This is a genomic window from Candidatus Scalindua japonica, from assembly GCF_002443295.1.
Classification (GTDB): Bacteria; Planctomycetota; Brocadiia; order Brocadiales; family Scalinduaceae; genus Scalindua; species Scalindua japonica.
The window spans coordinates 57,672-173,014 of record NZ_BAOS01000022.1 but is presented as its reverse complement, the minus strand read 5'-3'; the positions used below and the strand labels follow the sequence as shown (position 1 = coordinate 173,014).

General features: G+C 39.3%; 119 protein-coding genes, 4 tRNA genes, 1 other RNA gene and 7 pseudogenes (2 of these 131 cut by a window edge). 89 read left to right on the top strand and 42 right to left on the bottom strand.

The window, feature by feature from the left end; genetic code table 11:
• The 14 genes from SCALIN_RS12670 to SCALIN_RS12605 form a co-directional block, all read left to right on the top strand.
• A protein-coding gene (locus SCALIN_RS12670; RefSeq protein WP_096894842.1) for a rhodanese-like domain-containing protein crosses the window boundary here: on the top strand, positions 1–28 show its 3' portion. It extends 803 nt beyond the left edge of the window; the window shows 28 of its 831 coding nt (coding positions 804–831); its start codon lies beyond the left edge, outside the window; the stop codon is at positions 26–28.
• 86 nt (positions 29–114) lie between these two features.
• Complete coding sequence (locus SCALIN_RS12665; protein WP_162532301.1) at positions 115–1,227, top strand: NAD(P)/FAD-dependent oxidoreductase; 1,113 nt, start codon at positions 115–117, stop codon at positions 1,225–1,227.
• A gap of 480 nt (positions 1,228–1,707) precedes the next feature.
• Positions 1,708–1,781: transfer RNA gene (locus tag SCALIN_RS12660), tRNA-Arg, on the top strand.
• A gap of 34 nt (positions 1,782–1,815) precedes the next feature.
• On the top strand, positions 1,816–2,286 hold the full coding sequence (gene tadA, locus SCALIN_RS12655; RefSeq protein WP_096894840.1) for a tRNA adenosine(34) deaminase TadA: 471 nt from the start codon (positions 1,816–1,818) through the stop codon (positions 2,284–2,286).
• Positions 2,287–2,349: 63 nt separating this feature from the next.
• A tRNA-Ser gene (locus tag SCALIN_RS12650) sits at positions 2,350–2,436 on the top strand.
• A gap of 81 nt (positions 2,437–2,517) precedes the next feature.
• A tRNA-Ser gene (locus SCALIN_RS12645) sits at positions 2,518–2,607 on the top strand.
• Positions 2,608–2,629: 22 nt separating this feature from the next.
• Positions 2,630–2,895: signal recognition particle sRNA large type (gene ffs, locus SCALIN_RS12640), an RNA gene on the top strand.
• Positions 2,896–2,920: 25 nt separating this feature from the next.
• The gene (gene dnaX, locus SCALIN_RS12635) at positions 2,921–4,642 is read left to right on the top strand and encodes a DNA polymerase III subunit gamma/tau (protein WP_096894839.1); all 1,722 of its coding nucleotides are present in this window, start codon (positions 2,921–2,923) and stop codon (positions 4,640–4,642) included.
• Entirely contained in the window at positions 4,639–4,980 is a 342-nt protein-coding gene (locus tag SCALIN_RS12630; RefSeq protein WP_096894838.1) for a YbaB/EbfC family nucleoid-associated protein, read from the top strand. The genes dnaX and SCALIN_RS12630 overlap by 4 nt, the downstream gene beginning before the upstream one ends.
• Positions 4,981–5,000: 20 nt before the next feature.
• Entirely contained in the window at positions 5,001–5,609 is a 609-nt protein-coding gene (gene recR, locus SCALIN_RS12625) for a recombination mediator RecR (RefSeq protein ID WP_096894837.1), read from the top strand.
• Between the two features lie 21 nt (positions 5,610–5,630).
• The gene (gene rpoN, locus SCALIN_RS12620; protein WP_096894836.1) at positions 5,631–7,091 is read left to right on the top strand and encodes an RNA polymerase factor sigma-54; all 1,461 of its coding nucleotides are present in this window, start codon (positions 5,631–5,633) and stop codon (positions 7,089–7,091) included.
• 388 nt (positions 7,092–7,479) lie between these two features.
• Positions 7,480–7,893, top strand: a complete 414-nt coding sequence (locus tag SCALIN_RS12615) for an amidohydrolase family protein (protein ID WP_096894835.1) — start codon at positions 7,480–7,482, stop codon at positions 7,891–7,893.
• Between the two features lie 44 nt (positions 7,894–7,937).
• Positions 7,938–9,065: an N-acyl-D-amino-acid deacylase family protein gene (locus SCALIN_RS12610; protein ID WP_133111881.1), complete on the top strand. Its 1,128-nt coding sequence runs from the start codon at positions 7,938–7,940 to the stop codon at positions 9,063–9,065.
• A 142-nt stretch (positions 9,066–9,207) separates the two neighbouring features.
• Complete coding sequence (locus tag SCALIN_RS12605) at positions 9,208–10,692, top strand: DegQ family serine endoprotease (RefSeq protein ID WP_230406612.1); 1,485 nt, start codon at positions 9,208–9,210, stop codon at positions 10,690–10,692.
• Between the two features lie 148 nt (positions 10,693–10,840).
• Here the strand turns inward: SCALIN_RS12605 and nifS are convergent, their stop codons facing one another.
• Both nifS and SCALIN_RS12595 read right to left on the bottom strand, forming a co-directional pair.
• Positions 10,841–12,004, bottom strand: coding sequence for a cysteine desulfurase NifS (nifS, locus tag SCALIN_RS12600; RefSeq protein WP_096894833.1), 1,164 nt, complete (start codon positions 12,002–12,004; stop codon positions 10,841–10,843).
• A gap of 15 nt (positions 12,005–12,019) precedes the next feature.
• Positions 12,020–12,856, bottom strand: a complete 837-nt coding sequence (locus SCALIN_RS12595) for a carbon-nitrogen hydrolase family protein (RefSeq protein ID WP_096894832.1) — start codon at positions 12,854–12,856, stop codon at positions 12,020–12,022.
• A 179-nt stretch (positions 12,857–13,035) separates the two neighbouring features.
• On the opposite strand from SCALIN_RS12595, the gene proC reads away from it, so the two are divergent.
• Positions 13,036–13,866, top strand: coding sequence for a pyrroline-5-carboxylate reductase (proC, locus tag SCALIN_RS12590; RefSeq protein ID WP_096894831.1), 831 nt, complete (start codon positions 13,036–13,038; stop codon positions 13,864–13,866).
• Between the two features lie 57 nt (positions 13,867–13,923).
• Positions 13,924–14,742, top strand: a complete 819-nt coding sequence (locus tag SCALIN_RS12585; RefSeq protein ID WP_096894830.1) for a DUF4384 domain-containing protein — start codon at positions 13,924–13,926, stop codon at positions 14,740–14,742.
• Positions 14,743–15,129: 387 nt separating this feature from the next.
• Here SCALIN_RS12585 and SCALIN_RS12580 read toward each other — a convergent pair whose 3' ends face one another.
• The 7 genes from SCALIN_RS12580 to SCALIN_RS24050 all read right to left on the bottom strand — a co-directional run bounded on the left by SCALIN_RS12580 (position 15,130) and on the right by SCALIN_RS24050 (position 18,689).
• Entirely contained in the window at positions 15,130–15,675 is a 546-nt protein-coding gene (locus tag SCALIN_RS12580; RefSeq protein ID WP_096894829.1) for a hypothetical protein, read from the bottom strand.
• Positions 15,676–16,254: 579 nt separating this feature from the next.
• Positions 16,255–16,497, bottom strand: coding sequence for a hypothetical protein (locus SCALIN_RS12575; RefSeq protein WP_096894828.1), 243 nt, complete (start codon positions 16,495–16,497; stop codon positions 16,255–16,257).
• A gap of 99 nt (positions 16,498–16,596) precedes the next feature.
• The gene (locus SCALIN_RS12570) at positions 16,597–16,929 is read right to left on the bottom strand and encodes a hypothetical protein (protein WP_096894827.1); all 333 of its coding nucleotides are present in this window, start codon (positions 16,927–16,929) and stop codon (positions 16,597–16,599) included.
• Between the two features lie 419 nt (positions 16,930–17,348).
• Entirely contained in the window at positions 17,349–17,561 is a 213-nt protein-coding gene (locus SCALIN_RS12560) for a hypothetical protein (RefSeq protein WP_203415471.1), read from the bottom strand.
• Positions 17,527–17,823: a BrnT family toxin gene (locus SCALIN_RS12555; protein ID WP_096894826.1), complete on the bottom strand. Its 297-nt coding sequence runs from the start codon at positions 17,821–17,823 to the stop codon at positions 17,527–17,529. The genes SCALIN_RS12560 and SCALIN_RS12555 overlap by 35 nt, the downstream gene beginning before the upstream one ends.
• Before the next feature lie 292 nt (positions 17,824–18,115).
• The gene (locus SCALIN_RS12550; RefSeq protein WP_096894825.1) at positions 18,116–18,445 is read right to left on the bottom strand and encodes a type II toxin-antitoxin system HicB family antitoxin; all 330 of its coding nucleotides are present in this window, start codon (positions 18,443–18,445) and stop codon (positions 18,116–18,118) included.
• Positions 18,429–18,689: a toxin HicA gene (locus SCALIN_RS24050; RefSeq protein WP_096894824.1), complete on the bottom strand. Its 261-nt coding sequence runs from the start codon at positions 18,687–18,689 to the stop codon at positions 18,429–18,431. The genes SCALIN_RS12550 and SCALIN_RS24050 overlap by 17 nt, the downstream gene beginning before the upstream one ends.
• 34 nt (positions 18,690–18,723) lie before the next feature.
• Here SCALIN_RS24050 and SCALIN_RS12540 point away from each other — a divergent pair.
• Positions 18,724–19,599 (top strand): annotated as a pseudogene (locus SCALIN_RS12540) (IS91 family transposase); the annotation flags it as partial.
• A 110-nt stretch (positions 19,600–19,709) separates the two neighbouring features.
• Here the strand turns inward: SCALIN_RS12540 and SCALIN_RS22245 are convergent.
• The 3 genes from SCALIN_RS22245 to SCALIN_RS12530 are packed head-to-tail and all read right to left on the bottom strand — an operon-like array spanning position 19,710 to position 20,408.
• On the bottom strand, positions 19,710–19,871 hold the full coding sequence (locus tag SCALIN_RS22245; protein WP_162532300.1) for a hypothetical protein: 162 nt from the start codon (positions 19,869–19,871) through the stop codon (positions 19,710–19,712).
• A 28-nt stretch (positions 19,872–19,899) separates the two neighbouring features.
• Entirely contained in the window at positions 19,900–20,118 is a 219-nt protein-coding gene (locus SCALIN_RS12535) for a BrnA antitoxin family protein (protein WP_096894823.1), read from the bottom strand.
• Positions 20,115–20,408: a BrnT family toxin gene (locus SCALIN_RS12530; protein WP_096894822.1), complete on the bottom strand. Its 294-nt coding sequence runs from the start codon at positions 20,406–20,408 to the stop codon at positions 20,115–20,117. The genes SCALIN_RS12535 and SCALIN_RS12530 overlap by 4 nt, the downstream gene beginning before the upstream one ends.
• A 308-nt stretch (positions 20,409–20,716) precedes the next feature.
• Here SCALIN_RS12530 and SCALIN_RS24045 point away from each other — a divergent pair.
• The 3 genes and pseudogenes from SCALIN_RS24045 to SCALIN_RS12515 all read left to right on the top strand — a co-directional run bounded on the left by SCALIN_RS24045 (position 20,717) and on the right by SCALIN_RS12515 (position 22,707).
• Positions 20,717–21,425, top strand: a pseudogene (locus tag SCALIN_RS24045) (tyrosine-type recombinase/integrase).
• Positions 21,383–21,592, top strand: a complete 210-nt coding sequence (locus tag SCALIN_RS24040) for a tyrosine-type recombinase/integrase (protein WP_203415479.1) — start codon at positions 21,383–21,385, stop codon at positions 21,590–21,592. The pseudogene SCALIN_RS24045 and the gene SCALIN_RS24040 overlap by 43 nt, the downstream one beginning before the upstream one ends.
• The gene (locus SCALIN_RS12515) at positions 21,589–22,707 is read left to right on the top strand and encodes an IS91 family transposase (RefSeq protein ID WP_096894821.1); all 1,119 of its coding nucleotides are present in this window, start codon (positions 21,589–21,591) and stop codon (positions 22,705–22,707) included. Before SCALIN_RS24040 ends, SCALIN_RS12515 begins: the two co-directional genes overlap by 4 nt.
• 110 nt (positions 22,708–22,817) lie before the next feature.
• On the opposite strand, the gene SCALIN_RS22240 is transcribed toward SCALIN_RS12515, so the two are convergent.
• The 3 genes from SCALIN_RS22240 to SCALIN_RS12505 are packed head-to-tail and all read right to left on the bottom strand — an operon-like array spanning position 22,818 to position 23,571.
• Positions 22,818–22,979, bottom strand: coding sequence for a hypothetical protein (locus SCALIN_RS22240; RefSeq protein WP_162532299.1), 162 nt, complete (start codon positions 22,977–22,979; stop codon positions 22,818–22,820).
• Between the two features lie 18 nt (positions 22,980–22,997).
• On the bottom strand, positions 22,998–23,273 hold the full coding sequence (locus tag SCALIN_RS12510; RefSeq protein ID WP_096894820.1) for a BrnA antitoxin family protein: 276 nt from the start codon (positions 23,271–23,273) through the stop codon (positions 22,998–23,000).
• Positions 23,254–23,571 carry a BrnT family toxin gene (locus SCALIN_RS12505; protein WP_096894819.1) on the bottom strand — a complete coding sequence of 106 codons (318 nt, stop codon included), beginning with the start codon at positions 23,569–23,571 and terminating at the stop codon, positions 23,254–23,256. Before SCALIN_RS12505 ends, SCALIN_RS12510 begins: the two co-directional genes overlap by 20 nt.
• A 684-nt stretch (positions 23,572–24,255) precedes the next feature.
• On the opposite strand from SCALIN_RS12505, the gene SCALIN_RS23100 reads away from it, so the two are divergent.
• Positions 24,256–24,786: a hypothetical protein gene (locus SCALIN_RS23100; RefSeq protein WP_230406611.1), complete on the top strand. Its 531-nt coding sequence runs from the start codon at positions 24,256–24,258 to the stop codon at positions 24,784–24,786.
• A gap of 95 nt (positions 24,787–24,881) precedes the next feature.
• On the opposite strand, the pseudogene SCALIN_RS24035 reads toward SCALIN_RS23100, so the two are convergent.
• From SCALIN_RS24035 to SCALIN_RS12485, 3 genes and pseudogenes are all read right to left on the bottom strand, one after another.
• Positions 24,882–25,043: pseudogene (locus SCALIN_RS24035) on the bottom strand (DoxX family membrane protein); the annotation flags it as partial.
• A gap of 208 nt (positions 25,044–25,251) precedes the next feature.
• The gene (locus tag SCALIN_RS12490; protein ID WP_034402162.1) at positions 25,252–25,566 is read right to left on the bottom strand and encodes a HigA family addiction module antitoxin; all 315 of its coding nucleotides are present in this window, start codon (positions 25,564–25,566) and stop codon (positions 25,252–25,254) included.
• 11 nt (positions 25,567–25,577) lie between these two features.
• A complete protein-coding gene (locus SCALIN_RS12485) occupies positions 25,578–25,859 on the bottom strand; it encodes a type II toxin-antitoxin system RelE/ParE family toxin (RefSeq protein ID WP_096894816.1) in 282 nt (93 codons plus the stop codon).
• Between the two features lie 476 nt (positions 25,860–26,335).
• On the opposite strand from SCALIN_RS12485, the gene SCALIN_RS23395 reads away from it, so the two are divergent.
• The 3 genes and pseudogenes from SCALIN_RS23395 to SCALIN_RS12475 all read left to right on the top strand — a co-directional run.
• Complete coding sequence (locus tag SCALIN_RS23395; protein WP_261341027.1) at positions 26,336–26,470, top strand: hypothetical protein; 135 nt, start codon at positions 26,336–26,338, stop codon at positions 26,468–26,470.
• Between the two features lie 194 nt (positions 26,471–26,664).
• Entirely contained in the window at positions 26,665–27,921 is a 1,257-nt protein-coding gene (gene ltrA / locus SCALIN_RS12480) for a group II intron reverse transcriptase/maturase (protein ID WP_096894815.1), read from the top strand.
• Between the two features lie 117 nt (positions 27,922–28,038).
• Positions 28,039–28,905 (top strand): annotated as a pseudogene (locus SCALIN_RS12475) (IS91 family transposase); the annotation flags it as partial.
• A gap of 110 nt (positions 28,906–29,015) precedes the next feature.
• Here SCALIN_RS12475 and SCALIN_RS22235 read toward each other — a convergent pair.
• From SCALIN_RS22235 to SCALIN_RS12455, 5 genes are all read right to left on the bottom strand, one after another.
• The gene (locus tag SCALIN_RS22235) at positions 29,016–29,177 is read right to left on the bottom strand and encodes a hypothetical protein (protein WP_162532299.1); all 162 of its coding nucleotides are present in this window, start codon (positions 29,175–29,177) and stop codon (positions 29,016–29,018) included.
• 18 nt (positions 29,178–29,195) lie between these two features.
• Positions 29,196–29,474, bottom strand: a complete 279-nt coding sequence (locus SCALIN_RS24030) for a ParE family toxin-like protein (RefSeq protein ID WP_096894814.1) — start codon at positions 29,472–29,474, stop codon at positions 29,196–29,198.
• Complete coding sequence (locus SCALIN_RS12465; RefSeq protein WP_096894813.1) at positions 29,471–29,689, bottom strand: hypothetical protein; 219 nt, start codon at positions 29,687–29,689, stop codon at positions 29,471–29,473. Before SCALIN_RS12465 ends, SCALIN_RS24030 begins: the two co-directional genes overlap by 4 nt.
• A gap of 249 nt (positions 29,690–29,938) precedes the next feature.
• Positions 29,939–30,184 (bottom strand): hypothetical protein, encoded by a 246-nt coding sequence (locus SCALIN_RS12460; RefSeq protein ID WP_133111879.1) that lies wholly within the window; start codon positions 30,182–30,184, stop codon positions 29,939–29,941.
• A 386-nt stretch (positions 30,185–30,570) separates the two neighbouring features.
• Positions 30,571–31,248 (bottom strand): hypothetical protein, encoded by a 678-nt coding sequence (locus tag SCALIN_RS12455; protein ID WP_096894811.1) that lies wholly within the window; start codon positions 31,246–31,248, stop codon positions 30,571–30,573.
• A gap of 765 nt (positions 31,249–32,013) precedes the next feature.
• Between SCALIN_RS12455 and SCALIN_RS12445 the strand changes: the two are divergent.
• A pseudogene (locus SCALIN_RS12445) lies at positions 32,014–32,921 on the top strand (tyrosine-type recombinase/integrase).
• Positions 32,918–34,036, top strand: a complete 1,119-nt coding sequence (locus SCALIN_RS12435) for an IS91 family transposase (RefSeq protein ID WP_096894808.1) — start codon at positions 32,918–32,920, stop codon at positions 34,034–34,036. Before SCALIN_RS12445 ends, SCALIN_RS12435 begins: the two are co-directional and overlap by 4 nt.
• A 110-nt stretch (positions 34,037–34,146) precedes the next feature.
• On the opposite strand, the gene SCALIN_RS22230 is transcribed toward SCALIN_RS12435, so the two are convergent.
• From SCALIN_RS22230 to SCALIN_RS12425, 3 genes are all read right to left on the bottom strand, one after another.
• Complete coding sequence (locus SCALIN_RS22230) at positions 34,147–34,308, bottom strand: hypothetical protein (RefSeq protein ID WP_162532299.1); 162 nt, start codon at positions 34,306–34,308, stop codon at positions 34,147–34,149.
• Between the two features lie 137 nt (positions 34,309–34,445).
• On the bottom strand, positions 34,446–34,961 hold the full coding sequence (locus SCALIN_RS12430; RefSeq protein ID WP_096894807.1) for a GNAT family N-acetyltransferase: 516 nt from the start codon (positions 34,959–34,961) through the stop codon (positions 34,446–34,448).
• Positions 34,962–35,111: 150 nt separating this feature from the next.
• Positions 35,112–35,540: a hypothetical protein gene (locus tag SCALIN_RS12425; RefSeq protein WP_096894806.1), complete on the bottom strand. Its 429-nt coding sequence runs from the start codon at positions 35,538–35,540 to the stop codon at positions 35,112–35,114.
• 188 nt (positions 35,541–35,728) lie between these two features.
• Here SCALIN_RS12425 and SCALIN_RS12420 point away from each other — a divergent pair, with 188 nt between their 5' ends.
• The 13 genes from SCALIN_RS12420 to glmU all read left to right on the top strand — a co-directional run bounded on the left by SCALIN_RS12420 (position 35,729) and on the right by glmU (position 47,945).
• Entirely contained in the window at positions 35,729–36,631 is a 903-nt protein-coding gene (locus tag SCALIN_RS12420) for an integron integrase (protein ID WP_203415465.1), read from the top strand.
• A 205-nt stretch (positions 36,632–36,836) separates the two neighbouring features.
• Positions 36,837–37,772 carry a tRNA (adenosine(37)-N6)-dimethylallyltransferase MiaA gene (gene miaA, locus SCALIN_RS12415; RefSeq protein ID WP_133111876.1) on the top strand — a complete coding sequence of 312 codons (936 nt, stop codon included), beginning with the start codon at positions 36,837–36,839 and terminating at the stop codon, positions 37,770–37,772.
• Positions 37,773–37,803: 31 nt separating this feature from the next.
• Entirely contained in the window at positions 37,804–38,736 is a 933-nt protein-coding gene (gene pilM / locus SCALIN_RS12410; protein WP_096894804.1) for a type IV pilus biogenesis protein PilM, read from the top strand.
• 110 nt (positions 38,737–38,846) lie between these two features.
• Positions 38,847–39,473 carry a hypothetical protein gene (locus SCALIN_RS12405; RefSeq protein ID WP_096894803.1) on the top strand — a complete coding sequence of 209 codons (627 nt, stop codon included), beginning with the start codon at positions 38,847–38,849 and terminating at the stop codon, positions 39,471–39,473.
• A 48-nt stretch (positions 39,474–39,521) separates the two neighbouring features.
• Entirely contained in the window at positions 39,522–40,391 is an 870-nt protein-coding gene (locus SCALIN_RS12400; RefSeq protein ID WP_133111872.1) for a hypothetical protein, read from the top strand.
• Positions 40,388–41,176 (top strand): hypothetical protein, encoded by a 789-nt coding sequence (locus SCALIN_RS12395; RefSeq protein ID WP_096894801.1) that lies wholly within the window; start codon positions 40,388–40,390, stop codon positions 41,174–41,176. The genes SCALIN_RS12400 and SCALIN_RS12395 overlap by 4 nt, the downstream gene beginning before the upstream one ends.
• The gene (locus tag SCALIN_RS12390; RefSeq protein ID WP_096894800.1) at positions 41,157–43,517 is read left to right on the top strand and encodes a type II secretion system protein GspD; all 2,361 of its coding nucleotides are present in this window, start codon (positions 41,157–41,159) and stop codon (positions 43,515–43,517) included. The genes SCALIN_RS12395 and SCALIN_RS12390 overlap by 20 nt, the downstream gene beginning before the upstream one ends.
• Before the next feature lie 130 nt (positions 43,518–43,647).
• Positions 43,648–44,004, top strand: coding sequence for a hypothetical protein (locus tag SCALIN_RS12385; RefSeq protein WP_096894799.1), 357 nt, complete (start codon positions 43,648–43,650; stop codon positions 44,002–44,004).
• 179 nt (positions 44,005–44,183) lie between these two features.
• A tRNA-Met gene (locus SCALIN_RS12380) sits at positions 44,184–44,260 on the top strand.
• A gap of 58 nt (positions 44,261–44,318) precedes the next feature.
• Positions 44,319–44,792: a 3-hydroxyacyl-ACP dehydratase FabZ family protein gene (locus SCALIN_RS12375; protein WP_096894798.1), complete on the top strand. Its 474-nt coding sequence runs from the start codon at positions 44,319–44,321 to the stop codon at positions 44,790–44,792.
• Positions 44,793–44,850: 58 nt separating this feature from the next.
• Positions 44,851–45,120, top strand: a complete 270-nt coding sequence (locus SCALIN_RS12370) for an HU family DNA-binding protein (RefSeq protein ID WP_096894797.1) — start codon at positions 44,851–44,853, stop codon at positions 45,118–45,120.
• A gap of 288 nt (positions 45,121–45,408) precedes the next feature.
• The gene (gene glmM / locus SCALIN_RS12365; protein WP_096894796.1) at positions 45,409–46,761 is read left to right on the top strand and encodes a phosphoglucosamine mutase; all 1,353 of its coding nucleotides are present in this window, start codon (positions 45,409–45,411) and stop codon (positions 46,759–46,761) included.
• A complete protein-coding gene (glmU, locus tag SCALIN_RS12360; RefSeq protein ID WP_096894795.1) occupies positions 46,758–47,945 on the top strand; it encodes a bifunctional sugar-1-phosphate nucleotidylyltransferase/acetyltransferase in 1,188 nt (395 codons plus the stop codon). The genes glmM and glmU overlap by 4 nt, the downstream gene beginning before the upstream one ends.
• A 162-nt stretch (positions 47,946–48,107) precedes the next feature.
• Here glmU and SCALIN_RS12355 read toward each other — a convergent pair whose 3' ends face one another.
• The 5 genes from SCALIN_RS12355 to SCALIN_RS12335 all read right to left on the bottom strand — a co-directional run bounded on the left by SCALIN_RS12355 (position 48,108) and on the right by SCALIN_RS12335 (position 53,403).
• A complete protein-coding gene (locus SCALIN_RS12355) occupies positions 48,108–48,797 on the bottom strand; it encodes an HAD family hydrolase (RefSeq protein ID WP_096894794.1) in 690 nt (229 codons plus the stop codon).
• Entirely contained in the window at positions 48,788–50,467 is a 1,680-nt protein-coding gene (yvcK, locus tag SCALIN_RS12350) for a YvcK family protein (protein ID WP_096894793.1), read from the bottom strand. The genes SCALIN_RS12355 and yvcK overlap by 10 nt, the downstream gene beginning before the upstream one ends.
• Positions 50,468–50,473: 6 nt before the next feature.
• Positions 50,474–50,962 carry a DUF192 domain-containing protein gene (locus SCALIN_RS12345; RefSeq protein ID WP_096894792.1) on the bottom strand — a complete coding sequence of 163 codons (489 nt, stop codon included), beginning with the start codon at positions 50,960–50,962 and terminating at the stop codon, positions 50,474–50,476.
• A gap of 7 nt (positions 50,963–50,969) precedes the next feature.
• Positions 50,970–51,899 carry a hypothetical protein gene (locus tag SCALIN_RS12340; RefSeq protein WP_096894791.1) on the bottom strand — a complete coding sequence of 310 codons (930 nt, stop codon included), beginning with the start codon at positions 51,897–51,899 and terminating at the stop codon, positions 50,970–50,972.
• 496 nt (positions 51,900–52,395) lie between these two features.
• Positions 52,396–53,403, bottom strand: coding sequence for a 7-cyano-7-deazaguanine synthase (locus SCALIN_RS12335; RefSeq protein ID WP_096894790.1), 1,008 nt, complete (start codon positions 53,401–53,403; stop codon positions 52,396–52,398).
• Positions 53,404–53,690: 287 nt separating this feature from the next.
• Between SCALIN_RS12335 and amrB the strand changes: the two genes are divergently transcribed.
• From amrB to SCALIN_RS12320, 3 genes are read left to right on the top strand one after another with little or no spacing between them, the layout of a single operon-like run.
• Entirely contained in the window at positions 53,691–54,494 is an 804-nt protein-coding gene (gene amrB, locus SCALIN_RS12330) for an AmmeMemoRadiSam system protein B (protein WP_096894789.1), read from the top strand.
• Between the two features lie 9 nt (positions 54,495–54,503).
• On the top strand, positions 54,504–55,199 hold the full coding sequence (locus SCALIN_RS12325; protein ID WP_096894788.1) for a glycosyltransferase family 2 protein: 696 nt from the start codon (positions 54,504–54,506) through the stop codon (positions 55,197–55,199).
• 9 nt (positions 55,200–55,208) lie between these two features.
• Positions 55,209–55,862, top strand: coding sequence for a TIGR04283 family arsenosugar biosynthesis glycosyltransferase (locus SCALIN_RS12320; protein ID WP_096894787.1), 654 nt, complete (start codon positions 55,209–55,211; stop codon positions 55,860–55,862).
• Between the two features lie 29 nt (positions 55,863–55,891).
• On the opposite strand, the gene SCALIN_RS12315 is transcribed toward SCALIN_RS12320, so the two are convergent.
• Positions 55,892–56,761, bottom strand: a complete 870-nt coding sequence (locus SCALIN_RS12315) for a carboxypeptidase-like regulatory domain-containing protein (RefSeq protein WP_162532298.1) — start codon at positions 56,759–56,761, stop codon at positions 55,892–55,894.
• Positions 56,762–57,399: 638 nt separating this feature from the next.
• Here SCALIN_RS12315 and SCALIN_RS12310 point away from each other — a divergent pair.
• The 38 genes from SCALIN_RS12310 to SCALIN_RS12130 all read left to right on the top strand — a co-directional run bounded on the left by SCALIN_RS12310 (position 57,400) and on the right by SCALIN_RS12130 (position 99,582).
• A complete protein-coding gene (locus tag SCALIN_RS12310; RefSeq protein ID WP_096894785.1) occupies positions 57,400–59,352 on the top strand; it encodes a sigma-54-dependent Fis family transcriptional regulator in 1,953 nt (650 codons plus the stop codon).
• Positions 59,353–59,832: 480 nt separating this feature from the next.
• Positions 59,833–62,601, top strand: a complete 2,769-nt coding sequence (locus SCALIN_RS12305; protein ID WP_096894784.1) for a sensor histidine kinase — start codon at positions 59,833–59,835, stop codon at positions 62,599–62,601.
• Between the two features lie 32 nt (positions 62,602–62,633).
• Positions 62,634–63,071: a CBS domain-containing protein gene (locus SCALIN_RS12300; RefSeq protein WP_096894783.1), complete on the top strand. Its 438-nt coding sequence runs from the start codon at positions 62,634–62,636 to the stop codon at positions 63,069–63,071.
• A 129-nt stretch (positions 63,072–63,200) separates the two neighbouring features.
• Positions 63,201–64,850 carry a hydroxylamine reductase gene (gene hcp, locus SCALIN_RS12295; protein WP_096894782.1) on the top strand — a complete coding sequence of 550 codons (1,650 nt, stop codon included), beginning with the start codon at positions 63,201–63,203 and terminating at the stop codon, positions 64,848–64,850.
• Positions 64,851–64,950: 100 nt separating this feature from the next.
• Complete coding sequence (locus SCALIN_RS12290) at positions 64,951–66,333, top strand: hypothetical protein (RefSeq protein WP_096894781.1); 1,383 nt, start codon at positions 64,951–64,953, stop codon at positions 66,331–66,333.
• A gap of 65 nt (positions 66,334–66,398) precedes the next feature.
• Positions 66,399–66,896, top strand: coding sequence for a DUF2231 domain-containing protein (locus SCALIN_RS12285; RefSeq protein ID WP_096894780.1), 498 nt, complete (start codon positions 66,399–66,401; stop codon positions 66,894–66,896).
• Between the two features lie 47 nt (positions 66,897–66,943).
• Positions 66,944–67,201 (top strand): ferritin family protein, encoded by a 258-nt coding sequence (locus SCALIN_RS12280; protein WP_096894779.1) that lies wholly within the window; start codon positions 66,944–66,946, stop codon positions 67,199–67,201.
• A 25-nt stretch (positions 67,202–67,226) separates the two neighbouring features.
• A complete protein-coding gene (locus SCALIN_RS12275; RefSeq protein ID WP_096894778.1) occupies positions 67,227–67,814 on the top strand; it encodes a response regulator in 588 nt (195 codons plus the stop codon).
• 93 nt (positions 67,815–67,907) lie between these two features.
• A complete protein-coding gene (gene amt / locus SCALIN_RS12270; protein WP_096894777.1) occupies positions 67,908–69,905 on the top strand; it encodes an ammonium transporter in 1,998 nt (665 codons plus the stop codon).
• Positions 69,906–70,040: 135 nt separating this feature from the next.
• Positions 70,041–70,544, top strand: a complete 504-nt coding sequence (locus SCALIN_RS12265) for a response regulator (RefSeq protein ID WP_096894776.1) — start codon at positions 70,041–70,043, stop codon at positions 70,542–70,544.
• Positions 70,545–70,713: 169 nt separating this feature from the next.
• The gene (locus tag SCALIN_RS12260) at positions 70,714–71,331 is read left to right on the top strand and encodes a Tll0287-like domain-containing protein (protein WP_096894775.1); all 618 of its coding nucleotides are present in this window, start codon (positions 70,714–70,716) and stop codon (positions 71,329–71,331) included.
• A gap of 259 nt (positions 71,332–71,590) precedes the next feature.
• On the top strand, positions 71,591–73,210 hold the full coding sequence (locus tag SCALIN_RS12255) for a sensor histidine kinase (protein ID WP_133111870.1): 1,620 nt from the start codon (positions 71,591–71,593) through the stop codon (positions 73,208–73,210).
• A gap of 129 nt (positions 73,211–73,339) precedes the next feature.
• Positions 73,340–73,567, top strand: a complete 228-nt coding sequence (locus SCALIN_RS12250; protein ID WP_096894773.1) for a DUF2180 family protein — start codon at positions 73,340–73,342, stop codon at positions 73,565–73,567.
• A 125-nt stretch (positions 73,568–73,692) separates the two neighbouring features.
• Positions 73,693–75,018 (top strand): hypothetical protein, encoded by a 1,326-nt coding sequence (locus SCALIN_RS12245; RefSeq protein ID WP_133111868.1) that lies wholly within the window; start codon positions 73,693–73,695, stop codon positions 75,016–75,018.
• A gap of 119 nt (positions 75,019–75,137) precedes the next feature.
• Positions 75,138–77,603, top strand: a complete 2,466-nt coding sequence (locus SCALIN_RS12240) for a PAS domain-containing sensor histidine kinase (protein ID WP_096894771.1) — start codon at positions 75,138–75,140, stop codon at positions 77,601–77,603.
• Complete coding sequence (locus tag SCALIN_RS12235; RefSeq protein ID WP_096894770.1) at positions 77,600–78,997, top strand: sigma-54-dependent transcriptional regulator; 1,398 nt, start codon at positions 77,600–77,602, stop codon at positions 78,995–78,997. The genes SCALIN_RS12240 and SCALIN_RS12235 overlap by 4 nt, the downstream gene beginning before the upstream one ends.
• A 387-nt stretch (positions 78,998–79,384) precedes the next feature.
• The gene (locus SCALIN_RS12230; RefSeq protein WP_096894769.1) at positions 79,385–79,696 is read left to right on the top strand and encodes a hypothetical protein; all 312 of its coding nucleotides are present in this window, start codon (positions 79,385–79,387) and stop codon (positions 79,694–79,696) included.
• Positions 79,697–80,390: 694 nt separating this feature from the next.
• On the top strand, positions 80,391–81,869 hold the full coding sequence (locus tag SCALIN_RS12220; RefSeq protein ID WP_162532297.1) for a PAS domain S-box protein: 1,479 nt from the start codon (positions 80,391–80,393) through the stop codon (positions 81,867–81,869).
• Positions 81,866–83,242, top strand: coding sequence for a sigma-54-dependent transcriptional regulator (locus SCALIN_RS12215; RefSeq protein ID WP_096894766.1), 1,377 nt, complete (start codon positions 81,866–81,868; stop codon positions 83,240–83,242). The genes SCALIN_RS12220 and SCALIN_RS12215 overlap by 4 nt, the downstream gene beginning before the upstream one ends.
• Before the next feature lie 299 nt (positions 83,243–83,541).
• The gene (locus SCALIN_RS12210; RefSeq protein ID WP_096894765.1) at positions 83,542–83,853 is read left to right on the top strand and encodes a hypothetical protein; all 312 of its coding nucleotides are present in this window, start codon (positions 83,542–83,544) and stop codon (positions 83,851–83,853) included.
• Positions 83,854–83,964: 111 nt separating this feature from the next.
• Positions 83,965–84,450 carry a hypothetical protein gene (locus tag SCALIN_RS12205; RefSeq protein WP_096894764.1) on the top strand — a complete coding sequence of 162 codons (486 nt, stop codon included), beginning with the start codon at positions 83,965–83,967 and terminating at the stop codon, positions 84,448–84,450.
• 770 nt (positions 84,451–85,220) lie between these two features.
• A complete protein-coding gene (locus tag SCALIN_RS12200; protein WP_096894763.1) occupies positions 85,221–85,871 on the top strand; it encodes a hypothetical protein in 651 nt (216 codons plus the stop codon).
• A gap of 12 nt (positions 85,872–85,883) precedes the next feature.
• Positions 85,884–86,897 carry a beta-barrel domain-containing protein gene (locus tag SCALIN_RS12195; protein WP_096894762.1) on the top strand — a complete coding sequence of 338 codons (1,014 nt, stop codon included), beginning with the start codon at positions 85,884–85,886 and terminating at the stop codon, positions 86,895–86,897.
• Positions 86,897–87,841 (top strand): ABC transporter ATP-binding protein, encoded by a 945-nt coding sequence (locus SCALIN_RS12190; RefSeq protein WP_096894761.1) that lies wholly within the window; start codon positions 86,897–86,899, stop codon positions 87,839–87,841. Before SCALIN_RS12195 ends, SCALIN_RS12190 begins: the two co-directional genes overlap by 1 nt.
• Positions 87,783–88,784 carry an ABC transporter ATP-binding protein gene (locus SCALIN_RS12185; protein ID WP_096894760.1) on the top strand — a complete coding sequence of 334 codons (1,002 nt, stop codon included), beginning with the start codon at positions 87,783–87,785 and terminating at the stop codon, positions 88,782–88,784. Before SCALIN_RS12190 ends, SCALIN_RS12185 begins: the two co-directional genes overlap by 59 nt.
• A 161-nt stretch (positions 88,785–88,945) precedes the next feature.
• Positions 88,946–90,079: an ABC transporter permease gene (locus tag SCALIN_RS12180; protein ID WP_096894759.1), complete on the top strand. Its 1,134-nt coding sequence runs from the start codon at positions 88,946–88,948 to the stop codon at positions 90,077–90,079.
• 3 nt (positions 90,080–90,082) lie between these two features.
• The gene (locus tag SCALIN_RS12175; RefSeq protein ID WP_096894758.1) at positions 90,083–91,213 is read left to right on the top strand and encodes an ABC transporter permease; all 1,131 of its coding nucleotides are present in this window, start codon (positions 90,083–90,085) and stop codon (positions 91,211–91,213) included.
• A 236-nt stretch (positions 91,214–91,449) separates the two neighbouring features.
• Positions 91,450–91,593 carry a hypothetical protein gene (locus SCALIN_RS22225; RefSeq protein WP_162532296.1) on the top strand — a complete coding sequence of 48 codons (144 nt, stop codon included), beginning with the start codon at positions 91,450–91,452 and terminating at the stop codon, positions 91,591–91,593.
• An 84-nt stretch (positions 91,594–91,677) separates the two neighbouring features.
• Positions 91,678–92,271: a DUF4405 domain-containing protein gene (locus tag SCALIN_RS12170; protein WP_096894757.1), complete on the top strand. Its 594-nt coding sequence runs from the start codon at positions 91,678–91,680 to the stop codon at positions 92,269–92,271.
• A gap of 127 nt (positions 92,272–92,398) precedes the next feature.
• On the top strand, positions 92,399–93,118 hold the full coding sequence (locus tag SCALIN_RS12165; protein WP_096894756.1) for a carboxypeptidase regulatory-like domain-containing protein: 720 nt from the start codon (positions 92,399–92,401) through the stop codon (positions 93,116–93,118).
• Positions 93,119–93,246: 128 nt separating this feature from the next.
• Positions 93,247–93,522 carry a hypothetical protein gene (locus SCALIN_RS21715; protein ID WP_133111866.1) on the top strand — a complete coding sequence of 92 codons (276 nt, stop codon included), beginning with the start codon at positions 93,247–93,249 and terminating at the stop codon, positions 93,520–93,522.
• Between the two features lie 4 nt (positions 93,523–93,526).
• Positions 93,527–94,675 carry an ABC transporter permease gene (locus SCALIN_RS12160; protein ID WP_096894755.1) on the top strand — a complete coding sequence of 383 codons (1,149 nt, stop codon included), beginning with the start codon at positions 93,527–93,529 and terminating at the stop codon, positions 94,673–94,675.
• Positions 94,675–95,337: an ABC transporter ATP-binding protein gene (locus SCALIN_RS12155; RefSeq protein WP_096894754.1), complete on the top strand. Its 663-nt coding sequence runs from the start codon at positions 94,675–94,677 to the stop codon at positions 95,335–95,337. Before SCALIN_RS12160 ends, SCALIN_RS12155 begins: the two co-directional genes overlap by 1 nt.
• Positions 95,334–96,362 carry a hypothetical protein gene (locus SCALIN_RS12150; protein WP_096894753.1) on the top strand — a complete coding sequence of 343 codons (1,029 nt, stop codon included), beginning with the start codon at positions 95,334–95,336 and terminating at the stop codon, positions 96,360–96,362. Before SCALIN_RS12155 ends, SCALIN_RS12150 begins: the two co-directional genes overlap by 4 nt.
• Positions 96,359–96,775, top strand: a complete 417-nt coding sequence (locus tag SCALIN_RS12145; protein WP_133111864.1) for a hypothetical protein — start codon at positions 96,359–96,361, stop codon at positions 96,773–96,775. Before SCALIN_RS12150 ends, SCALIN_RS12145 begins: the two co-directional genes overlap by 4 nt.
• Before the next feature lie 293 nt (positions 96,776–97,068).
• The gene (locus SCALIN_RS12140; protein ID WP_096894883.1) at positions 97,069–98,058 is read left to right on the top strand and encodes an ornithine cyclodeaminase family protein; all 990 of its coding nucleotides are present in this window, start codon (positions 97,069–97,071) and stop codon (positions 98,056–98,058) included.
• 6 nt (positions 98,059–98,064) lie between these two features.
• The gene (locus tag SCALIN_RS12135; RefSeq protein WP_096894751.1) at positions 98,065–99,171 is read left to right on the top strand and encodes a Glu/Leu/Phe/Val family dehydrogenase; all 1,107 of its coding nucleotides are present in this window, start codon (positions 98,065–98,067) and stop codon (positions 99,169–99,171) included.
• Between the two features lie 219 nt (positions 99,172–99,390).
• Positions 99,391–99,582: a hypothetical protein gene (locus SCALIN_RS12130; protein WP_096894750.1), complete on the top strand. Its 192-nt coding sequence runs from the start codon at positions 99,391–99,393 to the stop codon at positions 99,580–99,582.
• Between the two features lie 19 nt (positions 99,583–99,601).
• Here SCALIN_RS12130 and SCALIN_RS12125 read toward each other — a convergent pair whose 3' ends face one another.
• From SCALIN_RS12125 to SCALIN_RS24015, 7 genes and pseudogenes are all read right to left on the bottom strand, one after another.
• On the bottom strand, positions 99,602–100,516 hold the full coding sequence (locus SCALIN_RS12125; protein ID WP_133111862.1) for a hypothetical protein: 915 nt from the start codon (positions 100,514–100,516) through the stop codon (positions 99,602–99,604).
• A gap of 232 nt (positions 100,517–100,748) precedes the next feature.
• Positions 100,749–101,108 carry a permease gene (locus tag SCALIN_RS12120; protein ID WP_096894748.1) on the bottom strand — a complete coding sequence of 120 codons (360 nt, stop codon included), beginning with the start codon at positions 101,106–101,108 and terminating at the stop codon, positions 100,749–100,751.
• A gap of 37 nt (positions 101,109–101,145) precedes the next feature.
• Positions 101,146–102,297, bottom strand: coding sequence for an ACR3 family arsenite efflux transporter (arsB, locus tag SCALIN_RS12115; protein ID WP_230406615.1), 1,152 nt, complete (start codon positions 102,295–102,297; stop codon positions 101,146–101,148).
• A 30-nt stretch (positions 102,298–102,327) separates the two neighbouring features.
• Positions 102,328–102,792: pseudogene (locus tag SCALIN_RS24025) on the bottom strand (SLATT domain-containing protein); the annotation flags it as partial.
• 5 nt (positions 102,793–102,797) lie between these two features.
• Positions 102,798–103,085: an ArsR/SmtB family transcription factor gene (locus tag SCALIN_RS24020; RefSeq protein ID WP_420885433.1), complete on the bottom strand. Its 288-nt coding sequence runs from the start codon at positions 103,083–103,085 to the stop codon at positions 102,798–102,800.
• 420 nt (positions 103,086–103,505) lie between these two features.
• Positions 103,506–103,739 (bottom strand): hypothetical protein, encoded by a 234-nt coding sequence (locus tag SCALIN_RS12105; protein ID WP_133111859.1) that lies wholly within the window; start codon positions 103,737–103,739, stop codon positions 103,506–103,508.
• 8 nt (positions 103,740–103,747) lie between these two features.
• On the bottom strand, positions 103,748–103,957 hold the full coding sequence (locus SCALIN_RS24015; RefSeq protein WP_096894745.1) for a YgaP-like transmembrane domain: 210 nt from the start codon (positions 103,955–103,957) through the stop codon (positions 103,748–103,750).
• Between the two features lie 150 nt (positions 103,958–104,107).
• Here SCALIN_RS24015 and SCALIN_RS12095 point away from each other — a divergent pair, with 150 nt between their 5' ends.
• The 3 genes from SCALIN_RS12095 (at position 104,108) to SCALIN_RS12085 (ending at position 108,126) form a co-directional block, all read left to right on the top strand.
• Positions 104,108–105,775 (top strand): FAD-dependent oxidoreductase, encoded by a 1,668-nt coding sequence (locus tag SCALIN_RS12095; protein WP_096894744.1) that lies wholly within the window; start codon positions 104,108–104,110, stop codon positions 105,773–105,775.
• 46 nt (positions 105,776–105,821) lie between these two features.
• Positions 105,822–107,234, top strand: coding sequence for an MBL fold metallo-hydrolase RNA specificity domain-containing protein (locus SCALIN_RS12090; RefSeq protein ID WP_096894743.1), 1,413 nt, complete (start codon positions 105,822–105,824; stop codon positions 107,232–107,234).
• Positions 107,235–107,460: 226 nt separating this feature from the next.
• Entirely contained in the window at positions 107,461–108,126 is a 666-nt protein-coding gene (locus tag SCALIN_RS12085; RefSeq protein WP_096894742.1) for a response regulator transcription factor, read from the top strand.
• Between the two features lie 132 nt (positions 108,127–108,258).
• Here the strand turns inward: SCALIN_RS12085 and SCALIN_RS12080 are convergent, their stop codons facing one another.
• Positions 108,259–108,774: a QcrA and Rieske domain-containing protein gene (locus SCALIN_RS12080; protein WP_162532295.1), complete on the bottom strand. Its 516-nt coding sequence runs from the start codon at positions 108,772–108,774 to the stop codon at positions 108,259–108,261.
• 403 nt (positions 108,775–109,177) lie between these two features.
• Between SCALIN_RS12080 and SCALIN_RS12075 the strand changes: the two genes are divergently transcribed.
• Genes SCALIN_RS12075 through SCALIN_RS22220 form a run of 4 tightly spaced genes read left to right on the top strand, consistent with a single transcriptional unit; the run spans position 109,178 to position 111,415 of the window.
• A complete protein-coding gene (locus SCALIN_RS12075) occupies positions 109,178–110,332 on the top strand; it encodes a carboxypeptidase regulatory-like domain-containing protein (protein ID WP_096894740.1) in 1,155 nt (384 codons plus the stop codon).
• A gap of 53 nt (positions 110,333–110,385) precedes the next feature.
• Positions 110,386–111,003 (top strand): rhodanese-like domain-containing protein, encoded by a 618-nt coding sequence (locus tag SCALIN_RS12070; RefSeq protein ID WP_162532294.1) that lies wholly within the window; start codon positions 110,386–110,388, stop codon positions 111,001–111,003.
• Positions 110,994–111,242, top strand: a complete 249-nt coding sequence (locus tag SCALIN_RS12065) for a hypothetical protein (protein WP_096894738.1) — start codon at positions 110,994–110,996, stop codon at positions 111,240–111,242. Before SCALIN_RS12070 ends, SCALIN_RS12065 begins: the two co-directional genes overlap by 10 nt.
• 11 nt (positions 111,243–111,253) lie before the next feature.
• On the top strand, positions 111,254–111,415 hold the full coding sequence (locus SCALIN_RS22220) for a hypothetical protein (RefSeq protein WP_162532133.1): 162 nt from the start codon (positions 111,254–111,256) through the stop codon (positions 111,413–111,415).
• A gap of 110 nt (positions 111,416–111,525) precedes the next feature.
• Here SCALIN_RS22220 and SCALIN_RS12060 read toward each other — a convergent pair whose 3' ends face one another.
• Together SCALIN_RS12060 and SCALIN_RS12050 are read right to left on the bottom strand one after the other, a co-directional pair.
• A complete protein-coding gene (locus tag SCALIN_RS12060; protein WP_096892569.1) occupies positions 111,526–112,644 on the bottom strand; it encodes an IS91 family transposase in 1,119 nt (372 codons plus the stop codon).
• A pseudogene (locus SCALIN_RS12050) lies at positions 112,641–113,548 on the bottom strand (tyrosine-type recombinase/integrase). Before SCALIN_RS12050 ends, SCALIN_RS12060 begins: the two are co-directional and overlap by 4 nt.
• 174 nt (positions 113,549–113,722) lie before the next feature.
• Between SCALIN_RS12050 and SCALIN_RS12045 the strand changes: the two are divergent.
• A complete protein-coding gene (locus SCALIN_RS12045) occupies positions 113,723–113,959 on the top strand; it encodes a hypothetical protein (RefSeq protein ID WP_133111857.1) in 237 nt (78 codons plus the stop codon).
• 948 nt (positions 113,960–114,907) lie between these two features.
• A protein-coding gene (locus tag SCALIN_RS12035; protein ID WP_096894735.1) for a sigma-70 family RNA polymerase sigma factor crosses the window boundary here: on the top strand, positions 114,908–115,343 show its beginning. The gene runs 1,226 nt beyond the window's last position; only the first 436 of its 1,662 coding nucleotides appear in the window; it begins with the start codon at positions 114,908–114,910; its stop codon lies beyond the right edge, outside the window.

The following is a 115,343-nucleotide window of genomic DNA, read 5'->3' as shown; positions in this document are numbered from 1 at the left end:
ACTGGGTAAATTGATCGAAAGTATATGATCCGGGTATTATATTCTTATTGATAATGTGCCGCACCGGTATGCATCAAATCTGTTTACCCTTTTTCATTAATTATGGAGGTAACGTTGGGAAAACATCTCGTAATTGCCGGCGGTGGGCACGCGCATATGCTGACACTTGCCAATCTTCACAAATTTATTGAAAAAGGTCATAAAGTAACCCTTATCGGCCCATCACCCTACCACTATTATTCCGGTATGGGCCCGGGGATGTTGGGAAAAACATACAACCCGGAAGAGGTCCGCTTTGCGACAAAACAAGTAGTAGAGAAACAGGGTGGTGTGTTTATGCAGGATAGAGTAAATCGCGTTAATCCTGAAAACCGAACGGTATACCTTGATTCCGGCCAGACTATTACCTACGATGTGCTTTCATGTAATGTCGGCAGTTATGTACCAATGACGATTGTATCAGGAACAGACACAGATATCTTCCCGGTAAAGCCGATTGAATTACTGATGCATGTACAGGAGCGAATGCTTGAACTTACCTTACAAAAAAATATTTCTATCGGAATAATAGGAGGCGGTCCTTCTTCTGCTGAAACTGCCGGAAACATCTGGAGATTGGGAAAATACTATGGCAAAAATATCCCGGTAATAACGATCTTTTCAGGTGAAAAATTTATGGAGCATTTTCCGGAAAATGTTCGCAACAGAATTTTCCGATCCTTGACAAAACGCGGTATAGAAATCCTGGAAAATGATTTCGTAAGGGAGGTAAAAACCGGACAGATTGTCATGGAATCAGGGCAAAAACATTTTGTGGACTTAATCCTTCTGGCTCATGGAATAAAGACGTATCCCGTCTTTCAGAAATCAGGATTACCAACCGGCCCTGAAGGAGAGCTCCTTGTCAACAAATACCTTCAATGTACCGCACATGCTGAAATATTCGGAGGTGGAGATTGTATTTATTTTACAGACAAGCCACTTGATAAAGTTGGGGTTTACGCAGTACGGGAAAATCCGGTCCTTTACCACAATCTCATGGCATCTTTAGATGAGACAGAACTTCATACTTTTGATCCCGGCGGAGAGTACCTGCTCATTTTTAATATGGGAGACGGTACCGGAGTTTTGCGAAAAAAAAAGATGGTAATAGGAGGAAGGCTCGCCTTTATAATTAAGAATTATATTGATCGCAGATTTATGAAGAAGTTCCAATCACAGGAATAACAAAACACAAAATCCAGCCATACCTCTGGACTGTTGTCGAAGGCCTTGGATAATCTGAAAGCCATTGCAGGTGATATGCGGTTTTTACGGTTTACAAAGAGAAGGTTGCTGAAAGTGAGACGGTTCGCACCGGGAATGTCGGCCGCTTTAGCAATACTAAGTCATTGGGATTTTTACAAAAACTGACCAATAAAAAACATGTGTTTGCATGCGTCTGGTGGACGTGCTGAGCACAGGTTTTTTAGTTGCTAAATTTAAATTATTAACTACTATAGGTAAATTGAAGCTAAAGGTATCATTCTTGCTTATAATAAAAACTTATAACAAAAAATACTATATAACCTTGTTTGACTGAAAACTATTATATTTGTTGCACTTTTATGAAAAAATTCAATAAAATTGATAATTTTGAGTGTTTTCAATTGACTTTCATGTGTGGCGCAATACATAAGCCCCTTATACTAGTATATTATAAACTGAGCGCCCATAGCTCAATTGGATAGAGTATCGGTCTACGAAACCGGGGGTTGCACGTTCGAATCGTGCTGGGCGCGTATAAATTCTCTTTGAGCTCTAGTGGTAACGTTTATGTTAACTGAATACCGTTCGCATGAGTTTTATATGCGGCAGGCAATCACTGAAGCAAATAAGGCATTGGAAAAAGATGAGGTCCCTGTAGGAGTTGTAATCGTTCATGGCAATAGCATAATTGCAAAAGCGCATAATCAACGCGAGATGTTATTAGACCCCACAGCCCATGCTGAAATGATTGCAATCACACAGGCATCTGCATCTCTTCAAAACTGGAGGCTAAGCGATACTACCGTGTATGTGACTCTGGAACCATGCGCAATGTGTGCGGGGGCGTTAGTCCAGGCCCGGGTTAAAAACCTGGTATACGGAGCGAAAGATAAAAAACAGGGCGCTTGTGAGTCAACCGTAAATCTGGTTAATGATCCTCGTTTTAATCACCGCGTGAACGTTATCTCGGGGGTTTTAGAGGATGAGTGCAGTCTGCTTTTGAAACGGTTCTTTCTGGAAAAACGCAGAGGTGATTGATTCCTGCACCATAGCAGAGGGCTGGTTTTCCGCGGCAGACAGGTTATTCGACCATAGTAAAATGGAGGGATGGCTGAGCGGCTGAAAGCGCTGGTTTCGAAAACCAGTTGGGGAGAAATCTTCACGCGAGTTCGAATCTCGCTCCCTCCGTTCCGGTATGGAGTGTTATTCCCTGAAACAGTATTTACCCGGATTGAGGCAGGATTGTTCCCCTTCACTCAATCTCTGATTGGAGAGGTGTCCGAGTGGCCGAAGGAGCACGCTTGGAAAGCGTGTAGGTGGGTGACTGCCTCGCGGGTTCGAATCCCGCCCTCTCCGCCATAATAATTAGTTGAATTACTGGCCGTGCTAGACGGGGAGCTAGCGGTTCCTTGTTACCTGCAATCCGCTTATGCAGGGTCGATCGCTTTTTGGAGGTTTTTCGGACTTTTGGTACTTTTTAAGCAAGTGGTGTTGAAGGCTGGGTCTCATGCAATGAGGCTATGTGAACCTGGTCAGATGCGGAAGCAAGCAGCCATAAGCATTTGTACTTATGTGCCGTGGGGTTGCCTGGTTGGAGCTAACTGCCTGGAGAGTCCAACGGAAAGAAAATCGAATAAAAGTGCACGGCCATTTTATCTAATTTTGAAAAGATATGTCATATATAGTTCTATCGAGAAGATATCGACCAAAATCGTTCCATGAAGTTGTCGGCCAAAAACATGTAGTTACTACATTGGTAAACGCCATTCGTACAGACCGTGTCGCGCATGCTTACCTGTTTGCCGGCCCAAGAGGGGTTGGTAAAACATCTATGGCAAGAATACTTTCCAAAGCCCTGAATTGTCAAAAAGGAACTACCTATAACCCTTGCAATGAATGCTCTACATGTAACAGCATTACAAACGGGAATGATATTGATGTTCTGGAAATAGATGGCGCATCCAACCGTGGCATAGATGAAATAAGAAATATCAGGCAAAATGTGGGGTATGCCCCCGCTGCGTCAAGGTATAAAATTTATATTATTGATGAAGTGCACATGTTGACGAAGGAAGCGTTTAATGCAATCTTGAAAACGCTGGAGGAGCCGCCTGAACATGTAAAATTTATCTTTGCCACCACTTCACCAGGCCGTGTGCCTGATACCGTTCAGTCGCGCTGCCAGAGGTTCGATTTCAAGAATATCTCTATACCTGATATCAGTGACAGGCTTGCACAGATTTGTAAAACAGAGAATATTGCCGCAGAGGAAGAGGTGCTCCAGTCCATTGCAAAATATGCCAGGGGAGGTTTGAGGGACTCCGAATCAATCCTGGACCAACTTGCCTCCTTTTGTCATGAAAAAATAACATTAAGAGATGTTTACGATATTTTTGGTGTTGTCAGTGAAGAGAAACTTTCAAGTTTGGTTAACAGCTTTATTGAAAAAAATCCTGAATTATCTATCGAGGTATTTCATAAAATCCTGGAAAGCGGTAAAGATATAGAAGGATTTATTGACCAACTGCTTCTTTATATTCGTGATTTACTCCTTATTTCTGTTTGCAAAGAGGAACCTAATGCTATAGAAACGGTATCAGGTGATCTTAATCTGTTACAAACGCAATCCTCATCACTTTCACCTGAAACATTAATGTATATGTTTCAGGTGATTTCCGAAGCTAAAACAAAAACCAGAGATTTACTTCAACAGAAGGTTTATCTGGAAGTTTTATTTGTAAAGCTTGCGACGATGGAAGAGTTAAGTCCGCTAAGCTCTGTTTTAGACAAAATAGAAGGAATGAAAAAGATGTTTGAGGGTAACGTAGAGGAGACAGACAAGGTAATGGTCATAAACAAAGCTGATGTTACAGTACCGGTTACACCTGAGATACAAGTAAAATCGGAGATATCGATACCAGTAAAGACGCAAATACAAGAAACGCCATCTCATAATAATGTAGTGTTAGATAAACAGGTAAGTCCTGATATCAGTTTTACTGAGACCTGGAATAAGGCAATGATTGAACTACAGAAAAAAAAGAAAACAACCTGGGCCCTGTTACAGAATGCAAGAGCATTACACATAGTTGATAGCGAAGCGATTGTAGAAGTCCCTAAGAATTATCTTATTCACAAAGAAAGGCTTGAAAAACCTGAAGAAAAGCGGATAATTGATGACTGCCTGGAAAAGGTAATCGGTAAGAAGATTCATGTAAAGTTCATAGTTTCAAAAAATGGCTTTAAGGCCGTTGATAATAAGAAGAGAGGACATGGAGTGGTGCAGGAAGGAAAAAGCAACAAATTAGATGATGTAAAAAATGAGCCTATGGTGAGAAAAGCAGTCGAGTTTTTTGACGGGTCAATTGTTAATATAAAGGAGGAAAAGGGATGAAGGGTATGGGTAACATGGGCAACATGATGAAGCAAATGCAAAAACAGGCTGCGAATATGCAGAAACAGATGGAATCTATTCAGGCCGACCTTAAAGAGCGTGTTATAGAAACCAGTTCCGGCGGTGGGATGGTAACCGTGCATGTTAATGGAAAACAAGAGCTTCTATCTATAAAGATTGATAAGGAAGTTGTCGATCCGGATGATGTCCAGATGTTGGAAGATCTTATACTAGCGGCAGTATCACAGGGCATGAAAAAGTCTCAGGAAATGTATCAAGAGGAGATGGGAAAGATGACGGGTGGTCTGAATATACCGGGAATGCCAAATATGTTTTAAAAAAGACGATATATATAAATATGAAAACGTATCCTCAATCTATGTTGAATCTCATGAGAGAGCTGGGCAGGATGCCAGGTATAGGTCAGAAAAGCGCTGAAAGAATAGCGCACTACATTCTCAGGCTACCTCATGATGAGGTGATGCAATTAGCTGTTGCGAAACGGAATGTTAAGCAAAATGTAAGTTACTGTTCGATTTGTTGTAATATTGGAGAGAGCGACCCTTGTCACATCTGCGCTGACCACGGGCGTGACAAAACAAAGATATGTGTAGTGGAACAACCAAAAGACCTTATTGCGATTGAAAAAGCGGGCTTCTATGAAGGAACTTATCACGTTTTGTTTGGGCATATCGATCCTCTGGAAAATGTTGCTCCGGAAGATATTAATATTGATAAATTAGTAAATAGAGCCAGGGAGAATAATATTCAAAAAGTGATCATTGCCACAAATCCGAATATGGAAGGTGATGTCACTGCCATGTACATTCATGAGCGTTTAGAGCCTTTAGGAATAAAAGTAACACAACTGGCGAGAGGCATGCCCTCGGGAAGTTATCTGGAGTATGCGAACTCCGCGGTTATTGCCGATGCGATTCATGGTAGAAAATTAATACAAAAGGATTAAGATTTTTCAAGGTTACAATTTATGAGAATAGATACAGTATTATCGCCGCAACTTCGACAACAGATGAAACTGGCACCCCAGGTGATCCAGTCCATTGAGATACTTCAGCTTCCTATGCTGGCTTTAGTAGAACATGTTCAGCAAGAGTTGATGGAGAATCCCGTTTTAGAAGAAGTTGCTGACGAAGAAAAAGATGAACAGAAAACAGATGAGCAAAAAACGCTTGATGAAGAGCTTACAGAAGGTAAAAATCAGGAAGAAGCGCAGGAGGATGAAGAGTTTAAAAGGCTTGGAGAAATGGCAGATGATTGGGGAGACTACTTTTCTCAAACAAATATAAAAAGAAGTGATGCTGTCGATGAACGAGACCGTAAACAGGAAGCGCTGGAAAATACAGCCGCAGGATCAATGTCGCTCCAGGATTATCTTCTTGGCCAGTTGTCGATTATGGAGTTAGATGATACGTTTATGGCAATCTGTGAAAACATAATTTATAGCATCAATGATATTGGATATCTGGCTTATCCTCTGGAAGAAATTGTTGAGCCAATAGAAATGCCCGTAAGTATTGAACAGGCAAATAAAGCGCTGGAAATCATACAAGGCATGGAGCCTCTTGGCGTTGGTGCAAGGAACTTGAAAGAGTGTCTTCTGCTACAACTGGATGAACGGGACCCTGATTACATTATTGCTAAAGAATTAATTTCAAATCACCTTGAAGACGTTGAAACAAAGAAATATAAGCTTATAGCAAAAAAGCTGGGTTATAATCTTGAGCTGATCAAAAAGGTAATAGAGTTTATTAAGACACTGAATCCCAAACCCGGTTCTCTTTTTGGCAATGAACGGATTCCTTATGTAACGCCGGAAGTCAAAGTGGATTGTGTGGACGGAAAATATGAGGTCACACTCGTAGGAGACCATAATCTACCGCGCATTTATATAAGCTCGTTTTATAAAGACGTACTTGTTGGTAAAGGTTATGATATAAACACAAGGCGTTATATTCGCAAAAAAATCGAATCTGCCAGATGGCTTATAGATGCTATTGAACAGAGAAAAGGAACACTGTACAAAGTGGCAGCCAAGATAGTAGAAATGCAGACACAGTTTTTTGAAGAGGGGACCCTCGCTCTTCGAACTTTAAAGATGCAGGATGTTGCTGATGCGGTGGGAATCCATGTATCAACAGTAAGCCGAGCCATAGCTCATAAATATGTTCAAACTCCTAAAGGAATTTTTGAGTTGAAATATTTTTTTACTGGTGGGTTTATGAATGCTGATGGTAACATGGAATCGTGGGAAGCGACAAGGCAAAAACTGTTAAAAATTGTTGAAGAAGAAGACAAATCAAGCCCATTAAGCGATGAGGAGATTGCTGCCAAATTAAGAGAAATGGGTGGCGATATCGCACGCAGAACGGTAACTAAATATAGAAGAAGTATGAAAATTCCTTCATCAAGAAAAAGAAAAGAGTGTTGAAACACACTTGTAACGTTTTGCTAAAAAACAGAAGGTTGTTGAAATCATAAAAAAAACTATTGTATTTCTCGTATTTGTTGTGTGTGCTTCAGGATGTTTTTCAACCAACCAAAGTCACAATGTCGCCCATGAGCGTGCATTAAAGAGGGATTTGAGGTTATTGCATAAAGATGTTGACTCTTTCCTTGGCAGAACAGAATCTTCAATGCTCAGTGAATAACAGATACTCCAGGTACAGCAAAAGCCTTCGTGTATAATATTATCGCCTTTCACACTAAAGTGAGAAGCGAATCGGCGAAACACTCCACACATTATTAATCATAGTTTCGAGTTTTAGTAATATGATTACTTACATTTCATTACCGCGTTATTTCACAGGATACTATTGATGTCACACAATTTTGATCTAATAATAAAGAACGGTACTCTTGTAGATGGGACAGGAAATGCCAGGAGAATTGCAGATATCGGGGTTCGTGGTGATAAAATAGTTTATATAGGCAAAATTATTGACTATCATGATTCCGAATTTATTGATGCTACCGGTTGTATTGTCGCACCGGGGTTTATTGACATCCATTCACACAGTGACTTTTTCTGGTTAGTCAGCCCGGAAAGTGAAAGTAAAATCTATGATGGTGTTACCACAGAGATTTGTGGAAACTGCGGTATATCTGCATTTCCGTTAAAAGGCCAACTGCTTGAAAACAAAAAAAAGGATTCAGCAAATTCGATCTGGATATTAATTGGCAAACTGCTGAGGAATTTTTTAAAAGAGCAAACGACACGAAGAGTTCTATAAATAGAGGATTTCTCGTTGGTCACGGTAATATCCGCGCCTGCATATTGGGATATGAAGATCGTGAACCGGATAGTAGTGAACTTGCTAAAATGAAACAGGAGCTAAGGGATGCATTGGAATCAGGTGCTTTTGGTATGTCAAGCGGATTGGTTTATCCTCCGGGATGTTACGCAAAAACCGACGAATTAATTATACTATGCAAAATAGTCAGAGAACATAATGGCATATATGCTACCCATATGAGGGATGAAGGCAATGAACTGGAAACTGCATTAAACGAAACGATAAATATATCTAAAGAGAGCGGAGTAAAGACCCAGATTTCTCACATTAAGACATGGGGACAGAAAAACTGGTGGAAGATTGATAAAATTGAAAATCTGCTAAAAAACGCCAGAGCTGAAGACATAAAAATCACCTGTGATCGATACCCATATACGGCGGCGGCAACAGATTTAGATATCATTTTGCCTGATTGGGTATATGAGGGAGGCGCCTCCAAAGAGAAAACAAGGCTGGAAGATCCTCTGTGTAGAGAACGTATTATCAAAGAAATGGAACAAGAGGGGGTAAGTGAGGAGTTTTGGGGAACCATAATGATTTCATCAGTGTTTAATAAAGAACAAAGGCATTATGAAGGAAAAACTATTGCTGAAATCTCAAACGTATTGAAAATACCTTCTATAGAATTTGTTCTCGACCTTTTATATCAAGAAGATTGTAGGGTTGGTGTTATATTCTTTAATATGTCAGAAGAAAATCTTGCCAGGATATTAAAATGGGATTTTGTTATGGCAGGTTCCGACAGCTCTCTTCGATCTTTAAAAGGGATATTAAATTATGGGAAGCCACATCCAAGGGGTTACGGTACTTTTTCCAGAATAATAAGAAAATATGTTAATGAAACATCTATTCTTTCTATAGAAGAGGCGATATATAAAATGACCGGACTCCCCTCTCAAACACTGGGGCTTAAATATAGAGGGCTTTTAAAGGAGGGATTCTTTGCGGATATAACAATTTTTGACCAGAGGACAATCTCAGAACAGGCAACGTTTGCTATCCCGCATAATTACTCAACGGGTATCAAGCATGTCTTGGTAAACGGTAAATTAACTGTTAAAAACGGACAGCACAAGAACATTATGAATGGTGCAGTTCTCAAGAGTTAGATTTTGATCCGAAATACCTTGAATTATCAAAATGAGTATCGATTATCATATTGCTATTGATACTCATTTATACTACTATTTTGGAAGTGTTAAATCACTAATATTATTTAATCTGGGTTTTAATACCTAAAAGGAGGTTTTCGTGTATAGGAAAAGATGGAACATAAGAAAGTATTTTTTGTCCCTTATAGTCCCACTGTTTGTTTTATCATTTATCTCTGGATATGCAGGTAGCGCCAGGGCGGTAACAGGTCCGGGAGAATTAGAACAGTCTTTAATGCATGTTGCGGAAGATGTCAAACTGTCCGTTGTTTCTATCACAACGGTAAAAGTTTTTAAACATTCCTCTATGGGGGGATATCATGGTGATCAATATGGACGAGGACGTGGCCATGGTAATGGGCGTGATAGAAGGGGAGGTCCTTTCGATGATTTTTTTGACAAATTTGTACCAAAAGCCCCTCCTAAGGGAGAGTTTAAATCACAGAGCCTCGGTTCCGGTGTAATAGTAAAAATTGATGGTGATAAAGGATACATCCTTACCAACAACCATGTAGTTGCTGATACTGACGAATTAAAGGTCAAGCTTAGCGACAAGAGAGAGTTTGACGCGGAAATTGTAGGCACAGACGAACAGACAGATTTAGCGGTAATAAAAATTGAAGGAAAGAACCTGTTAGCGGCAAAGTTAGGAGACTCTGAAAACCTGAGGCAAGGGCAGTGGGCAATTGCAATTGGCAATCCCTTTGGCCTTACTCATACGGTATCCGTTGGTGTTGTGAGTGCAATAGGCAGATCAGGTGTTGGTATCGCAAATTATGAGAATTTTATTCAAACTGACGCAGCTATTAATCCCGGAAACAGTGGGGGCCCATTACTGAATATTGATGGAGAGATTATAGGGATTAATACCGCAATTTTCACTCGTTCAGGCGGTTACCAGGGAATAGGATTTGCCATTCCTGTAAACATGGCAAAAGCCGTACTCAGAGACCTGATTGATAAAGGAAAAGTCACTCGAGGCTGGTTAGGCGTCGCCATTCAGAATATGGACGCATCGCTTGCAGAACAATTCGGTGTAGAGGCAACAGAAGGAGTATTGATAAGCGACGTGCAGGACGATTCCCCTGCCAAGAAAGCAGGCTTTGAAAGAGGCGATATTGTAATCGGATATGATAATAAAGAAATAAGTGATGTTAATCATTTGCGTAACATAGTCGCTCAAACTCAGGTTGGTACAAAGGTTAAAATTAAAGTCTTGAGAAAAGAAAAGGAAAAGATTTTGACTGTGAAAATCGGTGAACAGCCTTCAGATCTGTTTGCGTCAGGTAAAACATCTATTGGTAATGACTTGGGTATATCAGTACAAGCCTTGACCGAAGAGTTGGCTAAAAGCTTCGAATTTGAGGGTGAAACCGGTGTTGTCGTTACTGCTGTAGAGCCAGGTAGCCCTGCTTCTCTAGCTGATGTTAAAGAGGGCGACTTAATAAAGGAAGTTAATCGACAAAAAATTAATAATTTAGATGAATTTAAAGATGCATTGAAACGTACTGCTAAAGGGAAAGACATTCTATTTTTATTAAGAAGAGGAATGCATACACGTTTTGTGATAATTAAGAGTAAGTAGGGGAGCAGGATTTCCTGACTGCAGAATAGATTATTATCACAAAGAAAAATTTAAGCCTCGTTACCATAGCACGGTAACGAGGCTAATTTTTTATAGTCAAACTATCATTGATAGTATAGATGATTTCACGAATTGCATGCTACTCCCTTTATTGAGAGTCTTCAAAAAGAGGCGAGAGGCTTTGTAGCCTTTTGATTATCGGTACCAGTTTTTCCAGTATATAATCAACATCTTCTTCCGTGTTGTATTTACTCAGGCTAAACCTGATTGTCCCCCTGCTGGTAACAGGGGGTACTCCCATTGCCTGCAGGACGTGAGATGGTTCTGCCGAACCGGTTGTACATGCGGAGCCTGAAGAAGTCGCGATGCCTGCCATATCAAGTAGAAGCAGAGTCGCCTCCCCTTCTACATATTCGAAGCTTACGCTACTCGTATTGGGTAGACGATCACTGTTTTCTCCATTTATTACCACATGAGTAAGCTGATCTTTGATGCCTTTTTCCAGTTTGTCTCTTAGACACCTTACTTCAGTCTGCTCTGCTTTTACATATCCTTCAGCTAATTCACAGGCCTTGCCCAGCCCGATAATATAGGGAACATTTTCTGTCCCGCTCCTTCTATTATCTTCCTGATGTCCGCCTATAATTAAAGGATCTATTCTCACCCCTTTTCGTATGAACAGAACACCAACACCTTTCGGTGCATGAAGCTTATGTCCCGACATTGACAGGAGGTCTATATAGCTGTGTTTAAGGTTTATGGGGATCTTACCAATTGCCTGGACCGCGTCACAGTGAAAAAGCGCCCCTTTTTCTTTGACTATTTTACCGATTTCTTCTATCGGAAATATTACGCCTGTCTCATTATTTGCATGCATGATAGAAACAATTGCCGTGTTGTCCTTTATGGAATCCCTTAACTCATCCAGATCAAGCATTCCGCCCTTATCAACATCAAGCTCGGTTACTTCGTAACCGTTCTTACCAAAATATTTACACACATTCAACACTGCCGGATGTTCAACCTTGGTTGTGATAACGTGCTTTTTGTCAGGATGCGCTTCCAGCGAACAATGTATGGCATAATTATTACTCTCCGTGCCGCAACTTGTAAATACGATTTCAGATGTATCTGCACCCAGGATGGTCGCTACTCTTTCTCTGGCCTGGTCCATTTTGCCTGCAACCTGTCTTCCGAAAGTATGTATACTTGATGGGTTGCCATAATATTCCTTAAAGTAAGGCAGCATCTCTTCCAAAACTTCATCATCAACTCGTGTTGTCGCATTATTATCAGCGTAAACTAACTTCATACGTAAATCTCCATTCTAATATAAATCAGTACGTCTGTGTTCAAATAAAGGTATTTCTGTTCTTACCTCTTCCAATAAATCTAAATCGATTTCCGCAATAATCACATTTTCTTTATCCCTGGCTTTTGCAAGGACCCTTCCCCACGGATCAACAATCATGCTGTTCCCATAGCATGTTATATTATTGGGGCTGGTTCCTATCTGATTTGCTGCTACAACAAAAGACTGATTTTCAATGGCACGAGCCTTAACCAGGGGGTCCCAGTGATATTCTCCGGTAGTTGAGGTAAATGCAGAAGGGATAAAAATAATCTGTGCTCCGTTTAACGCCAGAGACCTGTAAAGCTCGCAGAAACGTAAGTCGTAACAAATACTCATACCGACTTTCACGTTTCCCATATTGGCAGTAACTATTTTTTTACCTGCTACCACATTCTCCGATTCTTTATATCTTATCTTCTCTTGTATATCAACATCAAAAAGGTGGACCTTAGAATACTTTGCCACTATGTTACCATTTCGTCCTACTATTACAGATGTGTTATGGACCTTGTTCTTTCCAACCTTTTCAAATATGCTTCCGCATACTATAAAAATTCCATGCTTTTCCGCTCTATCAGATAAAGCATTAATTGTATCGCCCGGTATATTTTCCGCGTTTTCTACCATAACCTTTGTATGGCCGCAGCAGTTAAACATCTCAGGTAAGACCACAACATCAGCGCCATTCTTAACTGCATTATCGATAAACTTTCCTGCTAACTTCAAGTTTCCCGCTTTGTTTTCGTTTGAACAGAACTGGATTGCGGCAACAATGAATTTACGTCCTAATTCGTTTTCTGATTTAGCCATTTAATAATTAAAATAATTAATTGACACTCATCTTGTGCCAAAGTAGAATTTCAGACTTACTCAATAGATAAATGGAAATTAATCCATACATCTTACCATAATGAAAAGCTTTCATATAATCTTTTCTTCTGGTCTGTGCGTGTTTAGTAGAGAATAACGGGTTTTTTTGTGAGAAAAAAATGCTTAAAGAAAAAATAGGATTTATCGGTGGCGGCAAGATGGCAGAAGCTCTGGTAAAAGGGCTGCTCAGAACAAAACTGAGCCCTGTAGATAACATTATCGTCAGTGATGTTGACAACAAACGCTGTAAAACCCTTGAAAAAGAAATAGGGATAAATACTTCACTGGAGAATAAAAAAGTAATAGCCAATTCAGATGTCATAATACTTGCTGTCAAACCAAACGTAGTGGGTGTAATCCTTGAAGAATTAAAAAATGATATTACGGAAAAACATCTGGTTGTATCTATCGCAGCAGGGATTCCGTTGGACTTCATGGAATCCTCTTTAAACAAGGGATGTAGAGTAACCAGGGTTATGCCAAACACCCCGTGCCTTGTAGGTGAGGCAGCCGCAGGATACGCCCTGGGAAAAAATGCCACGCCGAATGATGGTGAATTGGTCGGACAGATACTTAATGCAGTAGGTAAGTCTTTTTTACTTGAGGAGAAATACCTCGATGCCGTTACGGGCCTGAGCGGCAGCGGCCCGGCATTCATCTATATGGTTATTGAAGCATTGACAGATGGAGGGGTTAAGATGGGTTTGCCAAGAGACGTATCTACGGCACTTGCAGCACAAACTGTCTTTGGCGCGGCAAAGATGGTACTGGAGTCAGGTATGCACGTAGGCGAACTCAAAGATTCTGTTACCTCTCCAGGAGGAACTACGATAGAAGGGCTTCACGCATTGGAAAAAGGCGGTCTCAGGAGTACCCTGATAAATGCCGTAGAAGTTGCTACAAAGAAATCAAAAAGACTGGGTAGGGCATTTTCAAAACAGAGAAAATAATAAAGGGATTAATTGCATAAATAAGTAAGCAAAACTCTTTCATAACAAAAACAAATAATGCGAAAATATCAATTTCAGAGGAAGTTAAGGACTCTTATCTTCCTCTTTTTATCAATAAGCATAATAATAGGAATAGAGAGTTCTCTGGATGCATCAAATCGGGAAGTAAGAAGCGTAAGAGACTCTACTTTTAAGTCCTTTATAAAACAGGTCAATCAAAATTATGGCAGGCAATACGCCTCGCATGTAGAAGATCTGTTTCACACACTTCTCAAACCGGAAAAAACTGATCCTTCTGAAAAAGGACCGCGTTTCCTGGAGTTTGATGTTCTGAAAATGAGAGAAACAGCAGGTATATTTCAAACAGCAATCATTAAGAATAGCAATATGATTAGTAACAGGGACAGATGTAAAATATCCTTTACGCCCAGAGAGAGATGCTACGTATACATTTTCAAAATAGAAACGACAGGTAAGATATTCCCAATATTCCCGAGAAAAGAGTTCAGCTTGCAGACAAACTCTTTAACGCCTAACTTGACCTACTTTGTTCCTCCTATGAAAAAATGGCTCTCTTTTAATAAAGACTACGGAAAAGAAGCAATTATTTTGTCCGCATTCATCAAAGAAAACTATGATATTGAAAAACTGATGAAATACTTCAACACTTTCAGTTTTAAAAATACACCTGTTAAAAAGGAAAAACTTAAACCTGTAAAGGAAATCCCTATAATCAGTAAAGGTATAAGCCGATCGAATAAAAGTAAAGAGAGAAAACTCCGGCTTCCTTTTGATCAACTTGCGACATTTACGGCAACTGAGTATATATGGATAGACAGTAAATTTGTAAAAATGGTATGGTATAAACGAAAATGAATCACCTCGTAAATCTATAGATGTTTCTATTCTGGATTGACATTTTACAAGAACAGACTTGTGTTTATTAATTACTTGATTATTCTGAAATAATTACAATATTGTCTCTCCTTCTATCTATACGCAAGGAATATTTCTGCAATTTTGCTTCTCTTACGTAGAAATTGAAAATATTATTATAATTATATGAGTTGAAAAAAGAGAATTAATGCCATCTAAAAATTGATTATTTCTATTTTTCCAACAGGAGGAATCAGGCTTTTGATTGGAATTGTAGTTCATTGTACTATAGAACAGAAATTGAAGTTGTCAATAAACCGGGCGTTTGTAGAAATTATTGAAGAGGTTTTTTATGATTGATATTCATGCACATATAGTGTTGGTTGCTCATATACCGCTTTGATAATTAAACTCCACCGTATGGATGTATTGATAAGAGCCTGGAATTATGTTCGAAAGAACAAGGGAAGTGCTGGAATTGATAAGGTAACAATACAGGAAGTTGAAAAGCAGGGCGTATTGAAACTCCTTTTTGCGATTCAGATCGAATTGGCAGAAGAGAGCGATAGCGCTGAGGTGCGCCGTATGGCGTATAAAATAGTAGGAAAAAAGAAACACCTCTTCTTCTGTTCGGGCTAATTTCATACTCAATATTGTTTTCCCCTCCGATAATGCGACCTTCTCCTCTTGCACTCCAGACCAGAGGGCTTCATCATATGTTCTCTTGCGTGAGACTGCTATATATTTAAAGCCGTTCTTTTTAATCAATGCAATATTATCTTCCGTAGCAATCCCTGCATCCATAACAATCGTCCTCTGACTCGAAAACAAGCTTTCTTCTTCTTTTAACCCCAACAAAATACCCTCAAGCGTATCCGGCTCTTGACACATTGCCTTTCCACACTTTGCTCTGCTTAGGAAATCCCTCTTCATCTATTGTAAGCGATAGTGTAACCATTGGACAATCATTGCGCTTCTCTTTTGATTTGCCATACCCAGCTACTTTACTATCCCTCTTGCTCCCTTCAAAATAGGTATTTGTTAAGTCTTTGATTGGTTAACAATTCTTCAATACAATTGGCAAGCTCTTTCCATTTGTCTTCAGGTAGGTGAAGCTGTCCAGGATTTAAAACTATTCGCTGTTTCGGGCCTGCTGTGGTGCGTACTGATTATATAAGCTGATGTTGTATATATCTCTTTTTGCCCTTGGCATTTTTTTTGTCTTTTTGCGGATAAACATAATGATACTGATGATACCGCAATGGGATGCCTATGGCAAGCAGAAGGACATATATTCAAGCACTACGTAAAATGCCTGGCACACAAACAAACAAGGAGTTTACGACAAATTTCTCCTGTTTTTGCTTGATTTTGCCTTTTTTTGAGAATAATTTGTCGAACTTCGGTTAAGCGGGAGAGGTCTATTTGGTGCAAGATTCAGGTACTAATAAACATAGATTTTCATGGTAAAAAACTAACCCTAAATTCAAGTAGTAGACGAACCAGTAGTAATTAATTTTTATTATCCATGCATGGCATGACAATGTTTTCAAGTTTTTCCATTTCATTCAATAGTGTCGGCAAATTCCTTTTCTTTTTCATTCGAACAATTATTTTTTTAGATATGATTTCTATCTCTCCGCTATTGCATAGAAACTTTTCAAATAAAGTCGTTGAGGTGTTATGAGTATATCCCGGTAGGTTCATTGCTAATAATCTCTTTTTATATTCTTTAAGGTTTTTTTTGTATCGCATTTTCTCGTTCTTCTGTGTCCAATAGTGAAAAATTCCATGCACTACATGCTGAATTCAGAAGAATTTGCCTTTCTTCATGTTATTCCATTGATGCGATTGTTAGCGTCCTTTCTTGTATCTTGCTATTCTGATCTGAGAACTTTCGCCATAATGAAAGTAGATCTTTCCTTCCATCTTGTCTTTGGTTAGTGTTTGACGAAACCAACCCCATCCAGATACTTCATCATCTTCGTCGTCTTCAACAAAGCTATACCCGAGAATTTCTATACCGCCAATTTCATCTTTCACGACATCCATTTCAATGTGAATGTAGCCAAATGTCATTGTGCCGGACTCTTTAGTGAATTCAACACTGGCTTCTTCTAATTCATCAAGATACTCAGTGTCCCAAACAGATGTTTCAGTAATTCGCCATTTTCCCACATAAGACATGATTACTCCCTTATATTGATTGACTCAACACCGACTTGCTTGCCGATAACGCTGAGATCAGATGCGCCTTATGGCGTATAAAATAATGAGGAAAATAGAATAAGCAAAGAATCAAAAAATATAAAAATCGCAAGAGATAAAGGCGTCAACTCCAGAGACCCGTTATTTCTTTAATAATCACTATTTTTATTAGCTTTGTCAACAATCAATACTCCACTTTTGCTTATTCACAAGATGTGACACCACTACCATTCAAGTTGGTATGACCAATCAGTGGCTCAAGGAACAAGGGCTAGTTTCTATCAAAGAACTATGGGTTTCTTTTCACTACCCAAATAAAACGAGGTAGTCTTCATGAACCGCCCTCTGCGGGCCCGCATGCAGTGGTGGTGTGGGGAGGGGGAGCTAACTACTCCCCTTTACCCGATTCGGCTTTTTTGACTTTTAATAATTTCAGTCAATGAACGTAATGCCTGATTTACAGAATCATGATCAGGGAAGAATTTTGCAACATCTGGATCAATAACAACAACATTTGTTCCTTCTTCAAATTTTTCTGCATATTTCCCCTGAACCCCATTGCTGAAATCATATTCTTCAAGCATTTTTGGATCTTTTTGCATTTTCTTCATATTGCTTCCTTTCTTTTTTTGTTGCCTTTCTTGCGTTTATTATTCTGATTTTAATTTCTCTTACAGTATGAACTATTATCAAAAGCCGATTTTTACATGAGTTTCCAATTGTAATAAATCTATCCTCTTCATCAGAATGCAGAGGATCATAAATTGTTAATGATATGGTATCTTTGAAACTGGTGCTTGCCTCATCAAAAGATATACCATGTATTTTTATGTTCTTTTTGGCTTTTTTTGGATCCCATTCAAATATAAGCATATTTCATCATTTTTTTTACTTGCGCAAATATATTTTACAATGACAAGTAGAACATTCTATTCATTATGATTAAGCATTTAATCATTACTATTTCTATTAGCTTTGTCGATGTTTGTCAACAATAAATACTTTAATACAGATTTACAATGCTAATCACAAATCTAAGGAGTGAGCATCATTTTTCGCAGTTATTAATAAAGGAAGTTAGTTCTATCTGAACTTATATATGACTCAATATCAAAGATATGACCCTGTTTCCCCGTATAGTGTAAAAGGTATTCGTTATGTGTTTTTATTTGCTTAATTTTGCACTGGCAAGTCGGTTTAGACTTACACCCGCTTCCGCCGCCTGTATAGTAAGCTTTCTATGTGTTTCAGGCGGAACACGTACCATAAACTTCCCGCTAAAATTTCTATTAGCAACCGGCTCAGGTATATCTTCTCCATTTTTTTTCATATCAGCTATTACATCGGCAACAACTTTTCGAATACCTCTGAGAGCTCCTTCAGGTGTTTTAGTTAGCCAGCTTAAACTAGGGAACTCTACACACAATCCTACATATTCTTTATCGCCTTCAGACCAAGTAACACGATAAGTATAATGATCATTTTTCAGTGCCATGATCTACCTCCAATCTTTCTATGGCCATAAGCACTTGTTTAACTTGATATGCTTTAGCCTTTCCTTTATTATTCTGGATATTCACCCTGGGATCTCCTTGCCAAGGTGTTTTATATATTCTGTGACTGCTTCCCCTTTGTCGTGCATCGCCAAAATAATAGTTACATACCAAACATAATTCTGAAAATCTAACATTCTTAGGGCTTTGCTTCATTTGTGTAAGAATGTTATAAACTTTACTCATATGTTTATTATAGTATCATTAATAATACTATTTTCAACTGAAAAAAGAAGTGCCTGCTGACTATTTTATGCTCACCTTTACTATACCCAAAGAGCTTCGATCATTAGCATGGCAGCATCAACGCTTGCTTTACTCGATAATGATACAGTGTTGTTGGGAAACCGTAAAAACCTTTGTCCAAAATGACAGCGTATTACAAGGAAACGCTGGAGCCATCACTGTTTTGCACACCCACTCTCGCTCTCTCGATTACCACCCGCATATCCATCTGGTAATGCCAGCCGGGGCCATCAATCAGAAGAAAAAGCTTTGGAGCTTCAAAAAAAGCGAAGGAAAGACGCGGTACCTTTTCAATCACAAAGCGCTGGCTAAAGTGTTTCGAGCAAAAATGCTCGATGCCGTGAACAAAGCGGCTCTTACGCTTCCAGTTAATTATCCCAAAACATGGGTCGTCGATTGCAAATTTGTCGGCAACGGTGAAAAGGCACTGGTCTATCTTGGTCGTTATCTCTACAAAGGGGTCATTCAAGAGAAAGATATTATTACGTGCAAAGATGGTCAGGTGACCTTTCGTTACCAGGATAGTAAGAGCAAAAAAATGCTCACAAGAACACTTCCCGGCCCGCAGTTTCTCAGGTTGATTCTCCAGCATGTTCTACCCAAAGGTTTCAGGCGAACACGGAACTTTGGTTTCCTCCACCCTAATAGCAAACGCTTGATTGCATTGCTTCAGTACCTTACCGGTATCAACCCGAATAAGTCGTCAGCCTGGTTCAGAGAGCGTCCAAAGCTTACGTGCAAATGCTGTGGAGGAATAATGAAGATCATAAAAACGATGATACCTCCATCACACAAATCCAGGTCTTTCCCCTACAAGTTAACAAAAGAGGAGGCTGTTCTGGTTATGTAATTGAATCCGCTATGCATCTAAGATTTGCAAAAACGGCATTATCGGGTCGAGATGGCCCCTGTTCGCTCAAATTTTAGGTAAAATGGCCGAAAAACCATGTTCTGTAGCTCCTAAAGTATGACGACAGCAATTAAAAAATCCACTTCTTTGGCTTCATAGCTTCTGCGGTAAAAAAGAGAAGCAATCTTCATAAGATATTTTCTTATACAATGTTTAGCACCCAAACAACGGGCTTGTCCAACAAACGGTTCAGATTGTGGTTCGTCCCTCACACAATCTAACCTTATTCGTTCGGCCTTTTTAGGAAGCCCACTTCATTTGCAGTTTACGATGATGAACAGCACAATCGCGAAGGTAGAGATTGATCAAACTCTGATAAGGAATGTTTGTTTCCTCCGCCATGGATTTAAAATAGGCAACGGTGTCACTGTCCAGCCTCATAGTTACAGGTTGTTTCAGATACTTAGTGTAAGGGTTTTTACGCCCTTTCATTTTGGAAAAATCATAATGATCTCTCATTTTTTACTCCTCCAATATTCAATTTCTTCATCTTTATCAGCTTTTCTAGCTGAAAAAATTCGAATGACTGTTTCGCTTTTTCGGAAACAGTGGCAAACGACAAGTACTCTCAGCTTGTGACTAATTCCAAGCAAAATGAAGCGGTCTTCATCCTCCGAACGGTCAGGATCAAAAAATTGGATAGCATTTTCATCAAAAAAGACCTTTCGTGGTTCATCAAAGGAAATACCATGCTTTTTAATATTAGCCTTTTCTTTCTTATTATCCCATTCAAACCGCATGTCATTCATACTTACAATGTACGTATAACACCAGGATAAGTCAAGATAAATTTGAAGTAGAACGCTCCGCATAAGCAACCACCACCTGTGCGTAATGCTTGCGATAGAGCCTTTAAGCGGAAGCCTCAATAAATATTAAACCGCATAGTTATTGGTGGTTGGCTTAATGCGATTGTTGGACCATTGCGCTATGTCGGAGAACAAAATTTCAAATTGATTAAATAATGTTCCCTCACAACCGATATGGGAGGGTGAATCTGTTTGCAAAAAGGAGGATCTCTGTCTATAATAACTCTATCTCAATCCGATTTCTTGTCTTGACTGATGGGTTTCTAATCCGCCTACGCTTGAAAGGACTCCGGCCAAAAACAATCGAGGCTTATTCACGTGCCATCCGACGGATCGGTGATTATTTTGACAATCAGATACACGATCTATCTGAACAGCAACTACTTGACTATTTTTCCAATCTCCTCAATACCCATTCATGGAGCGCAGTCAAATTAGACCTCTACGGACTAAAGTTTTTCTACACTCATGTGCTTCATAAGCGTTGGGAGCAAGTAAATCTTATTAAACCACCCAAAACGCAACGTTTGCCCGATATTGTCACCATTAATGAAGCCCACCAACTTTTCCAGGTGACGAGAAAACTCAGTTACCGGGCCTTCTACTTTGTTCTTTACAGTCTTGGTCTCCGCCTGGGTGAAGGACTACGTCTTGAGGTTAGCGATGTCGATTCTCAGCGAATGCGGGTGCATATCCGCGATAGCAAAGGCAAATAAAGACCGTTTCGTACCCCTGCCAAAGGTAACCCTGAATCTCTTACGCCGTTTTTGGCTTGTTCATCGCAATCCTGTCTTTCTATTTCCAGGCCGTCATGGTGGCTTGAAATCAGCCCACCTGGCAAAAACACCTCTGAATAGAAATGGCGTTCAGGCCACTATGCGTAAGGTAGCCCGGGAGTGTGGAATTAAAAAAAAATTACACCACACAGTCTGCGACACAGATACGCAACCCATCTGATTGAGGCGGGTGTTGATCTGCTTGAAGTTCAAAAAATCCTCGGCCACCACAGTATTTTAACCACTGCCAAATATACCCACCTGACCTCTCATACAAATCGTAATGCCTTGCAATTAATTAATGATTTGATGAATGGTTTTTCCATAGAATGGGGGAATGTTATATGATATCTCTCTCCTCTATAATTGAGACCTTCATTGCTGACTTTATCACTCTTTATCATGGTTCGATCCTGCCAAGTCAATTCAAAGCCCTGGCAGCCATGAAGGATTGTCGCACTACGCAAAGCCGCGTCATGCTGGTCCAATGTAATGACTGTGAAAAACAGGTTTTTGTACCGCACTCCTGCGGTAACCGCAATTGTCCTCATTGTCAGAGTCATGAGTGTCAGCAGTGGTTGGAGCGTCAACTGAAAAAAGAAGTGCCTGCTGACTATTTTATGCTCACCTTTACTATACCCAAAGAGCTTCGATCATTAGCATGGCAGCATCAACGCTTGCTTTACTCGATAATGATACAGTGTTGTTGGGAAACCGTAAAAACCTTTGTCCAAAATGACAGCGTATTACAAGGAAACGCTGGAGCCATCACTGTTTTGCACACCCACTCTCGCTCTCTCGATTACCACCCGCATATCCATCTGGTAATGCCAGCCGGGGCCATCAATCAGAAGAAAAAGCTTTGGAGCTTCAAAAAAAGCGAAGGAAAGACGCGGTACCTTTTCAATCACAAAGCGCTGGCTAAAGTGTTTCGAGCAAAAACGCTCGATGCCGTGAACAAAGCGGCTCTTACGCTTCCAGTTAATTATCCCAAAACATGGGTCGTCGATTGCAAATTTGTCGGCAACGGTGAAAAGGCACTGGTCTATCTTGGTCGTTATCTCTACAAAGGGGTCATTCAAGAGAAAGATATTATTGCGTGTAAAGATGGTCAGGTGACCTTTCGTTACCAGGATAGTAAGAGCAAAAAAATGCTCACAAGAACACTTCCCGGCTCGCAGTTTCTCAGGTTGATTCTCCAGCATGTTCTACCCAAAGGTTTCAGGCGAACACGGAATTTTGGTTTCCTCCACCCTAATAGCAAACGCTTGATTGCATTGCTTCAGTACCTTACCGGTATCAACCCGAATAAGTTGTCAGCCTGGTTCAGAGAGCGTCCAAAGCTTACGTGCAAATGCTGTGGAGGAATAATGAAGATCATAAAAACGATGATACCGCCATCACACAAATCCAGGTCTTTCCCCTACAAGTTAATAAAAGAGGAGGCTGCCCTGGTTATGTAATCGAATCCGCTATGCATCTAAGATTTGCAAAAACGGCATTATCGGGTCGAGATGGCCCCCGTTTGCCCAAATTTGAGGTAAAATGGCCGAAAAACCATGTTCTGTAGCTCCTAAAGTATGACGACAGCAATTGAAAAATCCACTTCTTTGGCTTCAAAGCTTCTGCGGTAAAAAAGAGAAGTAATCTTCATAAGATATTTTCTTATACAATGTTTAGCACCCAAACAACGGGCTTGTCCAACAAACGGTTCAGATTGTGGTTCGTCCCTCACACAATCTAACCTTATTCGTTATGCCTTTGTTAAATGTAGCTCCTCATCGATTCTCTCTGACAAAAAGATTTTCAATAAAGATTGATATGGTACGTCTCTTTTGTTTGCCAAAAGTTTGAGCTCTTCCAGCATTGACTCTGGAAGACGAAGAGAAATTGTCTTGACTGATGGCTTTAAGTTCGGCAATATAACTTTTTTTGCCTTTTTCCAGTCCAGAACCTCTGTAGAATCCTGTTTTGCCCAATACTCTCTTTCTTTATCTTCGCTTTTGAATTTAGGTATTCTCTTTCTCATGTGACTTATATTCCTTCCTTTCTTTGCGGCTCATATCCCTTGCCGATATCACTCGTATTTTTGTCGCTCGAACAGTAAAAACCACAAACAATTTCCTGCCTACATCAGTATGACCAAGAACATAATATCTATTGCTTTTCTCCGAATGTTTTTCTGAATCAGCAAGGACCAATGGCAAATTGAAAAATATTTGCTCACTTTCAGATGGTAACACCTGGTGTTTAAGCCATATTTTTTCTGAGTTGTGTTTGTCCCAGTCAAAGCCTGTGCACCCAAATAATAATTTATTATCACCCATTACGCCTGAAGTATATTGCTATAATATACATTTGTAAAGATTTTTTTAGTCTTTCTATCTATTTCTGTCAATAGATTAGGTTTCGACCCCAGTTTCCTTACTACTTAATTAACAGGTTAGGAAATGCACAATTATCACGAGTTGGGATAGTTGACGACCACAGTTGAGTCAGACTCAAGAGCTACCTCAACGTTGTGTGCACTTGCTGATCCTTGGTTGGAGATTTGAACTACGACTGGTGTGAGGATATTAAGATCTGAATGCGGGCCTCCAATTACCAATTCTGGCGCGATCTTTTCGTGCTCCTCGATGCCATAGAGGCGTACGTAGAGGTCACTTCTATCAAATGTTCCTTGCTTTCTGGCTATGATCCAAACGAACATTGACCCTGCAGGATACTGGTACAAACAAGCCTGGGCACACCGGAACGCTGTTGTCCGATGTGAGCGAAGAAGACAGCAAGGGATATGGCGAACATAGTGCAATTTGAGGTAACTCAGCTTGTGACCGGAAAGAAGTCAGCAGAAGGCATAGTAGGCATTTTTTTTAATTTTTAATTGCTGAAGGCCTGAACATGAAGTAAGGAGGAGCACCGTTGGGGGTGAGAAATGTGATGAACCCGATTGGGGGAGCAAATTATTCTTGGGTCTCAACTGGAAAGCCATTCTTAAAGGAGAAAACATAGTGGAAAAGGTGTTGTCATCAGACAATGTGCGTAACGCATGGAAACAGGTTAAGGTAAACAAAGGAGCTGCCGGTGTAGACGGTATGTCTACAAAGGAGTTTCCTGAATTTGCCAGAAACCACTGGAACGACATCAGAAACCATTTGATAGAAGGGAGCTACAAACCTTCACCGGTTAAACGGGTAGAGATACCTAAGCCGGATGGAGAAAAGCGGCCCCTTGGTATCCCGACAGTTACTGATAGGGTAATTCAGCAGTCAATAGCCCAGGCACTAACACCTGTTTTCGATCCCGGGTTTTCGGAATCGAACTATGGGTTTCTTTTCACTACCCAAATAAAACGAGGTAGTCTTCATGAACCGCCCTGTGCGGGCCCGCATGCAGTGGTGGTGTGGGGAGGGGGAGTTAACTACTCCCCTTTACCCGATTCGGCACCTTTTCTCTTTTTAGATATTTTCTCATCTAATGAAAAGTTACCTGGACCAATGAACAGAAGACTGAAAAACAAAATTGCAGATTCAAGGGCATGAGAGTATTTTACAAATGAATCGCCACTATTTACGTGCATTAGTGTGGCAACAACCATTGTGCTTAGCAAAAAGAAGCATGCAGGGCGGGTAAGTAGTCCCAGCACAAGTAATAGACCACCTCCAACTTCGGAGATTGCAGCCATAAACCCCATACCGGTAGGAGCAAGATTTATACCTAGGGCTGATAATGCTCCACCAAGCTTTGTCCATACTTCCGGTCCCCCTGTCAGTTTAGGAAAGCCATGACAAATAAACATTATGCCAATGCCTATTCTCAAAATGAGAAGTCCTTTATCACGATGTTTGTCAAGTTTATGAAATATCATATTCAACTCCTTATTGGTGCCTAACGCCTGAGGTGAGTAACCCCGTATGGCAAATAAAATAAAGAAAAATAATAAGACAATCAAAGAATCAAAAAATAATCAAACCGCACATGATTAATGGGTTGGCTCCACTGATTCGTTATGTGAGTTCATGAACTGCTTTGTAAATACTTACTTCTTTTTTAAGTCGCTTTGAAAGTTTATCTTCTTCAATGTCGAGGTCGTAATCCATTTGCAATCCTAGCCAAAACTGTGGGGACATTTTGAAATAATGTGCTAAGCGAAGCGCTGTGTCAGCTGTAATTCTGCGTTTTCCATGTACTATTTCATTGATTCTGCGCGGAGGAACACCAATATCATTGGCCAGTTGATTTTGACTTAACCCCATTGGTTTCAGAAATTCTTCCAAAAGTATTTCTCCGGGATGGATTGGTTTCATCTTTTCTGTACTCATTATACAATCTCCTAATGATAATCTGTTATTTCAACATTGTTTGCTTCACCACCAGACCACTTAAAACAAATTCTCCATTGATCATTTATTCGAATGCTATGTTGTCCTTTTCTATTACCGTACAATGCTTCAAGGTGATTTGATGGTGGGACCTTCAAGTCATTTAATTTTATTGCTCTATTCAGCATTCTTAGTTTTCGCAATGCAGTTCGTTGAATGTCGTGAGGAAGCTTACGTGAAAAAGAGCGATTAAAGATTTTTTCCGTTTCTTTGCATTTGAACGACTTAATCATGTAAGAAGTATAAACAACTATAACGTGTAACGTCAAGCGTTAAATATTGTTGTTAGTTGGAGCACATAACGACTGAGGCGAGCAACCCCGTTTGGGAAATAGAATAATAGATAAAAAACAAAATAAACAAAGAGTCTAAAAATAATCGAATCTTAAATGACGGAGGGGTTGGCTCCACTGATTTGTGTACGCCCAGCATGTATGTGAGCTCATAAGGTGAAAGTCCCTTATGGGAGAATCACGATATGGCGGCATTATACGCCAACCATTAGCCGAAGGCAAGGGCTAAGCCGTGAGGTTTGGTCTGAAGGAAGCCGGAGTGCAATTCTGCGAGCCGACGAACAGAAAGGTCATATAAGGCTTAACCTCCGGGCGAGTTAGCACAACATAACGAAGCCCGGTGATTCAGGAGGTAGGGTAAATGATCCGGTTGTGCAGAGAAAGTTCACATACTTATCTGGGGAGATCTTTTCGGCATGCGATGTTGCAGACCATATACCAGACTTACCAGTCAGGATACTGGTACAAACAAGCCTGGGCACACCGGAACACTGTTGTCCGATGTGAGCGAAGAAGACAGCAAGGGATATGGCGAACATAGTGCAATTTGAGGTAACTCAGCTTGTGACCGGAAAGAAGTCAGCAGAAGGCATAGTAGGCATTTTTTTTAATTTTTAATTGCTGAAGACCTGAACATGAAGTAAGGAGGAGCACCGTTGGGGGTGAGAAATGTGATGAACCCGATTGGGGGAGCAAATTATTCTTGGGTCTCAACTGGAAAGCCATCCTTAAAGGATAAAACATAGTGGAAAAGGTGTTGTCATCAGACAATGTGCGTAACGCATGGAAACAGGTTAAGGCAAACAAAGGAGCTGCCGGTGTAGACGGTATGTCTACAAAGGAGTTTCCTGAATTTGCCAGAAACCACTGGAACGACATCAGAAACCATTTGATAGAAGGGAGCTACAAACCTTCACCGGTTAAACGAGTAGAGATACCTAAGCCGGATGGAGGAAAGCGGCCCCTTGGTATCCCGACAGTTACTGATAGGGTAATTCAGCAGTCAATAGCCCAGGCACTAACACCTGTTTTCGATCCCGGGTTTTCGGAATCGAGCTATGGGTTTCGACCAAATCGATCTGCTCATGATGCGGTAAGAAAGGTAATGGAATATATTAGACAGGGTTACAAGTACGCCGTGGATATTGACCTGTCGAAATACTTCGACATGGTTAACCACGACCTCTTGATGCAGAGGCTAAGCCTTCGTATCAAAGATAAAGCCTTGTTGAGATTGATCAACCGTTACCTGAAAGCCGGAGTCAAAGTTGATGGCAAGGTTGAAACGACCTCTAAAGGGGTTCCGCAGGGAGGACCGCTATCACCTCTTTTATCCAATATCGTACTTGATGAGTTGGATAAGGAGCTTGAAAAGCGTGGGCACAAGCATGTGCGGTACGCAGATGACTTCATCATTTTAGTAAGAAGTCACAGAGCAGGTGTGCGGGTGATGCGAAGCATCAAACATTTTCTCCTGAAGAACCTTAAACTTATAGTCAATGAGAAGAAAAGCAAGGTAGTTAAGTCTGACCAATGTTCATTCCTTGGATTTATTTTTAAAGGAAAGAGTATACGTTGGAGTGATGATTCCTTAGCGGAGTTCAAGAGGCAGATACGTAAGCTAACTGGACGAAGTTGGGGAGTTTCCATGAACTACCGTCTTAGAAAGCTTGGAGAATATATACGAGGTTGGATGGGTTATTACGGATTGTCTGAGTATTACCGGCCAATACCTGAACTTGACCATTGGCTGAGACGCCGCATTCGAATGTGTTACTGGAAACAGTGGCGGCGATGCCACAAGCGTGTAAAGGAGTTGCTAAAGCTTGGATGTTCCAAGCGTCAAGCTATTTTTACGGCTCTTAGCCGTAAAAGCTACTGGCACTTATCAAAAACGTTTACAACTCAAGTTGGTATGACCAATCAGTGGCTCAAGGAACAAGGGCTAGTTTCTATCAAAGAACTATGGGTTTCTTTTCACTACCCAAATAAAACGAGGTAGTCTTCATGAACCGCCCTGTGCGGGCCCGCATGCAGTGGTGGTGTGGGGAGGAGGAGTTAACTACTCCCCTTTACCCGATTAGGTTTTTTCTATTTATCAAAGATAAAGAATTGACCCCGTTCTGTTCCTGACTACTCTTTTATGCTCACCTTTACTATACCCAAAGAGCTTCGATCATTAGCATGGCAGCATCAACGCTTGCTTTACTCCATAATGATACAGTGTTGTTGGGAAACCGTAAAAACCTTTGTCCAAAATGACAGCGTATTACAAGGAAGCGCTGGAGCCATCACTGTTTTGCACACCCACTCTCGCTCTCTCGATTACCACCCGCATATCCATCTGGTAATGCCAGCCGGGGCCATCAATCAGAAGAAAAAACTTTGGAGCTTCAAAAAAAGCGAAGGAAAGACGCGGTGTCTTTTCAATCACAAAGCGCTGGCTAAAGTGTTTCGAGCAAAAATGCTCGATGCCGTGAACAAAGCGGCTCTTACGCTTCCAGTTAATTATCCCAAAACATGGGTCGTCGATTGCAAATTTGTCGGCAACGGTGAAAAGGCACTGGTCTATCTTGGTCGTTATCTCTACAAAGGGATCATTCAAGAGAAAGATATTATTGCGTGTAAAGATGGTCAGGTGACCTTTCGTTACCAGGATAGTAAGAGCAAAAAAATGCTCACAAGAACGCTTCCCGGCCCGCAGTTTCTCAGGTTGATTCTCCAGCATGTTCTACCCAAAGGTTTCAGGCGAACACGGAACTTTGGTTTCCTCCACCCTAATAGCAATCGCTTGATTGCATTGCTTCAGTACCTTACCGGTATCAACCCGAATAAGTCGTCAGCCTGGTTCAGAGAGCGTCCAAAGCTTACGTGCAAATGCTGTGGAGGAATAATGAAGATCATAAAAACGATGATACCTCCATCACACAAATCCAGGTCTTTCCCCTACAAGTTAACAAAAGAGGAGGCTGTTCTGGTTATGTAATCGAATCCGCTATGCATCTAAGATTTGCAAAAACGGCATTATCGGGTCGAGATGGCCCCCGTTCGCCCAAATTTGAGGTAAAATGGCTGAAAAACCATGTTCTGTAGCTCCTAAAGTATGACGACAGCAATTGAAAAATCCACTTCTTTGGCTTCAAAGCTTCTGCGGTAAAAAAGAGAAGTAATCTTCATAAGATATTTTCTTATACAATGTTTAGCACCCAAACAACGGGCTTGTCCAACAAACGGTTCAGATTGTGGTTCGTCCCTCACACAATCTAACCTTATTCGTTAGGATTGCTTTAATTTATTCAATAGTTTCTCATAATCTGTATGGGTTCCAACCCAGAACCATACTATTTCGCGACCCTGTTGTATCCCCACTGCACGGTAATTTATGGAAATACGTGCCGAATAAATCGGTTTAGTCGAATGTACCCGCTTGAAGTATAACCCTGGATGATAAGGATTTTTTTTGAAATGGGTGTAAGTCTCTTTTGCTTTTTTTTGAATTTCATTTGGCAGTTCCGTCAATAGCTTACGAAATCGCTTTGTTGTGTGTGAAATCATAGTTTATCAATATCCAGCGGCTTGGTCTTTCCTTGTGCATGCTCAGCGAGAGCTTCTTCCGCCAGCTTTTCTAATAAATCTTCCGATTCAGCAAACAATCTTTCCCATTTTTTTTCAGATTCTAACTCATCAATTAACCATTTTGCTATCACATTTTGCTCCATTTCCGGTAACTTTGAAGCCTTTTTAAATGCTTTTTCAAGAAGTTGTGTCATAATTCACCTCCATTAATTTTATCTAGTACCTAAAGGTAAAGATTTGTAAGGCTTTTAACCATTACTATTCATTTGATAAGTTGAAAGTATATGTAAACAATAATAAATTTGACCTGTTCGTCAATATTATCACTTTTGATTCTATAATCGTCAATTGAAATCTTGGTTGTTTGATGTGTAATTTTGCCTTGTTTGTCAATAGATTAGGTTTTTAGCCCCAGCAATTGTTCCCAAAGTTCGTACAAATAATTACACTCTTGTATAGCCTTTACCACTACAAACACCACAAACAGGAGGCTTTAAATAATCTGGGGCTCTTCTTGTTGAAAAAATACCATCTTTAACTCCATATCTTTTTACCCCCTTTCCACATTTCGTACATTCAAACAAAACATAATTATCTTTCCATTGATAATCAGCATGTTTACAAATACCAGTACCTTTACAATGCACACATTCAATTACTTGCTCATCATTAACTGAAACAATATCCATGACATATTTCCTAACGTCCAGTATGAGCTGGCCGGCTGAGAGGCCAACAAACCGGAAGAGTATTGACCGGTCAGCTCGATACATTCGTTAGGCTTTTAATCATTACAGTTTTTTTAGAAGTTGACATGTTTTTTTGAATTTCAAATGATGCGCTGAACCCGACCCCCCAGCCCGAAAGCTGATGTTACAGGTAATAATTCCAGGTATCAGGGAAACCCCGATACCGCTGAACGTAATTCCACAACAAAGCCTATAAATTCGAGCAAGGGGTTTTCCCATAGCTCTCGAAACACGATATAACAGATGACAAATTTGGAAACTTTTTGATTTCATTATGCTTCCTCCTTTCTCGGTCTGAGGTACCGGGTTCGACTCGGGGGCCGAGTTCAACACAACATCTTTCTTGTATTTTTTTTAAAATCTACAAAGGCCTCATATTGAAATGAGCAGATGAAAACATTATCTATTATCTTTAAAGAATCAAAAGATTGTATATTTTTGACCACCGTATTGAATTCTTCTTTCTCAAGAAGCCCATCTTGATTTAAATAAATAACTAAAGAATTTATTTTGTCATATTTTTTAAGTTTTTTATTTATTACATCTTCAATCATCTTTGTATGTGCATTAATGCAGTCTTCGGGGCCTTTTTCTACAGGAATAGATTCTGTTACTCCATTTTTCTTCGATGCACCTTCAGCACAAAATGTAGGTTCTCCTTTATTCTCACGCTCTCGAACGATATACTCCTTCTTATGTTCCGCGACTGTTATTTCGATTATTTCATCTGTATTTAGTATTGCATCGCCTTTTTGACTTCCATTTTGCCATTTTATAGTTTCAGCTCTCATTCCATTACGATACAGAAATTGTAAATATTTCTGAAGTGGCAAGATTTCCTCTATAAATTTCTTTATTTCTTTATGTTTACCTCTTTCTCGTACCAGATAGCCATAGCCCTTATGGCATCTAATTTTCTTAAATTCAGCATCAACTTTTTCAATAAAATCTGACGCAGTGAAATTGATATTATCAAATTCTTGCAATGAAATTGTCAGTTCCATAATAGTTGTTCTTTCATTTGTATAGCGTCGAGCTAACCTACCGCCCATTTTTTGGAGGTTAGGTAGTAGCTATTATTTTAAAATTTCTTTGCTCATCAGAGATTTCGCATATAAGATTATAGCAATAGAAATACACCAACCAATTACAGCCCCAATTAGCCCACTTCCAATAGCAGAGATCCAATCTTTAAAAATAGTCTGATATACAATCATTAACATTGAAAGAATAAAGGCAGACAAGAATGCATAATATGCAAATTTCCTTAATAAAAATAGCATGATTGCACCTATCAGATTTAATACCCCTGTAATTATTGTGAGTGATAAATCAAAAATATTCAGAGAGTTGAAATAGGCTTGTTGTGCTTCGTTTAGCTAAATTAAACCACCATATATTAATGCAAAGGATAGGATTGTGTATCCTGCTGAAAGAATATAAAATATTGTTATTATCCATACCAATTTGGGTCTTTTATGTTTTTGGGGAGACATATCAATTGAGGTTGCTTGATTTTTCATTATTTATTCATTTGCCTAACGACTGAGGTGAGCAACCCCGTTTGGGAAATAGAATAATAGATAAAAAACAAAATAAACAAAGAGTCTAAAAATAATCGAATCTTAAATGACGGAGGGGTTGGCTCCACTGATTTGTTGGACGAAGCCGCTATCGCGGAGAACAGAAATCGGAAATTTATTATATAATGTAACCTCATACCCTCAATGGGAGGGTGAATCTATTAACAAATAGGAGGTTACAGGTCTATGAAAACATTATCTCAATCCGATTTCAACAAAAATTACCAAACGCATCTAAAGCACCTACGCTTGAAAGGACTCCGGCCAAAAACAATCGAGGCTTATTCACGTGCCATCCGACGGATCGGTGATTATTTTGACAATCAGATACACGATCTATCTGAACAGCAACTACTTGACTATTTTTCCAATCTCCTCAATACCCATTCATGGAGCGCAGTCAAATTAGACCTCTACGGACTAAAGTTTTTCTACACTCATGTGCTTCATAAGCGTTGGGAGCAAGTAAATCTTATTAAACCACCCAAAACGCAACGTTTGCCCGATATTGTCACCATTAATGAAGCCCACCAACTTTTCCAGGTGACGAGAAAACTCAGTTACCGGGCCTTCTACTTTGTTCTTTACAGTCTTGGTCTCCGCCTGGGTGAAGGACTACGTCTTGAGGTTAGCGATGTCGATTCTCAGCGAATGCGGGTGCATATCCGCGATAGCAAAGGCAATAAAGACCGTTTCGTACCCCTGCCAAAGGTAACCCTGAATCTCTTACGCCGTTTTTGGCTTGTTCATCGCAATCCTGTCTTTCTATTTCCAGGCCGTCATGGTGGCTTGAAATCAGCCCACCTGGCAAAAACACCTCTGAATAGAAATGGCGTTCAGGCCACTCTGCGTAAGGTAGCCCGGGAGTGTGGAATTAAAAAAAAATTACACCACACAGTCTGCGACACAGCTACGCAACCCATCTGATTGAGGCGGGTGTTGATCTGCTTGAAGTACAAAAAATCCTCGGCCACCACAGTATTTTAACCACTGCCAAATATACCCACGTGACCTCTCATACAAATCGTAATGCCTTGCAATTAATTAATGATTTGATGAATGTTTTTTCCATAGAATGGGGGAATGTTATATGATATCTCTCTCCTCTATAATTGAGACCTTCATTGCTGACTTTATCACTCTTTATCATGGTTCGATCCTGCCAAGTCAATTCAAAGCCCTGGCAGCCATGAAGGATTGTCGCACTACGCAAAGCCGCGTCATGCTGGTCCAATGTAATGACTGTGAAAAACAGGTTTTTGTACCGCACTCCTGCGGTAACCGCAATTGTCCTCATTGTCAGAGTCATGAGTGTCAGCAGTGGTTGGAGCGTCAACTGAAAAAAGAAGTGCCTGCTGACTATTTTATGCTCACCTTTACTATACCCAAAGAGCTTCGATCATTAGCATGGCAGCATCAACGCTTGCTTTACTCGATAATGATACAGTGTTGTTGGGAAACCGTAAAAACCTTTGTCCAAAATGACAGCGTATTACAAGGAAACGCTGGAGCCATCACTGTTTTGCACACCCACTCTCGCTCTCTCGATTACCACCCGCATATCCATCTGGTAATGCCAGCCGGGGCCATCAATCAGAAGAAAAAACTTTGGAGCTTCAAAAAAAGCGAAGGAAAGACGCGGTGTCTTTTCAATCACAAAGCGCTGGCTAAAGTGTTTCGAGCAAAAATGCTCGATGCCGTGAACAAAGCGGCTCTTACGCTTCCAGTTAATTATCCCAAAACATGGGTCGTCGATTGCAAATTTGTCGGCAACGGTGAAAAGGCACTGGTCTATCTTGGTCGTTATCTCTACAAAGGGATCATTCAAGAGAAAGATATTATTGCGTGTAAAGATGGTCAGGTGACCTTTCGTTACCAGGATAGTAAGAGCAAAAAAATGCTCACAAGAACGCTTCCCGGCTCGCAGTTTCTCAGGTTGATTCTCCAGCATGTTCTACCCAAAGGTTTCAGACGAACACGGAACTTTGGTTTCCTCCACCCTAATAGCAATCGCTTGATTGCATTGCTTCAGTACCTTACCGGTATCAACCCGAATAAGTCGTCAGCCTGGTTCAGAGAGCGTCCAAAGCTTACGTGCAAATGCTGTGGAGGAATAATGAAGATCATAAAAACGATGATACCTCCATCACACAAATCCAGGTCTTTCCCCTACAAGTTAACAAAAGAGGAGGCTGTTCTGGTTATGTAATCGAATCCGCTATGCATCTAAGATTTGCAAAAACGGCATTATCGGGTCGAGATGGCCCCCGTTCGCCCAAATTTGAGGTAAAATGGCTGAAAAACCATGTTCTGTAGCTCCTAAAGTATGACGACAGCAATTGAAAAATCCACTTCTTTGGCTTCAAAGCTTCTGCGGTAAAAAAGAGAAGTAATCTTCATAAGATATTTTCTTATACAATGTTTAGCACCCAAACAACGGGCTTGTCCAACAAACGGTTCAGATTGTGGTTCGTCCCTCACACAATCTAACCTTATTCGTTAGGTCTTTAATAGTCACTATTTCTATAAGCGTTGTCGATGTTTGTCAACAATAAATACAGGCTTGTCGCACTAATCGCAAATCAAGGTTTGTCCCTCAAGGCCGAACGAGCGTCTTGTTATGCATTACCGATTATTATTTTTCTCTCCATGACATAATCATCCATAATAAAACCGCCTCCAATATCTTTTTTTACTTCATTAATAGTGACAAAACCACGATGCTCATACCATGAAATTGCGCCATTATTGAAACGATTCACTGTCAACCATAAGGTGTTAAGATCCTCTAACTTGCATTTTCGTTCAACAAAATCAAGAATTGACTTGCCCACGCTTTTACCACGTGCCGATTGCTTTACGTAGATCTTACTCAACATCAATCTCTTAGCGTCGATGTCAGGAACTAATCCTGCGTATCCAACCATCTCATTGTCGACCGTTACCAAATAATATTCCCAACCACTATTAATCTGAGACAAAATGGCTTCAGCACTTTGAAATTTTTCGAGCATATATACCACTTGTGATGCGCCAATTATTGGTGTGAAGTGTTGCGTCCAAATTTCCTGCGCCAAACGTTCAACGACAACGATTTCATCAGATGTAGAAACATGGATGATTTCAAGGGTCATATTCTTCTATTGAATGCATAACGTCTGAATCAGTTGACAATAATGGTAAACCTATTGACGTTTGAAAAACTGAAAACTTTATTACTTTATAAGCATTGGTCAAACCACAAGTGCATTTTTGGTCAACTGAATTTAATTGTTCGGCTCAATTCACTCATTTTCCAGCATATCAGAAGTTTTTCTTAAGCCCATTATTATCTCTTCTTTAGATTGTCCAGTAAGTTTTGAAATTTCAAAAATAGTGTCCGGATCGAACAAATCAATATCATATACAATTGCTGTAGATTTACATTCCTCACACACTGCGCTGTCTACAAACAATCGTCCATCATTTGTTTTGAAGAAGATGAAATCTATGGAATATTGTTGTTTGAATTCTAATCGAATATTATTCTGAGTCTTGTCGTCAGAGTGTTTTCTTTTTGCCACTCCGTAGACCTCAAATATTCTTCTTAAAAACCTTTTTTTCTCTCCACATAGATTGCAGCTTGAAGGTTTCAACTTAGAAAATTTCTTATTAGTAAGCAGTTGGCTCACTTCATGTGATGTTAGTTCTTTTATTTTAGTAGATTTACTCATGCTACATGTCCTTTTGTATTTATCTCTGCCGAACAGTGCAATAAGTGGAAAATTTCCATGATATTACTTGCTATAGATGGAAAATATTTACACTTATTATGATATTAAACATATAAAAGCGGAAAGCCTTGTCCGCTTATTAAAACCAGCTTGACGTTTTCCACTTATTGCGATATATTGGGGCAATCATGGAAGATAAGCCCAAGTTTCGCCCCAATACCTCTTTAAAGTTGATGGACCAGGTACGGGAGGTTTTGCGCTACCATCATTATGCCTACCGCACTGAAACCTCATATTGCCAGTGGATATTGCGTTACGTACGTTTTTTCGGCAACAAGACACATCCAAAGGACCTCAGTTCTCAGCATGTTGAGAGGTTTTTATCTAACCTGACGACACAAGGAAAGGTTTCAGCTTCGACCCAGCGTCAGGCACTAAACGCCATTATCTTCCTTTACCGTGAAGTTCTTGATCTGCCTCTTGACGGTAAAATCTCACCTATTCGCTCTAAAAAGCAACAACGGCCACCAACAGTCCTTACTCAAGAAGAGGTCAAAAACCTGCTTCAAATGATGCGCGGAACGCATGCATTAATGTCAAAATTACTGTACGGTTCAGGCCTGCGTCTTATGGAATGTATAAGACTGCGCATCCAGGACGTTGATTTTGGCCAAAATAAAATTTTTGTTCGCGGGGGTAAAGGCGGCAAAGACAGGACTACCTTACTACCCGGGAACGTCCGCGAAGAGCTTCAAACACACATAAGGTATGTAATCAATCTTCATCACCGTGACAGTGAAGATGGTTTCGGAAAAGTTTATCTACCAGAAGTTTTAGCCCGTAAATATCCGAACGCAGAAGGTGAGACCCGCTGGCAATATGTCTTTCCCGCAAAAAAAAGATCCGTTGATCCAAGATCTGGCCGTAAAATGCGACATCATGTTATGGAATCGTGCCTTCAAAAAGCAGTTAAAAGCGCCGTTAATCGAGCAGGTATTTTGAAGCGCGTGGGTTGTCATACTTTGCGCCACAGTTTTGCTACCCATATGTTGGAAAACGGCGTCAATATCAGGGTTTTACAAACATTGTAGGGCCATGCCGACGTCAAAACAACTGAGATTTGTACCCATGTCATGTAAAGCAAAATTGATAGTCTTCAGAGTCCACTGGACAGACTGCATGATATAGGTAAATAACCATATAATTTGCGTAAGTTACTCATTGGGAGGTAAGATGTCAAGAATTTTTTCAATGAATCGTCTCCTGTATTTCCTGTTTTCCTGAGAGTTATGATTTTTGTCTGTTAGTGAAATGACTATTACAATACTTACCGGGCCAACGGCCTGTGATAAAACTGAGATCGGGTTTATTGCCGCACAGATGATTAAAGGTGAGATCATCTCCGCGGATTCAATGCTTTTTTACCGTGGAATGGATATTGGGACTGCAAAGCCATCACCCGATATGAAGAAGATTGTTCCGCACCATTTTATCGATATTATTGATCCATGGGAGAGCTATAGTGTCGGTAAGTATGTTGATGATGTGGAAGCATTGGTAAACAATGCTGGCAGTAAAGAACTGAAGTTTCTGATTGTCGGTGGAAGCCCTCTTTATATAAAAGGTCTTGTTGACGGTATTTTCAAAGGTCCTGAAGCAGACTGGAGTATTCGTAGAGAGTTGGAAGAGCTTGCGGAAAAGAAGGGTAATAAGCACGTTCACGATATTCTGCAAAAGATAGATCCTGTTAAAGCGGCTGAATTTCATCCGAACAATCTCCGACGTATCATACGTGCTATTGAGGTATATAGAATAACAGGCGAGTCTCTTTCTGTACTACAGAAAAAAAATAAACAGGAAAGAAAGGGTTATCAGTTTAAGATCATCTGTATCGGACGAGACAGGGAAGATATGTACCGGAGGATTAATGAACGGGTTGAGATAATGTTTGATAAAGGGCTTATTGACGAAGTGCAATCTTTGTTGAATAATCCCAGAGGTTTAAGCAAGCAGGCAAAGCAGGCGCTTGGTTATAAGGAGGTTATTGAATATCTTGATGGCGGACTTTCCCTGGATGATGTGAAAGATATGGTAAAGTTGAATACCCGCAGGTTTGCCAAAAGACAGATGACATGGTTCAGAGGTTTTTCCGATGTTCAATGGCTGGAGGCAGAGGAACATGAAGGTCCGGAGTCAATCGCAAAGGAGATTATTGCCCTGTATAGACACTAATTGCACGAATTAATACTACATTTAATGTATCATGAATTTTAAAGATATTTACAAAAAGGGATTCAGTGCCATTGGGCTGTCCGGGAATAAAAGCGCCTGGGGGCTGGAGATTTGCGATAGCAGTATAAAAGCCGTAAAGGCAAGCTTCCGTGATGGGCAACTGTTTGTGGAAGCAATTGACAGGATTGGCTTTTTATCACAGGACCATGAAAGATCGCTTAAAAAACCGGAACTTATTGAGCATGCGATAGGCGTTTTTAAAGAGCGTAATTTAATCAGTAAGTCAGACAAAGTAATTGTTTCTCTTTCCGGGAAAATGATACTTTCAAGGTTTTTTACCCTGCCACCAATTAAACAGAACCGTATTGGAGACGCATTAAAATTTGAATTACGTAAGCAGGTCCCTTTTGAACCCGAAGAAATTGTGTGGGACTATCAACAATTTGTTGACGATGGAACGGAAAATAGAGGTGTTAAAATAGGGTTATTTGCCACAAAAAAAGAAAATATATTTGGTCTTTTACCTGGCCTGGCCCCAATAAGAGTAAACCTGGATGCTATTCAAATTACCCCTATTGCAATCTACAATCTTGTTAGTTTAGGTTCGGATTCAAGCGAAGATGCTATTGTTATCAATGTTGAGCAGGGGAATACTGATTTTATCGTGGTAGGAAAGTCAAAATACTGGAATAGAAGCATTCCTATTTCAGAAGTAAATATGACCCTTATACGGGAGATACAGAGATCAATCGGGTATTATATCTCTGTCTCAAAAGGTACTAAGCCGAAAACGTTATACTTAATGGGTGATGTATTTGAAGATGATGAAAAGATTAAATTTGTTGATGAAAACCTGGAAAGTGAAGTTCGGTTTCTTGACTTGTTAGATAATATCAGAATAGTAAAAGATTTTGATCATCCCGTGATAACAAAAAAAATATTTATGGCTTTGAAACCGCATTAGGACTTGCCCTGCAGGGTTTAAACCTGGGTAAAATCAAGATAAACCTGCTTCCGTATGAATTTGTTAAAGAGAAGCGGGCTTCAAAGTGGAAAATTTATGCCAGTGTTATTGTGATTGTGATTTTTTTAAGTTTTTTTACACAGAGTGTTAAGGATTACTTATTATGGAAACCTCTTTCGAATAGTTTAGATATCGTTACCAGAACACTGGACGAAACGAAGAGGCTGGAAAGGGCTTTTAAGATAATAGAGACAAAGGTTAAAACAGAAGAAGAGAATTTATATTTATGGGCGGCAATGGGTAATCTGGGACACTTCTGGATAGAAGTTATTAATAAGATTATCAATACAGTTCCGGAGAATCTATATTTGTTAAGCATAGAATCTCTATGGGGAAAACCTGAGGTTGGAAAAAATAAAAGGATAAGCAGTAAAGATTTTTTTGGGAAAAAAGAAGCAACTACATCCAAAAATATTGATACTTCAAAGGAGGTGTTGATTATAAAAATAAAGGGTGAAAGTTATGCTCCTGAGGTCTCATATATAGCAGAAAAAGTAGTAAAACCTTTAGAGGAGTTAATATTGTCTGATCAAGAAGCCCCTGTGTTCAGTGATGTAAGGTTGGTGCAAGGCTCTGTACATCATGTCATAGTTTCTGACAATAAAAATATGGTTGATAATATAAAGAGTGCTCCGATACGCTTTGAATTACAATGTATAGTAAATTCGTTAAATTAGTTTCTGCAGATGAATTGATAATGATTGATCAAGAGAATGGATAACAGAATGAATATTCCAGGTATTAAAACAGATAAGGCATGGCTCTCTGTTGGGCTTGGAATGGTCTTTGTGATAGTTTTTTACTTAGTTGTTGTAAGTCCGTTCCGGACAAGAAATGCTGAGAAGAGAGAGGGCCTTGAAAGATTGCTGACGAGATTAGAAAGATATGAAAACAAAGGTTATAAAATTCGCAATGAAAATTGGATAAAGGCAGAAAAGGCAAAACTGAAGGAGATCAAAAAGGCCCAGCATGAATATGAGCTGTTTTATCAGGAACGGGACAGTTACCTCGAAAAAATTTTCGAATCGGTAAATGGTGAAGAGATTAAGGACGAAGCATTATGGACAAACAGGTATATTCATGGAATAAATGTTCTTCTGGATAAGATAAAGATGCGGGAAATTTCCTTCGCTGAAAATGCATTACCATTTAGACGATGGAATCTGCAAATTCCTACCTGGGATCAAATTGCTCCGGAACAGAAAAGATTCTGGATTATAGAAGAGCTGGTCAATATTATTTTGAATGAAGAATTAAAAGTTGATTATCTTGGGGGTATCAATTTCGATACAGGTAACACGAAATCTGCTAATGCCAACACAGAACGGTATGATGTTATTCCATTTACTTTAAAGGTAAGTATGAATGTGACAAGCCTGCTTCTTTTAATTAACGAATTTTTGAAATCAAAGTTGTCCTTTGAGATAAAGAGCATTGGTATTCACGGAGAACTGAATAGAGTTCGAATACTGGAAGGCGCAGAGGAGCCACTCAGACCGGGCTTGCCTGAAGAGAGAAAAGGGCCCCGGCCTTCTTCAGTCGTGGATGTTGTAATCCATGCTTTTGTCCCGGACTTTAAGACAGGTAATAAATGATGCGAACGGTACCAAAAGAAAAATTATACGGCTATGCGTTTAAGACTATTTTGTCTTTGATTTTGCTTTTTTGTTTATATAATGTCGCTTGTATCCTTTTCCTTTCTCCATATAGCAGTAGGAAGCAGCAATCAAGGGTTTCCAGCGGTGTTAATGGTGTTCAGTCTATTATCAAACTTGCGGGTCCAAAGAAATCAGAAAATATAATATACAAGTCAAACCTGGCAATCAAAAACAATGATTCTTCCTGGGCAAAACAAATTAAGCGCCCAACTCTCTTCACCGGGCCGACAACAATCATGATGGTAAAAGAGGAAGAGCAAGTCGCCGTCGTTCAATATGAAGACGCTGATGCAACAGAGAATACAGAAATTTTTTTAAAAGGTGTGATTGATGGACTTGCTTTCATATCTGTAAAAAAAGAGATAGAGGGGCGGTGGCATGAACATGGATTTGCAACAAAAGCAGGGGAGGAGATTGGCAAAATAAAAGTTGTAGGAGGAAAAATGCTTGATTTCTCGACCAATTGTCTACTACAAGAAATTGTCTATAATGCACACAGGCCAACAACATTAACGCGAAAGGTACTCATATTGGATGAAGAAGGAGAGTTTGCTGGCACCAGGATGGTACCGGGAGAGACTTATATGAAGTCTACTTCCATGATAAAATATAAAGATGAGAATGGTAATGTAAATGAATTGTGGTTGAACGAGTCTGATACGATAATCAGAGTAGAGGAAGAGGGATTATCCATAAATATGGATGAAAAGCGAGACCTATAGTTTCTCAAGAGGGTATCGCCACAGAAGCGTTGACAAAGCGGGAAAACCGTTTGAAAAGAGTGTAGCTATATTAAAGACCAATAATAGAAGGGGCAGAAACTGCACAGTACTGAGTTTAAGTAATATTATGAAAATTATTAATAAAAAAACCACTACAATTACAATGGTTTGTTTGCTTCTCATAATAAACGCCTGCCAGTCGACATCAAACCGGGTGAACAGTGCAAAAAGAGATAAAGATGTGAGATTAAGCGAAAATGCATTATCCAACACACCTCAATCTCCTTCTTATCAGGAAGATGAAAGCAGCAAAACAGTAAATAGAGCAAATTCATATTCTTCCGATGTATTAAAAAAGAGAGGTATCAGGCGAAGTGGTGAAAAGATGGTACTGAAAAAGCAGGTAGAAGTTTCGTCTGTTACAATTTCACCTGAAATACGGAAACAACTGATTCGAGATGCAAGGCGAGCGACAAAAGAGAAAAGATATGGTGATGTCATTGGTATAGCGGATGCTATATTAAAAACCATGCCTGCTGACGAAACAGCTCTTGTCTTAAAAGAAAATGCTCAGGTGTTGAGGGAAGAGACGAAGCACGAAACAATATTAAAAAAAATAGCAGAAGTAGATGCGCGGGAGAGAAACAAATACTTTGAAAACCTGAAAGAAAAGTCAATACCATATAATGATATAATGCAGTTTACTACAGAGGCGGAATGGAAGGATATTGAGGAGAGGACAAAAAGAGAAATCCCGACAAAAAGACTTGAAGAGAGTCGCGAGCATACAAAGAGGCTGATGCTTTCACCTTCTCCAGTACCGCAATCAATTTCTCAGGAAATGCAAATGAAACTGGAGGAGAGATTTTCAATTGAGTTTATAGATACTACTCTTCGCGATATAATCTCATTTCTTCAGGAAAAGTCCGGGCTGAACTTCTTTTTGCACAAAGATGCGAGGGATGAAAATATAAATGTTAAGCTTAATGATGTGCCTCTTTCTGTAATCCTGGAGTATATCCTGCCAAAAGGCTCGGGGTACCTGGTAAAGGATAATGTCGTCCATATTACTAAAGAGCCGTTGGAATTGAGGGTTTATGATGTCCGTGATCTGCTCATAAACATGGAGGACCGTCTAAACTTAACGGGTCAACTGTCTGCACAGGAGTCATATGAAGAGGCGAAACCTGCCGGTGCAAACAAGGGCGCCTATGACAGGGTCAAGGAAATCATTAAATTGATTACCAGTACGATAGAACCTCAGTCTTGGAAGTCAGGAACTGGCACTGGCAGCGGCGGCAGAGGTTTAATAGCAGCAAGAGAGGGCATGCTGGGAGATATCGTTGTAACACATGTTGCGAATGTTCACAGGCGGGTTGAAGATCTTCTTGCTGCACTGAGATCATCTGCCGATCTTCAGATAAAAATTGAAGCACGGTTTATTGCAGTATCGGATAATTTCCTTGAGACATTTGGGCATAATATTATAGATTTTGACGGAAGCCCTGATCATTCTACCAGAAACATCGCCGATACTCCCGGTCAGGACTCTTCAGGCAATCTTCTCCCCGGTATTTTTTCTGCGGCAGGGGATACGTTTTCTGACTCCGGAGTAGTTGCCGGCGCTGCGGGAGCCGCCGGGTCATCAGGGCTGAATCTTACTTACCAGATTTTTGATAGCTTCTTTCTTAAGGGCTTTTTAAAGGCAGTGCAGGAGAGTGATGAGGCAGAGACCGTTACTGCTCCGAAGATAACGTTGTCAAATACACAGAGAGGAACTATAAAAGTTGTTACAACAGAAAGCTATATACAAAGCTATACAATTGTCAGTCAGACACCACAACCGGTGATGGCGGAAATAGACGAAGGGACCACATTTAATGTGAGGCCTGTTGTAAGCGCGGACCGGAAATATGTATATTTGGAAGTACATCCGGTTATTACCGATGTAACGCTTGTAGAAACTGATTTTACAACAGTTGGGTCAGTCCCATCAGGCGGTGGAGGTGCAGCGGCTGCAACAAATAAAATACAGCGTCCCCAAACTATTAAGCAGGAATTGTCTGTTACCGTTTGTGTGCCAGACAAAGGAATTCTCATGATTGGCGGTTTGGGTAAACGCTCAGAGGCTAAGTCGTCTAAAGGAGTTCCGATACTTTCCAAGATCCCCATTGTAAAAAGACTGTTTTCCAGTAGTACGATTGACAGGGATATTGCAACAACAGGCAATCTGATCATACTCATAAAGCCTACCGTTTTGATCAGGGAGGAGGAGGAAACCCGTGCTTTTACAAAAGGTAAAAAAAATGTACAAATTCGGGTTCCGATATATGGGCGATAATATACATTTTCATCAAGTTAGACCCGCGGCAAATACTTTTCCTCACGAAAATCACAAAAGCCATCTTTTGTGATTTATCGTGTTTTTTGAATCCCCTATACATATGAGATAAACCCTGGAGGAAATAAAAATGCTTAAAAAATACGGAATAAACACAATCTTGCTGGGAGTAGTTATCGTATTACTTGTGCTTGTACTTATTAAAACCTCACCTGATTATGTAGTCGCCCAGGGTGATGGCGGCGCGGCTGCAAAGCATGTATTTGCGGTAGTAGGTAGCCGGTATAACAACAGAGAGCCTTTTTATCTGGTTGATACCAGGCAAGAGGTAATTATGGTTTATGAATACGGGGTACAGGGTGATGGCCTGGGGCTGGCTTCCGCGAGGAGTTATAAGTATGACAAATTACTGGAGCAATATGGTAGAAGTAGTTTTGGTCCGAAGGTTGATAAAATTAAAAAGGAGATAGGAAAGGTAATAAGATAGAGGATAATTTTTCAGATATCTGCGGTTTTTATAGAGAGCGTATGAGCGTCTTTGTCTCTGCTTCATATTACTTGTTGTCGTTGTAAATTAACGACTTGATCTATCGGATATATAATGTATACTATTGCACTCTGTTATGATAATGTTTCAAATATCTTTAGCAGGACGCATTTCATTGTGGCGGTGTAGCTCAGCTGGTTAGAGCGGCGGAATCATAATCCGTAGGTCCGGGGTTCGAGTCCCTGCGCCGCTACCATATCTTTTATTTATAATTTTTTATTGACAAAAATATATCTTAATAATAGTATTTTGCAATGCCGCAGAAATTCCTAGTAGATATAGATACAATTGATTTAAACGAGGTAATGGCCGATATTGATCGTATCAGGGTCTTGGTCCCGCATCGTTACGAGATGGAACAGTTAAGCGGAATACTTAGATTTGATCCTGAGAACAAAATAATTATTGGTTATAAGGATATAAAAGAAGACGAATTCTGGGTACGTGGCCATATCCCGGGCAATCCTCTTATGCCAGGAGTATTAATGGTAGAAGCTTCCGCGCAATTGTGTACCTATTATTTTAAGAGTTCCATTCAGACAGAAAAGTTTTTTGGTTTTGGTGGAATAGATAAGGTTAAATTTCGAGGGAAAGTACTTCCGGGTGATAAATTGATCATTGTTGCAAAGAATATTGAATTACGGGCCAGGAGGGCTATTTTTGACGTTCAGGGAATAGCAAATGGCAAACTTGTATTTGAAGGTCAGATAATTGGTATGGCAATGTAACATGGGTTGTTGGTGTTATATTTTTGTGGGCTTTTTTTCCTTTTAGAAAGGGGGTTGTATGAATAAGCAGGATTTAGTTGAAGCTGTATCAAAAGAGTTAGGTACATCAAAAGCTGGGGGAGAGCGAGCGGTAAATGCTGTGTTATGTGGTATTACCAAAGGTGTAAAAAAAGATAAAAGTGTACAGCTGATAGGGTTTGGTACTTTTTCAGTAAAGAAAAGAAAAGCTCGAACGGCAAGAAACCCTCAGACTGGTGACACAATTAAGGTCAAGGCCAGCAGGACGGTAGGTTTTAAGGTAGGTAAAAAATTCAAGGAGATGGTTTGACATACCTGTTTTACTTTAAGCTTTCAATCTTGACATACTAAATTGAGAGGCACGTGCTTTTCGAAGTGAGTGCCTCTCAATTCTAGTTTTCTTCTACGTTATTCATTCCTCGCGCCACGCCTCTATGATTACTTATCAAGCCGAGTACTGCCTATCAATATTTATTGTTCATGTCATATTTTGAGGTTACAGAAATGTGACTTGTTTCTCTTTCAAGAGGACCCGGTTCTGGAATCCTTTCGAAAGGGATATCTTTATTCTAACTTTTATACTATAAAGTGAATGTAAATGGGAAAATTATTTGGAACAGACGGGATTAGAGGGGTTGCTAATGTGTATCCAATGACTCCTGAAGTTGTATTGAGTGTCGGAAAAGCAGTCGCTCACGTTTTCAAGGAAAAGTGTGGAAAAGAAAAACCTAAATTTGTAATAGGTAAAGACACCCGAATTAGTGGCTATATGCTGGAAAATGCACTGGCTTCAGGTATTATTTCAGTAGGTGCGGATGTTTTACTTGTCGGTCCTATGCCAACACCGGCGATTGCACACCTGACTAAATCGTTAAACGCAGATGCCGGTATTGTGCTGAGCGCATCACATAATCCTGCTGAAGATAACGGGATAAAGATTTTCAGTGAAGATGGGCATAAACTGCCGGATAATGTAGAGGAAGAGATTGAAAAATATATTTTGTCAGAAAAAGTAAAGACTGAACAGATAAAAGGAGATCTGATTGGGAAAGCGTACAGAATTGCTGACGCAAAAGGAAGATATATAGAGTTTGTTAAGGCTTCTGTAAACAGCATGAACCTGAAAGGATTAAAAATAGTGCTGGACTGTGCTAATGGCGCGGCTTACAATACCGCACCGTATATATTAAGTGAGCTGGGAGCAGAAGTAGTTGTACTGAACGATAAGCCTGACGGATTGAACATAAACTTAGATTGCGGCGCCATACATCCAGAAAAGATGATGGCTCTTGTAAAAAAGGAAAAGGCGGATATCGGGATAGCACTTGATGGGGACGCGGACAGAGTGATTGTTTGTGATGAAAAAGGGCGAATCGTCGATGGCGACCATATTATTGCGATATGCGCGATTGACCTGAAAGAGAATGGGTCGTTGAAGAAGAACCACGTTGTTGTCACTGTTATGGCGAATAAAGGCTTTGATATTGCTATGGAAAAGAAAAAGATTAAAGTGGTTAAGACAAATGTTGGCGACAGACACGTTGTTGACGAGATGAGGAGAAAAGGATATGTTTTAGGGGGGGAGCAGTCGGGGCATATAATATTCTCAAATTATACAACCACGGGAGATGGAATAATTTCAGCTTTGCAATTATTAAAAATTATCAAAGAAAAAAGAACAAAGCTAAGCAAATTGGCAGAATGTATGAAGTCTCTGCCGCAGGTGATTGTTAATGTTGCCGTGAAGGAAAAAAAGAATATTAATAAGCTGAAAATATACAAGAATATCAAGCGCGCGGAATCACACCTGAGTAAAAAAGGGAGAGTCCTTGTAAGGTATTCAGGAACACAGAATCTATGCAGAATTATGATTGAAGGCGAGAATAAAAGAGAAATTCAGAAAATAGCAAATGATATTGCGAAAGAGATGAAGAAAGAGATAGGGATATGATACAAGCGGTAATAATGGCTGCGGGAAAGAGCACAAGAACCTGGCCTTTAACGTTGACCATGCCTAAACCATTACTTAAGGTGATGAATAAAGAGATTGTTAAGCACAATCTTGACGCTTTGCAGGGATTGGTGAACGAAGTTATTGTCATTGTTGGTTATAAGAAAGAGATGATAATAGATGAAATAGGTCACAAGTATGGGAAATTAAAAATAAAATATGCTGAGCAGAAAAGACAGTTGGGTACCGGACATGCACTGAAATCTGTTGAAGAGTTGATTAAGGATAAATTTATTGTTATAGGCGGAGATGATATTTTCTCAAAGAGAGATATAAAGGCGTGCTTGAAACATAGATATGCGGTGTTGGGATGTGAGGTTGAAGCTCCGGACAGGTTTGGCGTTTTTGTTGTAAAGGGTAAAGAGGTTAAAAAGATTGTTGAAAAGCCTGAACAGTTTGTTTCAGATATAGCGAATACAGGATTATATGTTTTTGATAAATCTATCTTTAAGATTAAGCTCAGGAAAAGTCAAAGAGGGGAATATGAAATAGTTGATTATATAAATGCGCTTGTTAAAAAAGAGAAAGTCGTGTGTGAAATGGTAAAAGGACACTGGCTGTCCGTGGGATATCCATGGGATTTAATTGAAGCAAACAGCATCCTGGTTTCTAAAATAAAGAGTGATATAAAAGGAAAAGTAGAAAAAAATGTTACTGTAAAGGGAAAACTGATAGTAGGAAAGGGTACGGAAATCCTGTCCGGAACATATATAAAAGGAGATGTAGTTATTGGCGAAAATTGCAGTATTGGGCCTAATTGCTATTTAAGAGGTAATACTTCTATCGGAAATGGCTGTCATATCGGACAGGCGGTAGAGATAAAAAACAGTATAATTATGGACAATGCGAAAGTACCTCACCTCTCTTATGTAGGAGATAGCATTATTGGTAAAAACAGTAATTTAGGCGCCGGGACAATAACGGCAAATTTAAAACACGATAATAAAAATGTAAGATCTGTTGTGAAGGGGAAACCGGTTGATACAGGCAGAAGAAAACTTGGGGCCATTATTGCCGACGATGTTCATACAGGCATAAAAACAGCCATCTATCCGGGAAGAAAGATCTGGCCGGGATTGGGAACACTTCCTGGTGAGGTGGTGGATAAAGACAGAATGTCCTGACCGGAATGGAGTAATTGGGATTCATATCCCCAATACCGCCATGTGCATGTTTTATAAATGAGATGTGACTTCATATGTAAAAATGCTTTATCATCGGATGTTACTGTAAAGAACTGAGAGTAAATGCCGGATAAAAATCAGTGTGTACAGAAACCTCCCTCTTTAATAATCCTCATCACTTTCCAACAAGTCTGAAATTTTAGTAATGTGCATATAAGATCCTTCATTACCAATTTCAGATTTATAGAAATGGTAGTGCCTGCCATGTTTCATTAATGCGGTGGACATGCCAAGCTTCTTTCCTACTTCAATTTCATCTTTAACCTTGTCTCCAACACAAAGGACCTGTTCCGCTGCTAAATTGTGCTTAGTTAAAATCTCTCTAAAGCATTTCTCCTTTCCTCGATGTGTTTCCGTTATGATTATTTCGTCAAATACTCTTTCAAGACCAAGGAGTTTTATCTTTTTCTCCTGCATCTCTCTATTACCAAAAGTAACAAGGAATAGCTTATAGCCAGTCATTATTAATTTATTAATGGAATCCATCGCGTCAGGAAATAAAACAGCGCCTTCCACCTCAGAAATATTAATGGTATTATCGATTTCTTTGCAGAAATCTTCTGAAAGGTTGTATAAACTGGCAATTTCACGTGAAATGTCAGCTTCCGGGCCAAGGCGGTCTTCAAGTTTTAATTGTAATTGTAAAGCTTCTGCTTCTGAACAATTGATTGCCTTTGATATGATTATTGCGGCAAGTTCTTTTCTTTTTAAAACAAGAGTTCCGCTGCAATCGTACAGGGTATCGTCCAGATCAAAAATGATTGCTTGTATCCGGGGTGATATCAGGGACATAATTTTGCAAAAATCCTGCAGATAGAATCTGCCAGCTTCTCAGGGTCGTGTCTTATCAAGTCTTGTTTTTCCCACAAGACTCTCTGGTGATCAAGATTTTCAATTAAATCGGTAACCTCTACCGCTACATTATTATTTTCAAGGTCGTCATCAAGGGCGACAATATCAGCGCCCCCTTTTCTATATTTTTCAATTATTTCTTTACGTGGAAAGTTATTGTTAACCAGCACATAATCCAATACACCATCGCCAAGATATCTTGTAACAGCCTTAATATGTTCTGATGCCGTATAATTATCAGTTTGTCCGGGTTGTGTGACGATGTTACATAGGTATATTTTTACTGCTTTTGTATTCTGTAACGCGTCTTTAATACCACCGACAAGGAGATTGCAAATAATGCTTGTGTAAAGGCTTCCCGGACCAATTACAATTACATCCGCTTTTTCAATTTCACTGATTGCGTCCGGTGGACATTTGGCGTCATTTGATTTCAGAAAAAGCCTTTCTATCGGCGCTTTCTGGAGGCCACGGACATTAAACTCTTCTTCGACAATCGAACCGTCCTTTAACTCAGCACAAATGTGAGTGCTGGTAAGGGTAGCAGGCAGGACCTTCCCCTTGATTGCCAGTATTTTACTTGCTTTTTTAATGGCATGTTCAAAACTTCCTGTTAAATCTGTTAACGCGGCCATCAATAGATTACCGAGGCTCATTCCATTTAGCGACCCTTTATTAAACCGGTACTGAAAAAGTTGGTAAAGGTCTTTTTCCTGCTCCTCCGTTTCTGAAAGCGCGACCAGACAGTTTCTCACATCACCGGGAGGCAGGATGCCGTATTGTTCTCTAATAACACCTGAGCTTCTGCCTGAGTCTGTAACGGTCACAATTGCCGTCAGGTCTTCACTATATGTTTTCAGGCCCTCAAGCGCGATTGGGAGACCGGTTCCTCCGCCAAATGCTAATATTTTCAGATTTTTATGCGTTGTCCCAATATCCTTCAATTTGAGCAAAGTGGGTAGCTGGAAAAAACGTTTTATTTTGTAATCGGGTTTGTTTGAGTTATCAAAAGCCGTTTCTTCCTTAAACCTTCCATGTAACATCTGGACAGTTACCATTCCCTTGGTTTTTGCGATTCTCAGCTCTTCCCTTACCCGATCTCCAACGACTGTAACATTATGTGGGCTTAAAGAATACTTTCTGACAATGGCCTCAAAGCAATCTTCCATTAATAGCCCAACTTCCTGGTCATTAATTATTATTTCATCAAAGTATGGTTTCAGCTTCAGTAACTCTATCTTTTTGTGTTGTCTTTCGTGGATTCCTGTTGTCAGCAGGAACAGCTTATAATTTTCCTGTGCTAATGTTTTTAACGTCGGAACAACATCCGGAAAGAGCTGTATGTCTGTCACTTCATTACTGTTATAAGTCTTCAGAATAGTACTGACGAAGTCATGGTCTTTGTTGTATTTGTTTGCTATCTCATTGAAAACAGGATAGTAGGGGCCATGTTCTTCAGAAATTTCTTTTTGCATTACATATGCTTCTTCTTCAGTGCAAGGTAGCCCGGCGTTAACCATTGCTTTTGCCGCACGCTTTCGGGACGCTTCAAGCAGTGAGCCAGTGCAATCATATAACGTATCATCAAGATCAAATATTATTGCTTTCATATTTATTTACTCTACTTTCAGGTATTGAATTTCAGAAGAGAAGCTCACCTTGCTGCCGGCCTTAATTTCATTTTTTCGGAACCAGCCTTGTTCCATTTCAAGAGCGTATTTCACTTTCTCTTTCGAAGTATGGCTCATTAAACTGTACGGGGTCATAGAGTCTATCTGAGTAATTATTCCTTTAGAATTTATAAAGGCAATAGAAAGAGGAATTTTTGTATTTTTCATCCAGAATGATAAATTCTGCTCTTGTGGATAAATAAACAACATTCCATGATCGTTGTCTAATCTATCCCGAAACATTAAGCCTATTGTACGGCCTTTTTGAGTAAAAGCAACTTCTGCATGGGATATTTTGTCATTTATTATTATTTCATATGTGTTTTTGTTTGAAGCAGGAGCACGGTTGGAACAACCTGTGATAGTAGGAAACAGGGCTAAAAGAAGAACGATATGACAATACGTGGTTCTCACGATGCGGAATGATGAATCCATAAGGTGGTTACTTTGCAGGTAAAATCACAGACGTAGTGGGTTTTCTGAACCTTGCAACCGGGTTTACTATGGCAAGTCCCCGATAATAGGTAACAACCCCATTTACAATTTCTGTTATTATTTTATTAAAAGAGGCTCTTGGTCTTGCCCTTTCAAGTTTTACTATTGGTCCTTTTTCGTCAGTTATTGGTATCATATCAACATTCCCAAAATCCATTTTCAACATATTTATCATTCCACCATTCCCTTCCATCTGCTTGACAATTGCGGCAGAAGGTAGTGTAGAAATGTAGGAAAGTGGATAGGTATAGTCTCTATAGCTGTCTTTTTGTATATAGGCTTCACCTTCAACCGCCAATGTGCCCAGGTATTCTCGAATGGAATCCAGTTTTGTTTCGTTGACATCTTCTTCTTTAACTTTCGTCGATTTTTCTCTGAAAGGGTTGATACTCCCTGTTATAACGGTTTTGGCAACTGTATCCTGTGACTGGAATGTATTTACATTGATTTGTATTTGTTCACGGTTTACGAATTGAAAGGAGTAGACATCTTTTGTTTTCTCGTCGTAAATGGATGAATTGGTGAACTTAATACTGACGTTGTGTATCTCTAATTCCGGTATAAGTATTTCAAGAGGGAGTATTATTTTTGAGACAGTCATGGCGCCGGGGACGACATTGCCGCTTCTATGAATCTCATTTTTATCATTTGTTATTTGAACAAATCGTTTCCCTGATGATTTTTGTATTACATAGTCATGATGCATTAAAAACCTGTCAAAGACATACAACCTTTCATTCCCGTTGTCATCCTCTCCATGTCTTAAGCTTGGAAAACGCGTACGTGCCCTGGTATCTCTAAAGTATATTGAATCCTGTAAGAAATCTTCGAGCTTGCTTAGTGGTATACCGAAAAATGGGTGATGAATATTGTTCATAATCCTGTAGTTTAATAATTAAGAGTCTCGCTTATCGCATGACACTATTTACATACCTGAACTCCTGTAAATTTTAGATTAAATAAAAGATATGTCAAGATGTTATTTTTACATATGTGAAACCAGGCAATAGCTTTGTTCTCCTCTCAAAACTATATATTGTTATTATCGCATGGAATATGCCAATCTTTAGCTTTTTTTATTCTATTTTATGATTTAAAAAAATATTTTGGTTTACAGTGTAAAGATTCGGGAGTTGAGAGGATGGGAAAGATTAATTCCTTTTATATCAATGTGTTAGGGCATTGCCATATTAAATTATAACGTACACTCTGGTGTTCAAACATTGAATACCGTATAAAAAAAGCTGGTATGACATTGATTCTTTTTTGATTACACATGTGGGTGTTTTGTAGGTTTTGGGCAATAATCCCCTGTTTTTCACCAACAAAAATTTAGGCATAAGCATGAAATAATTATTCAGTAATATGAAATGTTATTTTTTTATCATTAACTCTTTTACAAGATCCGGATCAATTTGAGGGACACTCAATACCCTTTGCATGGACCCCGTTTGAGCTTTAGATATTATAACCTCAGCAGATGGTTCAGATTTGGCTTTACTGCTTCTTGCTGTCAGTTGCGCCGCAATCTTTAACTTTTCTTCGCTAATCTCGCCCCTGATAATGGCCAATGGACCGGTTATATCTTTCATTTCCAGCAAAAAATCGTGGACTGTTGCCAGTTTTTCTACTACAGAATTTTCCTCTTCCCTGCGGCTGACAATAACCTTGGTTTTGTCGTCAATCCTGAAATGCCTTCCTACCTTTAACAGATTAACCTCATTTACTCCCGGATCTCCGTGATTAACCGAATCCTTCATTCTGTTGGCGAATTCCGGGTCGGTTAATAGACAACCGCCAGACGCACATGGATAATCTGTCACTTCAAAAATATCCGCAAGCTGTATCTGGTCCTTTCGTGAACGCCCCTTAATTTCAAGTAATTCATCTCTATTTACCAGTCCCTCTTTTTCAGGAATTGTAGGTTCAAGATGCTTTGCGCAAAGTGGCCTCAAGACAAGTCCTGTCAAACCCGCTTCCCTGTCAATTGTTTTCATCGCCTCTTTTCTCTGTGACATGGGACGCTGACCTAAGACCTCTCCTGTAATGATAAAGTCTGCTCCAATCTCCTTCATATATTCACCGGCAGCCCTGAAGATATTAATGCGGCAGTCTATACAGGGATTCATGTTCTTGCCATAGCCGTGTTTTGGTTTCTTTACGATTTCCAGAAAACTTTTGGTCGTATTTATAACCTTAACCGGTATGCCGAGTTTTTCAGAAACTTTAACTGCTTCCAACTTACAATTACCTTTTGATGTACAGAGGCAGAATACGGTGGTAAAAGTCAGAGCAATAACATCAATTCCCTGTTTCTTGATTACATGTATGGCGAGGGTGCTGTCCAATCCCCCCGATAATAAAGCAAGCGCTGTTGTCATAACAAATTATTTAAATATAACGGGTAAACGTAAGAAACTGTGCCGGCATGGTAAAAACATTAAAACATGAGTTTAATGCGGGAAATTGCAGTTTAAGTTATCTTACAGAAAATATTTGAAGACTCATTCTATCAAATAAAAGGTTTTGACACAAATATAAATCACTGTTAGACTCAAACTTGTGTATCATTTGCTGCTCAGCGACTGAATGAGGACAGGTTTGGGGAGAAATATTAATACAATTTGATGTCCATAATCAGCGAAGTTCTGTTATATAAAGGAGAGAAATGAACAGATTGCCAGTCGCATCAGGAAGCTTCTACCCTGGAAATAAAGAAGAACTGCAGAGTGCGCTTAAGGTGCTTATGGAAGATTATCCCGAAAGGCAAAGGGCTCTGGGAGTAATCTCTCCCCACGCGGGATATGTCTATTCGGGCCGCGTAATGGGAAGTGTCTTTTCAAGAATAGAGGTGCCTGATACTGTTGTTTTGCTCGCGCCAAACCATACGGGCCGCGGGGTACCATTCTCCGTCTGGCCGGAAGGGAACTGGCATACACCGCTAGGTGATACCTCGATAGACGAAGAACTTGTTAGTGAGATACTGAACAGGTGCGAGCTTATTGAGAAAGATGAGATCGCTCACAATAAAGAACACTCCGCAGAAGTTATATTACCTTTCCTTCAATATAGTAATCTACAGGTTAAGATTGCTGTTATTGTAATCAGGTCCGGTAATATTGAGGAATTGAGAATAGTTGGCAAATCTATTGGTGATGTTCTAAAAAAACTAAGACCAGATGCTCTTGTGGTCGCATCCTCCGATATGACCCACTACGAGTCTAAACAGTCTGCTGATAAGAAAGATAAATCTGCAATTGCAGAAATTGTTGCTTTAAGAGAAGACGGGCTTTACAACGTTGTTCGCGCATTGGATATCAGTATGTGCGGCGTAAGCCCTGTAATTTCAATGATGGTATGTTCAAAAGAACGGGGTGCCGTAAAGGCAGAGCTAATCAAATATGAAACCAGTGGAGAAACTACCGGTGATTACAAACAAGTAGTTGGGTATGCCGGACTAATAATAAAGTAATTTACATTGATGCATCACTACCAGAAAATTTCCGTTATCATTCCCGCCCTGAACGAAGAAGAATCTATTGGCATGGTGCTTAATGATATTCCAGGTGAAATAGTTGAAGATATTATTGTTGTAGACAATGGAAGCAATGACAATACCGTCGCTGTGGCAAAAAACCTTGGAGCAACTGTTGTGTTGGAACCATTAAGAGGATATGGAGCCGCTTGTCTCAGAGGCATATCCTCTCTTAAGCAAGATACTGATATTGTCGTGTTTCTCGATGCTGATTACAGCGACTATCCCCAGGATTTATATACCGTCGTAAAACCAATATTAAATGGCAAGGCAGAAATGGTTATAGGCTCCCGAATGACAGGAGAAAAAGAGAAGGGTGCGCTGCTGCCCCAGGCTGTTTTTGGGAATAAACTGGCGACCTTTTTAATCCGATTGTTCTGGAGTTTCAAGTATACAGACCTTGGCCCATTCAGGGCAATTAAATACAGAGACCTGCTTGCCTTAAACATGATGGATAAAAATTTTGGATGGACTGTTGAGATGCAGATTAAGGCGTTGAATAAAAGGTTGCGGATAATGGAAGTGCCTGTAAGGTATCGAAAACGAATCGGTATATCAAAAATCACTGGTACATTTTCAGGGACAGTGCGTGCGGGTGTAAAAATCATTTATACCATCTTTAAGTATGGCTTTATTAAGTAGTACATAATTATGCTAAAGATAACGCTCTCCATAATAATACCTACCCTTAATGAGGAAGAGACTATCTGTCATTGTCTTAAAACGGTAGTGGATATCCCTGGAATTGAAGTAATCGTTTCTGATGGTGGAAGTGCGGACAGGACTGTAGAAATTGCCGGACAATACAGGGGCGTCAAAATTGTTACTTCCGTTAAGGGAAGGAGCTTGCAAATGAATAAGGGAGCAGAGTGTGCAGGTGGTGATGTTCTCCTTTTTCTTCATGCGGATTGTATATTGCCAAGAGAAGCAGTTTTGGGTATTAATAATGTATTTAAAGGCTATTCGTTTGTAGGTGGTGCGTTTAAGATCAGGTTGTTGTCTGATAAATTTTCATACCGTTTGATAGAAATGGGCATTAACTTTCGTTCTAAGGTTTTTAAACTACCATATGGAGATCAGGGGCTGTTTGTGAAAAGATCCGTATTTGAAGAAATGGGAGGTTTCAGAGAGATGCCAAATTGTGAGGACCTCGATTTTGTCTGCCGTCTCAAAAAACAGGGAAAAATTATTATACTTGATGAAAGAACCTCTTCTTCTGTAAGAAGGTGGGAAAATCATGGAATCTTGCGGACCGCTTTCAGAAATCAATTATTATTTATTTCTTATGTATTGGGCACTTTGTAGCTCAGAGGGTGGTTCTGTATTTAACAGAGTTACTCAATGTTTATAGTGACAAATTCAACTTCGTTAGATTGTGATCGTGTCTCTATAAATTGTCTGGCAACTTTTATAGCTTGCTTGAGTTCCTGGCTTCCCTCGCTTTCAAACACATGTAATATGACAGTGCCGAGTAAGTACGCCTGGCGATCAACAGTCAAAGCTCCTCCATTTACAGAAGCTGAGCGTATCTCGGATAATGTGTTAAGTATAAGAGCAACTGTGGCCTTTAGCAGTAACGGTTTCTTCTGCATAATTCGGGTGATCTCTTCTGAATTATCGTAATATATTTGAATGATATCCTGGCCTTCGGAACTCTTCGAGAGGACTTGGTCTCGGAAGTTCCGCACATCTTTCAAAGTGTTTAGGAATAGGTATTTTTTCCAGAATAATAAGAAAAAATCAGAAACATCAGGCTTCGTTATCTGCTCCAGGTAGTGTTGAAGAGAAGACGTTAGCGGGCATTGCCGTAAGATCATGGTTAAACGGGTCGTAACCCCGTCAATGATATTGACATGTTGCCTTATGGCTGGACTGAACCCCCCCTTGCTTGCTTTGACATCATAATTCAATCCGGCAGATAATGAGAATGTAACTTCTCCATTTGCAAGAGTTGTCGCTTGTCTGATCACGTTACCACTTAGTTCTACAGCGACTGTAGCACCTGCCACAGGTTGAGTGTTTACATCATATACACCGACTATTAAGGTTCCAGACGCAAGGGTAGTTGAACGGGATTCAAGTATTCCAAATGAGAGCACAATACATATTATAATAAGGGCGGTTTGTAGCCTTGGAACACAATATGACATTCTTTTTTTTCCGGGTTTATACTTATTAATTAACAAGAAACTCCCTGTTGACATCCATAGTTCCCTCATAGCATAATATTGTGACCATGTCAATAATAATTTATTTTGGCTATGTACTTAGCTGTATTTGATATGTCATAACTTGTTTTATAGCAGGAATTGTCTTGTCCTTTGTCGTATTTACTATTCAACCCTGATTTTTACTCAACCATTGGCTCAACTGATTCAAAGAGTTTTGTCTATTATCATCTTAATACCCCATGTGCATCTAATAGAGAGCAATACTTTTGAACTTGTATCTTGTATTCAATGGGTTATAATATGGCGCAAAGCAACGACCAGGTAGATGCAGGTTCGGCTTAGTCTAACATTGCCTGTCTTATACCTGGAGGAGTCTGTGCCTATGACGGGGGGGGGGTATCACTAAATATTAACACTCGTTTAAAGGAATCAGAATGAAGCCGAACGAATCTGATTATTTTCAAAAATCAAACTTTACTTTCTTCCTGTACATAACTCTGGATTTAGGCAGCTTTCACCACTATTTACATATTATTTATATTTTTAAGGCCCTCGTATTTATTAAAAATACCTGGGCTTTCTTTATTTGACAGAAGTAAAAAAATATCAAAAAAATGAAAAGAGCAGCGTAATACAAGACAGAATAAGTTACTAACAGGTCAAATTTAAGAATGAAGACAAGCCATATCAAAAATAAGAAATCTGCTGAACTGAGAAAAAAAACAGAGGCAAAACATAAGCCGGTATTAATACCGATAGAGAAACTGTCAGATGAAGAAGTTCGCAAACTGGCAAATACGCTTCAGATAAAACAGATTGAGCTTGAGAAACAAAATAATGAACTCCGCAGGGTCCAGAAAGAACGAGAAGACTTATCCGTACTTGCATCCCATGAATATGCTGAATATATTATTGAAACGGTACGTAAACCGCTTGTCGTGTTGAATTCCAAATTATGTGTAATTACTGCAAACAAGCCATTTTATAAGACGTTCGTTGTTTCACCTGAAGATACTGTAGGTAAATTAATTTATGAACTTGGAAATCGTGAGTGGAATATTCCAAGACTGAAGCAGCTTCTGGAAGAACACCTGCCAGATAAAGGTAAAATAGTTGATTACATGGTTGTACATGTTTTTGAATCCCTTGGGAAAAGAATGATGCTGCTTAATGCACAACACATAATTAATTGTGGAGAAGACGGTAAATTGATTTTATTGTCCATAGAAGATATCACCGATCAGATAAAAACTGATGAGAAAATTAATAAATTTCTTTTAAAGAGTTGGGAGCATAAAAGAAACCTTGATGCCATCTTTAAGAGTATCAAAGATGGTATTATTATGGTAGACAGAGAGCTGAGAATACTTGAATTCAATGACTTGGCTAGAGGAATATGTGGTTTTCCTGATATTAAAATAGCAAGAGGAAAAAAATTTCAGTCGTTTATAAAAGGGTGTGATGGAGTATGTTTTGAAACTATTTTTGATACAGCGAAGAAAAAAATTCCTGCTGAAAGACACCGTTTTGAATGTTTCAGTAGAGACAAACATAGATCATTAGTCAGTATAATTGCATACCCAATTATTGACAATCAGGAACAGTTTAATGGTTGTGTCATAGTAATGAGAGATGAAACACGTCTTGCACTCCTTGAGGGTGAGCTGCATGAGCCTGGACGCTTACATAATATCATAGGAAAAAGTGATACTATACAGAAGGTATTCTCTATGATTGAAATTTTATCAGACAAACCTACTACAGTGTTAATTACGGGTGAAAGTGGTACAGGGAAGAGGTTGGTAGCTGAAGCGTTACATTACTATGGAAAGGAAAAGGAAAACATCCCTTATGTAGTGGTAAGCTGTTCCTCTTTGTCTGACAGTATACTTGAGAGTGAATTGTTTGGACACGTTAAGGGTGCTTTTACCGGTGCTATAAGTGATAGAGTAGGAAGGTTTGAAAAGGCTGAAGGTGGTACTATCTTTTTGGATGAAATAGGAGATATATCAGATACGATGCAATTACGACTATTAAGGATACTTGAAGAAAGAGTTTTCGAACGTGTTGGAGACTCAAAAACCCTCAAAGCAAATGTCAGGATAATTGCAGCCACGAACCAGGACCTTCGACGAAAGATTAGTGAAGGGAAATTCAGAGAAGACTTGTATCATAGATTAAAAGTAGTTGAGATAGCTATTCCTCCTCTCAGGGATAGGCGTGAAGACATTCCACATTTAGTAGAGCATTTTATAGAAAAACTCAATGTAAGATTAAACAAACAAATTAAATCTATCTGTCCAAATGTTCTAAAGATATTTATGGACTACAGATGGTCAGGTAACATAAGGGAGCTCTACCATACAATGGAATATGCTTTTGCAACCAGTACCGAAAATATAATTACTATAAATAATCTACCATACGAATTTGAAAATATTAAATTTGATAAAAGCCCTCGTAAAGAAACAGGTGAAATAAATGATCGACTTCAAATACTTCAAGCTTTGGAAAAAACTGGCTGGAATAAGGCCAAAGCTTCACGTTTGCTTGGCATACACCGGGCAACAATCTATAATAAGATGAAGCAGTTTGATATAACTGAGGAGGAAAGATCACAATAAACACCGCAATTTGTGTCGCATATTACACATGTGTCTCTATCGACACAACTGCCGAATGCGACAGTTTTATGGGCCTCCTTGACTCATTGTTTAAATTAATAAGCAAAGTGCCGCAAAGGTGTCTAAACATTATTTGAGTACTTATTAATGCTGGATTTTGCTTTATCTTATGATGTTATTAACTTCATTCTCCTCCTGTAGAATTACATGTCAAAAACATAACACGACTCTTTTAACTCATCCAAATATAAAGACTTAAAAAATACGTTTTTGCTACATGTCATTCAACAAATTCATTTTTCCCTCACTGAGACATCTGGTTTAACAAAAGATTTCATTTTGTAACGATTAATTTTGTTGACAGTTATATTTATCTATAGAGAAATATCAATTCAAGGTATGTCTTTTGTATATATTTAAATATTAGATAAAAAACATTTAATATCACAATTAATATTCTCGGTAAGTTGCCGGTGAAAAATGACTATCAAAAATAAAATATTATTCTGGTTCTTAATTCCATCGATTATCATCATAACGGTCACAACCGTAATCTGCTATCTATATACTTGCAGGGAAATAAGAAAAAACATTTTTGATCAACTAGAGATAGCTGCTGATGAAATACGTACAAACGTAAAGATTTTCTTGTCAGGAAAACAAGTCCTTACTTTTGCCTTTAGCTCTGACGGATTGATAAGAGAATGTGCAGAAGGAATCATAAGGAATGACAGCACGAAAGAATATTATACTAATTCCTTAAATAATCATCTTGTTACAAGCAAGAAACCCCTTGATCCTGACATTCTAGATGTTTTTATCGCTGATCTTGATGGTAAGATAATCAGTTCAACAGATGCAGGCATATTAGGCAGAAATATTTCAAGCGAAACATACTTCTCAGAGACATTAAAAAAAGGTTCTTGCATAACTGATATACATTATTCTTCAGAATATGGACAGAATACTTTCTTTGATGTTAGCAGGACTCTTTTAAGGAAAGGCGGGCAAGATCCTATTGGTTTAATCATTAATAGATATAACGGTTTTAGTCTCAATAGGGCTATCCATCGTAAAATAAAAGAAGGATCTGGGCAGAAAAAACAACTGAATGGATTTGGGGAGACAGGAGAGGTGTATATAGTAAATAATAATAAAATAATGATTACTGAATCAAGATTCATTGAAGATGCCATGTACAATCAGATTGTTGATAATGAGGGAATTCGAACTGCATTTGAAAATAGAACAAGCGTGTCTGGCATATATCCTGACTATAAAGGTATCTCAGTACTTGGTGTCTTTAAATACATGGAAGAAATGGATTGGGTTATCGCCGCAAGCAAAAATGTCTCAGAAGCATTTGCTCCTGTCACGTATTTAAAATACTTTATTCTCATTATTGGATCTACCGGTATTGTAGTTATTTTGTTAGTTGCAGTCTATATTTCTAATAAAATTACGGGCTCTCTAGAGAAAACTACAGATGTGGCCAGAAGGATTGCAAGAAGTGATTTAGAGAGTCCAATAATGGGTTATAGAAGTATGAATGATTTAAAAAAACTGGGAGAACTCATTAATTCAGAGTTGCATAAACACAGACAAGCAAGCTCTTATGACATCCGTTCCATTAAGAATGACGATTTGTTTTTATTTAAGATAAAGAGGAGTAGTGAAGAATGGACAATAACCTTTGATGCGACTCCTGATATTATTACAATCCATGATAAGAATTATAAAATTGTCAGGGCAAATAAAGCATTTTATGATGCGTTTAACATAGACGAAAAACAGTTATATGACAAAAAATGCTCCGAGATTTTTCGTTGCACAGACACAGCCTTGCATAAATGTTCACTCGTAAAATGTGCTAGAAGTTTAAAACCTGAATATGAAGAATTTGATGATCCAATTACGGGAGAAACTATCCTCTTGCTTATATACCCTCTTCTTAATGAGGAAAATGTATTTCAAGGTGCCATTAGACAACAGAAAAATATAACAGAGATAAAAAAAATAGACGAAAAGATGAAAAGATCGGAGATGTTTTCGGAGAATTTGATAGAAACTGCTCAGGATGCTATTGTCTGTATCGATGAAGATGGCAGTGTTAGAGTCTGGAATCACTCTGCTGAAAAGATCTTCGGATACTCAAAGAGTGAGATCATAGGAAAATCAGTAACATTAATTATTCCAGAAAAATACAAAAAAGAACATGAGGAAGGATTAAAGCGGTTTTTACAAACCGGTCAAGCCAGAATAATTGGTAAATCAATAGAAGTTTCTGGAAAGACAAAAGAAGGGATTGAAGTCCCAATTGAATTGTCTTTATCATTCCAGAAAATTGAAAACAAACGATATTATTTTACTGGAATAATCAGGGATAGAACATTTGAAATGGATGCGAAACAGCAGTTGTTAGAGAAGTCAATTAAATTAGAGGAATATAGTCAGGCGCTGGAGCAAAAAGTAGAGTCGAGGACATTTGCATTAAGAGAGGCAAATAAGAAACTTCAAGAAGCAGATCAGCGGAAGACAGAATTTTTAACCGTAGCTTCGCACGAATTAAGGACACCTCTTGCAGCTGTTTTGGGCTATGCAACGATTATAAACAATAGACTTCAAAATTCAGTTTTTCCAAATGTTAGAACAGATGACAGCAAGGTTGCAAGGTCAATAAGGAAAGTGGAAAGTGGCCTGGATACCATAATATTAGAGGGGAGAAGATTGACAGATCTTATAAACGACCTCCTTGACATCGAAAAGATAGAAAGTGGAGAAGTTGAGTGGAAAATGGAACACATTTCAGTAGTTGAGATTATGAAACGAGCAAAAGCTCTTACCCATAGTTCTTTTGAGCAAGACAGCTGTGAGTTAATAATAGATGTCGATGACGAATTGCCTGAAGTTCTGGGCGACAAGAACAGGCTCGAACAGGTAATAATTAATCTGATTTCTAATGCTTTGAAGTTTACAAAAAAGGGATTCATAACATGCAGGGCAAGGAAGCTGAATAACGAGATAGTGGTAAGTGTAATAGACACAGGTAAAGGTATACCTGAAGGTGATCATGAGAAGATATTTGATAAATTCAAACAGTCTTACACAGCTATTAAAGGAAAACAGAAAGGAACGGGCCTTGGTCTGCCAATCTGCAAAGAGATAGTAAAGCATCATGGTGGAAAAATATGGGTTGCAAGTGAGCCGGGAAAGGGAAGTAACTTTTCATTTACTTTACCATTATTATAATACGGTATTGAAGGAGAAAGGAGTGTATATCAATGAAGAATCCAGTCAGTCAAATTTTGAAGAGCAAAGGAGAGAAGATTTGGTCAATTGCTCCATATGAAACAGCATATAAAGCATTGCAATTAATGTCAGAGAAGAATTTGGGGGCTTTATTGGTTATTGAGGAAGAAAAGGTTGTTGGCCTCTTCTCGGAACGTGATTATGCTCGCAAAGCAATTCTGAAAGGGAAGGCTTCCAAGACTACAAATGTTAGTGAACTGATGACTAAAGAAGTGCTTTACGTTGATCCTGAAACTTCAGTTGAGGATTGCATGTCACTGATGACGGCAAAATGCATCAGGCATTTGCCTGTTATGGAAAAAAAACAACTGGTTGGAGTAGTGTCCCAGGGTGATGTGGTCAAGCAGTTAATAGCAGATCAGAAATTCGAGAATGAGGAACTAGAGAGATACATTCACGAAGAGTGTTAGGTGGATTTTAAAAAGAGATTACAAATCATCATGATGGCAGGATATGGGAAAAATGAACTGCAGAGTGATATATTCTCTATAGTTATGCTAATTTAAAATTCATTTTAGATTAAGGAGAAAGTAATGAGCATGTTTTGTTTTCAGTGTCAAGAAACCGCTAATAACTCAGGATGTACGGTAAGAGGTGTATGTGGTAAATCGGAAATAACCGCTAATCTTCAAGATTTATTGATTTTTGTGCTCAAGGGAATATGTGTCTATGGGGTTGAAGTAAAAAGGTTTGAACGTATTGATAATAATATTGGTTTGTTTATTGCTAAATCTCTTTTCGCGACAATCACAAATGCTAATTTCGATGATGAAAGAATCATCTCATTAATAAAAGAAGGTTTGGATATTAAAAAAAACTTAAAAGCGCGATTATTATCTGTCTCTGTTCAAAATGAATTTTATCAAAATATTCCAGATTGTGCTTTATGGCATTCTGAAAATGCCGGCGACTTTCATGAAAAAGCAAAAGATGTTGGGTTTTTATCGTATTTAGATGAAGACATTCGTGCTTTAAAAGCATTTATCATTTATGGATGCAAGGGTATTTCCGCTTATGCTGATCATGCGGCAATCTTAGGTTTTGAAGAGCGGGAAATTTATGACTTTATAATGGAAGGATTAGCCGCAACCACCCAAGACTTATCAATAAAGGAGTTGCTGGGAATCCTGGGAAAAACAGGAGAATGCGCAGTCAGAACAATGTCACTTTTGGATAAGGCAAATTGCGAAAGTTTTGGCAATCCGGAAATAACCAGAGTAAATATTGGAGTCGGTAATAAACCCGGTATCTTAGTCTCAGGACATGATTATAGGGATTTAGAAGACCTCCTTAAGCAAACTGAAGGAACAGAGATTGATGTTTATACACATGGTGAAATGCTTCCGGCACATTATTACCCGTGTTTTCGGAAGTATAAACATCTTGTTGGAAATTATGGAAATGCCTGGTGGAAGCAGGGCAGAGAATTTGATTCCTTTAATGGGCCTGTTTTAATAACAACAAATTGCATTGTTCCTGTAAAGGATGCATATAGAGATAGAATATTTACGACCGGTATGTCCGGATATCCTGGTGTAAAACATATTGCCGGCAGGAAAGATGGAGGAATGAAAGATTTTTCTGAAATAATTAGACTTGCCGGAAAATGTCAGCCTCCAATTGAATTAGAACAGGGCGAAATCGTTGGTGGTTTTGCACACCATCAGGTTTTAGCGCTGAAAGATAAAATAGTTGAAGCAGTAAAAACAGAAAAGATTAAACATTTTATTGTAATGTCAGGTTGTGACGGAAGGCACAGAACCAGGGAATACTATACAAAAGTAGCAATATCCCTACCAAAAGATACTATTATTTTAACCTCTGGGTGTGCAAAGTATCGCTACAACAAATTGGAGTTAGGTGATATTAATGGAATTCCAAGAGTACTTGATGCCGGGCAATGTAATGATTCATACTCTCTGGTTATAATTGCCCAGAAGCTTACGGAAGCGTTTGATCTGGCTGATATTAATGAATTGCCACTTTCTTTCGATATTGCATGGTATGAGCAGAAGGCAATAGCAATATTATTGGCATTGTTTCATTTAGGTGTGAAAAAAATAAGGCGGGGGCCAACATTACCCGGGTTCTTGACACCTGATATGGCAAATGTAATGGTTGAAAAATTTAATGTAAAACCTATTGGTAAAGTCTCAGAAGACATTAAAGAAATGCTTTCTGGAAATTAATTAAAACCAGCTTTGAATAAAAGGAATAAAACCTGTTTTTTAAAGACAAAAGGGATATAATCGAGAAATAAATCCTTATTCATAAGGGAGGTGACGATCAGTGAGTGAAAGGCCAAGACCATTTGCACGAATGTTAGTTGTATGCATCCTTTTCCTTATCGCGGTATCTTTCTACATTTTGTTACCTCGTTACTGGCATGACATACCTGAAACTATTAAACATCTGCTCCTTGTACTGAGCGCCTTAATGTGTATTCATATCATAGAGTACGCATTCTTCTGGTGGGAAATATTTGGACACATGAAAAGTATTTTTACAGACACCCTTTCTCCCACAAACAAGCTTATCAACGATAATAGAGCCCTCATAGAAAATACTTTATGCTCGTCCAATCAACTCATCGGCACCGCTTCAATCTGTGGACTTACCGATATATATTATTCCCGTAAGGATACAAAGGATGATCTATATAATGCCGTAAAAAATGCCGAGAAAAGATTGTGGTTACTTGGCATTGCACACTCTGAGATTGTTCAATTGGATGATTTGCTTTCTTCCCTTGATGAAAAGATAACATGCGGTCTGGATGTCAGAATACTTTTACTTGACGCGCTTCAACCTGCGGCGGTCTTTAGAACATTACTTGAGAGCACTGCTTCTGAGGTGACAAAGATCGTTAATACTGATAGAACAAAAATAAAACCCTCTGATCCATTCTTCCATCAGAGGGTTTACAGTGATTTTGTCTACGCGTGTAACAGGCTTCGAATCTTTCCAAATGTTGGATCAAATGTCAGGTTTTATACACATACTCCAAACTGCTGGTTAACGTTAGTAGACAATACTGTTTATTTTCAACCATATACCTTTGGCAGAAGCCCGAAACAAAACGTATCAAATAGGTGCATCGGTGATAACATGCCGATGTTTAAATTCCAGAAACAGTTGGATGTAATGACTTTCGATATACTCAAAGACCATTTTTTGAAAATGTGGACTACCTCAAATATAGACCTGTTTCACGCGGAAACTCGAAATGCGGATCGTGGTCGTATCGTTAAAGAGATATTTGATTTGCATTCCTGGTGGTTTAAGCATGTGCATGGGGTGCTTTACCAACCGAAGGATAGTTTCGCGAATGCAATTGACCTGCGTAAATTCCCAAGACAACCCTGGAAGTGGGGTCAACCGTCAGTGAGCTTATGTCGGGAAGAGAGTAAGAAAACTATTATAATAAAGACAATTTGTGATTATTCCTGTAAAGGTTTAGCCTTACAGATAGAAGATATTTCCGGGCTGAGTAATGGACAAGTTGTCTGCCTGCAAGGAGATTCTCCACCAGAACCATTTGAAGCTAATTATATAATAGATTATTTTCTAAAAATTAAAAAATTTATGGTCACGCGAATAGCAGATAGATCGCAGCCAATAGTTGGTATTCAGACAATTACAGAAACAGACAGAGACGATAAATCGGACTGAATTAACGTTCCATATACCACTTATTGCAGACAAAATGGCAGGATTAATGAAAGCGGGGTTTTTTTATGAAATTGACCGTGAGAACAAGTCTGGTGGAAATTCTGAAAAAAATATTTCCGGAAAAAACAAAACTGAAAATCAGACTACCCGAGATTCCGTTTCATGCGCTTTGTGTCCATTTTCCAACTGCCCTTTACCCTGTGGCAATTATTTTTCTTTTCCTTGCTTTGATTTTCGATCGGAATTCATTCCGTAATACATATTTTTACCTTATGATCATTGCTGTTTTTTTTACACCGATTTCCCATTTTACCGGAATACTTGAGTGGAAAAATAAATATAGAGGAGCAAAAACCCATATTTTTATTAACAAAATACGCTTCAGCTTGATTTTAAGTGTAGTAGGGGCATTATGTGTTATCTGGTACTGGTTTTTTCCGGAAACGCTGAATTATACCGGTATATACAATATAATTTTCATTATTTTAAATATTTCTACTATACCACTTATCGTCTATCTTGGGCATATGGGAGGCAAGTTAGTTTACGGACTGCCTCGATGAAAAATCTGTCAGTGCTTCTTAGGCGCATGAAACAAGGAGAGTGATTCATGAATAATCAAATAGAAATATCAGGAAAACGAATTAAAGAGTTGGAAAAGGTAATAGAAGTTTTGATAGTTGCAATTCCCAGGGAGGAGGTAGCATACGAATTCTACCATGATCTTGCAAAGTCTATAAAACATGAGGGTACCAGAAGGATGTTCATTAAAGTTGCTAACCAGAAGCTTTCTCATAAAGGTATGTTGGAGATGGAATTAAAAAAGTTACAACAGGAAATAGACAAATTAAAGTCAACGGGGAAATAAAAATACAATTAAAGGATGGGAGCAAATGACAAAAGCAAAGATTATGATAGTGGAAGATGAGTGGATTGCCGCCGAGGATACACAATATAAATTACAGGATATGGGATATACTGTTTCTGCCCTGGCATCTACCGGAAAGGAAGCGATTCAAAAGGCGGAGGAGGATAAACCGGATCTGGTGTTGACTGATATTGTATTAGAGGGAGAAATGGATGGGATTGAAGTTGCAAAGCAAATCTATCCACGTTTTGATATCCCCTTTATATATTTAACAGCTTATGCCGATGACAAGATTCTGGAGCGAATAAAAGTAACAGAACCGTTTGGATATATAGTCAAACCTTTTACAAGCGAAGACTTGAAAATTGCTATTGAACTGGCTCTTTATAAACACAAAGCCGAAGGAAAAAGAAGAAAACGAATTCAAGATCTCAGTAATGCGCTGGCTAAGAACAGGACACTGGCTGGTCCTCTTCACATTTGCTCTTCTTGTAAAAAAATACAAGATGAAGAGGGTGATTGGAAACGAATTGAAGATTTTATTAGTGAGCTTTCTGGTGCGGAATTCAAACATATGGTTTGCCCTGTTTGTGAGAAAATCCGTAATACATAAGAAGGTTTTCTGGCAACGTGAAGACAACGTGTCAATATAAATACTGAAATAACTTTATCATAAAGTTGTTAAAAGAATAATAAAGGAGTGATTATGGATACATCATTAACCGATATTTTCTGGGTTTTAATATGCGCTGGTCTGGTTTTTTTCATGCAGGCAGGATTTACCTGTCTGGAATCAGGTCTGACACGATCAAAGAACAGCATCAATGTCGCTATTAAAAACATTACTGACTTTGGAATTACGACAATTTTATTCTGGTCTTCTGGCTTTGCTATTATGTTTGGGGCATCCGGTAGCGGATTGGCAGGATCAACTGATTTCTTTTTATCTCTTGATAACGGACCAGAGAGAAATTCATTGTTTCTTTTCGAGATTATGTTCTGTGCTACTTCTGTGACTATTGTTTCAGGGGCGACTGCGGAACGATTGCGATTCAGGAGCTATATCATCATATCAATAATACTTGCTGGTCTGATATACCCGATATTTGGACATTGGGCCTGGAACGGAATACAATCAGGAATTCTTTCCGGTTGGTTAGGAAAAGCAGGTTTTATAGATTTTGCCGGTTCTACTGTGGTCCACAGTGTCGGCGGTTGGGTGTCATTGGCTGCATTGCTGGTTATCGGACCCCGTACAGGTCGCTTCCCTGCAGTTGGAGCACATATGAAGATCCATGGCAGCAATCTTCCCTTATCGGTACTTGGAGCTTTGCTTCTGTGGGTCGGCTGGTTTGGCTTCAACGGTGGAAGTACTCTTGCTTTGAATGACCAGGTTGCTGCTATTATCACAAATACATTTCTTGCTGGTGCATCAGGTACTATGGTGACACTTACTATAGGATGGATAATACGAAAGCGGGCGGATGCTGAACTCGTAATTTTCGGATCGATCGCTGGCCTTGTTGCCATAACCGCCTCCGCTCATGCTGTCAACACAGTATATGCCCTGATTATTGGTGGTATAGGTGGAACTGTGATGTTAGGAGTAGAATACCTTTTGGATTATTTACACATTGATGACGCAGTCGGTGCTATTCCCGTCCACCTGGGTGCTGGTGTATGGGGTACAATCGCTGTAGCGATTTTTGGCAATGCAGAAGTCCTGGATACAGGTCTAACCCGTGGTGAACAACTCTTAATTCAAGCATCGGGTATAGGAGTATGCTTTATGTGGACATTTGGTACCTCTTATGGATTTTTTCTATTAATAAACCGGTTCTTCCCATTACGAGTCTCTCTAGATGACGAATACATTGGCCTTAATGTCTCAGAGCATGGAGCGAGGACAGAACTGCATGACATGTTCAGTACTATGGATAGGCAGGCAAAGAGTGGTGACATGAATCTCCGTGTACCGGTAGAACCGTTCACAGAAGTCGGACAAATAGCTGAACGTTACAATTGGGTGATGGATGCACTTCAAAGGGAGGCGGCGAAGACAGAAGCTTCTCTCCATGAAAAAGAGTTACTTCTACGCGAGATTCATCATAGAGTGAAAAACAATTTACAAGTCATTTCCAGCCTGCTCAGCCTCCAATCCAGATCTCGTAAGGATGAACAGGCGATAGAGATGGCGCAGGAAAGCCAGAACCGCATTAAGGTAATGGCGCTTATTCACGAAAAACTTTACCGATCAAAAGATTTTGCTAATGTTGACTTCAATGACTATATCAAAAATCTGGTAAACGATCTATTCGTCTCCTACAAAGTGAGTACTTCCAGAATTTCGTTGAAGATGGATATTGAAAATATTTCTCTGGGAATCGATACTGCCATACCCACCGGATTAATCATCAATGAACTGGTCACAAATTGCCTGAAATACGCATTCAGGCCGGACAAAGACGGTGAAATCAGAATATCTCTTCGTTTACTTGATAAAGGTAAGAAAGAATTAATAGTCAGTGATAACGGAGTTGGGCTTCCTGACAGCCTTGATATCAAAAAGGCGGAATCTTTAGGTTTGCGCATGATAACTAATTTAACAGAACGTTCGCTACATGGTACAGTTACTATAAACAAAAAAAATGGAACAGAATTCCAGATAATTTTTAAAGAGAAAGAATACAAGGACAGGATATAATGTTGCTGAGACATATGTATGTTACATTCATAAAAGGGAATTAAAACAAGAATTGTGTTTCCATAGGTAAAGAGAAAAATTATTAAAAATACCAGATTGTGGTAATTATATTTTCTGGTAGGAAAGGAACAGACTATGACAAAGACAAGAATCATGATTGTGGAAGATGAGTGGATGATTGCGGAAGAAATCAGGCTGGTATTACAAAGCATGAAATATGAGGTAACCTCTATGTCCTCTTCGGGAGAGGAGGCAGTTCAAAATGCGGAAAAAGATAAGCCTGATTTAGCACTGATGGATATCGTGCTGGAAGGAGAAATGGACGGTATAGAAGCAGCTAATGAAATTCGTTCTCGCTTTAATATTCCAGTTATTTATCTAACGGCTTATACCGATGATAAAATTCTGGAACGAGCAAGCATAACTGAACCGTTCGGATACATCGTCAAGCCTTTTGTAAACGAAGACTTGAAAATATCAATTGAAATTGCCATCTACAAGCATAGAATGGAAAAGGAAAGAAAGCGGTTCATTGAAGAACTACAAGGTGCATTACCAAAAATAACCTCATTGTCCGGCTTACTCCCGGTATGTCCTTCCTGCAAAAAAATAAGAGATGCAGACGGTAATTGGAAGTAAGGCAGGAAACGAGAGATAAAAGTGGAAATATGTAATGACAGATTGTCGTAAAATAAAAATTCAGGAGTATGCTGATAGTCTAGGAGCAAGGCAATCCATTTTAACTCTGATGTTTTTATAATTTATTAACACAAGGCTCTTAAAAACAACTATTATTGGAGGTAACATTATGTATTCCAGGTTGATTAAATCATCGTTTTCAATGCTTGTAATTTCAATATCCGTTATTAGCAATAACTATACTTTTGCTCAAGACATAGGAAATGATAATGTGAAATGCTTGCAAAGATTGGCAGATTCAACAATTAACATGTTAGTTGCCACGAGAAATGTTATAGCAAAAAACCAGGACCTTATAAATATAGACCCAGTAACGGGAAACTACTACTTCAAAGGCTTTGTACCTGCCCTGGTTGGTTCGGAAATAGCTAATGATTTCAGTTTGATGACTGGATATAAACTAAAGCAAACGAGCGTTAAGCTCAGGAATCTTAATAATAAACCTGATGAGTGGGAAAAGAAAATATTAAATAAATTCGAGCTATCAAAATATCCAAAGGGTACCGGATTTGGTGAGATTCTGGAAACAGATGGCAGGAAAATCTATAGATACATGAAACCAATTTATGTTGAAAAGGCGTGTTTGAAATGTCATACCTCAAAAGATAAAACACGGCCTGAAATAAGAAAATTTCTGGAGAGAAAATATCCGTATGATCAGGCATTTGGGTATAAAGAAGGAGACGTTCGTGGCGGAATAAGCATTATTGTACCACTTGAAAATTAAGTATAAAAAAAGGAGCTTTCGCGGACCAGAAGGAATATAAATCTGCAACTTTCTCTTTGATTATATCAATCGTTAATCTTGATGTTTGTGTGGCTTATTGGTTAGATTGAGGTGTAAAATCAGGTATACAAAGGTTGTTTTTAAACTATTTTCTTTGTTTTTATTGACATCTCTCGTACCTCTTGGTATTGCGGGTACAATAGTTTACAAACATGTCCATGAGAGAACACGAGATGAAGTATTCAGGCAGCTGAGGTCTATGTCATATAGCCTTAATAACCAGTTGGGTCTCCTATTGTCCAAAAGAAGATTCAGGGTTGCAGATTTTGGCTCAGATGGTTTTATCAGAGACCATGTAGAACAGATGACTCAAATGCCTCCTGAAACTTTCCAAATAAACGAAGAACTAAATACCCACTTAATAGTAAATAAGAAAAGATTAGACCCTGATATTCTTGAGATAGAAATTCTTAATAAGGAAGGAAAAATTATTGCGTCAACTTCTAAAGAACAGATAGGTGATGACAGATCACACGAAGACTACTTCAGAATCCCATACGTTTTACTGGAGAACAAAGGTCCTTATTTTTCAGATGCCATTCAAAGCTCAGAAACAGGTGAGACTTTTCATTTAGTATTTTCTACCTTATTAAAAGAAAGAATTTTGCAAAGGCCCTTAGGGGTTATGGTAACGAAAGTAAAAGGTGACATCCTTCAGGGTGTACTTAACCAATATATGCATTACCCTGATAAAGAAGGTTTTGGCTCTTTCGGTGAAATATATATTGTTAACAGAGACAAAATAAAGATAGCTGATGCAACTAATGGTGTAATTTTTGATCAGATAGTTGATACAAAGGAAGTACAAGAAGTTTTGATTTCAAAAGAAGAAATATCCGGTATATATAGAAATTACAAGGGTGTTATGGTATTAGGTTCGGCATTGTTTGTACCTGAAGCAAACTGGGTAATTATTGCGGAGAAAAGTGTTAAAGAGGCTTTCTTGCCATTGACAAGGATTAAATATATATTTGTGATTTCGGGAGGTGGAGTATTTTTTCTCGTACTCTTTTTTGGATTTGTTATTTCTGCTAAAATGAATGTAATTATAAGGAAAATGATAGAAGGGATCAAAAGGATTGCAAATGGTGATTTAGAGCATTCAATAGTGATTGGTAAAAGGAGTGATGAAATAGGAGAGGTAGTTGAATCATTTAATTCAATGACGATCAAACTCAAGGAGCTCCTCAACGAAAAAGAGTTGCTTATGCGTGAGATTTTCCATAGAGTCAAGAATAATATGCAAGTTATTTCCAGCTTGCTCAGTCTTCAATGTAAATACATAAAAGATGAAAAGTATATTGAAATGGTTAAAGAAAGCCAGGACAGGATAAAAGCAATGGCTCTTATTCACGAGAATCTTTACCGATCTAAAGATTTATCAAATATTGATTTCAATGATTATGTTAAGTCACTCGTAAATGGATTGCTTCTATCTTATAAAATGGATACTAATAAAATTACTTTAAAGATAAATGTCGAAACTATTTTCTTCTCAATTGAAACCGCCATTCCCTGTGGTTTAATTATTAATGAGCTGATCTCCAATTCTCTGAAACACGCTTTTCCGGAAGGCAGAGATGGTGAAATCAATATATCTTTACGTTCACTGGACAAAGATGAGCTTGAAATCATAGCAAGTAATGACGGTGTTAGTTTCCCCAAAGACCTGGATTTCAGGAATACCGAGTCACTGGGATTGAGGCTTGTCACCAATTTAGCGGAAAACCAGCTTCATGGCAAGATAGAACTGAATAGGAGCAAAGGGACAGAATTCCAAATCAGATTTAAGCAAATAAAGTACAAAAAAAGGATGTAAGATAATTGACCTGCCTTCCAAAAACTGATCCGGTTCTAAAATGAGAATAATATATGAGCAATTGAAACATAATGGGATTTTTTTAAATTACTGCTTTTGTTCCAAAATTATTAAACAAGGAGGTGTGTTTTGAAATGTTATATTTGTAACAAAGAAGGAAAAGAGACTGATGCGGTAGCAATATGCATCGTTTGCGGAATAGCTGTTTGCATGGAACATCAGATCCGTGAACAGGTACCGGTAAAAGAGACATACAAATGGGGATTAGGGGAAGAAGAGGTGACTTTGCCAATGCCGCTACCACGCATTCTATGTGCCTGGTGCTATGATGCCCTTATCGTTCAGAAGCAGAAGTGATTCTGCTTATAAGAATCTATTAATATTATGGGTTTATTGCCAGTTTTTTGTAAATCAGGTAAGATGCCTGTGTATGTGAGGATTTGGCCTCTGGCCTTAATCCATCTTTCTTTCTTCCTGAAATTATGGACAAGAATAGCCTTTGCGCAAAACTATCTAAACATTTGGAGATAATTTCTAAATGTTCTATTTCAACTGAGCATGGAACCGTTCTGTTGGCAACCATCCTTGAATCACGCTACCCGTACGTATACCCGAGGGATAGTGCCTGTGCCTCTTCTTTGTTCAGACAAATGGTGGGAAAAGACCTTGACCCAAATGGAGACGCCTTTAATCTGCTAAAGGGATTAGCTCAGTTTATTTCCTTTGTTCAGGATGAGAATGGGGAGTGGGTACAGCGTTATGGCTTGAAGGGACAGAAAAAAGCTATTTACATTCAGGAGGACAATACTGCTTACGGAGGCATCATCCTGGCCAACTACTTATTAACCTGCCACCACCATGGTAAGGAACCATCTGAATTAGAGGACTATCTAAAAAAGATAAAAAAGGCAATTCAATTTGCGATTAAAAATTTTTATCGCGAAGAAATATTACTTTTTTTCTCAACAACGGGCATACATGAATCAGCAATTGAGAAGGGATATAGCATCTGGGTAAATCACGTTTACATTCTCTTCTTTAGTCTCATATCCCAGCTATCAAATAAATTCAACCTGAAAGACTTTTTTTCTGAAGAGCTCTCATTCAAATGCCGATTCAGTCAATCCGTTCATCGACGCTTTGTCCTCAGCGACAGATTTGTCAGACGCATAACAAAAGATGGCGCTTTTGATCTGAGACCAGATATTACAATGTTGAGTCCCGTTTACTTTCAATGTACGGAAGACGATTGTGATTCCTGCGTCATAGATGAGAATCCGGAGATTATTACCAAGTCTATCAACTTCATGGTAGATAACCTGTGGGATCCTGAACTTGGTATGTTACAGAGATATCTTCCATTTACTGAAGATATTGAAACCCATATTCATGCAGGAAACGGGCCATGGATACAATATACGGCGATGTTGGCTCAATATTACTATAAAGAGGGAGCGATAGAAAGAGGAGATGCCATACTAAATCAAATTGATAAGTATAGTACTGAAGAAGGGTATATTCCAGAACATTTAAGCACGAAAAGAAGGTTTGAAGAGTTTGTCCGGTTAGAGTGGGAAGTCGGGCTTGATGCTAAAAAAGAATTTCACCCTGATATCATTATACCCGGATTATCCTATGATTTCATTGTAGAGGAACTTTTCTTCATGAAGAAAAGTTACGATAAGATTAGGAAAGATATTGCTGAGGGCAAGAAAGAGGTTATCCTTTTTGCCACACCACTTATGTGGTCTCACGTAGAATACGCAAAGGCACTCATTGCCCGTTATGAGCACATTAATACAGACTAAAGTTTCAAACTGAATATAATGATATTTAAACTTTAGTAAAAAATAGAGGTTTATTTAAGTTTATTACTTGTGTATAAATTATAACTCTACCAGATATTTATAAATTGTGTGGGCTTATTATGATAAAAAGTGTAAATCTCTTTAGTGGTATAGGCAGGAAATTATTTTGCTGGTTTTTATTATTATCTATCTTGCCCATCATTGTTGTTGCGATTCTTACCTATCAATATGCACAGGAGACCATCAAGAACGAGCTCTTCAAAGAACAGTCATTCATTGCCGGAGGAATCAAGAACCACATACTCACTATCATCGATTCGGGGGAATATTCATCTCAATTTTTTGCGTCTGATGAGTTTATTCGAATGAACCTGGAGAAATTAAATAACAATCCCGGCGACAAGCTGGCTGTCAAGGAATTTAACGACTATATGGTATATAAAACAAATCTGAACCCGGGATTCTATGAGACTTTTATTTTAAACCCTTCAGGTATTGTGGTTGCCTCCAGCAATAAAAACAGTATTGGGATGAATGAAGTTGATGAAGATTATTTTAAATACGGCAAAGAGGATACTTATGTGAAGGATGTCTACAGAGACAATAAAACTGGTGAGTATTCGATAGCCTTTGCGGCGCCGATTTTGAAAAAAAGTGAAGAAAAATTGTTGGGAGTCCTTGTAATCCGTTTTAATGCCGATAAGTTAAATGAAATTACTGTGGGTAAAAAGATAATTACAAAAGCTGATATGGGTGCTTTTCACAGAAGAGGGCTTACCAGTGAAGTGTATATTGTGAATAAAGGCGGTTTCTTGATTACCGAATCAAGATTTATGAATAACGCCATCTTAAGACAAATGGTTCAATCAGAACCTATAGTTTCTGTTCATTCACAGGGTAAAGAATTTGTAGGGGTCTACAGGGATTACCGTGGTGTAAACGTTATTGGCGCAGCGGTGTATTTGAAGAAAATGGACTGGGTTTTAGTGGTTGAAACAGACGAATCAGAGGCTTATTCCACCATTTATACCTTTAAAAACCGGGTAATTACATTGGTTGGCATATGTATTGTTGGTGTTATATTTGTTTCGTTATTTGTATCAAGAGGTATTATTAATCCTATTCTCATGCTGGTTAAGGGTATGAAAAAGGTTGCAGGAGGTGATCTGAACTTTCGGGTAGAAACACGTCTCAAGGATGAATTGGGAGAACTTACCGGATCGTTTAATCAAATGACCTGTGATATCAAAGATTCTCGTGAAAAACTGCTCGGGTTGAAGAGTGATCTTGAAGAGAGAAAGGAATATTTAGAAAGTGTTTTACGGTTCGCTAATGAATTGATTTTTACACTGGATGCACGAGGAAATTTTACTTTTGTGAATCCAAAAATTAAAGACTGGGGTTACACGGAAGAAGATTTAATAGGCACTCCATTGATATCCGTCTTTTTTGATAATAAGCGGAAGAATGATAATCGCGTTATTCATAGCGATTTTCCCCGTAGATTCGAAGTTGAAATTCTCGATAAACAGAAAAATATCAGAAATGTGTTACTCAGCACTTCTCCTATAAAAAACAAGGAAGGTGTATTGATAAGCATACTGGGGATTGCCAGTGATATCACCGAACTGAGAAAACTGGAACAGAAACTTGTGCAGTCTGACAGGTTGGCCTCTATAGGCCAATTGATCGCCGGAATTGCTCATGAAATTAATAACCCTATAGGAGTAATTTATCTTTATAGCACTGAAAGTTTGAAAATTTTTGAAAAGATTACCAGCGGTTTTAAGGATATCAGCTCTCTTTCCATTTCAGAATATACACAACATTTGGATAGGATTATCGCGAACATGGATAGTGAAGTAGAAACGAGACAGGGGGTGGGTCTTTTGAAAAAAGAATTGATGCACATTAGGGGCGATTTAGGAAAATACCATGCAGGATTGGGAGAAACGTATACTATTATCAGCAAGAACAGATCTTGTTTGCATGAATATCTGGAGGGATCTGTCAGGGAGTCCATCAGGTGCAAAGAGTTAATAAGTGGTCTGCTGGATTTCTCAAGGCAGAAAGAACCAAAAATGGCATTGTCAAATGTAAATAATCTGATAGATAACGTACTGAATATTGTAGAAAAACAGTACCATAAAGAAAAAATTAATGTTATCAGAAAACCCGGTTCCAACATTCCTGATTGTATGATGGATAGCCATCAGATAGAGCAGGTTATAATTAACATTGCAAATAACGCTGTTTTTGCTATGCAAGAAGCGGCTGGAGATTTAGGGCATAGAGATGTTTATAGAAAAGGAGCACTGACTATGGGCACGGAATTTCACGCTGACAAGAAATTAGTAGAAATATTTATCAGCGATACAGGCAAAGGTATTAATAAATATGATTTTAATAAAATATTTGATCCATTTTTTACCGCGAGAAAAGATGGCAAGGGAACAGGGCTAGGCTTGAGTATCAGTTATGGAATTGTAAAAATGCATGAAGGCAATATTGAGGTGGAGAGTGAGGTAGGGAAAGGAACAACATTCAGAGTATTATTACCAGTCAGGATAAAAAATGAGTCATGAGTAAAAATGGAACCAATATACTGGTTGTAGATGATGAGGTCGGATACAGAACGGTTTTGAATAACGCATTAACGGAACGCGGATTTTATGTTAAAACCGCGTGCTCAGGAGATGATGCACTGGAGGTGCTCAAAAATCAGGAGTTTTCTGTTATCATTCTTGACATGAAACTTCCTGGAGGTATTGATGGGCTTGAATTACTTCAGAAGGTGAAAGAACAATATAATACCTCCGTTTTAATAATGACCGCTTATGGCGGAATCGAAACGGCGGTAGAGGCCATGAAGCGAGGAGCATTTAATTACATCACAAAACCATTTAGTTTAGATGAAATCATTCTCAATGTAGACCGTATGATTGCGCAATACAATATCATTGAGGAAAATAAATACCTTCATTCAGAGTTGGAAAAAGCCTTCGGACTCAAAACTATCATAGGAAATTCCAGAGAAATCCAGAAGGTATTAGATATGGTTTCCAGAGTGGCACACAGTGCTGCCACGATTTTAATTACCGGAGAGAGTGGAACGGGGAAGGATCTGGTGGCAAGGGCCATTCATTTTACCGGTAACAGGAAAAATAAAAAATTTGTGGTAATCAATTGCGCCACATTGTCTGAAAATCTACTGGAAAGTGAATTGTTTGGCCACAAAAAAGGGGCTTTTACCGGTGCTATTCAAACGAAAATGGGGCTTTTTGAGGAAGCGGATGGCGGTACTCTCTTTATGGATGAGATTGGAGATATTCCCGTATCAGTTCAGGCAAAAATATTACGCGTACTACAGGAAGGAGAATTTATTCCTCTGGGAGATACTCTTGCACGGCATGTAGATGTTCGCATTATTGCGGCTACAAACCAGAACCTGATCAAAAAAGTACAGGAAAAAGATTTCCGTGAAGATTTATATTATCGCTTGAATGTTATCAATATAACAATGCCGCCCTTAAGAGACAGAAAAGAAGATATTCCATTACTTACAAAATATTTTATTGAAAAGTACAATGAACGAGAAAATAAGCGCATAAAAGGAATTTCTCCTGATGTGGAAGATGGATTTTATCAGTACCACTGGCCAGGAAACATTCGTGAACTTGAAAATGTAATAGAGCGTGCGATTACCCTTACTAATGAAGCTATAATTCCTCTACACATTATTTTGCCATTTGTAAAAAAAGCAGGTGGAAACGACATGTTCTGGGATGAATTGTTTTCTCTGCCCTATAAGGAAGCACGCAAAAAGTCGCTTGACGCATTTAACACTAAGTATGTAATGAATGTCTTGAACAAAAATAACGGCAATGTAACAAACACGGCAAAGGAGATAGGAATAGAACGGCAATATTTACAACGTATACTCAAGAAATATCATATTAAATCCGGACAAACAGTATAGCGGTTTAACCATTTCCATAATCAATCATCCGGATCATTCCAGAACTACATTCCGAAACAAGATGATAAAATTAAACTTTTCTTGCTGACCATAATTATCATGCCTTGACCAATTATGGTCAATTGTCATATCAGTATATTAGAACGAAACTTAAATACAACTTCCGCCTGCAATTTCATTCTGAGGGTCTAGATTCAGGTCATTTACACTCTTTTTGATGGTCTGCAAAAAACTATGGCTTTTAATTTCTTATGTATATAAGTATATATAAATATTTGGCTTAATAGTGTTGTTAAAAATTAATATCAATATGGCATTCCTTTTGCGAACAGTATTATTGACTTAAATTTTGATACTTTAAAACCAAACATTTAAAAGGAGAAAAAAATGAAAGAATATTCGATTACAGATTACTCTACATCTATGTCTAACGGTACAGATTCAACTTCTATACATTTTTACGATAATCAAAAAGCAAGAGGAGAAATCCGCTTCTTTCCTAATGAGACTGACGTAAAAGATGCTGAGATAGACGCTAACGGAAAGATTATTCTGAACATGGACATTAACCGTCTTGGAACATTGTTGGATATTGCACAACGTGAGAGAAATCTGTTCCTGTTTTATGCGGATGGTAAGAGAGCGGGTCTTAGAAGTGGAAGAGCAAAATTAGGTGATGATAGTATCTCTTTTACTTAGAATAAAAAAAGGACTGATGCGTCTCTTAATAACAACTACACGAAAATGAGGTAGTTTATGTTTATCTGGCACTTCTGTAGAAGTATTGATGAATGATGAACATAACTGAATGAAGGTTCACCCTGAATGAAGTTATGTTCATCATCAGAACAAAAAAAAGAGCGTGGAAAAGACAAACAACATTACGAAGTTAGATTAATTTTTCAGTATAGAAAGGTTTAATAGGTGATAACAATGAAGATATCTTTATTATGATTATGAGCAAGCGCAATTGTTTCTCTATTTGTTTTAGTTCGATAGTTTCGTTTGAAACAACTCTATAATCTAGATGCAGCAATCCAGGATTCCGCCTTGCCATGCAGCATAACTATTTATTGACCATCCCCGCCTGATTATTCTCAATCCCCCATAAGATTTTCATGTCAGACTCTGCAGAGGTTCTCAATGGAAGAGTAGCCATTTGTGTATTTGTAAATTTCGACATTTGAAACAAAAATCCTGTTGAGTCAATATATATAGTACATATTATTTTATTGCCATACTTTAAATCATACAATACCATTATACGATAATGCTCTGTAATAAACTGATTTAAAATCAACAGCTTTTACTACATTCAATTCCTGTATTTTAAGCGCGCCTTTTTCTATGTGTTAATGTAAACTCACAATTTACTGGTAAAATGAATAAATATATGAAAGAACTGGCCAAACTGAAAGAATCCGAGGAAAAATATCGTGAATCAATTAATCTTGCAAACGATGCGATCTTTTCTTTGAACATAAACACAGCACAAATAATCGACTCTAATAAAAAAGCAGAAACGATATCTGGTTACCCAAAAGCAGAACTCTGTAAACTTAAGATATGGGATTTGTATCCTGTTCAGGATGAAAACAGATTAGAGGAGTTATGGAGACAAGTTAAAGAAGAAGGTTCTGGCATTCTATACGATGTTAATCACAGGAAGATGGATGGAAGCATAACACCTACAAGCATAAGTGCCAGTGTGATAGGATACGGCAATAAAAAATTAATACAGTATATATGTAGCGATATTTCTGAACGAAAAAAACGGGAAGAAAAGTTGCTGGAATCAGAAGAACATAAAAGGCAATTATTAAATTCACTAAAAGAAGGCATATATCAATGTGAACCCGGAATCGAAGGAAAGTTTACATGGATTAATAAAGCAGGTGCAGAAATGCTTGGTTATAAATCACCTGAAGAGGTAATCGGTGCAAAGGTAAAAAATATTTATATGAATCCTGATGACAGAAGACGTCTTGTCGAAAAGCTTGAAAAAGATGGAATCTGGAGAAACTTTGAGTCATTGTGTAAAAAGAAAGATGGAGAGTCTTTTTACGCTGAACGTACCGCTAATGTGATTAAAAACGAAAAAGGTGAAATTGTTCGTCTTGAAGGAATACTCAGGGATATAACTGAACTAAAGAAATTGGAACAACAACTTGTTCGTTCAGAGCGTTTTGCTGCAATTGGAGAATTAGCTGCTGAGGTTGCCCATGAAATTAATAATCCATTGGGAGGGCTTCAGAATTTTACAAGGATGATTGAGAGAGAACCGGATAATATTCAACAGACTAAGGAATTTATAGAATTGATACAAGAAGGTCTTGATAGAATAGAAGTGATCGTTAAACGTCTTACCACTTTTACTACACCACATGTTTTAAAAAAATCAGATAAGGATTTAAACGAAATAATAGAATCGTCACTTGTTTTCATGATGCATAGGTTGGAAAACGTAAAGATATCCATACAAAAAAAACTAGCATTAAGATTGCCTGGAATATATGTTGACCGGGACAGCATTTCACAGGTGGTAATAAATCTATTGTCAAATGCCATTGACAGCATGCCTGACGGCGGCAAATTAATGATTGAAACCAGGCTATGTAATGAGCATGATTCGTGTGTGCAGTTTTCAATATCTGACACAGGGCCTGGGATCAATAAAGAAGAAATGAATAAAATATTTGATCCTTTCTTTACAACAAAAGACAAAGGAAAGGGTATTGGTATAGGGCTTGCCATAAGTAAAAGGATTATAGAAGATCATGGTGGAGAAATCAGGGTGGAAATGTCCACAGCAGCAGAAGAAACGACCTTTACTGTGTGTCTGCCATTGAGAAATAACAAGGATATGTTATGAGAAGTAAGATTCTAATTGTTGATGATGAAAAACTGATGAGGGTGTCGTTGGAGGCACAACTTACAAAAGAAGGATTCTGTGTGAAAACACTTAAATCTGCTGGTGAGGCGCTTAAATATATGAGAGGCGAAGAGTTTGATATAGTTGTGTCTGATCTAAGATTACCTGGCTTAGATGGGATTGAATTCTTAAAGGAAATAAAAAATATTTCTCTTGAAACTATTGTCATAATAATGACTGCTTATGGAACTGTAGAAAGCGCTGTAACAGCTATGAAGAACGGGGCATTTGATTATATCTGCAAGCCATTCTCTACAGATGAGCTGATTATGAGGATGGAAAGATCTCTAAATTATAAAGAAGCAACATCAGAGGTAGCAAGACTACGTTGTGAAATTCAAGAACTATACGGACAAAATAATATAATTGGTAAGAGTAAGCCAATGATGAAGATATTAGATACGATACAAATTATTGCTGCTAGAGAAACTACAGTCTTGATTCAAGGCGAAAGTGGAACTGGTAAGGAACTTATTGCCGGAGCTATCCATTACAACAGCAGTAGGAAAGATGGGCCTTTTATAAAATTAAGCTGTGCTGCACTTAATAAAGAGATATTGGAAAGTGAGTTATTTGGTCATGAAAAAGGCGCATTTACAGGGGCAATAAGAACTAAAAAAGGTAAATTTGAGCTTTCTGATGGCGGCTCTATATTTCTTGATGATGTAGACGACATTCCTATAGAGATGCAGGTAAAGCTACTCAGGGTCCTTCAGGAAAGAGAATATGAAAGAGTAGGTGGTGAGGATACTACTTCGGTCAATGTCCGCTTAATTTGTGCTACAAAAGTGGACCTGGCAAACCTCGTAAAACAGGAAAAATTCAGGGAAGACCTCTACTATAGAATGAATGTTGTTACTATAAATTTGCCTTCTTTGAGAGAAAGAATAGATGATATACCACTATTGGTAAATTTTTTTATAAGAAAATATAGTGAGCGCTTACAGATTACCAGACCAGATATTTCTCAGGATACACTGGATTTATTGATGGAGTATGGCTGGCCTGGTAATGTGAGAGAATTAGAAAATGTTGTGGAGCATGCATTAGTTTTTGCTTCAAACAATAAAATAACAGTGCAGTGTTTGCCAGAATCCTTAAAGAAATCTGAAGGAGTGTCGGGCAAAATACAAATGGATCTGGAAGAGAAGGAGAAGGTTGATTTTCAAGAAGAAGTTACAGAATTTGAAAAAAAATTAATTAAATGGGCTTTTAAAAAAGCTGATGGCAACCAGGTTCATATGGCTGAAATACTTGGCATGCCCAGAACTACACTCCGAAACAAGATGATAAAATTAAACCTTTCTTGCTGACCACAATTATCATACCTTGGCCACTTATGGTCAATTGTCATATCAGTATATTAGAACGAAACTTAAATACAACTTCCGCCTGCAATTTCATTCTGAGGGTTTAGATTCAGGTCATTTACACTCTTTTTGATGGTCTGCAAAAAACTATGGCTTTTAATTTCTTATGTATATAAGTATATATAAATATTTGGCTTAATAGTGTTGTTAAAAATTAATATCAATATGGCATTCCTTTTGCTAACAGTATTATTGACTTAAATTTTGATACTTTAAAACCAAACATTTAAAAGGAGAAAAAAATGAAAGAATATTCGATTACAGATTACTCTACATCTATGTCTAACGGTACAGATTCAACTTCTATACATTTTTACGATAATCAAAAAGCAAGAGGAGAAATCCGCTTCTTTCCTAATGAGACTGACGTAAAAGATGCTGAGATAGACGCTAACGGAAAGATTATTCTGAACATGGACATTAACCGTCTTGGAACATTGTTGGATATTGCACAACGTGAGAGAAATCTGTTCCTGTTTTATGCGGATGGTAAGAGAGCGGGTCTTAGAAGTGGAAGAGCAAAATTAGGTGATGATAGTATCTCTTATACTTAGAATAAAAAGGACTGATGCGTCTCTTAATTACAGCAACACTAAGATGAAAACAATTTTAAATACAGACTTTTCAGATTTATAATTTCTAGCGAAATTAAGGAGATATTTATTATGAAGAATACTACTGTAATTTTTCTTGTTCTATTCTTGTTTCCTATCTGTTTATTTGCCGATGAGTCGAGCCTTTCACGCTTTTATCGGGAATATTCAGAGGTCAACCATTCACTAATGAGTGACAAGGGATGTTTAGATGAATTAATTGAGCTTCAATCACTTGATGCGAAGGCGGCTGATAAAATTGCACACTTCTGGGCATTTAAATCAGAGATGGAGTGTTATGACTTTATAGAAAAAATTATGCATAGCAGTAAATCTCCAGGTTTATACAAGGAGATTGATTACAATTACTATATGGATACAAGGATTACTAAAGTATTCGGTGGGAAATATGAAGATTTAAATAAAGCACAAGAAGATGCAGAGAGGTGTCATTATTGTATTTACCATGAAAATTGGGATGCTATTAATAAAATGATTTTAGACAAACTTAAGACAGTAAAAGAAGCCGCGAATGAGAAGGTACAAGATAAATGGTAAAAAAGAGTTTAAGGAAGTCAGGTAATTTTCAATTATACTTTACCAAATAAATGAGGTGTGATAGTTTATATTTAATCTGACACTTCTGTAGTAATACCGATAAGATTGACATAACTGAATGAAGTTATGTCAATCTTCATAACAAAAAAAAGGAGTGCGGGAAAAGGCAAAAAGATTACGTTGTTGTATGCTGCCAGTAATTAGTCCCAGAGACCATCCAATCTTAAGCTTGCCTGTTACAAATGGTTGAACTCTCAAGCCTCCTTCGTTTCCCAGATAATTGTTTAAGTAATTTCGCCCTTTCATTGGCTTTATGTGGTAAGTATACATCATAAGCGTCAACATCTACAACCAACGAATAAATAAAAAATAACATATCAAATCCGGACAATCAATATAATCGATTTGCAGGACGGCCTTTTTGATTATTGATTAAAGCACGCTGGCTCGTTTCCTTCTCCCAACAACATAATGCAACTAAAGTTGCATCTAAAAAGAATCCAAAGACATTGTTAAATGCCACTTTTGTCCAATTGCTTCTTCTCTATCTTATTGTATAGTTATAATTAGAGTAAAAGGAAAATCTGTTTTTACGGGTGCCTTCAATTTAGCAGTAGATTTAGCGTTTAATTCAATGCAAAGGAAGAGATATTTGATTGAATCGGCAAAAAAGACAAAACAAAAAAAGTTTTTTTCAGTAATCGCAGCAATGCATGCTTAATCCGTTTCGGCAAGTCCAAGGCGTTTCTCGTTCTGCATGAAATCCTGACTTGGATTGGAGCGCTGATGATTCTGGTGCACGCAGGAATCCACTTCTATACTATCTTGCCGTGGCTGGCGTTAATCACCATGCTAATCACCGTCATCAGCGGTATGACTGGCACATATCTGCTGAATCGTTCGCATCGTTTCCTGGCAAAAAAGAAGAAGGTTTATTCACAACTAGGTTTATCCGAGGAGGAGATCGAAAGGAAGATTTTCTGGGATGCGACTACCTTAGATTTGATGAAGAAATGGCGTGCGGTACATCTGCCGATCACACTGGTCTTTGCAGTGCTCTGCATCTTACACATTCTGAGTATCTTTCTGTTCTGGAATTGGAAATGAAAATTAAAACTGTCACCATAATTGTTATTGTTAATCTGGTTGCCATGATTCTGTTGGCGATATTCTTCCCTCACCTGATGATCAGACCAGGAAAACTCATAGATGTTCATGCTGAGCTTGCTACAGATTGTTTTGCATACCACACACCATTCATTGGCAGTACATCTGAGAAGTGCACTGTCTGCCACAAAATAGAAGAGATCGGTAAAAAAACTACCAATGGTCTACACATCTCAATGGAGAACAGGAACGTTGCCTTTCACCAGAAACTGATAGAAGAAAATTGTTTATCATGTGAATATATATTCACGTGAGGAGTAAATAAGATGATAAAAAAAATGAAAATATTATTCGTTTTGATTCCCATAATATTAACTGCAGCAGCATTGGTTTACCTCTACATTCAAGGTGGATCACCGGATGATTTGAATAGTATTCGTGTCTCCGGCAATATTGAGGTTACTGATGCTGAGGTAAGCTTCAAGATTTCAGGGCGTGTGGAAAAGCGGTATGTAGATGAAGGCGAACTGATCAGAAAAGATGAAATCGTGGCTATCCTGGACAGTTCTGACCTGGAAGATGAAGTCGTGATCAGGCAGGCGGAACTGCAACTGGCACAGGCTGATCTGGCTGAGCTTGAGGCAGGTTCACGTCCTGAAGAAATTTCTGCGTCTAAGGCAAAAATGGCGGCGGCAAAAGCAGATAAAGAGCACAAGGAAAGAGATTTTCACAAGGCAGATGACCTGTTTAGAAAAAAAGTGATCTCTGATGAAGAATATACACACGCGGAGGGAGCTTATGAGGTTGCCTTAAACAGATTGCGGGAGGCTGAGGAATGGTTCAAGCTCGTCAAGCTGGGCCCACGCAAGGAAACCATAGAGCAGGCAAGAGCCAGGGTCAGGCAAGCCATAGGATCTCTTAAACTTGCCCGGACTCGATTGGGCTATGCTAAACTTTTTTCTCCACTCTCCGGCATTGTACTGTCAAAGAATGTTGAGCCGGGAGAATACGCTGCTCCCGGAACTCCAGTCGTTACGGTTGGCGAGCTTGAAAATGTATGGCTGCGCGCTTATATAAACGAGACTGACCTGGGACGGGTAAAGGTGGGACAGCAGGTGAATGTCTTAACTGATGCCTATCCTGACAAGATATACAAGGGACGTATCTCTTTCATCTCCCCTCAAGCTGAATTTACTCCGAAGACCGTTCAAACCGAGAAACAACGGGTTAAACTTGTCTATCGGATAAAGGTAGAAATTCCGAATCCCAACATGGAACTCAAACCCGGTATGCCTGCTGATGCGGACATACTGATGGACCAGCTTCAAGGAGGTGAGTGATGGAAGCCATCATAGCTGAAACCTTGACAAAATTATTCGGAGAGTTATGCGCAGTCGACAGTCTTACTTTTGCTGTTGCTAAAGGTGAGATATTCGGCATTGTAGGGCCCGATGGCGCGGGCAAGACAACAACAATGCGTCTCCTGACCTCGATTATGGAACCCACATCAGGTGATGCCTGGGTGGGAGGTCTACATATTGTGAATGAAGCGGAGGCAATCAAGGAGGAAATCGGCTATATGAGCCAGAGATTTGGCCTCTATGCAGATCTCACAGTTGAGGAAAATATAGACTTTTATGCAGACATATATAGAGTGCCGCGTAAAGGTAGAAGAGCAAAAAAAGACCGTCTTCTGTCATTCAGCAATTTAACCCCCTTCAGGAAACGTCTGGCAAGAAATCTCTCAGGCGGAATGAAACAAAAACTCGGTCTTGTATGTGCTTTAATCCATACTCCAAAGGTGCTTTTCCTGGATGAACCTACAAATGGTGTAGATCCCGTATCTCGCCGTGATTTCTGGCGTATTCTGTATCATTTACTTCACGAGAAGGTCACAATCTTTGTATCGACTGCCTATCTTGATGAAGCCGAGCGGTGCAACAGGGTAGGGCTTATAAATAGAGGCGGAATGCTCGCCTGTGGAACACCTGAAGAGGTGAAGAGGCTTATGAGAGGTACGATCATGGAGATTCGTTCTTCAGAACCACGCAGGGCAATGGTCGTACTCCGTGAGCAACTCCAGGCCGATTCTGTGGGGCTTTTTGGTGACTGTGTACATGTTGTTACCCATGAGACGGACATGACTGCAACTCAAACGAAAGAAGCGCTTATGAGGGCAGGTCTCAAACTCAACAGCATCAAGACTATCGATCCTTCACTTGAAGATGTCTTCATTTCAGTCATTACCGGGAGAGAAGGAGGTAATTATTCTGAATTCCACTGATAACGGGAAAGCTGTTGTTGTAAATGACCTGCAAAGGGAATTTGGCAATTTTATTGCGGTGAAACACATTAGTTTCGAGGTTGCAAGGGGAGAGATATTTGGTCTCCTCGGTCCTAATGGAGCCGGTAAATCCACAACTATAAGGATGCTCTGTGGTCTTCTTACACCTACTGGTGGTACGGGAACCGTTGCCGGGTACGACATCAGGACTGAAGCAGAACGTATTAAAAATCACATTGGTTACATGAGCCAGAAGTTTTCACTGTATGAAGATTTGACGGTTGAAGAAAATATTGATTTTTACAGCGGAATTTATCGCATCGATCCAGAAAAGAAGAAGGAACGCAAGGAGTGGGTTATTGAAATGGCCGGTCTGAGGGAGCACCGGCAGTCACAAACGTCAATCCTTTCAGGTGGCTGGAAGCAGAGATTGGCGCTGGGTTGTGCAGTTCTCCATGAACCACCCATACTATTTCTTGATGAACCGACTTCTGGTGTTGACCCCCTCAGCAGACGTCAGTTCTGGGACCTGATCTACGAACTCTCAGGAAGAGGTGTTACGATATTTGTTACCACCCATTATATGGACGAGGCCGAATATTGTGACAGTATAGGGCTTATCTATTGCGGGGAGTTAACGGCTATAGGCACACCGGATGTGCTTAAGACAGAACTCATGCAGGAGGACGTTCTTGATGTTCTGTGTGAACATCCCCAGGATGTAATGGATAATCTTGAAAAGCTTGTGGGGATTAAGGAGGTAGCGTTGTTTGGCAAGGGGTTACACGTTGTCGTAGAAGATGCGAAAACGGCAACAGGCACAATACGAGAGTTCCTTCATGAACAAGGCGTTCAGGTATCACGTGTCGAAAAAATACTACCCTCGATGGAGGATGTGTTTGTATCGCTCATAGAGGCCTATGACAGGGCAGAACAAGCTTAACATGAGGTACGGGTTTTCTGTCACTTATGCTGCCAACTTGTGTGATGGCATCGATAAACTTTGTTTATCCGTGTTTTTGATATGTTGCAATGCTTTGCACGGACAAACGAGTTTGTCCATGCAACCCAATCGTACCAGGACATTTTAAATTCCTTATACAGATGAAAATATATCGTATTCGGGCAATCGCCCGTAAAGAATTTACCCATATCTTCCGCGATCCAAGGAGCCTGGGCATGGCCGTTGTCATCCCTGTGATGCTGCTGGTATTATTTGGTTATGCATTGAAACTTGATGTCGAGAATGTGCCTATGGCAGTCTGGGATCAGAGTGAATCCCGGATAAGCAGGGAGTTTATCAATCGTTTTGAAGGCTCTCGTTACTTCTCGCTTCATGACTATGTTCGCAACTATAGGGAAATAGAAAGGGCGATAGATTCAGGTGACGCGTTTGTAGCCCTCATTATCCCAACGGACTTTGCCGGTCTTATCGAGTCAGGTCGCTCAGCCCCTGTCCAGTTGATTGTAGACGGGAGCGATTCCAACACTGCGACTATCGCAATTGGATATGTTGATGTGGTTACCCAAACCTACTCTCGGGATATTGCCGTTGGTGACATTCAGCGCATCGGTGGACGCACACTATATCCGCCTGTAGATATGCAGACACGTGTCTGGTTCAACGCAGATATGGAATCTAAAAATTACATTATTCCCGGGCTCATTGCCGTGATTATGATGGTCATTGCTTCTCTCCTTACCTCACTGACAGTGGCCCGCGAATGGGAACAGGGTACCATGGAGCAACTCATCTCTACGCCCGTAAAACTACGTGAGTTGATTCTTGGCAAACTCCTGCCTTACTTTGCCATCGGTATGTTTGATGTGTTTCTTGCAGTGCTTATGGGTAAGTATCTTTTTCATGTACCGCTGCGTGGCAATGTGGCATTACTCTTTGGTATGGCAGCGATCTTTCTGGCAGGTGCACTGTCACTGGGCATGGTGATAAGCATACTTACTAAAAGTCAACTTCTGGCCAGTCAGTTAGCTATGGTGTTGACGTTTCTACCCTCATTTCTGCTTTCTGATTTTATGTATGGGATCAGTAACATGCCGAAGGCGATTCAGCTTATTACTTATATTATTCCAGCGAGATATTTCGTGATCATACTCAAAGGCATATACCTGAAGGGTGTAGGGCTTGAGATACTGGCTGTAGAGGTGGGACTTTTGATCATCTTTGGTATGGCCATGGTGGTACTGGCCAATATAAAATTCAAAAAGAAACTGGAGTAAACCATGCTTGAACGAATTAAACACATACTCATCAAGGAATTCATTCAGATATTCCGAGACCCGAAGATGAAGGTGATGATCTTCCTGACGCCTGTTATCCAGGTGCTCATATTTGGATATGCGGTAACAACTGATGTCAAACACATTGCCACTGCAGTATATGATCTTGACAACAGCGTTGTGAGCCGCGAGTTAGTGAGCAGGTTTGTGAATTCCGGATATTTTTACATTGTGGAGTATATTGAGAGCGAAGGTCGTGACCAATATTTAATAGACCGTGGTAAAGTCAGGGCAGTCCTACGCATGAACAAGGGCTTCGGAGAAGACCTGCGGGCTGGAAGAACCTCCCAGCTTCAGGTAATTGTGGATGGAACGGATTCCAATACGGCAGGGATCGCACTGGATTATAGCGCCAGGATAGTTGGTCAGTTTTCACAAAAAATTCTTATTACACGGTTTACACGGTTAAAAGGCCATGCTCTGAAACCTGGCCGCGTGGAAATGCAGACGCGTGCATGGTTCAATGAAAATCTTGAGAGCCGTAATTTTTATGTTCCCGGCACAATCGCTATCATTGTGATGCTTATCACCCTGATGCTTACCAGTATGGCGGTTGTAAGAGAGAAGGAAATCGGAACTATGGAACAGATTATGGTCACTCCGATTACACAGACAGAGTTCATACTCGGCAAGACCGTCCCTTTTGCTCTGATCGGTATTGCCGATGTGGTTATGATTACCTTGTTGGGAGTGTTCTGGTTCGAGATCCCTATACGGGGCAGTCTATTACTACTCTTTGTTGCGACAATACTATACTTGATGACAACACTGGGTGTAGGACTTCTGATTTCAACCATAAGTCATACCCAGCAGGAGGCTATGATGAGCACTTTCTTTTTCTATTTTCCGGCAGTACTCCTTTCAGGATTTATGTTCCCCATTGCTAATATGCCGGTTTTTGTCCAATGGTTTACTTACCTGAATCCACTACGGTACTTTCTCGTAATCATACGTGGAATATTTCTTAAGGGTGTGGGCCCAGATATCCTCTGGCCGCAGATGATTGCCCTTGCAGCGATGGGTCTGGCTACGTTATGGCTGGCATCGAAAAGATTCAAAAAGACCATCAACTGATGAATCACACATAAGTGAGGCGGATTCTTTTAAGCGATTACATTTATGCATAGGGATTTCAATGTTGATAACCTTTCGACTCCGCTCAGTGAAACGTCATCCTGAGCGGAGTCGAAGGCTAGTCTTTTATAGCCGTCGAAATCTAACTTTTTGTTGTTGAAACGATATCTGATGAAGCGTATATTTCAGGTATATTTTCCCTCTATCCTCTATAACGAAAGAAGAGCTATTATCAAATGTTCATCACAAAGCGCTTGTATGAGAAACCTGACAAAAATACTGATTTGAAACAGTTGATAGATTTAAGTAAAGAAGACGAAATTCTGAAGCTCAGAGATGAAAACGGATTTCCAGCCCGGAGTGGTTGGAGACGACGCTAGTTAAATTAAAGCTCTCTCAATTTAGACTGGCATTTTGCAAGGTTACGTGAGAAGGCTAAAAAACTGAAGAGGAAGGAGCAAAAAATGAAGCGTTCTAAATTAAATTTTATATTTGATGCTGTCGCATTTGCCGGATTTGTTTTCCTGACTACCACCGGTGTATTGATGCGTTATGTTCTTCCACCAGGGAGTAAACGATTCAAGACAATCTGGGGCCTGGACAGGCATGAGTGGGGAGATATACATTTCTGGATTTCTATTGTATTTCTGGGTCTTCTGGTGATGCATTTGTTACTTCACTGGCGATGGATTATAAACCTGATTACCGGAAAGCCCCGGGAGGGATCCGGTTTCCGTGCAGGTTTGGGTATTGTAGGAGTAATAGCTCTTTTGGCGCTGTCTATTGCTCCTTTGTTAAGCCCGATAGAAACAACTCTGGAGAGCCGTAGTGGTCGCGACTTATCTTCAGTACGACATGGTAATGTGCAGGTCTGGGGATCAATGACTTTACTTGAGGCGGAAAAGGCTACAGGTGTTCCTGCCGGATATATAATCGAAAAACTCAAGCTTCCACACTCTACAGAGAAAGAAGAGTGTCTGGGCGATCTAAGGAAGACTTATGGATTCACAATGGATGATGTTCGTAGCATCATACTGGGGTATAAGGAGAAGCATTGAATATCAGGTACTTAATTATAACCAAGCCTGGCAAGAATCAAGAAAGGGATGAATATTTTTAAGTACAACTAAGTTTATAATTATTTATCTATTAATATGGAATTATAAAAAAAGGAGGTTTAATGATATGAAGAAATATTTTCCAGCAACGCTCGTTATTTTAGCATTAATTTTATTTGCTTCTCTTACTAATGCCCAGGAAGATGAAAAGAACCTGACAGCAGAGGAGGCTAAAATAATGCAGGAGAACTTAAAGAAATCCATGCTGGCTTTAAAACGGGAGATAAAAACAGAGGTTAACGTTGAGAATGGTAGTACTATTACGGGAAATGTCACATGTAAGAGAGTTAGATATCCGGAAAATGTAGTGGTTTATATTGAAAAAATAGGTGACAATAAATTTCCTGCCCCTGAAGAGCATGGTGTGGTGGATCAGTTTAATTTGACCTTTGTCCCTCACGTAATAGCGATACAGAAGGGAACAACGATAGATTTCCCTAATAGTGATAGTGTTCGCCACAATGTTCTGTCCCCTCCGGATTGCCCTATGCAGTTCAATCTGGGTACTTACGATGTTGGCGTTGTAAAACACGTAACATTTGATAAATCCGGAGAGATACCTCTTTTGTGTAACGTCCACGCAGAGATGTCGGCTTTTGTGCTCGTGCTGGAAAATCCTTATTTTTCTCTTACTGGAAAGGATGGAGTTTTCAAGATAGAGGATGTACCGCCAGGTACTTACAAGCTGAGTGCATGGCATGAAAAACTTAAAACTATAACTAAAGACGTAACGTTAAAAGCGGGCAAGACGACAAGCATGGATTTCCAATTAAAAAAACGAAAATAAGTATTATAGATTTTCTCTGGCTTTCTACTATTCAACCTGTACACTGAAAATAGAAAACAATCGAAACAACTTGACAACTCTACAAAATGAAAAGAATACCTTTTCTGTTTTTAAACATTTTATTATGCATGACAATATCAGTTGCAATTTATCTATGCCGAAGCAAGATGTATGTAGGCGTTGATAATAACTTTCAACAATTAGTGCATGGTGTAGGTCTGGGAGCCACGACAAAGCCTTCCTGGTGTTATATCAATTTTGACCAGAGGATTGATGCCAGGTGTTCATGCTTCGAATGGCCTATCCCTGGTGGTTATAGCTATTGCCCTGATCATACTGGCACTGTCTCCTATATACCAAGTAAAGTGGAAATGGGCGTATCAGTTCAAATAATCAGGAATTAACAACGTGAAAAAGCATATTAATCTATTTCTTTTAGCAACAGAAAATTTATTAAGACATAAGACAAAGTCTGTTGTTGTCTCTCTTTGTATAATCGCCATTCTTTTACCATTTATAACTGCCATTGCTATTTCAGAGGGCGTCAGATTGCAGTCCCTTAGTTCTGTCGAGGAAAGCGCTGATCTATATTTAACATTTGATGAATTTGGCAGGAATGCGGCTATTCCATTGAAACATCTGGATGAGGTAAAGGAGGTTTTTGGTGTAAAAAAGGCTGTACCAAGAATTATTGGCAGATGCTATCTGCAGGACAAACTTGCTGTTATTGTGGGGATAGGCAAAGAGCACCTGCCGGAATCAACTTCCTTAATTTCAGGCAGGATTTTTGAAAACGTAAATGAGGTGGTAGTTGGTAATGATTTGGCTGAGCACTTTAATTTAAATATCGGTGATCAATTAAGCATGCGAGGGCAAAATCGTAAGTTGTTCACCGTCGTGGGTTTTTTCTCTTCTGCTTCGAACATCTGGAGTGCGTCTACACTTTTTATGTCTTTTGGTGATGCAGGTGAATTATTCGGAAAATATGGAATTGCCACTGATATACAGCTGTACAGCGTTCCAGGTCACAACGCGGAGATTGCGACTGAACTGTACTATATATTTCAGGGTGAACCGTACAGATTGCAGGATAAAGATATGATAGAATTGTATGTAAAAAAAGGCTTTATGCTTAAAGAGGGAATCTTCACCGCTTTATATACCGTTGCATTTGCCTTAGGTATTCCCGCTATACTGGTGGCCTCCGGTTTTGGACTATCAGAACGGAGAAAGGAGATTGGTATCATGAAAGCTACCGGTTGGCAGACACTGGAAGTTCTGGAACTCATCTCTTTTGAACAGTTATTAATCAGTTTGTTTGGAGCAACCACTGCCATATTATTGTCGATTATATGGATGAAGTGCTTCAATGGGGCTTTTATCTCCCAATTTTTTATTGGAGAGATAAATATGTTACCTGAATTTGTTGTTCCCGCAAGGTTTTTACCTCTACCGTGTATACTTAGTTTTTTCTTTGCAATAATATTAACCATGGTTGGTAGTATCTATTCTTCATGGAGGGCGTCAACCGAATCTCCGGTTGCGGCATTAAAATAATGATACGAACGGAAAAACTCTGTAAATATTACAGTATACATTCACGGCACGAAGTACATGCTTTAAGAGATATTAATCTGAATATATCAAAGAACAGATTTGTCGTATTTAACGGTCCATCCGGTTCAGGGAAGACTACCCTGCTAAATGTTATTGGCGCTCTGGACAGACCAACTGAGGGAAAAGTGTTCATTTATGATGAAGAGATTACTTCATTTTCTGACATTGGCCTTTCGAGGTTACGCCGTGAAAAGATAGGTTTTATCTTTCAGGACTTTCACCTCATTCCCAGACTTTCCAGTTGGGAGAATGTATCATATCCACTTATACCCTTATGTATCAGTTCCAGAGAACGTTTTCAAAGAGCAAAATTACTTTTAGAAAATGTGGGGCTTCGTGACAGATTAGATCATAGGCCTGAAGAACTCAGCGGTGGACAGCAACAGCGGGTAGCTATAGCAAGGGCGCTTGTAAATAACCCTGAAATTATTATTGCAGACGAACCAACGTCTAACATTGATGATGAGACAAGCGAACATTTACTGGAACTCTTAACGGAACTGAAAACCCGCGGAGTGACAATATTGATAGCTACACACGATACCGGTTTTGACAAAGTTGCAGATGAAATCTATAAAATAAGAAATGGCAGGTTAGAATGATTGTAAACATCTTTACCCTTATTATGTTATTTATTGCCGTATTAAGTTGTACCCTGGGTGGGTATCTGTTTTATGCCACAATAAAAACACTCTTTCATTTCAAAAAAGCTGTGCCTTTAGAGGCCAAAAGTAGCTTTGAAGAAAAAGGGTATCTGATATTTCTGTTAGCATGTGTGGCTTTGTCAGTCCGAATGTTTGCCTGGCCGTGGTTGTATTTCATGCTCCAGAGCTTTGTATCTGAAGTACCGGGGGCGATGTGTATTTTTGGAGTTACACGTGTTCTTCCAGATACGGTAACTTTTTTGCAGATAATTAAGCCAATTTCATTTTTTATAATGGGAGGCTGGTTGTTATGCTATTACGTTGATAAATCTATCTCGACATCACCCCTGGCAAGAAAGAATCTGTTATTCCTTCTCCCGATTTGTGGCGTGCTTTTAGCTGATAGTATAGGTGATATCTATTATGTTATCCGCATGAAGCCATTGATGTCAGTCTCCTGTTGCGCAACCTTCTTTGATACTCCATTAAGACCCTCTGCAATGATTCCACAGGCTCTCTTCGGAAGAGATTTCCAACAGGCTCTGTTTATTGTTTTCTACGCGACAAACATAATTCTTATTATTTTATTATTTACGAGCCTTTCCAGGAAATGGCAATCATCAGTGTCAATACCCGGAAATGTTATGTTTTACAGCCAGATTGTGATAGCTGCTGTTAATATTCCTATCGTAATTATTTCGTTTTTTGAGAACATTGGTCCTGCTCTTATGCAACTGCCACTTCACCACTGCATTTACTGCTTTATGGGGAAAGGTATAGTACCGGATGCGCCGGTTATACTTGGGTTATTTGCTATTGGCACATTTGCAATTGGATGGATGGGCATTATCCGCCTCATCTGCAGGAATGAAGAAACACAACCGGTAACAGAAAGGCTTCTAAGGAAGGTAAACGTGTTAAGCGCGTTTTGCTTTCTGGCTTTTATAATGATGGTAACCGTACATTTGATACTGATACAATGACAAAATCATTCTGGATAGGGATAATTATTATCATAATCGTTTCAGTAATGGGGGTATTTTACCAGAAATATCTAAGCATTCATCATTGTGCATACGATGGTTCTGCTGTCACAGCAATTTACGAGGTTGATATTGTGCTGAATGACGGCTCGGTCAAGAAGTTCTGTTCTATATATTGTGCAACGAAATGGTTCAAAATAAATATACAAGTTGTTGACCACGTAATAGTAACCGATGAGATCAGGGGGAATAAGATAGATTCCTATATGGCGTATTTTGTAGAAAGTGACTTAATTACAAATAAGACTAATAACAATCGTATTCATGCCTTTCAACAAAGGCAACACGCACAAACTCATGCAAAGAAGTTTAACGGATCAGCTATAGATGATCCGTTTGAAATTGATGAGTAGATGGACACACTATCGGCATACAGACAATGTTACAATGTCATTCTGAGGCCTTAGCCGATCAATTTCTGTGTAACCGAGGACGGGTAACATATTGTAAATATTAGATTCTTCAAGGAGTATACACTGAACGAAGTGCATTTGTCCAAAATGACGATATGCCAATTTTCTGAATGATGACACAGAGCAATATTACCGTATTCATTACGAAAAACCTGAAAAATTGTTGAATTCTTGTGGTATTTTGTTCTAATACACATATTGATAAAAAACAGTTACTTATCATCCAATTTCATATGACATTATTAATTACAGCAAAAGATGTACAATCTGTGCTGACATATCCACTTTCTCTGAAAACAGTTGAGGCGGCATTCAAAGCTTTTGGTCGGCACAAAGCTTGTCAACCGCCAAAGTCATACTTGACTTTCAAATTTGGTGATTTACGATCTATGCCCGCTTACATTAATGATCGGGGTATGAATGTTGCCGGAATAAAATCGGTTACAGTCCATCCTGATAATCATAAAAAATACGGCCTGCCAACCGTTATGGCAACTATTCTCCTGACAGACCCGAAGAACGGGATTAATATTGCCGTATTGGATGGTACGCATATTACAAATATGCGTACCGGTGCAGCAGGTGGTGTGGCAACGAAGTACTTATCTAGAAAAAACAGCAAAGTTATGGCTTTGATTGGTGCAGGTGCGCAAGCCTACACTCAATTACATCATATAATGCTTACAAGAAAACTCAAAGAAGTTCGTGTACACGCACGTTCTGAAAAGTCCATGATTAAATTCTGCAGGGAGATGTCTAAGGAATATCCTAAAGTCACTTTCCTTCCGGAACCTGACGGCAAAAAAGCTTGTCGTGGTGCGGATATTATTACTACAACCACACCTGCCAGAAAGCCAATTATCAAGAAATCATGGATCGGTCCCGGTACACACATTAATGGTATTGGCGCTGATGCCGCAGGAAAGCAGGAATTGGAAACGACTCTAACTAAATCTTGCAAGATTGTGTTAGACGAATGGCAACAGGCCTCACACTCCGGAGAAATCAATGTCCCGATTTCCAGAGGCAAACTAAAGAAGAAAGATATTCACGCGGAACTTGGAGAAATTGTTGTCGGTAAGAAAAAAGGGAGAACAGCAGACGATGAAATCACTTTATTTGATTCAACCGGTTTAGCCGTCCAGGATATTTCTACAGCGTATGTTGTGTATCACACGCTTATGAAGAAGCAGAAGAAACCAAAACATATAAAGCTGTTCTGATAAGAGATGAAAATTAAAATACACAATATCGGTGATGAACTTGGGCCAGAAAAAATATTGTTGTTACGCCAGCCACGTATAGCTCTGGAAGCCATCGTAGTTGTTGACAACGTCGCCTGCGGACCGGCAATTGGAGGCGTGCGAATGGCACCTGATTTAACGATAGACGAGATATACAGACTTTCTCGTGCCATGACACTAAAGAATGCCGCGGCAGGACTTCCACATGGAGGAGCTAAAGCAGGGATCATTGCTGATCCTGCTTGCAGTTATGAACAAAAGGAAAAATTAATGCGCACTTTTGCCCGTATGATCAGATCGGTTACAGAATACATCCCCGGGCCTGATATGGGAACAAATGAAGAGTGCATGGCTTGGGTTGATGATGAAATTGGTAGAGCGGCAGGTCTTCCAAGAGTACTGGGCGGTATTCCGCTAGACGAGATAGGAGCTACTGGTTTTGGAGTAGCAGTAGCTGCTGAAGTAGCGGCTACAGAAGCAGGGATTCCTCTCAAAGAAAGTCATCTTGCCATACAGGGGTTTGGCGCAGTAGGTAGGCATGCCGCTAACTTTCTTGGCAAACGAGGTGCAATGCTGGTCGCTGTCTCCGATAGCCAAGGTGCTATTCAGAACCAAAACGGCCTGGACGTAGACGCACTGATTAAGCACAAGAAGGAAGGCTCTCCGGTGCACACTTTTTCCGGTGGCCAGGCAATAAGCCGTGATGAACTTGTTGGTATAAAATGTGATATCTGGATTCCGGCAGCGCGACCAGATGTGCTGACAGAAAACAATGTAGATCAACTCAAGGCAAGGCTGGTTATACATGGAGCCAACATACCCGCCACAGAAACGGCTGAACAACTGATGCATAAAAGGGGAATTCTGAATATCCCTGACTTTATTGCCAACGCTGGTGGTGTTATTTGTGCCGCCGTAGAATTTCGCGGAGGGTCTGAAAGTCAGGTTATGGAGACGATTGAAGAAAAGATCCGTACCAATACGGTTGAGATATTGGAAAGATCAAAGAAGGAAAATTTGCTGCCCAGAGAGGCTGCCGTAAAAATGGCATGCAATCGCGTCAAGAGAGCAATGGCTTACCGTCGTACCTGATTAACAAGCGCCTTACACATTCTCTGACCGCATGCTAATGGGGAGTTATGCATGTTGTGGGAACAGCTCTTGACAAAATATCATTTCTTACGATGACAATGATACTGGTTTAACCCGACTTTCAGAAAAAGAGAAAATGTTCAAATTACAATTATTACATTAATCACGGTCTTTCTATTATCAACTTTTTTAGATAGTAAGGAATGCAAAGCAAAGTACATGGAAAAAGAAGAAATTGGCCATGCTTCCCAATTGCCGTCTATCGAATGCCCTCTACGAAAGCAGGGAATTAATCTTCACGATTTAAAACCATTTAAAGACGAACAGAAGTATATTGAATTTCTTGATAGAAAAGACAGAGAACTTTGGCAGAATCCTGATGCCGTGGTCAATGAACTGTCAGGCTTTTAATGGTTGCCGTTCTGCTAGATCAAAACTCCGGTGGTAACCGCAGGGTCCTCAACAATTGGTTCTTTTCCTCCTTCGACCGTGGATACTTGTTGTTTAGGATTTCCCTTGACCAGGACGTATCATTAATTCCAACAAAAGAGAGTTCCTCGATCGGTAAAAGCTCGTAGAGTACATCTTCTTGTATATCCCTGAATTGGGAGTTTTCGCAGCGACAAAGTAGAGTAGTGATATCATGGCTACAGGATTTAATATATACAAACGGCCCGGAAGGTTCTGGTCCATTATTTACAACCCGAGCAACAACAACATCCGGCAAGTCCTCTTGATTACATTCAATGGAATATTTTCTGCCCGGCAGGGGTTTGCCAAATACATTCACTGCAGTCTCTTCTAGAGTCGTAGAAACATAAAGGATACGGTGATTGCTCGTATCATCAAGGACTTCAATTATCGCTGGGAATCCGTCGCCATACATCGTCATACGAATTCCTTGAACGGCAATTCCCATATTCTTCGCTAAGCATTCTGTGTTGCCCATATCATAACACCAAAGGTAAGAAATCTGTTGATATACGCTTCCACCCAACTCAACGTAAGACTGAGAATAATAAACAACAGGGTGCGTCAAATCAATATGAAGGTGTCCAGAAGAATCCGCAGTAACAAGACCAAACCGGTCAGTCATATCTCCTGCTCCACCAGGTGGTATTTCCTGAATGATCAAAGGGGTCATGTATATATCAAATCCAGGAGAATCAGGTGTTTTTGGATGTATGGGTTTGAATAAATTAACTACATCAAAGTTTTCAGTTGTTCGCTGTCGAATACTGTCAGCAGATGTGTGTATACTATGACCATGCCCGGCGCTTTCTAATTCACGTAGGCAACATGTGAAAAATACGATAACTATCAAGTTTATACGAACTATTTTCATGTCCAATAGGAAAATTCGGAAATTCATCGAAAATTCTGGGTCAAATGGAAAATATGGGCCACGCCAGTCTCTCAATAATGTTTGCTATTAAAGTCTTCCTACCCATGATATTTGCCTAACAAGATAGTAACGAATTTTATAGGGGACTATATCCACACCCAAAGACAAACCTAATCTTCTTGAAGGCACCGGGCCGTAAACATGATTCATTTTGACAATACCTTAGATAATTCTATTTTCTACGGTTAATATTTTTGACGATACCAGCGCCTAGTTTATAGATACCGGCAAAAATAGGCAGCACGCTGCACGAGCAAACGGCCAGGATACAGCCTGAAACAGATGCCACGGCATAAGCAATAACCGGATTAGATTTGGGCCTCAGATAACGCATTACCGTGTTCTGTGATAGAAATGTGATAACGGCCCCTGCAATAAATAGAACGGGCACAACGCAAGCTAAGGTGTGGTTGCGCGCGTACCACTGTAGTAACCGAAACGCCTCCTGAATCTTTGGATTCCCTAAAGGCAGAGTATAAGCCACAACAAAGATGGCCACTAATGCGCCAGGTATCTTCCATTCTCTACTCATGAAAGCATCCTTTTGAATAGGTAATAATTGTATTTCACTATATCTCAGCACTCTCGTAACTTTGTATCAGTTGGGTAGTTTTACACTGTGGCAGTTCCAGACTACATTCTTTAAACAAAAAGCATGTTTTTTTGCAGATTGAGACAAGCATAAGCATTACGGGAACCTCAATCAAAACACCAACGACCGTAGCTAATGCAGCACCAGAGGATAATCCAAACAACATTGTTGCAGTTGCAATCGCCACCTCGAAGTGATTAGAAGCGCCAATCATAGCGGAAGGAGCGGCATCATGATATGATAGTTTTAAGAACCTTGACAAAACAAAGTATCCTAAACCAAAAATAAATATTGTTTGAATAAAAAGTGGTATTGAAATCCATAAGATCGTTAATGGATTCTTCATGATAATTTCACCTTTAAAGGAAAACAAAAGCACTAATGTGGCAAGCAAAGCAAATATGCTTACGGGTGTAAGCCAGTGCAGGAATTTCTCATTGAACCACTCCAGACCTTTATATTTGATTACCCACTTCCTGGTGAAATAGCCAGTAACAAGGGGCAGAGCTACGTAAATTGCCACAGAAAACAGTATTGTCTGCCATGGTATAGGCATTGCATTCACCCCTAACAGGAAACCTCCAAGTGGCGCATAGAGGACCAGCATAGTCAACGAATTAATGGCAACCATTACCAGGGTAAGTCCATCATTTCCTTTTGCCAGATAACTCCACATCAATACCATTGCCGTACAGGGTGCAATTCCCAGAAGAATTGACCCTGCAATGTAACTTCTCCATAATTCAACTTCCTGGCCGTTTTTGAGGATCTCAGTCCCAGGCAGGAAATCCTTAAACACGTAACCCAGGAAAAACCAGGCAATCAGAAACATGGTAAAAGGCTTTATAGCCCAATTGATAATCAGCGTTATAGCCACAGGCTTAGGTGTTTTTGCTGCGCTTAATACCTTTGCAAAATCTATCTTTACCATGATTGGATACATCATAAAAAAGAGGCATACAGCAATGGGAATAGATACCTGATATATTGAAAGTGAATCCAGTTTTACGGCAACGTTAGGAGCCATCTTGCCCAGGCAAATTCCTGCTCCGATGCAAACCAGGACCCAGAATGTCAGGTATTTCTCAAATACAGATAACTTTTTCCCTTTGGCCTCTTTAACTCTTATTCCGTGTTTTGCTTTTTCTAACTCAACTTTTTTCTTTGCTTTTATAAATGCACGGATCGCAAGCAGAGGGCTTATTAAATCAAGCTCCCTCTTTTTTGAAATTAGTATTTCAAGTTCTGTTTTTAATTCACTTTCCGGTTTGTCAGTACAAAGCTCAATTTCACAAAACCGTCTTGTGTCTTCTCTTAAGGCAAAGTATTCTTTCCCTAATCTTAAATATCTTTCATGCTTTTCCATGGGTTTTAAAAAGATGAGAAGCACAGTAAGTGTTGCGGCTGTAAATCCTGATATACCTGCAAATACGTCAAAGTATCGAACTAATTTGCCCAGGGCAAGACTTCCCGCTATTGCAGAGAAGATGATTGAAGTGATACCTAAACTGTGGTTTATGCTTTTTTGCCTTTCAGCCGCAACGCAGTGAGTCTTATAAATATACTCTAAGTCTTCACGCAATCTCAGTGCTTCTTCTTTAAGCTTTTCTCTTAAATTATCCATCTCATTTAGCAAGGTTTATTTGGTTGTGTTATCTCTTGCGACAAAAACAAATTGATAATTTCCTTTGCCTCTTGCCATCTTTTTAAATCAATACAGTAACAGACCCTGGGACCATCTATGTCTCCTTTTATCAGTCCTGCATTTTTCAGTTCTTTCAAGTGTTGGGATACCGTAGATTGTGACAGGGGGAGTTCATTTACAACGTCGCTGCATATACACTCTTTTTTCTTGATCAAAAAATTGATAATGGCTAACCGAGCCGGATGGGCCAGTGCTTTGCAGAGCTCTGCAATTTTTTGTTCTTTGATATTAAATTCACTGAATTTTGATGTAGCCAGAACGTAGCTCCTTTCATTCGCTCACTCACTTCTTTGTTTTGCTTGCGCAAAATGGTAGATAATAACTTTCATTTTGGCTTAACCTTCAGATTATGATAATTTTTGATAAGGTTACATAATTTTATAGAGATTCTAAAAGGTTATCCTGTATCGTAAATATACGATAACACATAGTAATGTCAATAATAAAAATTAGCAGTTTTATAAATATTTAATAATCCACCGGCATCTAATTTCGTCATTTGTTATTTGTCATTCGTAAATCATAATTCTCAATTTGTGCATTTGTTGTTCTTTAGACATGGTTAACAGGATCTGCGTATATCCGCGTGCAATGTCTTTCGACTTTTCACCTATATTCTAGTTTTCCCTTGCCTACTCGGCGTTTTCGCGTGAGTAATCTATCTGCTTTTCTCTTTTAGTGCTAATCTTGTACGCCATGAGGCGTACATATGTCAGTTGGTCAAATTCCAACCCGTCAATTGACCGTTCGGACGATAGCCAGAGAAACGGTAAGTTTCGGTTTTTGACGTCAAACATTGATTTGTGGTTATAATTATTATGAATAAAACAAAACATCTTAAATTCTCTTTTATTCTTGTTTAACATTTTTGATTTCAAGGCATCCTGGCTAAGACCATTGCCATGCCACATGTATCCGTTACTGCTGCAAAAATAAGATCGGTTCCAACTATACCTGGTAATGTTAAAAACATTAGGTTTAAAACAACCGATAAGATGACTCCGAGAAAGACCAGTAAGCCGGCGGCAAACCTTACCTGCCTCTCAAGTGACCAAACCCCTGCTTTCTGACTTTTCAACCGCATATCCGGCCCAATTAAGTTTGTGCAAATAATATTTGTTTAACGGTGAAGCATTATGTACTATACCCATATAGGATAACGTCTTCAGCTGCATTTTCTACACTGTAATATCGAACCATAGCTCTTAATGAGGGACTGAGAGGGAAGAAAAAGATGAAACCAAAACGTATAGTAATAATTGGCGCTGTGGCGTCAGGAACCAAAACTGCGGCAAAGGCAAAAAGGGAAAACCCTGATGCAGAGATAACACTTATTACAGAAGAAGCTGAAATCTCGTATGCATCTTGCGGGACACCTTATTTTATTTCAGATATGATCAAAAACAGTCATTCCCTTATTATCAGAGAACCTGACTATTTCAGAAAGATGTTGAATGTTGATGTTCTGACGGAACACCGTGCCGAGTCAATCGATCCAGAGACGAAGAGGGTAGAAATCACCAATCTCAAAACAAACGAATCTCTTACCCTGGATTATGACCGGCTTGTTCTGGCTGTTGGTTCAATCCCGAACCTTCCAGATTTTGAAGGCGTTGGATACGGAAATATTCTTACGTTACACAATATCCCAAGTGCAATGCAGATCAAATCACTGATCCGGCAAAAGAAGGTAAAAGATGCTTTGATTGTAGGTGGTGGGTTTATTGCCTTGGAGATGGCAGAAAGTTTGATTACCCATGGAATCAATACCCGACTGATTATACGCCGTGGCCAGATTCTCTCTAATTTTGATAAGGATATTGCACTTTTAGTTCAGAATTATATAAAGACAAAAGGAGTTCAGATTCTTGAAGAAGACGAGGTGAGGGAATTTAAGGCAGATGCAGAAGGTAATGTAGCAAACGTGATTACAAAAAAGCAGACTGTCCCCGCAGAATTTGTCTTGCTGGCAACTAGCATAAGACCGAACATTCAACTGGCAAAGAGAGCTGGGATTGAGATTGGTCAAACGGGCGCTATCCAAGTAAACAAAAAACTGGAAACAAATATTCCTGATATCTACGCCGTTGGTGATTGTGTGGAAACAATGCACCTTATTACCGGCAAACCAGCCTGGATCCCACTGGCTACAACGTCCAATAAACATGGTCGTGTTGCAGGGATTAATATTACCGGTGGGAATGATACTTTTCCGGGAATCCTGGGGACATTTGTCGTTAAGGTGTTTGATTGGTCTGTTGCAAAAACCGGACTATCGGAGAAAGAAGCTATTAAAAATGGTTTTGATACAGAGTCTATAATCGTTCCTTCTAATGATAAGGCTCATTATTATCCTGGCTCGAAGAGGATTATTGTAAAGTTGATAACTGAAAAAAGGAATGGACTTTTACTTGGTGCTGAGATTGTTGGAGATGGTGTAGTTGATAAGAGGATTGATGTTGTTGCTTCTGCTATGACAGGAAGAGCAACTGTCGAGCAATTATCAAAATATGATTTATCCTATGCGCCACCCTATTCGTCTCCGATGGATCCAGTTATTACTGCCGCAAACGTCCTACACAATAAATTGAAGGGGAAAATAAACAGTATATCTGCGATGGAGGTCAAAGACAAGATAGACAGGAAGGACGATTTCATCTTGCTCGATGTTCGTACAAAACCGGAATATAACAGTGGTTACATAGAAGGCTGCATTCACATACCATTAAATGATCTTTCGTCAAAAATGGATCAGTTAGACAAATCAAAGGAGATTGTCACATATTGCGGCGTAGGATTGAGGGCTTCTAATGCTCACCGTATCTTAAAAAATGCAGGGTTTCAAGATGCAAAGTTTATGGAAGGAAGTATGGCGGCATGGGTATATAAGATAATAAAGTAGTCCTGAAAAAAACTTGAATTAGCTGCTTCGGCGTAAAAACAGAATTATGGAAATAAATATAACTTTTTTAGGGGCCGCTCGTAATGTGACTGGCTCAAAGTACCTTGTTGAAGTTAATGGTATCCGCTTGCTTGTTGATTGCGGATTATACCAGGAACGCGGTTTAAAAAATTTGAACTGGGAACCGTTTCATATATCACCTGATAAGATAGACATAGTATTGTTAACTCATGCCCATCTGGATCATTGTGGCCTGATACCAAAATTAGTTAAGGAGGGTTTCAAAGATAGAATTTATTGTACACCGGCAACAACAGAAATTGCGAAGATTGTCCTTCTTGATTCAGCTAAAATACAAGAAGAGGACGCTGCATTTAAACTGAAGAGGCATCAACGTGAAGGTAAAAAAGGAAATTATCCGGAAACCCCTCTGTATACGAAGGAAGATGCAGAGGCTGCATTCCCTCTCTTCTCGTCGATTGAATATCAACAGAAAATTGATCTGGGCAACGGTATCAGTGTAGTGTTTTATGATGCAGGACACATACTCGGCTCGGCAACTATTAAGCTGTTTGTGAAAAGCAATGGAGAGGAAAGGATTCTCATATTTTCCGGTGATATAGGCAAAAAAGATACGCCAATTCTTCAAGATCCAACGTTATTTAATCAAGCTGACTATGTTGTGATGGAATCAACTTATGGCAACAAAGGGACTCCTTCTTCCGCGGCAAAAATTCAGCAAACCCTGGGCGACATTATCAACAACACTTTTGATAAAGGTGGAAACATTATTATCCCAAGCTTCGCAATAGAAAGATCACAGGAAGTACTTTACCGCTTAAATGAACTGCTACGTCAGGATCGGATTCCACACTTTATGATCTTTCTTGATAGCCCAATGGCAATTAGAGTTACTGATGTTTTTCGTCATCATACGGATTTGTTTGATGAAGAGGCTGCGGAGTTACTTCGTAGTGGCAATCATCCATGTGACCTCCCGGGATTGCAATTGTGCAGGACGGTCGATGAGTCAAAAGCAATAAACTATATTAGAGGCTCGGTAGTTATCATTGCCGGGTCCGGCATGTGTAATGGCGGACGCGTAAAACATCATCTCGTTAACAACATCGTCAGGCCAGAATGTACTATTCTTTTTGTTGGTTATCAGGCGATAGGGACACTTGGCCGGCAAATTGTAGATGGTGCGAAAACGGTGCGGATACAAGGTGAACATTTTCCGGTAAAGGCTAAAGTAATTAGAATCGATGGGTTTTCCGCTCACGCAGATAAAGATGAATTATTACAATGGATATCCTCATTTCAGGACAATCCACCCCGTAAAGTATTTATTACACACGGAGAAGAGGAAGTATCAAAGATATTTGCAGACGTTGTAACACAAAAACTAGGTTTCATTACTGAACGGCCGTCTCGTGGAGATAAATATGTTCTCAGTTAAATGAAATCCAACAAGACATACGGATTAAAGTAAATTCAGGAAAATGACTTTCATATTTATCATACCAGACTGCTTCTCGTCTTTCATATTCCGCGTGGTACCGGCCTGTAAATATGCGACAAAAAAAGAGCATTTCATTCCTATATCTACATGTTAGTTTGCACAAGAGATGTCCGTAGAATTAAATAAACTTGGATTTTCGCGATCATTTACATAAAATATATTTATGCCAATAAAAATAACCATTGGGTGCTGCAACTATCTATTAGGGGAAGGCCTTAAAAGGATATTACGGGAGGAGTGTAATCTTGATGCTGATATTACCATTACCGTCAGCACAAACCCCAGGGAAATTATTAAAGAGGAAAATGATCTCCTGATCACTGATTTTAATACGCTTGCCGGAATTATTTTTGATGACATTTCCGATAATCATAAAGTACGAATCCTTCTCCTTGGAACCGGATGTCTTCCGAAAATAGAAAATGAATGTCTGATAAGTTTCATTTCTCGTGGGCTTGCCGGTATTCTTTCTCCGGACACCGATCCACCTCAGTTAATAAAGGCCATAGAGTGTGTTCTCGCGGGTGAGCTGTGGTTTGAAAACAAGCAATTACTTGAAATTATTCCCGGTGTGAAAACAAAAAACTGCGGCAAGGAAACCTCTCTGACAGATAGGGAAATAGAGGTAGTCACAATGGTCTGTAATGGATCGTCGAACAAGGAGATAAAGAAAGCACTGAATATCAGTGAACAGGCGGTCAAATCACATCTGAGCAGGATATACAAGAAGACAGGTGTCTCTGACAGACTCCAGCTTGCCCTCTACGCCTTAAACTCAAGTGTGTTTCTCATGAACCAAAGGTGCAGGAAGGATTTGAGGTCTAGATAGACAACAAGGCCATAATCTTGAACCCATTTATATTATTGTATACACAACCTCCTCCCGTACCCTTTAGTAATTCTCATTAGATTTAAAGCGTACACGCCATTTGATAAAAACACCTATTTAAATTCAAGATAATCACACAACCAGTTTAGTCTCTATCGGTACTCTTTGTTCCGTATTAACAACCATCTTTCCATCATCTGAGAGAGAAACCTGAAAATGATTCAATGGCCTTGGTGCCGGACCAGCAAAATTCACTCCGTTTTTATAGTATTTGCTTCCATGACATGGACACTCAAATATATTTTTCTCCTTCGTCCAATGTACAGCACAGCCAAGGTGCTGACAGATGACCGATATAGCCTTGAAACTGTTACCTTCTCGAACAATAAAAATTTTTCTCGATTTTAACACGGTAACCGTACCGGGGGCAAAATCAGCCGGATAACCCACAGGAAAAACAGGAGAAGGCTCAAAAAGAACTCTAGGAAAGAAAAATCCTCCTATAGCTTTTGGTCCTAATAATTTAGATGTGTAAATAGCAACTGTTGTTAATAACACCGCCCATCCCGCCAATGTAAAGAAGTCTCTCTTGGACGTATAGATATTACCCGGACAAGCTTCTTCTTTTATTTTTAAATCGCCTGCCATGATTCGGCCCTCCATTCCTTATATATAGTTTACTCATTTAAAGAGAAAAATTATTTACCTCCCTTCTTCTGTTTATGCCTTACGTATTTGGTATACACCTTTGTAAAACTAACTTCTTTTGATAAGAAACCCGGTATTGACAACAAAAAAACCACTAAAAAAGTTCTTTCTTTTTCTATTCATGAGGAGATATTTTTCTATGAATTGATTGATTCTCCCTCATCGCATTAAGCATGAAACTAAAGTTGCATCCAAAAGGAATCAAAAGACATTGTAAAATGCCACCTTTGTCCAATTTTCTTATTCTTCAGCTTGCTCTATAATTACAGTAGGAGAAGAGAGAAAGTTATTATACAAACTGTTTTTTAACAGAGTTTGGTTAGTAAGAAAGGAGGAACAAACCATGAAAGTTTTGATAATGTTAATGACTATGGTAGTAGTTTCAAATGTTTTTTTCACAATTGACTCTTTTGCAAAACGAGGAATGGGCATGAGAGGAGGATGTGGAAGGGGGAACCAGTGTTACAGGATGTATAACTCGGAAACAGAAGAAAAAATCAGTGGAGAGGTTGTCAGCATAGAAAAGATTATTCGAGGAAATGAAGGGTTTTCCGGAATCCATCTAAAAGTGATGGCCGACGAGGAAACCGCAACCGTTCACTTAGGACCGGAATGGTACATTGAAAACCAGGATATTAAGATTGAGGAGAAGGATAAGATTGAAATTACTGGTTCAAAGTCTTTTTATGAGGGCAAGCCAGTCATAACTGCTTATGAAGTAAAAAAAGGAGACGATATATTAGTACTGAGAGATGCGGACGGGTTTCCCGCTTGGCGTGGTTGGAGGCGACTCTTTGGCAATCAATCTCCCAAAAGACAGGGAAGGATGTGGAACGATAGCGGTGGATGGAGATGTGGAAACCCGGGTTGTAGGATGCAGAACCCTAAAATGCGGGAGGAACTAGAAAAGGCCATAGTGGAATTAAAACGGGAGATAAAGATCGATGTTAAGGTCGAGAAAGGTGGAACTATTACTGGAAATGTGGAATGTAAAAGAGCCAGATACCCGGAAAACGTAGTTGTCTTCATAGAAAAAGCAGGAAACGATAACTATCCCGCCCCAGAGGAACATGGAAAAATTGATCAATTCAACCTTACTTTTGTCCCACACGTTTTAGCTGTACAAAAGGGAACGAAGATTGATTTTCTAAACAGCGATAGTGTTCTACACAACGTCTTCGCTCCACCTGATTGCTGCCAGCCGTTTAATCTCGGCACGTATGGCGTTGGCGTTGTAAAGACAGAAGAGTTTAACGAAGCTTGTGAAATACCTCTTTTATGTAACGTCCATGCCGAGATGTCTGCATTTGTGGTTGTACTCGACAATCCTTATTTTTCTGTAACGGGTAAGGACGGGGCCTTTACAATTGAAAATGTTCCGCCCGGAACGTACAAACTAAATGCCTGGCACGAATCGTTAATGACAGTATCAAAAGAAGTAACAGTAGAAGCAGAAAAAACAGAAGTTGTCGATTTTCAATTAAAGAAGCGTAAATAAGTTTAATGGATCGACTATAAATGGCCTATCTTGTTATTGCAAAGAATGAGGGAATGAAGATAACACATATTATTGCAATGAATACCCGGGGAGTTCCGTCTCTGGAAAGTTCTCTAATGGTTCGTGCAATGCCTCCTTCACAGTTTCAAAAAGCAATGCAAGACGCTATCATTATCGATACAAGGGATGCTGCTGCTTTTGGCGGAGTCCATATTCCAGATAGTTTCAACATTGGCTTTGGAGATCAGATGGCCAACTATGTCGGAATGGCGGTAGAACCTGATTCAAACATCCTTCTTGTAGTTGATGGTGAGACACAGTATTGGGGAATGTGCACAATGCTTTGCAGAATCGGTTACGATAAAATTCTTGGTTATTTGCAGGGAGGTATACCGGCATGGCAGGAAGAAGGATTTAAGATAGCTAGTTTGCCTCAGGTTTCTGTTCATGATCTTAAGAACAAACTTGAAAAGAACGGATTCCAACATGTCGTAGATATAAGGACAGAAACAGAATGGAACACAGGCCATATAGAAGTGGCCGATCATTTGGTACTGACGGAAATGCTTCTAAAAGGTGTGTCACTGAAGGTAAACGAAGAAATTATTGTAACCTGTTGTGTAGGTTATCGGGGTAATATAGCAGCCAGCTATCTGCAGCAATGTCAATAACGACTGATGCGGTAGATGAGTTTTATGCCAATGCTGTTTCTTCCGGGATTGACATGGATGATCGCCTCAAGAACGGAGTAAAATTGTTAGTACAGCTTACAGAACCGAAAGCGATAAAAGCTCTTTCTCTTTTACTCAAAAAAATGGAGAGCCTGGAGCCGCTTTTAAAAAGCCTGGATAGTTTGCCAAATACTTTGGCGATAATTGTAGATTCATTTGATGACATGTATAACGAATAAGGTTAGATTGTGTGAGGGACGAACCACAATCTGAACCGTTTGTTGGACAAGCCCGTTGTTTGGGTGCTAAACATTGTATAAGAAAATATCTTATGAAGATTGCTTCTCTTTTTTACCGCAGAAGCTATGAAGCCAAAGAAGTGGATTTTTCAATTGCTGTCGTCATGCTTTAGGAGCTACAGAACATGGTTTTTCGGCCATTTTACCTCAAATTTGGGCAAACGGGGGCCATCTCGACCCGATAATGCCGTTTTTGCAAATCTTAGATGCATAGCGGATTCGATTACATAACCAGAACAGCCTCCTCTTTTGTTAACTTGTAGGGGAAAGACCTGGATTTGTGTGATGGAGGTATCATCGTTTTTATGATCTTCATTATTCCTCCACAGCATTTGCACGTAAGCTTTGGACGCTCTCTGAACCAGGCTGACGACTTATTCGGGTTGATACCGGTAAGGTACTGAAGCAATGCAATCAAGCGTTTGCTATTAGGGTGGAGGAAACCAAAGTTCCGTGTTCGCCTGAAACCTTTGGGTAGAACATGCTGGAGAATCAACCTGAGAAACTGCGGGCCGGGAAGTGTTCTTGTGAGCATTTTTTTGCTCTTACTATCCTGGTAACGAAAGGTCACCTGACCATCTTTGCACGTAATAATATCTTTCTCTTGAATGACCCCTTTGTAGAGATAACGACCAAGATAGACCAGTGCCTTTTCACCGTTGCCGACAAATTTGCAATCGACGACCCATGTTTTGGGATAATTAACTGGAAGCGTAAGAGCCGCTTTGTTCACGGCATCGAGCATTTTTGCTCGAAACACTTTAGCCAGCGCTTTGTGATTGAAAAGGTACCGCGTCTTTCCTTCGCTTTTTTTGAAGCTCCAAAGCTTTTTCTTCTGATTGATGGCCCCGGCTGGCATTACCAGATGGATATGCGGGTGGTAATCGAGAGAGCGAGAGTGGGTGTGCAAAACAGTGATGGCTCCAGCGTTTCCTTGTAATACGCTGTCATTTTGGACAAAGGTTTTTACGGTTTCCCAACAACACTGTATCATTATCGAGTAAAGCAAGCGTTGATGCTGCCATGCTAATGATCGAAGCTCTTTGGGTATAGTAAAGGTGAGCATAAAATAGTCAGCAGGCACTTCTTTTTTCAGTTGACGCTCCAACCACTGCTGACACTCATGACTCTGACAATGAGGACAATTGCGGTTACCGCAGGAGTGCGGTACAAAAACCTGTTTTTCACAGTCATTACATTGGACCAGCATGACGCGGCTTTGCGTAGTGCGACAATCCTTCATGGCTGCCAGGGCTTTGAATTGACTTGGCAGGATCGAACCATGATAAAGAGTGATAAAGTCAGCAATGAAGGTCTCAATTATAGAGGAGAGAGATATCATATAACATTCCCCCATTCTATGGAAAAACCATTCATCAAATCATTAATTAATTGCAAGGCATTACGATTTGTATGAGAGGTCAGGTGGGTATATTTGGCAGTGGTTAAAATACTGTGGTGGCCGAGGATTTTTTGTACTTCAAGCAGATCAACACCCGCCTCAATCAGATGGGTTGCGTAGCTGTGTCGCAGACTGTGTGGTGTAATTTTTTTTTAATTCCACACTCCCGGGCTACCTTACGCAGAGTGGCCTGAACGCCATTTCTATTCAGAGGTGTTTTTGCCAGGTGGGCTGATTTCAAGCCACCATGACGGCCTGGAAATAGAAAGACAGGATTGCGATGAACAAGCCAAAAACGGCGTAAGAGATTCAGGGTTACCTTTGGCAGGGGTACGAAACGGTCTTTATTGCCTTTGCTATCGCGGATATGCACCCGCATTCGCTGAGAATCGACATCGCTAACCTCAAGACGTAGTCCTTCACCCAGGCGGAGACCAAGACTGTAAAGAACAAAGTAGAAGGCCCGGTAACTGAGTTTTCTCGTCACCTGGAAAAGTTGGTGGGCTTCATTAATGGTGACAATATCGGGCAAACGTTGCGTTTTGGGTGGTTTAATAAGATTTACTTGCTCCCAACGCTTATGAAGCACATGAGTGTAGAAAAACTTTAGTCCGTAGAGGTCTAATTTGACTGCGCTCCATGAATGGGTATTGAGGAGATTGGAAAAATAGTCAAGTAGTTGCTGTTCAGATAGATCGTGTATCTGATTGTCAAAATAATCACCGATCCGTCGGATGGCACGTGAATAAGCCTCGATTGTTTTTGGCCGGAGTCCTTTCAAGCGTAGGTGCTTTAGATGCGTTTGGTAATTTTTGTTGAAATCGGATTGAGATAATGTTTTCATAGACCTGTAACCTCCTATTTGTTAATAGATTCACCCTCCCGTTGAGGGTGTGAGGTTACATTATATAATAAATTTCCGATTTTGTTCTCCGCGATAGCGGCTTCGTCCAACAATGCAGCTCAGTGTGGGGTTGGTATTGAATCGTTAATAAAACAAGCCTCAGATACTGCATTAATGCTGAATGAACTTCTAAAATCCGATGAGCTTAAAGCGCTCATGAATTCCGGAGTCTTGAACTCCAAAACCGTCTATACGGTAGGACAGGACGGATGTGCTCTTACAAATTGCAAAGATGACCAACCTGAGAGGGTAGGAATAGCAATATGCAACCGTGATTTACAACGTGCAGTCGGATTCCTGGTTCGCTTTGGAAAACGTTTCGGACATTTGCTTGATGATAAGAAATCGTAATGTTTATGAATATAAAGTGACAAGAGAATTTTAAATTTTTCCAGGAGGTAACAAAATGGTAAAAAAATATTGTCTATACCATAAAAAAATAAGTCATGGCCAAATGCTACTCTCCACTACAACTAAGAGTACTGCGCAACAGTATCCCGATTGATCAGCTCATTGGCAAAGGAACTGGGCCTCCCATCAAGCGGAGCGAGGGATACCTACGCTTCCTCTGCCCACTGTGCAGAGACTTTCATACTGCAACCAACCCAAAGACAAATCTTGCCCGTTATTTTAGGTGCGAAAAGAATTTCAATCCTATTGACATGGTAATGACCGTCCACCAATGCACCTTTATCGAAGCCGTTCAAGTGAAACTCACACTTGAAAGTTATCCTCCTCGTAAAGTATATTTATTTTAACCCTTGTTAATTCTCACTATTAGTCTATAGTGTATAGGTGAAAGTAAACTAGATCCTACCAGAAGTCACATTTACAGTTTATCTACTCCGTACTAAGTGGAGTCTAATTTCTCTAAAAGAAGTTTTGCAGGTCTAAAAGGTTTCAATTCTACCCGTTAGTTATTTGCAGACGTATACACACACACACAATGGAGTAAGTCCAAATGATTATGTTCTGTGTATATGGCCTCACATGAACACTTCTATTATTTGTTTTTGCTCAACCGGTCTAATAATCAGGTTTGTAACATCGAGATAGTATCCAGGAAATCTCTCTAAAGGTTTGCTGTTGGATGCTTTGCCTCAATATTCGTCTATATTGGTTTTTACAGATCAGGAACGAATATTTTGCCCATCTATTTGCTTGTGATCTGTTTAAATATTGTGTTCGAGTAGGACACCTTTCTACCCTGCGTACTATATTTTCTGTATTAAGATATAAAATGTAGTATCGAGGTCATTGATAACGCCACCATTGTATTTCATTCAACTCGATTCGATAATGGACAAAATAAGTCAAAAAATTAAGGAACTTGTAACAAAGGGTAAGAAAAAAGGATTTGTAACTTACGAAGAGTTAAATAAGATCCTGCCGGAAGACGCATTGATTCAGCCTGGAAGGATTGATGAAACATTGATAATGCTGGATGAACTGGGTATAGATCTTATTGAAGAGTCTGAAATCGAGACCCGTGATTCGACAGATACAGAAGATGATGATGACGAATCAAAGGATGATGCAAAATCAAAATTAGGTGTCGCATCAAGTGCTTCAGAAAAAATTGAAGACCCTATAAGAATGTATTTAGCACAAATGGGAGTCATACCTCTATTATCACGGGATGAAGAGATAGCATTAGCAAAAAAAATAGAGGTGACGAGAAAGAACTTTCATAGAAGAATACTTAAATCTGACTTTTCACAGGAGATTTGTTTAA

What these genes read in the sequence shown, in the direction of transcription:
- tadA (WP_096894840.1), top strand. Translation starts at nt 1,816, where the DNA reads ATGTTAACTGAATACCGTTCGCATGAGTTTTATATGCGGCAGGCAATC.
- dnaX (WP_096894839.1), top strand. Translation starts at nt 2,921, where the DNA reads ATGTCATATATAGTTCTATCGAGAAGATATCGACCAAAATCGTTCCAT.
- SCALIN_RS12630 (WP_096894838.1), top strand. Translation starts at nt 4,639, where the DNA reads ATGAAGGGTATGGGTAACATGGGCAACATGATGAAGCAAATGCAAAAA.
- recR (WP_096894837.1), top strand. Translation starts at nt 5,001, where the DNA reads ATGAAAACGTATCCTCAATCTATGTTGAATCTCATGAGAGAGCTGGGC.
- rpoN (WP_096894836.1), top strand. Translation starts at nt 5,631, where the DNA reads ATGAGAATAGATACAGTATTATCGCCGCAACTTCGACAACAGATGAAA.
- SCALIN_RS12615 (WP_096894835.1), top strand. Translation starts at nt 7,480, where the DNA reads ATGTCACACAATTTTGATCTAATAATAAAGAACGGTACTCTTGTAGAT.
- nifS (WP_096894833.1), bottom strand. Translation starts at nt 12,004, where the DNA reads ATGAAGTTAGTTTACGCTGATAATAATGCGACAACACGAGTTGATGAT.
- SCALIN_RS12595 (WP_096894832.1), bottom strand. Translation starts at nt 12,856, where the DNA reads ATGGCTAAATCAGAAAACGAATTAGGACGTAAATTCATTGTTGCCGCA.
- proC (WP_096894831.1), top strand. Translation starts at nt 13,036, where the DNA reads ATGCTTAAAGAAAAAATAGGATTTATCGGTGGCGGCAAGATGGCAGAA.
- SCALIN_RS12585 (WP_096894830.1), top strand. Translation starts at nt 13,924, where the DNA reads ATGCGAAAATATCAATTTCAGAGGAAGTTAAGGACTCTTATCTTCCTC.
- SCALIN_RS12580 (WP_096894829.1), bottom strand. Translation starts at nt 15,675, where the DNA reads ATGAAGAGGGATTTCCTAAGCAGAGCAAAGTGTGGAAAGGCAATGTGT.
- SCALIN_RS12575 (WP_096894828.1), bottom strand. Translation starts at nt 16,497, where the DNA reads ATGCGATACAAAAAAAACCTTAAAGAATATAAAAAGAGATTATTAGCA.
- SCALIN_RS12570 (WP_096894827.1), bottom strand. Translation starts at nt 16,929, where the DNA reads ATGTCTTATGTGGGAAAATGGCGAATTACTGAAACATCTGTTTGGGAC.
- SCALIN_RS12560 (WP_203415471.1), bottom strand. Translation starts at nt 17,561, where the DNA reads ATGAAGAAAATGCAAAAAGATCCAAAAATGCTTGAAGAATATGATTTC.
- SCALIN_RS12555 (WP_096894826.1), bottom strand. Translation starts at nt 17,823, where the DNA reads ATGCTTATATTTGAATGGGATCCAAAAAAAGCCAAAAAGAACATAAAA.
- SCALIN_RS12550 (WP_096894825.1), bottom strand. Translation starts at nt 18,445, where the DNA reads ATGGCACTGAAAAATGATCATTATACTTATCGTGTTACTTGGTCTGAA.
- SCALIN_RS24050 (WP_096894824.1), bottom strand. Translation starts at nt 18,689, where the DNA reads ATGAGTAAAGTTTATAACATTCTTACACAAATGAAGCAAAGCCCTAAG.
- SCALIN_RS12535 (WP_096894823.1), bottom strand. Translation starts at nt 20,118, where the DNA reads ATGAGAGATCATTATGATTTTTCCAAAATGAAAGGGCGTAAAAACCCT.
- SCALIN_RS12530 (WP_096894822.1), bottom strand. Translation starts at nt 20,408, where the DNA reads ATGAATGACATGCGGTTTGAATGGGATAATAAGAAAGAAAAGGCTAAT.
- SCALIN_RS12515 (WP_096894821.1), top strand. Translation starts at nt 21,589, where the DNA reads ATGATATCTCTCTCCTCTATAATTGAGACCTTCATTGCTGACTTTATC.
- SCALIN_RS12510 (WP_096894820.1), bottom strand. Translation starts at nt 23,273, where the DNA reads ATGAGAAAGAGAATACCTAAATTCAAAAGCGAAGATAAAGAAAGAGAG.
- SCALIN_RS12505 (WP_096894819.1), bottom strand. Translation starts at nt 23,571, where the DNA reads ATGGGTGATAATAAATTATTATTTGGGTGCACAGGCTTTGACTGGGAC.
- SCALIN_RS12490 (WP_034402162.1), bottom strand. Translation starts at nt 25,566, where the DNA reads ATGAGTACAGAAAAGATGAAACCAATCCATCCCGGAGAAATACTTTTG.
- SCALIN_RS12485 (WP_096894816.1), bottom strand. Translation starts at nt 25,859, where the DNA reads ATGATTAAGTCGTTCAAATGCAAAGAAACGGAAAAAATCTTTAATCGC.
- SCALIN_RS23395 (WP_261341027.1), top strand. Translation starts at nt 26,336, where the DNA reads ATGCGATGTTGCAGACCATATACCAGACTTACCAGTCAGGATACTGGT.
- SCALIN_RS24030 (WP_096894814.1), bottom strand. Translation starts at nt 29,474, where the DNA reads ATGATTTCACACACAACAAAGCGATTTCGTAAGCTATTGACGGAACTG.
- SCALIN_RS12465 (WP_096894813.1), bottom strand. Translation starts at nt 29,689, where the DNA reads ATGACACAACTTCTTGAAAAAGCATTTAAAAAGGCTTCAAAGTTACCG.
- SCALIN_RS12460 (WP_133111879.1), bottom strand. Translation starts at nt 30,184, where the DNA reads ATGGATATTGTTTCAGTTAATGATGAGCAAGTAATTGAATGTGTGCAT.
- SCALIN_RS12455 (WP_096894811.1), bottom strand. Translation starts at nt 31,248, where the DNA reads ATGGAACTGACAATTTCATTGCAAGAATTTGATAATATCAATTTCACT.
- SCALIN_RS12435 (WP_096894808.1), top strand. Translation starts at nt 32,918, where the DNA reads ATGATATCTCTCTCCTCTATAATTGAGACCTTCATTGCTGACTTTATC.
- SCALIN_RS12430 (WP_096894807.1), bottom strand. Translation starts at nt 34,961, where the DNA reads ATGACCCTTGAAATCATCCATGTTTCTACATCTGATGAAATCGTTGTC.
- SCALIN_RS12425 (WP_096894806.1), bottom strand. Translation starts at nt 35,540, where the DNA reads ATGAGTAAATCTACTAAAATAAAAGAACTAACATCACATGAAGTGAGC.
- SCALIN_RS12420 (WP_203415465.1), top strand. Translation starts at nt 35,729, where the DNA reads ATGGAAGATAAGCCCAAGTTTCGCCCCAATACCTCTTTAAAGTTGATG.
- pilM (WP_096894804.1), top strand. Translation starts at nt 37,804, where the DNA reads ATGAATTTTAAAGATATTTACAAAAAGGGATTCAGTGCCATTGGGCTG.
- SCALIN_RS12400 (WP_133111872.1), top strand. Translation starts at nt 39,522, where the DNA reads ATGAATATTCCAGGTATTAAAACAGATAAGGCATGGCTCTCTGTTGGG.
- SCALIN_RS12395 (WP_096894801.1), top strand. Translation starts at nt 40,388, where the DNA reads ATGATGCGAACGGTACCAAAAGAAAAATTATACGGCTATGCGTTTAAG.
- SCALIN_RS12390 (WP_096894800.1), top strand. Translation starts at nt 41,157, where the DNA reads ATGAAAAGCGAGACCTATAGTTTCTCAAGAGGGTATCGCCACAGAAGC.
- SCALIN_RS12385 (WP_096894799.1), top strand. Translation starts at nt 43,648, where the DNA reads ATGCTTAAAAAATACGGAATAAACACAATCTTGCTGGGAGTAGTTATC.
- SCALIN_RS12375 (WP_096894798.1), top strand. Translation starts at nt 44,319, where the DNA reads ATGCCGCAGAAATTCCTAGTAGATATAGATACAATTGATTTAAACGAG.
- SCALIN_RS12370 (WP_096894797.1), top strand. Translation starts at nt 44,851, where the DNA reads ATGAATAAGCAGGATTTAGTTGAAGCTGTATCAAAAGAGTTAGGTACA.
- glmM (WP_096894796.1), top strand. Translation starts at nt 45,409, where the DNA reads ATGGGAAAATTATTTGGAACAGACGGGATTAGAGGGGTTGCTAATGTG.
- glmU (WP_096894795.1), top strand. Translation starts at nt 46,758, where the DNA reads ATGATACAAGCGGTAATAATGGCTGCGGGAAAGAGCACAAGAACCTGG.
- SCALIN_RS12355 (WP_096894794.1), bottom strand. Translation starts at nt 48,797, where the DNA reads ATGTCCCTGATATCACCCCGGATACAAGCAATCATTTTTGATCTGGAC.
- yvcK (WP_096894793.1), bottom strand. Translation starts at nt 50,467, where the DNA reads ATGAAAGCAATAATATTTGATCTTGATGATACGTTATATGATTGCACT.
- SCALIN_RS12345 (WP_096894792.1), bottom strand. Translation starts at nt 50,962, where the DNA reads ATGGATTCATCATTCCGCATCGTGAGAACCACGTATTGTCATATCGTT.
- SCALIN_RS12340 (WP_096894791.1), bottom strand. Translation starts at nt 51,899, where the DNA reads ATGAACAATATTCATCACCCATTTTTCGGTATACCACTAAGCAAGCTC.
- SCALIN_RS12335 (WP_096894790.1), bottom strand. Translation starts at nt 53,403, where the DNA reads ATGACAACAGCGCTTGCTTTATTATCGGGGGGATTGGACAGCACCCTC.
- amrB (WP_096894789.1), top strand. Translation starts at nt 53,691, where the DNA reads ATGAACAGATTGCCAGTCGCATCAGGAAGCTTCTACCCTGGAAATAAA.
- SCALIN_RS12325 (WP_096894788.1), top strand. Translation starts at nt 54,504, where the DNA reads ATGCATCACTACCAGAAAATTTCCGTTATCATTCCCGCCCTGAACGAA.
- SCALIN_RS12320 (WP_096894787.1), top strand. Translation starts at nt 55,209, where the DNA reads ATGCTAAAGATAACGCTCTCCATAATAATACCTACCCTTAATGAGGAA.
- SCALIN_RS12315 (WP_162532298.1), bottom strand. Translation starts at nt 56,761, where the DNA reads ATGTCAACAGGGAGTTTCTTGTTAATTAATAAGTATAAACCCGGAAAA.
- SCALIN_RS12310 (WP_096894785.1), top strand. Translation starts at nt 57,400, where the DNA reads ATGAAGACAAGCCATATCAAAAATAAGAAATCTGCTGAACTGAGAAAA.
- SCALIN_RS12305 (WP_096894784.1), top strand. Translation starts at nt 59,833, where the DNA reads ATGACTATCAAAAATAAAATATTATTCTGGTTCTTAATTCCATCGATT.
- SCALIN_RS12300 (WP_096894783.1), top strand. Translation starts at nt 62,634, where the DNA reads ATGAAGAATCCAGTCAGTCAAATTTTGAAGAGCAAAGGAGAGAAGATT.
- hcp (WP_096894782.1), top strand. Translation starts at nt 63,201, where the DNA reads ATGTTTTGTTTTCAGTGTCAAGAAACCGCTAATAACTCAGGATGTACG.
- SCALIN_RS12285 (WP_096894780.1), top strand. Translation starts at nt 66,399, where the DNA reads ATGAAATTGACCGTGAGAACAAGTCTGGTGGAAATTCTGAAAAAAATA.
- SCALIN_RS12280 (WP_096894779.1), top strand. Translation starts at nt 66,944, where the DNA reads ATGAATAATCAAATAGAAATATCAGGAAAACGAATTAAAGAGTTGGAA.
- SCALIN_RS12275 (WP_096894778.1), top strand. Translation starts at nt 67,227, where the DNA reads ATGACAAAAGCAAAGATTATGATAGTGGAAGATGAGTGGATTGCCGCC.
- amt (WP_096894777.1), top strand. Translation starts at nt 67,908, where the DNA reads ATGGATACATCATTAACCGATATTTTCTGGGTTTTAATATGCGCTGGT.
- SCALIN_RS12265 (WP_096894776.1), top strand. Translation starts at nt 70,041, where the DNA reads ATGACAAAGACAAGAATCATGATTGTGGAAGATGAGTGGATGATTGCG.
- SCALIN_RS12260 (WP_096894775.1), top strand. Translation starts at nt 70,714, where the DNA reads ATGTATTCCAGGTTGATTAAATCATCGTTTTCAATGCTTGTAATTTCA.
- SCALIN_RS12255 (WP_133111870.1), top strand. Translation starts at nt 71,591, where the DNA reads ATGTCATATAGCCTTAATAACCAGTTGGGTCTCCTATTGTCCAAAAGA.
- SCALIN_RS12245 (WP_133111868.1), top strand. Translation starts at nt 73,693, where the DNA reads ATGGACAAGAATAGCCTTTGCGCAAAACTATCTAAACATTTGGAGATA.
- SCALIN_RS12240 (WP_096894771.1), top strand. Translation starts at nt 75,138, where the DNA reads ATGATAAAAAGTGTAAATCTCTTTAGTGGTATAGGCAGGAAATTATTT.
- SCALIN_RS12235 (WP_096894770.1), top strand. Translation starts at nt 77,600, where the DNA reads ATGAGTAAAAATGGAACCAATATACTGGTTGTAGATGATGAGGTCGGA.
- SCALIN_RS12230 (WP_096894769.1), top strand. Translation starts at nt 79,385, where the DNA reads ATGAAAGAATATTCGATTACAGATTACTCTACATCTATGTCTAACGGT.
- SCALIN_RS12220 (WP_162532297.1), top strand. Translation starts at nt 80,391, where the DNA reads ATGAAAGAACTGGCCAAACTGAAAGAATCCGAGGAAAAATATCGTGAA.
- SCALIN_RS12215 (WP_096894766.1), top strand. Translation starts at nt 81,866, where the DNA reads ATGAGAAGTAAGATTCTAATTGTTGATGATGAAAAACTGATGAGGGTG.
- SCALIN_RS12210 (WP_096894765.1), top strand. Translation starts at nt 83,542, where the DNA reads ATGAAAGAATATTCGATTACAGATTACTCTACATCTATGTCTAACGGT.
- SCALIN_RS12205 (WP_096894764.1), top strand. Translation starts at nt 83,965, where the DNA reads ATGAAGAATACTACTGTAATTTTTCTTGTTCTATTCTTGTTTCCTATC.
- SCALIN_RS12195 (WP_096894762.1), top strand. Translation starts at nt 85,884, where the DNA reads ATGATAAAAAAAATGAAAATATTATTCGTTTTGATTCCCATAATATTA.
- SCALIN_RS12190 (WP_096894761.1), top strand. Translation starts at nt 86,897, where the DNA reads ATGGAAGCCATCATAGCTGAAACCTTGACAAAATTATTCGGAGAGTTA.
- SCALIN_RS12185 (WP_096894760.1), top strand. Translation starts at nt 87,783, where the DNA reads ATGTCTTCATTTCAGTCATTACCGGGAGAGAAGGAGGTAATTATTCTG.
- SCALIN_RS12180 (WP_096894759.1), top strand. Translation starts at nt 88,946, where the DNA reads ATGAAAATATATCGTATTCGGGCAATCGCCCGTAAAGAATTTACCCAT.
- SCALIN_RS12175 (WP_096894758.1), top strand. Translation starts at nt 90,083, where the DNA reads ATGCTTGAACGAATTAAACACATACTCATCAAGGAATTCATTCAGATA.
- SCALIN_RS22225 (WP_162532296.1), top strand. Translation starts at nt 91,450, where the DNA reads ATGTTCATCACAAAGCGCTTGTATGAGAAACCTGACAAAAATACTGAT.
- SCALIN_RS12170 (WP_096894757.1), top strand. Translation starts at nt 91,678, where the DNA reads ATGAAGCGTTCTAAATTAAATTTTATATTTGATGCTGTCGCATTTGCC.
- SCALIN_RS12165 (WP_096894756.1), top strand. Translation starts at nt 92,399, where the DNA reads ATGAAGAAATATTTTCCAGCAACGCTCGTTATTTTAGCATTAATTTTA.
- SCALIN_RS21715 (WP_133111866.1), top strand. Translation starts at nt 93,247, where the DNA reads ATGACAATATCAGTTGCAATTTATCTATGCCGAAGCAAGATGTATGTA.
- SCALIN_RS12155 (WP_096894754.1), top strand. Translation starts at nt 94,675, where the DNA reads ATGATACGAACGGAAAAACTCTGTAAATATTACAGTATACATTCACGG.
- SCALIN_RS12150 (WP_096894753.1), top strand. Translation starts at nt 95,334, where the DNA reads ATGATTGTAAACATCTTTACCCTTATTATGTTATTTATTGCCGTATTA.
- SCALIN_RS12145 (WP_133111864.1), top strand. Translation starts at nt 96,359, where the DNA reads ATGACAAAATCATTCTGGATAGGGATAATTATTATCATAATCGTTTCA.
- SCALIN_RS12140 (WP_096894883.1), top strand. Translation starts at nt 97,069, where the DNA reads ATGACATTATTAATTACAGCAAAAGATGTACAATCTGTGCTGACATAT.
- SCALIN_RS12135 (WP_096894751.1), top strand. Translation starts at nt 98,065, where the DNA reads ATGAAAATTAAAATACACAATATCGGTGATGAACTTGGGCCAGAAAAA.
- SCALIN_RS12130 (WP_096894750.1), top strand. Translation starts at nt 99,391, where the DNA reads ATGGAAAAAGAAGAAATTGGCCATGCTTCCCAATTGCCGTCTATCGAA.
- SCALIN_RS12125 (WP_133111862.1), bottom strand. Translation starts at nt 100,516, where the DNA reads ATGAAAATAGTTCGTATAAACTTGATAGTTATCGTATTTTTCACATGT.
- SCALIN_RS12120 (WP_096894748.1), bottom strand. Translation starts at nt 101,108, where the DNA reads ATGAGTAGAGAATGGAAGATACCTGGCGCATTAGTGGCCATCTTTGTT.
- SCALIN_RS12105 (WP_133111859.1), bottom strand. Translation starts at nt 103,739, where the DNA reads ATGTTAAACAAGAATAAAAGAGAATTTAAGATGTTTTGTTTTATTCAT.
- SCALIN_RS24015 (WP_096894745.1), bottom strand. Translation starts at nt 103,957, where the DNA reads ATGCGGTTGAAAAGTCAGAAAGCAGGGGTTTGGTCACTTGAGAGGCAG.
- SCALIN_RS12095 (WP_096894744.1), top strand. Translation starts at nt 104,108, where the DNA reads ATGAAACCAAAACGTATAGTAATAATTGGCGCTGTGGCGTCAGGAACC.
- SCALIN_RS12090 (WP_096894743.1), top strand. Translation starts at nt 105,822, where the DNA reads ATGGAAATAAATATAACTTTTTTAGGGGCCGCTCGTAATGTGACTGGC.
- SCALIN_RS12085 (WP_096894742.1), top strand. Translation starts at nt 107,461, where the DNA reads ATGCCAATAAAAATAACCATTGGGTGCTGCAACTATCTATTAGGGGAA.
- SCALIN_RS12080 (WP_162532295.1), bottom strand. Translation starts at nt 108,774, where the DNA reads ATGGCAGGCGATTTAAAAATAAAAGAAGAAGCTTGTCCGGGTAATATC.
- SCALIN_RS12075 (WP_096894740.1), top strand. Translation starts at nt 109,178, where the DNA reads ATGAAAGTTTTGATAATGTTAATGACTATGGTAGTAGTTTCAAATGTT.
- SCALIN_RS12070 (WP_162532294.1), top strand. Translation starts at nt 110,386, where the DNA reads ATGAAGATAACACATATTATTGCAATGAATACCCGGGGAGTTCCGTCT.
- SCALIN_RS12065 (WP_096894738.1), top strand. Translation starts at nt 110,994, where the DNA reads ATGTCAATAACGACTGATGCGGTAGATGAGTTTTATGCCAATGCTGTT.
- SCALIN_RS12060 (WP_096892569.1), bottom strand. Translation starts at nt 112,644, where the DNA reads ATGATATCTCTCTCCTCTATAATTGAGACCTTCATTGCTGACTTTATC.
- SCALIN_RS12045 (WP_133111857.1), top strand. Translation starts at nt 113,723, where the DNA reads ATGCTGAATGAACTTCTAAAATCCGATGAGCTTAAAGCGCTCATGAAT.